102 protein-coding genes, 1 tRNA gene and 3 CRISPR repeat arrays are annotated in these 115,343 nt (G+C 53.9%); of the genes, 37 read left to right on the top strand and 66 right to left on the bottom strand.

Annotated elements, in window-relative coordinates; genetic code table 11:
• Window positions 1-10: 10 nt before the first annotated feature.
• The 5 genes from ACXAF0_RS08160 (at window position 11) to ACXAF0_RS08180 (ending at window position 11,220) form a co-directional block, all read left to right on the top strand.
• Window positions 11-1,048, top strand: coding sequence for a helix-turn-helix domain-containing protein (locus ACXAF0_RS08160; protein ID WP_475345388.1), 1,038 nt, complete (start codon window positions 11-13; stop codon window positions 1,046-1,048).
• 133 nt (window positions 1,049-1,181) lie between these two features.
• Window positions 1,182-1,495: direct repeats of the CRISPR family, unit length 37 nt; unit sequence GGTTCAGTCCGCTGTGAAATAAGCGGTCATGCTGAAC.
• 303 nt (window positions 1,496-1,798) lie between these two features.
• Window positions 1,799-5,938, top strand: a complete 4,140-nt coding sequence (cas13a, locus tag ACXAF0_RS08165) for a type VI-A CRISPR-associated RNA-guided ribonuclease Cas13a (RefSeq protein WP_475345389.1) — start codon at window positions 1,799-1,801, stop codon at window positions 5,936-5,938.
• Window positions 5,939-6,075: 137 nt separating this feature from the next.
• Window positions 6,076-6,519: direct repeats of the CRISPR family, unit length 37 nt; unit sequence GTTCAGCACGACCGCTCATTTCACAGCGGACTGAACC.
• A gap of 61 nt (window positions 6,520-6,580) precedes the next feature.
• Window positions 6,581-8,566 (top strand): CRISPR-associated endonuclease Cas1, encoded by a 1,986-nt coding sequence (cas1, locus tag ACXAF0_RS08170; RefSeq protein ID WP_475345390.1) that lies wholly within the window; start codon window positions 6,581-6,583, stop codon window positions 8,564-8,566.
• 18 nt (window positions 8,567-8,584) lie between these two features.
• Complete coding sequence (cas2, locus tag ACXAF0_RS08175) at window positions 8,585-8,875, top strand: CRISPR-associated endonuclease Cas2 (RefSeq protein WP_475345391.1); 291 nt, start codon at window positions 8,585-8,587, stop codon at window positions 8,873-8,875.
• Window positions 8,876-9,040: 165 nt separating this feature from the next.
• A CRISPR array of direct repeats spans window positions 9,041-9,422; the repeat unit is 38 nt; unit sequence TGTTCAGCATGACCGCTCATTTCACAGCGGACTGAACC.
• Window positions 9,423-9,504: 82 nt separating this feature from the next.
• Window positions 9,505-11,220, top strand: a complete 1,716-nt coding sequence (locus tag ACXAF0_RS08180) for a hypothetical protein (protein ID WP_475345392.1) — start codon at window positions 9,505-9,507, stop codon at window positions 11,218-11,220.
• A gap of 27 nt (window positions 11,221-11,247) precedes the next feature.
• Here the strand turns inward: ACXAF0_RS08180 and ACXAF0_RS08185 are convergent, their stop codons facing one another.
• The gene (locus ACXAF0_RS08185; protein WP_475345393.1) at window positions 11,248-11,733 is read right to left on the bottom strand and encodes a phage regulatory CII family protein; all 486 of its coding nucleotides are present in this window, start codon (window positions 11,731-11,733) and stop codon (window positions 11,248-11,250) included.
• Window positions 11,734-11,914: 181 nt separating this feature from the next.
• Between ACXAF0_RS08185 and ACXAF0_RS08190 the strand changes: the two genes are divergently transcribed.
• Window positions 11,915-12,832, top strand: coding sequence for a hypothetical protein (locus ACXAF0_RS08190; protein ID WP_475345394.1), 918 nt, complete (start codon window positions 11,915-11,917; stop codon window positions 12,830-12,832).
• Between the two features lie 76 nt (window positions 12,833-12,908).
• On the opposite strand, the gene ACXAF0_RS08195 is transcribed toward ACXAF0_RS08190, so the two are convergent.
• Window positions 12,909-13,637 carry a Card1-like endonuclease domain-containing protein gene (locus tag ACXAF0_RS08195; RefSeq protein WP_475345395.1) on the bottom strand — a complete coding sequence of 243 codons (729 nt, stop codon included), beginning with the start codon at window positions 13,635-13,637 and terminating at the stop codon, window positions 12,909-12,911.
• 87 nt (window positions 13,638-13,724) lie between these two features.
• On the opposite strand from ACXAF0_RS08195, the gene ACXAF0_RS08200 reads away from it, so the two are divergent.
• Window positions 13,725-14,375, top strand: coding sequence for a hypothetical protein (locus ACXAF0_RS08200; protein WP_475345396.1), 651 nt, complete (start codon window positions 13,725-13,727; stop codon window positions 14,373-14,375).
• Between the two features lie 31 nt (window positions 14,376-14,406).
• Here ACXAF0_RS08200 and ACXAF0_RS08205 read toward each other — a convergent pair whose 3' ends face one another.
• Together ACXAF0_RS08205 and ACXAF0_RS08210 are read right to left on the bottom strand one after the other, a co-directional pair.
• Window positions 14,407-15,765 (bottom strand): type IV secretory system conjugative DNA transfer family protein, encoded by a 1,359-nt coding sequence (locus ACXAF0_RS08205; RefSeq protein WP_475345397.1) that lies wholly within the window; start codon window positions 15,763-15,765, stop codon window positions 14,407-14,409.
• A gap of 220 nt (window positions 15,766-15,985) precedes the next feature.
• Window positions 15,986-17,587 carry a recombinase family protein gene (locus ACXAF0_RS08210; protein ID WP_475345398.1) on the bottom strand — a complete coding sequence of 534 codons (1,602 nt, stop codon included), beginning with the start codon at window positions 17,585-17,587 and terminating at the stop codon, window positions 15,986-15,988.
• A 573-nt stretch (window positions 17,588-18,160) separates the two neighbouring features.
• Here ACXAF0_RS08210 and hsdR point away from each other — a divergent pair.
• Genes hsdR through ACXAF0_RS08240 form a run of 6 tightly spaced genes read left to right on the top strand, consistent with a single transcriptional unit; the run spans window position 18,161 to window position 28,220 of the window.
• Window positions 18,161-21,505 (top strand): type I restriction-modification system endonuclease, encoded by a 3,345-nt coding sequence (gene hsdR / locus ACXAF0_RS08215; RefSeq protein WP_475345399.1) that lies wholly within the window; start codon window positions 18,161-18,163, stop codon window positions 21,503-21,505.
• Window positions 21,502-22,977, top strand: a complete 1,476-nt coding sequence (locus ACXAF0_RS08220) for a class I SAM-dependent DNA methyltransferase (protein WP_475345400.1) — start codon at window positions 21,502-21,504, stop codon at window positions 22,975-22,977. Before hsdR ends, ACXAF0_RS08220 begins: the two co-directional genes overlap by 4 nt.
• Window positions 22,974-23,900, top strand: coding sequence for a GIY-YIG nuclease family protein (locus ACXAF0_RS08225; RefSeq protein WP_475345401.1), 927 nt, complete (start codon window positions 22,974-22,976; stop codon window positions 23,898-23,900). Before ACXAF0_RS08220 ends, ACXAF0_RS08225 begins: the two co-directional genes overlap by 4 nt.
• Complete coding sequence (locus ACXAF0_RS08230; protein ID WP_475345402.1) at window positions 23,897-25,540, top strand: restriction endonuclease subunit S; 1,644 nt, start codon at window positions 23,897-23,899, stop codon at window positions 25,538-25,540. Before ACXAF0_RS08225 ends, ACXAF0_RS08230 begins: the two co-directional genes overlap by 4 nt.
• Window positions 25,537-27,138, top strand: a complete 1,602-nt coding sequence (locus ACXAF0_RS08235; protein WP_475345403.1) for a restriction system-associated AAA family ATPase — start codon at window positions 25,537-25,539, stop codon at window positions 27,136-27,138. Before ACXAF0_RS08230 ends, ACXAF0_RS08235 begins: the two co-directional genes overlap by 4 nt.
• A complete protein-coding gene (locus ACXAF0_RS08240; RefSeq protein WP_475345404.1) occupies window positions 27,138-28,220 on the top strand; it encodes a hypothetical protein in 1,083 nt (360 codons plus the stop codon). Before ACXAF0_RS08235 ends, ACXAF0_RS08240 begins: the two co-directional genes overlap by 1 nt.
• 39 nt (window positions 28,221-28,259) lie before the next feature.
• Here the strand turns inward: ACXAF0_RS08240 and traI are convergent, their stop codons facing one another.
• The 15 genes from traI to ACXAF0_RS08315 form a co-directional block, all read right to left on the bottom strand.
• On the bottom strand, window positions 28,260-29,429 hold the full coding sequence (traI, locus tag ACXAF0_RS08245; RefSeq protein WP_475345405.1) for a TraI/MobA(P) family conjugative relaxase: 1,170 nt from the start codon (window positions 29,427-29,429) through the stop codon (window positions 28,260-28,262).
• Window positions 29,426-29,800: a plasmid mobilization protein gene (locus tag ACXAF0_RS08250; protein ID WP_475345406.1), complete on the bottom strand. Its 375-nt coding sequence runs from the start codon at window positions 29,798-29,800 to the stop codon at window positions 29,426-29,428. Before ACXAF0_RS08250 ends, traI begins: the two co-directional genes overlap by 4 nt.
• An 11-nt stretch (window positions 29,801-29,811) precedes the next feature.
• A complete protein-coding gene (locus tag ACXAF0_RS08255) occupies window positions 29,812-30,798 on the bottom strand; it encodes a hypothetical protein (RefSeq protein ID WP_475345407.1) in 987 nt (328 codons plus the stop codon).
• Window positions 30,785-31,075, bottom strand: coding sequence for a hypothetical protein (locus tag ACXAF0_RS08260; protein WP_475345408.1), 291 nt, complete (start codon window positions 31,073-31,075; stop codon window positions 30,785-30,787). The genes ACXAF0_RS08255 and ACXAF0_RS08260 overlap by 14 nt, the downstream gene beginning before the upstream one ends.
• A 75-nt stretch (window positions 31,076-31,150) precedes the next feature.
• Window positions 31,151-33,307 (bottom strand): zincin-like metallopeptidase domain-containing protein, encoded by a 2,157-nt coding sequence (locus tag ACXAF0_RS08265; RefSeq protein WP_475345409.1) that lies wholly within the window; start codon window positions 33,305-33,307, stop codon window positions 31,151-31,153.
• Window positions 33,300-33,545, bottom strand: coding sequence for a hypothetical protein (locus ACXAF0_RS08270; protein WP_475345410.1), 246 nt, complete (start codon window positions 33,543-33,545; stop codon window positions 33,300-33,302). The genes ACXAF0_RS08265 and ACXAF0_RS08270 overlap by 8 nt, the downstream gene beginning before the upstream one ends.
• A complete protein-coding gene (locus tag ACXAF0_RS08275; RefSeq protein WP_475345411.1) occupies window positions 33,542-35,350 on the bottom strand; it encodes a type IV secretory system conjugative DNA transfer family protein in 1,809 nt (602 codons plus the stop codon). Before ACXAF0_RS08275 ends, ACXAF0_RS08270 begins: the two co-directional genes overlap by 4 nt.
• Window positions 35,350-36,303 (bottom strand): ATPase, T2SS/T4P/T4SS family, encoded by a 954-nt coding sequence (locus ACXAF0_RS08280; protein ID WP_475345412.1) that lies wholly within the window; start codon window positions 36,301-36,303, stop codon window positions 35,350-35,352. Before ACXAF0_RS08280 ends, ACXAF0_RS08275 begins: the two co-directional genes overlap by 1 nt.
• Window positions 36,300-38,507 carry a hypothetical protein gene (locus tag ACXAF0_RS08285; RefSeq protein ID WP_475345413.1) on the bottom strand — a complete coding sequence of 736 codons (2,208 nt, stop codon included), beginning with the start codon at window positions 38,505-38,507 and terminating at the stop codon, window positions 36,300-36,302. The genes ACXAF0_RS08280 and ACXAF0_RS08285 overlap by 4 nt, the downstream gene beginning before the upstream one ends.
• A gap of 4 nt (window positions 38,508-38,511) precedes the next feature.
• Window positions 38,512-39,603 (bottom strand): TraB/TrbI/VirB10 family type IV secretion system protein, encoded by a 1,092-nt coding sequence (locus ACXAF0_RS08290; protein WP_475345414.1) that lies wholly within the window; start codon window positions 39,601-39,603, stop codon window positions 38,512-38,514.
• Window positions 39,600-40,670, bottom strand: coding sequence for a TrbG/VirB9 family P-type conjugative transfer protein (locus ACXAF0_RS08295; RefSeq protein ID WP_475345415.1), 1,071 nt, complete (start codon window positions 40,668-40,670; stop codon window positions 39,600-39,602). The genes ACXAF0_RS08290 and ACXAF0_RS08295 overlap by 4 nt, the downstream gene beginning before the upstream one ends.
• Complete coding sequence (locus ACXAF0_RS08300) at window positions 40,667-41,395, bottom strand: VirB8 family type IV secretion system protein (RefSeq protein ID WP_475345416.1); 729 nt, start codon at window positions 41,393-41,395, stop codon at window positions 40,667-40,669. Before ACXAF0_RS08300 ends, ACXAF0_RS08295 begins: the two co-directional genes overlap by 4 nt.
• Window positions 41,383-41,568 (bottom strand): hypothetical protein, encoded by a 186-nt coding sequence (locus ACXAF0_RS08305; RefSeq protein WP_475345417.1) that lies wholly within the window; start codon window positions 41,566-41,568, stop codon window positions 41,383-41,385. The genes ACXAF0_RS08300 and ACXAF0_RS08305 overlap by 13 nt, the downstream gene beginning before the upstream one ends.
• Entirely contained in the window at window positions 41,559-41,852 is a 294-nt protein-coding gene (locus ACXAF0_RS08310) for a hypothetical protein (protein ID WP_475345418.1), read from the bottom strand. Before ACXAF0_RS08310 ends, ACXAF0_RS08305 begins: the two co-directional genes overlap by 10 nt.
• Entirely contained in the window at window positions 41,849-42,970 is a 1,122-nt protein-coding gene (locus ACXAF0_RS08315) for a hypothetical protein (protein ID WP_475345419.1), read from the bottom strand. Before ACXAF0_RS08315 ends, ACXAF0_RS08310 begins: the two co-directional genes overlap by 4 nt.
• Between ACXAF0_RS08315 and ACXAF0_RS08320 the strand changes: the two genes are divergently transcribed.
• On the top strand, window positions 42,954-43,427 hold the full coding sequence (locus ACXAF0_RS08320) for a hypothetical protein (protein ID WP_475345420.1): 474 nt from the start codon (window positions 42,954-42,956) through the stop codon (window positions 43,425-43,427). The genes ACXAF0_RS08315 and ACXAF0_RS08320 overlap by 17 nt on opposite strands.
• A gap of 5 nt (window positions 43,428-43,432) precedes the next feature.
• Here ACXAF0_RS08320 and ACXAF0_RS08325 read toward each other — a convergent pair whose 3' ends face one another.
• The 13 genes from ACXAF0_RS08325 to katG all read right to left on the bottom strand — a co-directional run bounded on the left by ACXAF0_RS08325 (window position 43,433) and on the right by katG (window position 55,991).
• Window positions 43,433-44,284: a hypothetical protein gene (locus ACXAF0_RS08325; RefSeq protein WP_475345421.1), complete on the bottom strand. Its 852-nt coding sequence runs from the start codon at window positions 44,282-44,284 to the stop codon at window positions 43,433-43,435.
• Entirely contained in the window at window positions 44,281-44,463 is a 183-nt protein-coding gene (locus tag ACXAF0_RS08330; protein ID WP_213474339.1) for a hypothetical protein, read from the bottom strand. The genes ACXAF0_RS08325 and ACXAF0_RS08330 overlap by 4 nt, the downstream gene beginning before the upstream one ends.
• Complete coding sequence (locus ACXAF0_RS08335; RefSeq protein ID WP_475345422.1) at window positions 44,445-46,835, bottom strand: VirB4 family type IV secretion system protein; 2,391 nt, start codon at window positions 46,833-46,835, stop codon at window positions 44,445-44,447. The genes ACXAF0_RS08330 and ACXAF0_RS08335 overlap by 19 nt, the downstream gene beginning before the upstream one ends.
• Window positions 46,832-47,131: a hypothetical protein gene (locus ACXAF0_RS08340; protein ID WP_475345423.1), complete on the bottom strand. Its 300-nt coding sequence runs from the start codon at window positions 47,129-47,131 to the stop codon at window positions 46,832-46,834. Before ACXAF0_RS08340 ends, ACXAF0_RS08335 begins: the two co-directional genes overlap by 4 nt.
• Window positions 47,128-47,442, bottom strand: coding sequence for a TrbC/VirB2 family protein (locus ACXAF0_RS08345; RefSeq protein ID WP_475345424.1), 315 nt, complete (start codon window positions 47,440-47,442; stop codon window positions 47,128-47,130). The genes ACXAF0_RS08340 and ACXAF0_RS08345 overlap by 4 nt, the downstream gene beginning before the upstream one ends.
• A gap of 18 nt (window positions 47,443-47,460) precedes the next feature.
• On the bottom strand, window positions 47,461-47,901 hold the full coding sequence (locus tag ACXAF0_RS08350; RefSeq protein ID WP_062952323.1) for a hypothetical protein: 441 nt from the start codon (window positions 47,899-47,901) through the stop codon (window positions 47,461-47,463).
• Window positions 47,901-48,644, bottom strand: coding sequence for a P-loop NTPase family protein (locus tag ACXAF0_RS08355; RefSeq protein WP_475345425.1), 744 nt, complete (start codon window positions 48,642-48,644; stop codon window positions 47,901-47,903). The genes ACXAF0_RS08350 and ACXAF0_RS08355 overlap by 1 nt, the downstream gene beginning before the upstream one ends.
• Window positions 48,631-48,867: a helix-turn-helix transcriptional regulator gene (locus ACXAF0_RS08360; RefSeq protein ID WP_475345426.1), complete on the bottom strand. Its 237-nt coding sequence runs from the start codon at window positions 48,865-48,867 to the stop codon at window positions 48,631-48,633. The genes ACXAF0_RS08355 and ACXAF0_RS08360 overlap by 14 nt, the downstream gene beginning before the upstream one ends.
• Window positions 48,864-49,229, bottom strand: coding sequence for a hypothetical protein (locus ACXAF0_RS08365; protein WP_475345427.1), 366 nt, complete (start codon window positions 49,227-49,229; stop codon window positions 48,864-48,866). The genes ACXAF0_RS08360 and ACXAF0_RS08365 overlap by 4 nt, the downstream gene beginning before the upstream one ends.
• 354 nt (window positions 49,230-49,583) lie before the next feature.
• Window positions 49,584-50,429, bottom strand: coding sequence for a COG3904 family protein (locus ACXAF0_RS08370; protein WP_475345428.1), 846 nt, complete (start codon window positions 50,427-50,429; stop codon window positions 49,584-49,586).
• A 155-nt stretch (window positions 50,430-50,584) separates the two neighbouring features.
• A complete protein-coding gene (locus ACXAF0_RS08375) occupies window positions 50,585-51,634 on the bottom strand; it encodes a hypothetical protein (protein WP_475345429.1) in 1,050 nt (349 codons plus the stop codon).
• Window positions 51,631-53,622, bottom strand: coding sequence for an AAA family ATPase (locus tag ACXAF0_RS08380; RefSeq protein WP_297020642.1), 1,992 nt, complete (start codon window positions 53,620-53,622; stop codon window positions 51,631-51,633). Before ACXAF0_RS08380 ends, ACXAF0_RS08375 begins: the two co-directional genes overlap by 4 nt.
• A 185-nt stretch (window positions 53,623-53,807) precedes the next feature.
• Complete coding sequence (gene katG / locus ACXAF0_RS08385; protein WP_475345430.1) at window positions 53,808-55,991, bottom strand: catalase/peroxidase HPI; 2,184 nt, start codon at window positions 55,989-55,991, stop codon at window positions 53,808-53,810.
• A gap of 510 nt (window positions 55,992-56,501) precedes the next feature.
• Between katG and ACXAF0_RS08390 the strand changes: the two genes are divergently transcribed.
• The 6 genes from ACXAF0_RS08390 (at window position 56,502) to ACXAF0_RS08415 (ending at window position 61,048) form a co-directional block, all read left to right on the top strand.
• Window positions 56,502-57,512, top strand: coding sequence for a cation diffusion facilitator family transporter (locus tag ACXAF0_RS08390; protein WP_475345431.1), 1,011 nt, complete (start codon window positions 56,502-56,504; stop codon window positions 57,510-57,512).
• A 93-nt stretch (window positions 57,513-57,605) separates the two neighbouring features.
• Window positions 57,606-58,568 (top strand): 2-dehydro-3-deoxygalactonokinase, encoded by a 963-nt coding sequence (locus tag ACXAF0_RS08395; RefSeq protein ID WP_475345432.1) that lies wholly within the window; start codon window positions 57,606-57,608, stop codon window positions 58,566-58,568.
• Window positions 58,569-58,571: 3 nt separating this feature from the next.
• Window positions 58,572-59,225, top strand: coding sequence for a 2-dehydro-3-deoxy-6-phosphogalactonate aldolase (locus tag ACXAF0_RS08400; protein ID WP_475345433.1), 654 nt, complete (start codon window positions 58,572-58,574; stop codon window positions 59,223-59,225).
• A gap of 145 nt (window positions 59,226-59,370) precedes the next feature.
• Window positions 59,371-60,150, top strand: a complete 780-nt coding sequence (locus tag ACXAF0_RS08405; RefSeq protein WP_210519258.1) for an SDR family oxidoreductase — start codon at window positions 59,371-59,373, stop codon at window positions 60,148-60,150.
• Window positions 60,151-60,302: 152 nt separating this feature from the next.
• Window positions 60,303-60,575, top strand: a complete 273-nt coding sequence (locus ACXAF0_RS08410; protein WP_297020655.1) for a GIY-YIG nuclease family protein — start codon at window positions 60,303-60,305, stop codon at window positions 60,573-60,575.
• Between the two features lie 98 nt (window positions 60,576-60,673).
• A complete protein-coding gene (locus ACXAF0_RS08415) occupies window positions 60,674-61,048 on the top strand; it encodes a hypothetical protein (RefSeq protein ID WP_475345434.1) in 375 nt (124 codons plus the stop codon).
• 208 nt (window positions 61,049-61,256) lie between these two features.
• On the opposite strand, the gene ACXAF0_RS08420 is transcribed toward ACXAF0_RS08415, so the two are convergent.
• The 4 genes from ACXAF0_RS08420 to ACXAF0_RS08435 form a co-directional block, all read right to left on the bottom strand.
• Window positions 61,257-62,360 (bottom strand): ABC transporter substrate-binding protein, encoded by a 1,104-nt coding sequence (locus ACXAF0_RS08420; RefSeq protein WP_475345435.1) that lies wholly within the window; start codon window positions 62,358-62,360, stop codon window positions 61,257-61,259.
• Window positions 62,361-62,513: 153 nt separating this feature from the next.
• Window positions 62,514-63,152, bottom strand: coding sequence for a CDP-alcohol phosphatidyltransferase family protein (locus ACXAF0_RS08425; protein ID WP_475345436.1), 639 nt, complete (start codon window positions 63,150-63,152; stop codon window positions 62,514-62,516).
• Between the two features lie 93 nt (window positions 63,153-63,245).
• On the bottom strand, window positions 63,246-64,181 hold the full coding sequence (locus tag ACXAF0_RS08430) for a glucosaminidase domain-containing protein (protein WP_475345437.1): 936 nt from the start codon (window positions 64,179-64,181) through the stop codon (window positions 63,246-63,248).
• 64 nt (window positions 64,182-64,245) lie between these two features.
• Entirely contained in the window at window positions 64,246-64,956 is a 711-nt protein-coding gene (locus ACXAF0_RS08435) for a GNAT family N-acetyltransferase (protein ID WP_475345438.1), read from the bottom strand.
• 128 nt (window positions 64,957-65,084) lie between these two features.
• On the opposite strand from ACXAF0_RS08435, the gene ACXAF0_RS08440 reads away from it, so the two are divergent.
• Both ACXAF0_RS08440 and ACXAF0_RS08445 read left to right on the top strand, forming a co-directional pair.
• A complete protein-coding gene (locus ACXAF0_RS08440; RefSeq protein WP_475345439.1) occupies window positions 65,085-66,641 on the top strand; it encodes a hypothetical protein in 1,557 nt (518 codons plus the stop codon).
• 56 nt (window positions 66,642-66,697) lie between these two features.
• A protein-coding gene (locus tag ACXAF0_RS08445; RefSeq protein ID WP_475345113.1) for an IS5 family transposase occupies window positions 66,698-67,457 on the top strand; the annotation gives its coding sequence in 2 pieces (ribosomal slippage) (window positions 66,698-67,035 and window positions 67,034-67,457; 762 coding nt in all).
• Window positions 67,458-67,512: 55 nt separating this feature from the next.
• Here ACXAF0_RS08445 and ACXAF0_RS08450 read toward each other — a convergent pair.
• The 5 genes from ACXAF0_RS08450 to cysD form a co-directional block, all read right to left on the bottom strand.
• Window positions 67,513-70,875: an error-prone DNA polymerase gene (locus ACXAF0_RS08450; RefSeq protein ID WP_475345440.1), complete on the bottom strand. Its 3,363-nt coding sequence runs from the start codon at window positions 70,873-70,875 to the stop codon at window positions 67,513-67,515.
• Between the two features lie 4 nt (window positions 70,876-70,879).
• Entirely contained in the window at window positions 70,880-72,505 is a 1,626-nt protein-coding gene (locus ACXAF0_RS08455) for a Y-family DNA polymerase (RefSeq protein WP_475345441.1), read from the bottom strand.
• Window positions 72,417-73,214 (bottom strand): ImuA family protein, encoded by a 798-nt coding sequence (locus ACXAF0_RS08460; RefSeq protein ID WP_475345442.1) that lies wholly within the window; start codon window positions 73,212-73,214, stop codon window positions 72,417-72,419. Before ACXAF0_RS08460 ends, ACXAF0_RS08455 begins: the two co-directional genes overlap by 89 nt.
• 162 nt (window positions 73,215-73,376) lie before the next feature.
• A complete protein-coding gene (gene cysN, locus ACXAF0_RS08465) occupies window positions 73,377-75,296 on the bottom strand; it encodes a sulfate adenylyltransferase subunit CysN (RefSeq protein WP_475345443.1) in 1,920 nt (639 codons plus the stop codon).
• Window positions 75,297-75,560: 264 nt separating this feature from the next.
• Window positions 75,561-76,454, bottom strand: a complete 894-nt coding sequence (gene cysD / locus ACXAF0_RS08470; RefSeq protein WP_475346234.1) for a sulfate adenylyltransferase subunit CysD — start codon at window positions 76,452-76,454, stop codon at window positions 75,561-75,563.
• Between the two features lie 436 nt (window positions 76,455-76,890).
• On the opposite strand from cysD, the gene ACXAF0_RS08475 reads away from it, so the two are divergent.
• On the top strand, window positions 76,891-78,156 hold the full coding sequence (locus tag ACXAF0_RS08475) for an aminotransferase-like domain-containing protein (protein ID WP_475345444.1): 1,266 nt from the start codon (window positions 76,891-76,893) through the stop codon (window positions 78,154-78,156).
• Window positions 78,157-78,230: 74 nt separating this feature from the next.
• Here ACXAF0_RS08475 and ACXAF0_RS08480 read toward each other — a convergent pair whose 3' ends face one another.
• The 4 genes from ACXAF0_RS08480 to ACXAF0_RS08495 form a co-directional block, all read right to left on the bottom strand.
• On the bottom strand, window positions 78,231-78,353 hold the full coding sequence (locus tag ACXAF0_RS08480) for a DUF2474 family protein (RefSeq protein ID WP_114129884.1): 123 nt from the start codon (window positions 78,351-78,353) through the stop codon (window positions 78,231-78,233).
• On the bottom strand, window positions 78,353-79,345 hold the full coding sequence (cydB, locus tag ACXAF0_RS08485; protein WP_475345445.1) for a cytochrome d ubiquinol oxidase subunit II: 993 nt from the start codon (window positions 79,343-79,345) through the stop codon (window positions 78,353-78,355). The genes ACXAF0_RS08480 and cydB overlap by 1 nt, the downstream gene beginning before the upstream one ends.
• Before the next feature lie 2 nt (window positions 79,346-79,347).
• Window positions 79,348-80,736, bottom strand: coding sequence for a cytochrome ubiquinol oxidase subunit I (locus tag ACXAF0_RS08490; RefSeq protein ID WP_475345446.1), 1,389 nt, complete (start codon window positions 80,734-80,736; stop codon window positions 79,348-79,350).
• Window positions 80,737-80,942: 206 nt separating this feature from the next.
• A complete protein-coding gene (locus tag ACXAF0_RS08495) occupies window positions 80,943-81,839 on the bottom strand; it encodes a LysR family transcriptional regulator (RefSeq protein WP_475345447.1) in 897 nt (298 codons plus the stop codon).
• Between the two features lie 109 nt (window positions 81,840-81,948).
• Between ACXAF0_RS08495 and ACXAF0_RS08500 the strand changes: the two genes are divergently transcribed.
• Complete coding sequence (locus ACXAF0_RS08500; protein ID WP_475345448.1) at window positions 81,949-82,953, top strand: YeiH family protein; 1,005 nt, start codon at window positions 81,949-81,951, stop codon at window positions 82,951-82,953.
• A gap of 184 nt (window positions 82,954-83,137) precedes the next feature.
• Here the strand turns inward: ACXAF0_RS08500 and ACXAF0_RS08505 are convergent, their stop codons facing one another.
• Complete coding sequence (locus ACXAF0_RS08505; RefSeq protein ID WP_475345449.1) at window positions 83,138-83,539, bottom strand: DUF779 domain-containing protein; 402 nt, start codon at window positions 83,537-83,539, stop codon at window positions 83,138-83,140.
• Window positions 83,540-83,611: 72 nt separating this feature from the next.
• Window positions 83,612-85,132 carry an acetaldehyde dehydrogenase ExaC gene (gene exaC, locus ACXAF0_RS08510; RefSeq protein WP_475345450.1) on the bottom strand — a complete coding sequence of 507 codons (1,521 nt, stop codon included), beginning with the start codon at window positions 85,130-85,132 and terminating at the stop codon, window positions 83,612-83,614.
• Window positions 85,133-85,496: 364 nt separating this feature from the next.
• Here exaC and ACXAF0_RS08515 point away from each other — a divergent pair, with 364 nt between their 5' ends.
• From ACXAF0_RS08515 to glpD, 3 genes are all read left to right on the top strand, one after another.
• Window positions 85,497-87,401 carry a sigma-54-dependent Fis family transcriptional regulator gene (locus ACXAF0_RS08515; RefSeq protein ID WP_475345451.1) on the top strand — a complete coding sequence of 635 codons (1,905 nt, stop codon included), beginning with the start codon at window positions 85,497-85,499 and terminating at the stop codon, window positions 87,399-87,401.
• Window positions 87,402-87,494: 93 nt separating this feature from the next.
• Window positions 87,495-89,429, top strand: a complete 1,935-nt coding sequence (gene asnB, locus ACXAF0_RS08520) for an asparagine synthase (glutamine-hydrolyzing) (protein ID WP_475345452.1) — start codon at window positions 87,495-87,497, stop codon at window positions 89,427-89,429.
• 259 nt (window positions 89,430-89,688) lie between these two features.
• On the top strand, window positions 89,689-91,233 hold the full coding sequence (glpD, locus tag ACXAF0_RS08525; protein ID WP_475345453.1) for a glycerol-3-phosphate dehydrogenase: 1,545 nt from the start codon (window positions 89,689-89,691) through the stop codon (window positions 91,231-91,233).
• 133 nt (window positions 91,234-91,366) lie between these two features.
• On the opposite strand, the gene ACXAF0_RS08530 is transcribed toward glpD, so the two are convergent.
• Window positions 91,367-91,819, bottom strand: coding sequence for a GNAT family acetyltransferase (locus ACXAF0_RS08530; RefSeq protein ID WP_475345454.1), 453 nt, complete (start codon window positions 91,817-91,819; stop codon window positions 91,367-91,369).
• 213 nt (window positions 91,820-92,032) lie between these two features.
• Window positions 92,033-92,719, bottom strand: a complete 687-nt coding sequence (locus tag ACXAF0_RS08535; protein WP_475345455.1) for a hypothetical protein — start codon at window positions 92,717-92,719, stop codon at window positions 92,033-92,035.
• A gap of 209 nt (window positions 92,720-92,928) precedes the next feature.
• On the opposite strand from ACXAF0_RS08535, the gene ACXAF0_RS08540 reads away from it, so the two are divergent.
• The 3 genes from ACXAF0_RS08540 (at window position 92,929) to ACXAF0_RS08550 (ending at window position 97,024) form a co-directional block, all read left to right on the top strand.
• The gene (locus ACXAF0_RS08540) at window positions 92,929-93,654 is read left to right on the top strand and encodes a response regulator (protein ID WP_475345456.1); all 726 of its coding nucleotides are present in this window, start codon (window positions 92,929-92,931) and stop codon (window positions 93,652-93,654) included.
• Window positions 93,651-95,228: an ATP-binding protein gene (locus ACXAF0_RS08545; protein WP_475345457.1), complete on the top strand. Its 1,578-nt coding sequence runs from the start codon at window positions 93,651-93,653 to the stop codon at window positions 95,226-95,228. The genes ACXAF0_RS08540 and ACXAF0_RS08545 overlap by 4 nt, the downstream gene beginning before the upstream one ends.
• A gap of 491 nt (window positions 95,229-95,719) precedes the next feature.
• Window positions 95,720-97,024: an adenylate/guanylate cyclase domain-containing protein gene (locus tag ACXAF0_RS08550; protein WP_475345458.1), complete on the top strand. Its 1,305-nt coding sequence runs from the start codon at window positions 95,720-95,722 to the stop codon at window positions 97,022-97,024.
• Between the two features lie 15 nt (window positions 97,025-97,039).
• Here ACXAF0_RS08550 and ACXAF0_RS08555 read toward each other — a convergent pair whose 3' ends face one another.
• The 13 genes from ACXAF0_RS08555 to ACXAF0_RS08615 form a co-directional block, all read right to left on the bottom strand.
• Window positions 97,040-97,603, bottom strand: a complete 564-nt coding sequence (locus ACXAF0_RS08555) for a hypothetical protein (RefSeq protein WP_475345459.1) — start codon at window positions 97,601-97,603, stop codon at window positions 97,040-97,042.
• Window positions 97,604-97,688: 85 nt separating this feature from the next.
• Window positions 97,689-97,949 (bottom strand): RebB family R body protein, encoded by a 261-nt coding sequence (locus ACXAF0_RS08560; RefSeq protein WP_475345460.1) that lies wholly within the window; start codon window positions 97,947-97,949, stop codon window positions 97,689-97,691.
• A gap of 57 nt (window positions 97,950-98,006) precedes the next feature.
• Window positions 98,007-98,330, bottom strand: a complete 324-nt coding sequence (locus ACXAF0_RS08565) for a RebB family R body protein (protein WP_475345461.1) — start codon at window positions 98,328-98,330, stop codon at window positions 98,007-98,009.
• Window positions 98,331-98,413: 83 nt separating this feature from the next.
• Window positions 98,414-98,638 carry a RebB family R body protein gene (locus ACXAF0_RS08570; RefSeq protein WP_475345462.1) on the bottom strand — a complete coding sequence of 75 codons (225 nt, stop codon included), beginning with the start codon at window positions 98,636-98,638 and terminating at the stop codon, window positions 98,414-98,416.
• Between the two features lie 178 nt (window positions 98,639-98,816).
• A complete protein-coding gene (locus ACXAF0_RS08575) occupies window positions 98,817-99,125 on the bottom strand; it encodes a RebB family R body protein (protein WP_475345463.1) in 309 nt (102 codons plus the stop codon).
• Window positions 99,126-99,136: 11 nt separating this feature from the next.
• Window positions 99,137-99,436 carry a RebB family R body protein gene (locus ACXAF0_RS08580; RefSeq protein ID WP_475345464.1) on the bottom strand — a complete coding sequence of 100 codons (300 nt, stop codon included), beginning with the start codon at window positions 99,434-99,436 and terminating at the stop codon, window positions 99,137-99,139.
• Between the two features lie 126 nt (window positions 99,437-99,562).
• A complete protein-coding gene (locus tag ACXAF0_RS08585; RefSeq protein ID WP_044827380.1) occupies window positions 99,563-99,898 on the bottom strand; it encodes a RebB family R body protein in 336 nt (111 codons plus the stop codon).
• A gap of 203 nt (window positions 99,899-100,101) precedes the next feature.
• Window positions 100,102-100,425 carry a RebB family R body protein gene (locus tag ACXAF0_RS08590; RefSeq protein WP_475345465.1) on the bottom strand — a complete coding sequence of 108 codons (324 nt, stop codon included), beginning with the start codon at window positions 100,423-100,425 and terminating at the stop codon, window positions 100,102-100,104.
• Window positions 100,426-100,661: 236 nt separating this feature from the next.
• Window positions 100,662-100,985: a RebB family R body protein gene (locus ACXAF0_RS08595; RefSeq protein WP_475345466.1), complete on the bottom strand. Its 324-nt coding sequence runs from the start codon at window positions 100,983-100,985 to the stop codon at window positions 100,662-100,664.
• A gap of 166 nt (window positions 100,986-101,151) precedes the next feature.
• Window positions 101,152-102,399 (bottom strand): RNA polymerase sigma factor, encoded by a 1,248-nt coding sequence (locus ACXAF0_RS08600; RefSeq protein ID WP_475345467.1) that lies wholly within the window; start codon window positions 102,397-102,399, stop codon window positions 101,152-101,154.
• Window positions 102,400-102,640: 241 nt separating this feature from the next.
• A complete protein-coding gene (locus ACXAF0_RS08605; protein ID WP_475345468.1) occupies window positions 102,641-103,168 on the bottom strand; it encodes a hypothetical protein in 528 nt (175 codons plus the stop codon).
• Window positions 103,168-104,682, bottom strand: a complete 1,515-nt coding sequence (locus ACXAF0_RS08610; RefSeq protein ID WP_475345469.1) for a hypothetical protein — start codon at window positions 104,680-104,682, stop codon at window positions 103,168-103,170. The genes ACXAF0_RS08605 and ACXAF0_RS08610 overlap by 1 nt, the downstream gene beginning before the upstream one ends.
• Before the next feature lie 217 nt (window positions 104,683-104,899).
• Window positions 104,900-104,975: transfer RNA gene (locus tag ACXAF0_RS08615), tRNA-Thr, on the bottom strand.
• Between the two features lie 195 nt (window positions 104,976-105,170).
• Between ACXAF0_RS08615 and ACXAF0_RS08620 the strand changes: the two genes are divergently transcribed.
• Complete coding sequence (locus ACXAF0_RS08620) at window positions 105,171-105,947, top strand: class II glutamine amidotransferase (RefSeq protein ID WP_475345470.1); 777 nt, start codon at window positions 105,171-105,173, stop codon at window positions 105,945-105,947.
• Here ACXAF0_RS08620 and ACXAF0_RS08625 read toward each other — a convergent pair.
• Together ACXAF0_RS08625 and ACXAF0_RS08630 are read right to left on the bottom strand one after the other, a co-directional pair.
• Window positions 105,937-107,160: a hypothetical protein gene (locus ACXAF0_RS08625; RefSeq protein ID WP_475345471.1), complete on the bottom strand. Its 1,224-nt coding sequence runs from the start codon at window positions 107,158-107,160 to the stop codon at window positions 105,937-105,939. The two genes, ACXAF0_RS08620 and ACXAF0_RS08625, sit on opposite strands and share 11 nt — an antisense overlap.
• 122 nt (window positions 107,161-107,282) lie before the next feature.
• A complete protein-coding gene (locus ACXAF0_RS08630; protein ID WP_475345472.1) occupies window positions 107,283-108,065 on the bottom strand; it encodes a DeoR/GlpR family DNA-binding transcription regulator in 783 nt (260 codons plus the stop codon).
• Window positions 108,066-108,264: 199 nt separating this feature from the next.
• Here ACXAF0_RS08630 and ACXAF0_RS08635 point away from each other — a divergent pair, with 199 nt between their 5' ends.
• From ACXAF0_RS08635 to ACXAF0_RS08660, 6 genes are read left to right on the top strand one after another with little or no spacing between them, the layout of a single operon-like run.
• On the top strand, window positions 108,265-109,242 hold the full coding sequence (locus ACXAF0_RS08635) for an ABC transporter substrate-binding protein (RefSeq protein WP_475345473.1): 978 nt from the start codon (window positions 108,265-108,267) through the stop codon (window positions 109,240-109,242).
• Window positions 109,242-110,978, top strand: a complete 1,737-nt coding sequence (locus ACXAF0_RS08640; RefSeq protein WP_475345474.1) for an ABC transporter permease — start codon at window positions 109,242-109,244, stop codon at window positions 110,976-110,978. The genes ACXAF0_RS08635 and ACXAF0_RS08640 overlap by 1 nt, the downstream gene beginning before the upstream one ends.
• Window positions 110,966-112,048: an ABC transporter ATP-binding protein gene (locus tag ACXAF0_RS08645; RefSeq protein WP_475345475.1), complete on the top strand. Its 1,083-nt coding sequence runs from the start codon at window positions 110,966-110,968 to the stop codon at window positions 112,046-112,048. The genes ACXAF0_RS08640 and ACXAF0_RS08645 overlap by 13 nt, the downstream gene beginning before the upstream one ends.
• Window positions 112,048-113,136, top strand: coding sequence for an MBL fold metallo-hydrolase (locus ACXAF0_RS08650; RefSeq protein ID WP_475345476.1), 1,089 nt, complete (start codon window positions 112,048-112,050; stop codon window positions 113,134-113,136). Before ACXAF0_RS08645 ends, ACXAF0_RS08650 begins: the two co-directional genes overlap by 1 nt.
• 34 nt (window positions 113,137-113,170) lie before the next feature.
• Window positions 113,171-113,761, top strand: coding sequence for a histidine phosphatase family protein (locus tag ACXAF0_RS08655; RefSeq protein ID WP_475345477.1), 591 nt, complete (start codon window positions 113,171-113,173; stop codon window positions 113,759-113,761).
• Complete coding sequence (locus ACXAF0_RS08660; RefSeq protein ID WP_475345478.1) at window positions 113,758-114,243, top strand: phosphatase domain-containing protein; 486 nt, start codon at window positions 113,758-113,760, stop codon at window positions 114,241-114,243. Before ACXAF0_RS08655 ends, ACXAF0_RS08660 begins: the two co-directional genes overlap by 4 nt.
• 46 nt (window positions 114,244-114,289) lie before the next feature.
• Here the strand turns inward: ACXAF0_RS08660 and ACXAF0_RS08665 are convergent, their stop codons facing one another.
• Both ACXAF0_RS08665 and ACXAF0_RS08670 read right to left on the bottom strand, forming a co-directional pair.
• Complete coding sequence (locus tag ACXAF0_RS08665) at window positions 114,290-114,865, bottom strand: hypothetical protein (protein ID WP_475345479.1); 576 nt, start codon at window positions 114,863-114,865, stop codon at window positions 114,290-114,292.
• Window positions 114,855-115,160 carry a hypothetical protein gene (locus ACXAF0_RS08670; protein WP_475345480.1) on the bottom strand — a complete coding sequence of 102 codons (306 nt, stop codon included), beginning with the start codon at window positions 115,158-115,160 and terminating at the stop codon, window positions 114,855-114,857. The genes ACXAF0_RS08665 and ACXAF0_RS08670 overlap by 11 nt, the downstream gene beginning before the upstream one ends.
• Window positions 115,161-115,343: the final 183 nt, after the last annotated feature.

Genomic DNA, 115,343 nt, shown 5'->3' on the forward strand with positions numbered 1-115,343 from the left:
AACAAATGCGGTGCTTGAACTCTGGCCGATACCACGTATGACTTTTTCATATTCCCTAGCGCAAACCGGAGCGGTTGCAGAACAATCTGTACTGGTCGGAACGTCTGCCGTTGCGCGTTGGCATTGGGTGCAGACACAGATCCTTCATCATCCTGATTTGTCGACTTCCGAAATCTGTGTTGCCATCGTTCTGGCGTCTCACGTTAATGATCGCACGCAGGCATGCTTCCCCAAGATTGAAACGATTGCCAGTGAGGCAAAACTGTCTGATCGTAAGGTGCGTCAAGCACTCAAGCGTTTGGCCGAGCTTGGATTGGTGGCCAAACTGAACCGGGCGGTTGGCAGACTTCGTAATCGCAATGCTTATCAGTTGATCGGTCTTGGCTCTAAACCGGCATCTGGTTCCATCATACCGGCATCAGATTCCGGTGTTAAACCGGCACGTGATGCCGGTTCCAATAAGAAGAACACGGATAAAGAAGAAAACACGGATGAAAAGGAACAGGCAAATTCCGTTTCTGGAACCGGCGCTACCGTCCTTCCTGCCGTCGATGATCAATGTTTGATTTTAGCCAGGGAGTGGCAGCGGCTTTGTGCCGAACCATGGACACTGGCGAATGCGTGTTTGCGGGTGAATGAAGCAATTGATCGTGTTGGCATTGATGCGGTCAGGCATGAGCTTGAAGGTTTACGACAGAAGGGAAAAAGACCTTCTCGTCTGATGCTTCTTGATGCTCTGGACGATCTGGAGGCCAGCGAATCATCGGCGCAAGAGCCTTCTCAATTGCCGCAGGTTTTTAACGAAGACGCACCAGATGCATGGCGGGAGATATGCCGGGTGATTTCTGCGGGGGAACTCCCGGGCTGCCATCGACCAGCGGCATGGCTGACGAAAATCAAGGCATCGATAACCGGTCAGACGTTGAACTTGGGCGCGCAAACTCGATGCGTGCAAGACATGGTGCAGAATCATTTAATGGCAGACATCAGAAGGCATGCAGCCCAACGAGGACTTATCGCAGTTGATGTATCCTATGTCGGTAGATAGTTGCAGTCCAAGCCTTCGGACGTCTTGCTGTCAGAACGGATCGCAATTTTATCGCCCCATGAATCCTCGTTTTGGATACTGATCCGCACACGTGTTTTTAAGCAACTCAATGCTTTTACGGTGTCTTGAGTCGGGTTCAGTCCGCTGTGAAATGAGCGGTCATGCTGAACACATATTCTTTATTCAGACAGACAAGAGAGGGGTTCAGTCCGCTGTGAAATAAGCGGTCATGCTGAACCTTGAATTTATTCAATTTTGACGAATCACAGGTTCAGTCCGCTGTGAAATAAGCGGTCATGCTGAACAAACCACTGCTCACCCGATGGAGGCACGCATGGGTTCAGTCCGCTGTGAAATAAGCGGTCATGCTGAACATACTTAATATCTTCACCTTACCGTTACAGACCTTGGGTTCAGTCCGCTGTGAAATAAGCGGTCATGCTGAACTTAGCTCTTGTAACCTATTGATTTCATTTTGTCCAAACACTGCATTTCTGAACCAGACTACAAAATTCACTTTCCGACGTCCGTTTTGATGGCATGCTGGTGTGGATGGATTGATATTATACAACGATATCAATTGCATATTGTAAATCTGAACCTGATTTCAGCTTTTTCATTTATTCGCCCGTTTTGGGTGGTAGCGCGGTAGAGGTGCCATCAAACAATTTTCGGTTTTTTGAATATAAAACTGTTGAACCATAGGATGTATGGAAATTAATATTTTCAACGCCATAGCAGGAGGGGTTAATGAAGATATTGCGTTCCAAAGGATTGAGTTATACCGAGGCGGGAAAAGTCGGTCAGGATAGCGGCACGCTTGCACGTGGATTGGCGTTAAAGGGTGAAAATGCCCTGACGCCCAACGCATTCAGAGAAGAACTGCGGGTCGAACCGGAGAAACTGGCTGATTTTGTCGGTGAAGATTATGCGCTGGTGCTGCGCCAGACGGTTTCGGTTCTGGACAAGATTATTCGCAAACCCGGATCGCTGCGCAAATGTGCGCTGCAAACTTATGTTGATCGCACGTTTCTTGCAGCAGAACTTTGGCGGCGCTTGTCAGATCGGTGCAAGGATGGCATTGCGTCCCTGCCTGACGGGCAAGAGGCGTTCAAGCAGTTTGCGGCAAGTTGGGACTGGAAAGTCCACCCCTATGCGCGCAAGCAATGCGACACGAATTCGCCGCAAACCGATATGAATGCCAAGTTTATCGTCGATTTCGGGGATCCCCGTGTTACGCGTGAAGATGCCAACGGGCGTTGGCATAACGTGTTTTGGGATGAGAAAGGCGGCAAACCCGATTACGCCGCGACTGCGGATGCGATTTTTGATCATCTGTTTGTTCAGGAATTGACCATCAAGGGTAAAGTCCGTGAGAAACTGAACACCGAAACCGGAAAGGTTGAGCCCACTGGGTGCGGGTTGATCGCAAGGCGTGGTGCCAGCATTGCCAAGAGTGCGAACGATCCACGGACCCTGCGATCTGCAAATAAAGTCCTGCCGCGAGAACTGGATATTCTCGTGCCCTATTTCGAAAGCGATATCGCGGCCAAAATATTTGATGCGATCACACGTGAAACCAATCAGAGAGCGTCCTTCGATGCCCGGCGTGTGGGCAGCATGTTGTTTGATCATTTCAAGCCGTTGCTTGATGCCTATGCGGAGGATGATGAAACCCGCCGGGAACTTTGGAAGCTGCACAACAAGGTCCGGCAATTTTATCAAAAGACCCTGCGCAGTGAACGGTTCCGGCGTGCTTTTCGGGATGCGCATAACGATAACGCAGTGGCAGACGAACCAGTTGCAAGCGAAATCTTGGAAAAGGTATTGCCCGAAAACAGCAACCGGCTCTGTAATGTGCTTGTGGCAAAAGACCGCAATGCCGATATCAGCAAGCTGATCCGTCTGGGCAAAATGGTGGTGCATGCCAGCAATCTGCCCACCGATACGTCCGATCCGCAAAAAGTGTTTGAAGAGCGTATGAATTATTTCGCGACCAGCGATGGTCAAAGCGAGATCAAGCGCAACGAAGCATTTACCCGCGTATGGCGGAACTCTGTTGCAATGTCACTTCGTACACTCAAGGCCTGGGTGGATCCGCAAAACACCGTCTCGGTGACAAGCAAAGGCGGGTTCGAGAACGAAGATATAGCCAGTGCCAATGTCGGGGCTGTTTTATGCGGGGAGCGGTTCAATATAGAACAGTTCAATGCCCACCTGCCATTGGTGTTTGGCGATAAAGAGGTTGCCAACAACGATGGCAAAAGCCGGGCCGCGATTTTCGCTGATATTCCTGATGCGGATAAAGTTGAAATGCAGTGGGCCTTTTTGCGTCTTGCAGCCGAATTGCGCAACCGCTGCAACCATTTCAACACCAAGGATCGACTGGTCAGCGTGCTGTCAGGCGGGGTTCTGAAACCGATGAACAGCGACCGTCCGATAGCCATGGTCAACCGGCGCGGAGCAGATGTCAGCGACCGCGTTCTTGGGAAGCTTGGTGAACTGCTTGCATTTGATCGCAAGTTGCAGGCCAACGTGCTGCTTGATGACCTGAACCGTCTGGAAGTACGCCGGTATGTTTCCGAGGAAAACCTTGAAGCATTACTCGGAAACATTCGTCCGGTTCCAGGTCATGACCTGATCGCGCCAAAGTTTATGTCGGTTATCCGCCGTGCGCACGAAACCGGCAAGCCTCTAAAAGACCGCGACGGCAATGTGACCCAGCCGGAAAAACATCTGGCCGGTTTTGCCAAGCTTGATCTTGATAACATTGCCATGACAAATCGCGGCCCCAACCATTTTAAGATTGGTGTCTTGCGGATGCTTTATGGTGCCGGGTTCCAGGCATGGCTTAATGATCGTGAGGACGCGGACAAGGCATTTGTCGGGAAAACGGTGCAGCGTGTGCTCAAAGCACAGCATGACCGTGTTACACGGGCGAAGGAAAAGGCATTCTATTTCACAGCGGAAAGCATTCTTGATGAAATGCAGCTTGAGAAAGCCGCAAGCCTGAACGAACTTTTCGCGACGCTTCTTTCGCGAAGCAGCGTGCAAGAGCGTGAAAACCAGAGTTATCGTGCCAACGCGGGTGTCCAGAAGGATCGTTCAGATATTCTCAACCGGTTTAAACTGGATCTGTTTGGTGATCTTTTCGGAACCTATCTGGTTGAACAGAACCTTGATTGGATCTGGCGCGTCAAGGATCTGTTGCCAGAAGATGAAAACCCCCAGCCTTTGATGACTGGCGATCTGGGCGAAGCCGAAGGCAAGAGTGATGGCCCTTGGAAGGCGCAGTTCTATGGCTGGCTTTATCTGGTGCCAAGCGACGAGATCTCCTTGCTGCGCTACCAGTTCCGCAAAACGCTTGTGCTAGAGGGTAAAAGTGCGGGCGAAACACCGGCCGGGCTTGTCGCCCTGCTTGATGATATTGATGAATTGATGGGCCTTTATACTGCGGTTCAATCAGCCGGTTTCAGTGGCAAGGAACATGTGGCCAGGCTTGGTGCGGATACGTCATTTTACGAGGATGCCGATCAGTTCGCCCAAATCTATTCCGAGGAGAACGAAACCCATCATATGTCGTTCCCCGGAACGCGTCGTGGATTGCGCCAAATTCTGCGATTTGGCGATCTGGGTGTCCTGAAAAAGGTTTTTGACCGCCACAAGATCACCCGCGAAGAGGTTGATACGTTTGCGTCGCTTTTGCGTGATGACACCAAGAAGCTGTTTGAAAAACGCAATAACCTGCGCGATCAGATTTTCGCCGCCGTCGATGCCCGAAAGACCGACACCCCACAATTTAAGGAATTGTGCGGCACATATCGCGATCTTGCCAGCCAAACAGCGCTTTATCAGTTCCAGGCAGCGGGCGCACGTTTGACCGAGCATGCACGTTTGCACCACTTGCTTTTGAAAGTCGTCGGACGATTGACGGACTTTACCCTAACCTGGGAGCGGGACCAGCATTGTTTGATGCTTGGCATGCTCTATCGCGTATTTACGGATCGGAACGATCTGTTCGAGATCGATGTGCGCGATCAGCGGGTCGGAATTGTTCTCGACGATGAAAGTCGGCAGATCTTCGAGAACCGCGTTCTTGATGACCTTGAACGCTTCGATGTGAAACTTGGCAAGCGCGCGCTTGAGCAACTCAAATCCGATCTTGAAGCCGGATTTGTTCCGCTTTGGGGGAATGGCTTTGCTTTACGCAACCACTACCAGCTTCAATCCCTGCTGCCGGAAGGCTATCGTGCGCAATTCAACCGGTATTTCGGTAAGTTGGAGGCTGAAAATCCCCGTGATGTTGCAGCCGATAAACGGCGCAAAAAAGCAGGACACATGCAGCGCAATACTGGCAGGCCGCAACGCAACCGTGAGTCCTATCAGTCACTTAAATCTCAGGTTCGAAATGACTTTGCCCATTTCAATATTCTAAGTAGCAAAAAAGCGCGGCTTAACCTGAATTATGCTGTGAATGCGGTAAGGTCGCTTTTATCCTACGACCGGAAGCTTAAAAACGCCGTTGCAAGGGCGATCAAAGACATTATCGCCGATGAAGGTTTGATTTTGGATTGGCAATTGCATGAGGATCGTTTGCGCAACGCCCGCATCTACCCCAAATGCGAAACGCACCTGGCAACAGTTCGGGCGAGTGAGGACACGGACGTAACCTTCCTGATCCCGCAGGCATCGGTCCGCTATACATCAATGGTCAAAGCGTTGTTTGAATTTGATGCTGGTGGTTATCGGGCACAGGTTGGCCCCGCGGCAGACAAAAAGCGCAAGGGCAGGTTGACTTATCCCGAGGCCGTCTGGCGCCAATACGGGGATGCCATTCCCGATTGCCTGCGCAAGGTTACATACCCCGAATTAGGTTCAGATGTTAAGTAACTAACTGATTATCATGATGAAAATGGCAGCTCCGGCTGCCATTTTTGCGTTGCCGAGGGGTTGAAATGCCAAAAATCCAATCAGGTTCAGAAGAACAGTCTTTGGACAAAACGAAATCAGTGGGTTACAAGAGGTAAGTTCAGCACGACCGCTCATTTCACAGCGGACTGAACCACGCATTTTGCGCCCTCCTTTAGTCAATAAGTGTTCAGCACGACCGCTCATTTCACAGCGGACTGAACCAAGGTCATTGAGATGAGACGAATATCTTGTTCAGCACGACCGCTCATTTCACAGCGGACTGAACCCATCGTTGCCTCCTGATATTTCTACAAACTTACGTTCAGCACGACCGCTCATTTCACAGCGGACTGAACCCATGTGCGTAGTCCTAACTTAACAGTTGAGTTCAGCACGACCGCTCATTTCACAGCGGACTGAACCACGGAATCTATGATGTGTCTTTTAAAACTGTTGTTCAGCACGACCGCTCATTTCACAGCGGACTGAACCCTTTGTTTTCGGTAAGTAAAGATGTTTGTCTGTTCAGCATGAGCGCTTATTTAACAGCGCACTGAACCTCCAAATTCCAGTAGCTCTGTTTTCAATACGCAGTCAGAAGTTTGATCGGGGGATAAGCCTATGGCGCAAACTCAACCGGAAATCTGGGGGCGCGTGACATCGGCGGAAGCCTTGCAGGCCGCTTGGCACAAAGTGCTGGCGAATGGCGGGAGTGCGGGTGGCGACGGCGTCAGTTCGCAGGAATTTGGCAATGATCTGTTTGCCAATCTGACACAGTTGCGCGTGGAATTGCTTGGGCGATCATATCGGTCGCGCCCGTTCAAGCGTGTGGCCATTCCAAAACGCAAGCCCGGCTATCGGATCTTGACCATCCCGTCAATCCGCGACCGTGTTGTCCATACCGCAATCGCGACGATGTTGCTGCCGATCCTTGAGCCGCTTTTTGAAGACGGGTCGTTTGCCTATCGCCCCGGACGCGGGGTCGTGCATGCGGTCGAATGCATCGAACGTTGGCGCAAGCAGGGCTATAACACAGTGATTGAGGCCGATATCGTCAGCTATTTTGACAATGTCGATCAGGAAATCTTGCTTGAAAAGTTGGGTGACATTATTTCGCCTTTGGATGGTTCGGCGGCCGTTTGTGCGTTGGTTTCGCAAATCCTTGAAGATCAGGCCCGTGCCCTTGGCACGCCAGGCACCGGGTTGGTACAAGGATCCCCCTTATCCCCGATCCTTGCCAACCTTTACCTTGACGCACTCGACGAGGAGATCGATCAACTCGGTGTCAAGATCGTGCGCTTTGCCGATGATTTCGTGATCTTGTGCAAATCGCGCAGGCGCGCCCAAAAGGCATTGGAACATTGTGTGCGTGTTCTTGATGAACATCGCTTGAAATTACACGAAGACGGGACCCGGATTGTCAATTTCGACAAGGGGTTCGATTTCATCGGCTATCTGTTCGTGCGTTCGTTGTCGGTCAAGGAGCAGCGTGAAGAACCGGCATTCGATACCGGGAAACCCGTTAAATCAGAAGTGACCGATGACGGCATCATCGTGCTTGAAGACAAAGGTTCGCGGTACGATCCCGGAAAACGTGTCTTGTACGTCATTGACCCGGAGCATCGACTTGGTGTGCGGAACCAAAGCTTTGCGGTTACAAGGGCGGATGGATCAGAACTGGTTGCCATCCCGCATCGTCGCGTCGGGCGTATTGAAATCGGGACAGATGTGCGGTTTGATCGGGCACCGATCGATTTGGCGCTGAGATCAGGGATCGAACTGGCCTTGATTGATGCGATGGGACAAGGTGCTGGTTACGTTTCAGCCGGACCGGGACGGCACGCCGGATTGCAAATGGCGCAAGCGCGTTCGGTGCTTGATGACGGTTTTCGCACCGCAATCGCCGCAAAACTGGTTGATCGGCGCATTCGCAATCAAAGAACGCAGCTATCGCGCCTGAACCGAAAGCACCAGCATCCCGACGTAACGGAAGCGTTGGACAAAATGCAACTGGCATTGCGCAAAATCCCCAGTCATACCTCGATCGAGCAGTTTCGTGGTGTCGAAGGCAGTGCAACAGCCCTTTACTGGCCTGCATTGATGATGTTGCTGGCAGATAGGGACATTTTGCCAGCCGGGCGGTTTACCCGTTCTCGTCCGGCGCGTGATCCGGTCAACGCGGTTTTGAACTATCTGACCGGTATTCTGGAGCGCGATATTCGTGCCGCAATTCAGTCGGCAAACTTGCATCCCGGTTTTGGATTTCTTCACGCCAGCAAGGATCGTCATGACGGGTTGGTTTATGATTTGATGGAACCGTTCCGTGCACCACTGGCAGAAGGATCGGTTGTGTATTTGTTCAACGCGCGTCGCCTGACCCCGCAAATGTTCGAGAAAGTTGGCAATGGGAATATGAATATCTCGGGCGATGGTCGCAATGCGATCATCAAGCATTATGAAACCTCTGTCGCGCGCCGGGTGAAATGCCCCGACGGGAAGGGCCGGTTGTCATGGCGCGCCATGATGAAATGGCAGGCGCAAAATCTTGGCCATGCCGTTCGGGCAGATGATCCGGAACTTTTCACGCCCTATCTGATGGAAGCCTGAACAGGGGAACTACCTGCCATGTCACGATCAAACCGTTTACGCATTCTGTGTTACGACATTTCGTGCAAGAAGCGCCGACGAAAAATCGCCAGACTTCTGGAAGACAAGGCATCACGCGTTCAGTATTCCGTGTTTGAAACAAGATTGTCAGATGGTGCTCTTGCTAGGCTTGTCGACAGTCTGGAGCCTTTTCTGGAAGGCCCGGACAGTTTGCGCGTTTATACCATCGGCCAGACTGGCGAGCGCCATTGTGACGTGCGAGGAGCAGGTATTCCGATCGAAACAGAAACCGGGTATTGGTTGATGTAAATGTCAAATCAGGTTCAGATTTTCTGTAGTGCATTGATTTTAAAATTTAATTATGCGCTTCCGGCAAGGGAAATGCCCGGTGCCGGTGCTAAAATCATGCATTTTGCCATCAGGTTCAGAAAAACAGTCTTTGGACAAAACGAAATCAATGGGTTACAAGAGCTCAGTTCAGCATGACCGCTCATTTCACAGCGGACTGAACCGATGCATAGATGGTTCTTCTTTTTTTCAAAAGTGTAACTTGTTCAGCATGACCGCTCATTTCACAGCGGACTGAACCGATAGTCTAGATGGTTCTCTATCTTTTCTGTTCAGCATGACCGCTCATTTCACAGCGGACTGAACCAAGATTATTGATAACTTGTACACAATCTTGTTCAGCATGACCGCTCATTTCACAGCGGACTGAACCCTCAATCAACAAGGTTTAGGTAGTATACAAGTGTTCAGCATGACCGCTCATTTCACAGCGGACTGAACCTGCGGATGCGCCAAGATGAATAAGTATCTGTTCAGCATGACCGCTCATTTCACAGCGGAGTACGACTTCATTGCCTTGAAGCTTCGACTTGTTGTCGGAGGGGGAAGGCGATAATCTAATTCTTTGATTTCAGGGCTTTGGGGAAACCATGTTTGAACTGCAGGACCATCGGGTCTATTGCCTGCACAGCCTTTTGCTTGAGGCAGGTGAGACACCGGGGGCAAATTTTGCGGGCTTGACCAAGCAACCTGTCATTGGCGGAACGAGCGCCAATCCAGGGTACGGCATGGATGAGCCCACCCAGGTGTGGTTACCGGAAAAATGCCGACCTGCAGCGAAATCGCACTTTGCGGACGTAAACCTGCTGCGCGAGTCGTCCAAGCCTTGCGGGGGCGACTTGTATGCACCGGTTCGCGGTGTGATTTCTGGTGAAACGCCAAACCTTTGCCGGGTTTATACGCTTTCCGAACAGTTTGAGAACTTTCTGGCGCGTGGGGTTCTGTATGAAAAGGACGTCCCCGCCGAGGAACGTTTCAGGTATCAGTTGGCAATGGTTTTGTCCGGTGCTGCGCGTAAAAGATTTGAGAAAGCGTTGGCCGAGGACGACATGCCAACGGAGTTTCTTATCCCTGCTCGCAAGCCGGATGGCGCAATGGGAAAAGACGCATTTGTTGTCCCAATCGAAATTGCAGAGTTCGATCTTTATCAGTTTGCGACTGGTCGGGTAGTTTGCCAGCTATCACTGAAGGCGCGCATGCCAGCTGGGCGTGATTTGCCATCGCCATTATTGGCAGAATTGGTGAGCCATGCGGGTCGTTTTGCCAAACTCGGCTGGATTGAGCATCCCCCATCCATTCTGCAAGCGAAGAGATCGAGGGGAGTTTCGGGCATGGAGGGCGATCAAATGGTCGATATATCCGCGCCGGTTTTGCTTGATGGAATGGATGAATTTACGCTTGGCGGGTTTGTAAACCGGATCGTGCGAGGTCCACGAGGCCGTGCGGCCCGGAGTATGCGGACCTATACGCACGCATTTGCGATGATTTCTCAAAAAAGTACCGGACAGGCGCGCGGTTTACTCGAAGAGTTCAGCAAAAAGCTTGCGCGACAATATACAGATGACTATGCGCTCAGTGCTGACGCGGATGGGCTTCACGAGGTCGCGGACTTTGACAATGTTGTACACATTTTGTCTCGGGAAGGCGGCGCTTCGATTGTTGATCCCTTCAAGAATGGAGAAAAAATACCATTCTTGAGCGACTTTCGTCAGGCAACCTTGGAAAAAAACTATCTGCCGATATCGGTCCTGAATGTGCATCAGCATGCCAGATCGCTCGATCTTCTGACACTCGCGGTGAAAAAGGGCGATGAAGCGCGTGAGCTGGATGTTGTCACCGGCACGGTGTCAGCCCACGACGCGATAGAGGACGAAAAATCAGTCCTACAAGCCTGGGACAAAATGCAGGATGACGTGACGTTGCTTAACAGTCGTTTCCGGTTTCATCAGATCAGCCCGGTCAGCATGCATAACCGGTTCTCCATGGCGCAGCGATTGGCATTGGGGCTTGATGAACTTGAAAAGCACTTGAGCGCGGATCTCGCGGACATGTCGATGCGCATTCAGGCATTGGTATCTATGCGAAGCCAAGCGCGTCAGCATCGGTTTGATCGCTGGTTCTGGTGGGTGCCGATTGTGGGGAGCGGTGTGATCACCGGGATTTTAGTCCTGGAGATTGTGACTGCTGTGTTTGATATGCGCGAAAGTGGCTTTGACATCTGGGAACTGGGTGCGCTTGCAGTGGCCGCAGCCATTACCATTGGTGCAACGTGGTTTGCGTTTCACAAAAGAAAGATTGTGGTCTGAACGGGTCGGTCAGCTCTGCGCGTTTTGTCAGGGTCTTGTCGGTTTGCTAAGATGCTCACGCAGACTGGCAAGAGCGACTTCGGCCTTGTGAACATCTTCAAGTATCCTTGCCTTGTCCCGATGATCAATTTTCCGGTCCGTCAGCGCTTTGTCTACTTCCTGCAGAATTTCTGTTGCGACATAGATGTTGCTTTTTGCCCCTTGCTGGATTTGATCATGTGTCGCGTAAGACGGGGAAGTATCGGTTTCAGCGTTTACGTCTGCTGAAATACGTCTTACGGCCAAAAATCCGGTATCTGCCAAGAGATAGTCCACCAGTTCCCGGCGTTGGGTGATGGAAATCAGCCTGCGAATTTCATCGGCACTAAAGACGACCCGGCCGCGGGCAAGCCGGGAGTAAAAAGTCTGATAGCTGGTTTTAAAGCTATCGGCGGCGTTTTGAATACCGTCGCGCGTTTCCCCAAGCACGCGCCCCACCAGTTGAGAGAACTCCTCCCCGCGATCACCTATCATCGATTGATTGCCCCATTTGGAATTTGTCGTCGGGTTTATCTTTCAGCGCAAAAATAAGAAATTCAATTGTTTTTCGGTGTGTTACTGCAAATTCAGCTTTCAAAAAACGTTTATCAGTTTGAATGACGGTTGTTGTGCCGGATCACAGAATCAGGCTTTCCAATCTGTCAGGGGAGCTATGATGGAAAACAAATCCCTTTTGCGGCGTCTGGTGTCGGGTGCCGGTCAGCACATCGCCCAAAAACGTGAACAACTTGCTCGACAGGCTCAAGAACGTGAAGCGAAACGCAAGGAGGCTGCGCATCAGCAGGTTCTGGCAAGTTATCGGGAACAGATCAGCAAGATCCACACCGAACTGGCAGCGGCGTCTGAGGCCGAGAAAGCAAACCTGCCCGCCTTCCCCGCACCGGCCGAGACCGATATCGACGTTTTGAAGGCCTTTGTTGACAGTCCCGAAATTGAGCATGCCATCCGTACCCGGCGGTTTAATCGCAGGACGACTGCCTTGATCGGCCATTTCGCCGATCCGATGGCAATCATCACGGTCAGTGGCAAGGAAATTCTGGCGGTTGCCGGGATTTCGGCCGGGCAGGCTATGAAGGGTTTCAAGGAAAAAAGCCATATGGTGGCGGGTGTTGCGGCAACCATGGCAACGCGCGGGGCGGCATCGGGGATGATTGCCGGTGCAACGATTGCCAATGCGGCGGCCACGGGATATCGCAACGGCGCGGTCAAAGGGGCCATTCCGTTGTGCCAGTTCCGATTGACGCTTGGGGATTTGTCACCGCAAATGCGCACGATGTTGCGGGTTGCGTCCCTGTCATTTCATTTCGGGCTGATTGATGAAAAGACCTTGTCACGTATCGAGTTTTGCATTCTTTGCAGCCATCCGCATACCGAGGTAGTCGGCCCGAACGGAGCGGACAAATCGGCGGGGATTGCGCGGCATCTTATGCAGGCCCAGGCCTTGAGTTGGCCCAAGGCGCGTGAAACGCTGGTGGTTGCCATCAGGCAGGCGGGCAGTGCCAACAAGATGCTTTGGGCAGGGTCGGACGTGCTTGAGCAGGAGCTATCGGGCTTGTTCCTGACAGTGCAATAGTTTCTGCTTGCCGGGCTCTGAATGCACCCTGTCATGCGCCAGGCGTGGCTGACAGGGTGTTTAAGGTAATCGTCATTCAGGCCAGTGTGCGGCGAAAGCACGGGACGATATCGTTCCATGCCAGGTCTTCAAGCGAGAAGATGTCAACATCCAGCACGCGGGCTTTACCAGTTAAGGGTGGAAAGCGGCTTTTGTCTGTTTGATATTCGTCATAAAGGTCGGTGGTGCAAAACAGGGCAACACGATCATTCGGGCCACCGAAATGATCGACGATATTGTCGGCTTCATGCAGATAAGTGATGAGCCGGTCACGCACGGGCTTGGCCTTGTCTATATCGGATTTGATTGCCTTGCACGAAACAAACAACAGGCGGTCATCCTTGCGGGCAATCAGATCGATTTCATTAAAACCTTCGTCCGCGCCAACCCGCCAGCGTACTTTGCGGCCGGTTTCAACCTCGTCAAATCCGGCGGCCAACGCAGCGAAATAGGCATATTCCTCAAGCCAGCGGCCGGAAAAGAAACCGCGCGCATCAAGGTCGACGGCTTCGTAAATGCTCTCGCCTGTTTTTTGAACAAGATTGCGATCACACATGAATGACAGCATTTGCCGTTGCTTTTCAGTCCTGGGATCAAAGCTATGGCGGTTGCCGGCAAGATGAAGGCGCAGCGGTTCGAAGTCGCGATAATTCTCGGCAATGAAGCGTGCGACCTTGTGGCGTGATTGCAGGTCTTCGTGACTTCGGACATCGCCATCCGGGAAAGTTTCGCGTTCGGCCAACAAACGTTTGATTGATGTGGACATGAAAAGGGCTTTGATTTTCTGAGGAAAAGTGGAGAAGTAATAGTGGTTGGTTTTTGCAACTTAAACAAGGAATTGGTTGTAGTTCGGATGCTGAAGTTGCTCGTGGGTTTGCCGGTTATCGTCAGTTTTGTTGTTTTTGGTGCATTTGATGCACAGGCACGGAACAGCATGAAGTTTGACGGATTTCAGGCCAATGTCGGTGACATCCTGTCGGGTATCGCAACCTACTGCCAGCGTAATCCGGGCCAGATGTCATTCGCAGCATCTGGGAACAACTATCGCGACGAGTTGTTTCGCGAGGCTTGCGGTGGCGGATTGACGGGTCAAATGCTCCCGTTCGGGGATTGGGGTGTGATGTATCAAAAGGCCGACTATCCCGATGGGCGCAAATCGATTTTTTCAGTGGGTAAACAGTTTACTTTTGGCGGGCAGGAATATCTGATCGTGATTGGCGAGGAGATGCTTGTTCGTTTCCCCGGGCAGGAAAAAGAAGAAATCACATGGCGTCCGGCAGCTCTTTTGAATGTACGTGACGGCGAACCCGCGCGATGGGTTGAGGTTATCGACTATGTTGCTCCGAACCGCGCTGGCTGGAATGTCCGTGCTGGATCTTTTTCTGATTTCTCGGTTGGGCAGCGTCACCCGGATGAACATGTTCATGCAATCTGGCAACGGTTTGTTGCCGCCGATTTTGGCAAGCTGGTGCGCAAAATGAAAGACATGGATTGGCCAGACTGAAATGCCCAATTGCGTTTCATTTCGGGGTGTTTTAGCTGCTTTGTCGTGAGCCGGATTGCCGCAGGTTCGGCTCGGGCACTTCTTCGGAGTTGGGCGTGGGGGCTGGGCTTGTCAGCCGGTCTGAGCAGTCATGATAAAAGGGGTTCGGATCATAGAGATCTGCAAAGGACGGATCGTAGCGGTAATCGATTTGTTTGGCTTTGAGAGACTGCCCACCCCGAAACAACAGCAACTGCGCACCGGGTGGAATATGGAGCGAGCAACCTTCGTCCCAAGGATCACAGAGTGATGCCAGTTCATTCAAGGCTAACGTCTGATTGTGTCCAAGAATTTGAATGACGCCACTATTGTTCAGGATGGATTTCCAGTCCGTCGGATAAATGGACTTAAGCTGTGACAGGTCCTGCCAGAAAGTCCAAAGCCGCAATCCGTATCCCCGCATCAGGGTGATTGCCGTGCGGATTTCATCAAGCGTTCCCAGTTGGGCTGCTTCATCGACAAATAGTGTGGTTGGTTGTTCGGGCGGACGTGTGCGCCTGGCAATAAGCTGAATCAGACTGGCCAGCCAAATACGCAAAAGTGCGGTATGGGATCGCAATTTTTCAGGTGGAAAGACGATATAGATCGTTACGGGTTTTCCCGTGACAAAGTCATCAATCGAAAAGCTTGTACGCGCTGTGGCGCGGGCGATCAGTTTGCTGGCAAATATCGCGCAATGTGAAAGGGCAACTGTCTGGATTGATCCACGGGTCTTTTCCGGTGATGCGACAGTCATGCCGATCTTGGTCTGGATAAACGGACTATGATTTGCAAGTTCTTCCTGTGTGAAGGTGCGCAAGCCGCCATAATTATCGCCAAGCAGGTTGTGAAGCTCTCTCAATGTCTGCAACGATTTGGGGCCATCAAAACGCAAATATGCAAGGATGCCGGAAATCAAATCACAGGCGGCGCGGTCCCAAAACGGATCAGTTTTTGATCGCCCAGTGACCAGCATGTCGGCCATTGCGACGGTGTCGTCCTCAAGTTGGTCATTTTCCTTGCGCAAGACATCAAGCGGATTGAATTGATCGGTCACGGCATCAGGTGTGAAATTTGAAATGACGTCAAACGGATCAAGCAAAACGATCCGGTGCCCCATGCGGGCGCGAGCACGTGCGGTGACAAGGTAGTTCTCGCCCTTGGGGTCGATTACCACTGCTGGTCCCGTGTTGCGTAACAGGTTGGGGATAATTGCCCCGGTTCCCTTGCCAGCACCGGTAGAGGCGATTGTGGTAATGTGATCTTCGGGGGCGGCATGGATGTTTTGTGTCCAAGAGAGCTTGCCATCTACTGTGCCCGGTTTACCGATGAAGTCTCCGAGAAGTGGTGGGCAAAATTTTGTGCTCAACATATGACACGCTCCAACGTTTCAAACAGGACCGTCGAAGGTGAATTGGTGGAGCGTATCGGGCAATCAAAACACTCAGTTGATTTTGAATTCGAATTTTACGGAAGGGAGCTCTTACAACTGGATGACCGAGCCGATGTACAAAATTGTTTCTGGAAATGATAGGACAACTGCGTTCGGTTGGAGAACTGTTCTCCGATAATACATGCCGCAGCTGCGACCTTTAGCTATTGTTTATAATCATCTGAAAATCGAACTTCACTTTGCAAGTATAGCTATCAGGTTCGTCCCGGGATTTTATGATAGCTAAACACTGAATTTTCTGACGCATGGACGCAACGGCTTCGGGATCACGAGACCAGGTTCGTAATTTTGCGATGCAGTTTTGATGTTGGTGGACAATGTTTTGGAGTTTCTTTGGAAAAGCGCAATCGGCAAGCTCGCGCTTGTGATGTGCGATATCTAGCTTCGTGCGTTGGATCTGTTCTGCTTTGTCGTCGAAAAATGCGCGTATTTCAGTTGAACGTGCATCTGGGCCCAGAGCATCGATAACCTTGTTGATGCTGGCGCGAAGATCTTCGAGATGCTGAGTTAGGCGTTCAATCTCGCGTGCGTGATGAGCGCGAACTTTTTGGATTTCATCGCTCTCGAAATGCTCGATGATCTTTGCCTCGTCGAGTTCAGCGACAGCGTCTAACACTAGCTTGATGATCTCGTCATAGTGAAGGTTCCTGTTCGCGCAGCCTTTGACTGGGCAAGAATAATGCTTTGCATAGGTCGCTGTGATTTTCTGATTGTGCTCCCCGCAATAGAGTTTGCCGCCAAACACCGCATTGGCACGCTTCTTCGTGACAGTCTGTTTGCGACGCCATTCCTTTGAGCGGCGAATGGATGTCTCGCGCTTCTCCTGTTCTGTCATCACAGTGGGTATCATTTTGCGCTGAAGGTGTTTGCTGGATCGTTCATCAAGAGCCTTCTGGACTTTTGCAAAAGTCTCATCGTCAATGATGGTCAGTTCGGGGATTGGGACTGTGATCCATTCCTTTTCCGGACGCATGATTGACAGGCGTTTTCCGTTTTCCGGATGTTTGCGGTACTGCATTTTGTTGAAGGTTACGACGCCGTTATAGAGCGTCTGGCGAAGCATTCCCGTTTGTCTGACGAACGAGCCAACAAGGCTTGAGGGTGCCCATTTCCCGCCTTTGGGGGAATCAATGCCGCGCCGGTTTAGATCGTCGCAGATATGTTTCAGCTTCCTGCCTTCGGCGTAATATTCAAATATCTCGCGAATGATTGCAGCTTGCTCGTCGTTGATCTTGCGCTTTCCTCGAATGGGTTCGCCAAACTCGTCAAGAGCATGAACCAGATCGTAGCCGTAGAGCTGGCCGCCAGGAACCCCGCCGCGAAGAACAGCTGCGATCACGCCACGATGGGTCTTGTCAGACAGATCCTTGAGATAGAGCGCATTCATAGTGCTTTTCAGGCCAATATGCAGCTCGTTGATTACCCCATCTGTGACGGTCTCAATAGGAAGGCCCAAGAACATCATTTTTTTGAAGAAATTGGCAGTGTCGGCCTGGTCTCTGCTGATGCGGCTAAGGTCCTCTGCAACGACACCCTCAAATCGTCCGTTTAGCGCTGCGACCAGAAGGGCGCCAATCCCAGGTCTGTTAGCAATGTGAGAACCTGAAATGCCCTCATCAAAAAACACGTCGGCAACCTGATAGCCTTTGACGCTGCAATATTCTCGGCAGCGTCGGATCTGATCCTGGGTACTGGTTTCCTGTTTGTCCGTTGAGTGGCGGGCGTAGATTGCTACATGCACTGATTGTATCCTCGAAGATTGGATCAGATTGATTACCTTTCGGGATTGCTGATGCGCAAGGGTAAAACAGCGATTTCTCTTAAGGGTAGGTATTTAAGAAAATGCTGTAAATACAATGCACTGCATGTGATTGCATGAGAGTGCATAAGATTGCACGAAAATGCAAAAGATTGCATGATGGTGCACGAGATGGCACAACTTTCACCTGTCGTTGTGGGGGCAGGATAGGTTTGGTGGGCCCACCAAACAGCCCAAATGGGCTTCCTGCTTATTCGCATGGCGGTGCCATGCTCAACAAAAGACCGAAGCTTATACAGTTAGGCCGTATCTGTAAGAATTTGAAAATGTGGAAGGGGCTGAGCGTAATACGACGATCTAGCCTATAAAGCCTAGCAGATTTTGATGCTCAATCATCGAGTGGAAGTGCAATTGGTTCGGAGCCCGTCGGGTGCGTTATGCTTTTAAATCGGATAAGGTTTTGTGTTCGCACAAAGTGCGGGAATAGTATCGTAGCCAAGAAGCAAGCAAGTGAATGTTCCCAGCAGTTCTGTAGTTGAATTCTGAACGGAAACGATGCGTAGCAACTTTGATTTTCTCGAAAAATTAGATAGCGATCTGTCCAATCTTGGGCGGCTTGCCGAAAGCTATTTCCAAGATGATCCTAGTACGAGCTTGATTAAACTTCGCCAGTTTGGCGAGCGGCTTACCAAACGGCATGCGGCTCAAATAGGCATCGAGATCCAGGAGAGCGATACACAGGCTGATCTGCTTCGTAAATTTAAGTACGAGCGTTCTGCACCAGATCGCGTCCTTGATGTGCTGCATCACATTAGAAAACTCGGAAATTCTGCTGTGCATGACGGACGCGGTGATCATCGTGAAGCCTTAGCATGCCTCAAGATGGCGGTGCAGCTCGGCGTTTGGCATGTGCGAGCTTCGACTGGCCAACGGAAATTTTCATCAGGTCCTTTTTTGCCGCCGAAAAATCCAGGCACCTCTGAGCCCGACCTGCAGGCCGAACTTGAGAGGCTTAGAGCAGAACGTAACGACGCGCTTACCTCGGCTCAAAAGGCAGAGGAAGAGAAACAAATAGCGCTACTCGCCGCTGAGACAGCAGAGGAACGCCATAAACGGGAAATCGAGGAACGGCAAACATGGGAAGCACTCGCACAGGATGCGGATCGACAACTCCAAAAGATCTCCGAACAGGCTAGCCATCAGTCATCGGCGGAACGCATCGCGTTCGCTCAAGCCGTCGACGAAGCGGCTGGGGCTGTTGTCTTGGACGAGCAATCCACACGTGCCTTGATCGATCAACAACTCCGGGACCGCGGATGGGAAGCCGACACCAGCAAAATTAAGTTTAGTACGGGAGTTCGTCCAACGAAGGGGCGTAACTTGGCAATCGCCGAGTGGCCTACCCAGTCGGGCCCAGCAGACTACGCACTTTTTGTTGGTGAGCAGTGCTTAGGCATTGTGGAGGCCAAAAGGTATCAAAAGAATATTTCTGCCGCTATTGATCAAGCTGAGCGCTATTCGAAAGGATTTGAATGGGAAGAGAACAAGACGGCGTGGGACAATGAGTATTTTGTACCGTTTGTTTTTTCCACAAATGGTCGGCCATATTTAAAGCAAGTAGAAACAGAAAGTGGCATTTGGTTCCGTGATGTTCGGTTGGCCAATAATCTCCGTCGTGCACTCATGGGTTGGTTCACGCCGGATGAATTAGTTTCCCAGTTAGAGGTAGAGAAAGAGCAGGCTCAGGCTGCGCTTGAGACCAGAAGCTTTGACTTTGGTTTTCAGCTTCGGCCCTATCAAAAAGAAGCGATCCAAGCCGTCGAAAAAACACTTGCTACCGAAAAGCGGGAAATGCTTGTTGCGATGGCAACCGGCACCGGCAAGACAAAACTCGCCATAGCTATGCTGTACCGGCTGCTCTCTACTAAACGGTTCCGCCGAATTTGCTTCGTGGTTGATCGCTCTGCACTAGGAACACAGACCAGCGACGAATTCATGAGCACTTCGATTGAGGGGCCAAAGACATTTGGCCAGCTTTTCGGGTTAAAGAACCTGTCTGACGTTAAGCCGGACCCCGAAACTCGCGTTCACATTTGCACAATTCAGGGGCTTGTGAAGCGAGTTCTGTATAACACTGACCCTGCAGACGTTCCACCAATTGGGCAGTACGACCTGATGGTCGTCGACGAGTGTCACAGAGGATACTTGTTGGACCGTGAGATGTCCGATGCAGAGTTAAGCTTCCGGGGGCAAGAGGACTATATCTCCAAGTACCGTAGGGTCTTGGAATACTTCGACGCTGTTAAGGTCGGCCTGACGGCGACGCCCGCACTCCACACCGCGCAGATATTTGGGGACCCAATATACACCTACTCATATCGAGAGGCGGTTGTTGACGGTTGGTTGATCGACCATGAACCCCCAATCCGCTTCCAGACGGCGCTCAGCAAGGCTGGTATTGTATTTAAAGCCGGGGACGACGTAGAGGTGATGGACAGCAAGACCGGTGAGATCGAGAACGTGATTGCGCCGGATGAGCTGGAGTTTCAGGTCGAGACATTCAACCGAAAGGTCATCACTCAACCTTTCAACCAGGTGGTGGCCGAAGAATTGGCCAAGCACATTGACCCTAGCCTGGAGGGTAAGACGCTGGTATTCGCTGTCACGGATGCTCATGCCGATACTGTCGTTCACGAATTGAAAAAGGCATTTGCGGAGCAGTATGGCTCTATCGAAGATGCTGCTATCCGCAAGATCACTGGTAGCGTCGATAAGGTTGGCAAGCTGATTAGGTCGTTTCGTAACGATGCCTTTCCTCAGATCGCCGTCACGGTGGACCTGCTGACAACCGGTATCGACGTGCCGAAAATCACCAATCTGGTTTTCATCCGCCGCGTCAACAGCCGAATTCTCTATGAGCAGATGCTTGGGCGTGCCACACGTCGCTGTGACGAAATCGGCAAGGATGTGTTCCGCATTTTCGATGCGGTTGACCTCTATGCTTCGTTGCAAGACCTCACACAAATGAAACCTGTTGCCAGCAACCCAAAGCTGACGTTTGAGCAGCTGTTTGACGAATTGGCGACAGTGACCGAACGGGATCAGCGCGAGCTTGTGCGTGACCAGATTCTAGCCAAATTGCACCGCAAGTTGCGTAAGCTGCCGAGCAAGGTGGCGGAGGCGATCCAGGAGCTCACGGGCGAAACCCCGGAAGATCTTCGCGATCGCCTCAAGAACAATACGTCCGATCAGGCTGCGGCCTATGCCAAAAAATTTGCGGGGGTGGGAAAGATACTTGATTGGAATCCCGACGGATCTGGCCCAAACTTGATTCCGATTTCCCACCACGAAGACAGCATGCACGCCGTTACCACCGGCTATGGCGACTTTGATAAGCCCGAGGATTTTCTCGACACCTTCACGTCATTCATAAAGAACAACCAGAACCGCATCGCGGCGCTTTCGGTTGTCGTGCAGCGCCCCCGTGAACTAACGCGGGCCGAATTGCGAAGTTTGCGGTTGGAGCTCGACAAGATGAGCTTCTCTGAGACGAACCTGCGTCGGGCCTGGAATGACGCCTCCAACGAAGACATTGCCGCGTCCATTATTGGCTTCGTCCGACAGGCCGCGTTGGGGGATCCTCTGATCCCTTTTGAAACCCGCGTTCAAACGGCAACCAAAGCGATATTGGCCAAGGCTAAGTGGACAGACCCTCAAAAAACTTGGCTCCGCCGCATCGCCGAACAAATTAGCAAGGAAATCGTGGTAGACCGTGACAGCATCGATCAAGGTACGTTTGCCGCTCAGGGCGGCTTCCACCGCCTGAATCGGGTGTTTAATGGTAAGCTCGAGAACATTCTCAGCGATTTCAACGAAGAACTCTGGAAAGCAAGTGCATGAATCCGAATACCACCGAAATCGTCGCTAAACTTTGGCGAGAATGCAAAACGCTGCAATCCGCTGGCGTGTCTTACTCAAACTATGTCAACGAGCTGACATATTTGCTTTTCCTGAAGATGCTTGAGGAGACCGGACAGGAGAATCGCCTGCCGAACGGACATTCATGGCGCAAGCTGGTCAGCACTGAGGGAGGCGATCAGTTGCGGTACTATAAAGAAATGCTGCTGGAGCTCGGTAACCCTGAAAAAACTAAAGATCCGGTGACGTTGGCGATTTTCACCGATGCGATGACACACCTGCGCTTACCTAAAGACCTCAAGACGCTGACCACAAACATCGACAAGCTTGATTGGTTCTCGGCGCGCGAGGACGGGCTGGGTGATCTTTATGAGGGGCTGCTGGAGAAAACAACTTCGGCTACCAAGTCCAAGGCTGGGCAATATTTTACACCTCGTGCACTGATCGATAGCATCATCCGTCTAGTTAAACCCCAACCGGGGGAGGTTATCCAGGATCCTGCAGCAGGTACCGGGGGATTTTTGATCGCCGCGGACCGTTACATCAAGGATGCCACCGACGATTTGTTCAAGCTGCCGGAGGCGAAGGCCCATTTCCAGCGTCACCAGGCTTTTGTTGGAAACGAATGGGTGCCGGATACTCACCGCTTGTGTGTCATGAATATGTTACTTCACGGGATCGAGAGTCTCGTTGGGTGCGAGGACAGCTGCGCTCCTCAGGGTGAAAACATGGGTAAAGCCGATGTGATCCTCACCAACCCGCCTTTCAATAAAATGTCGGGTAATGTAAACCGCCCCGATTTTACACTGACGGCAGGGGAACGCGTTGGTCCTATGCCTTTTCTTGAGCATGCGATCCGTCACCTAAAGAAAGGCGGGCGTTGCGCTATTGTTATGCCTGACAACATTCTTTTTGGTGATGGCGTCGGTACTGAATTGCGCCGATTCCTGATGGTGAATTGCAACTTGCACACCATTCTGAGGCTGCCAACGGGCATCTTTTATGCACAGGGCGTAAAGACCAATGTGCTCTTCTTCACGCGGGTGACAGATAAAATTTTCCCTGCAGATCATAAACAGCAGGCTACCAAGGCGGTCTGGTTCTATGACTTGCGCGCGAATATGCAATCCTTTGGCAAGACCAACGCCCTGACAGAACAACACTTCGCAGAATTCGAGAGCCTCTACGGCCCTGATACCCTTGGCGGTTCCGAAAGGAAGGAAGAGGGCGAGAATAGTCGTTGGCGGCATCTCACCCGCGAGCAAATCACAGAACGTGGCGACAACCTCGACTGGTCTTGGCTGCGTGATGAAAGCGGTGACCCTGAGGATGATATGACCGAGCCCAACGAAATTGCAGCCGCGATTATGGGCCACCTCCGGGCAGCGCTGGATGAAATCGAAGCGCTTAGCGAGGAACTAGATGAGACTACTGAAATCGAGGCCGCTGAATGAGCATAGGCTATACATTCGGGCGGACGATTCAACTCTTTCTGGTAGATGGGAAGCCTACCGGCCTGCGGAAGGCGACCATCCACGGCTGGACAGGCTTGCTGTTTGTTAGTGGGGCCTCAGCATTCGGAGACCTGACTGCAAGGGACGAGGTTGATCGGACGGGCGTTTATATTCTCTCCGGCCCCGACCCCGATAAGGCAGGTTCAACGAGGGTCTATATCGGCTCTGGCAATTCAGTTGCCGAACGGATCAAGCAAAGCGCCCTGAAGCGTGACTTCTGGGAAACGGCGATTACTGTCACCACCAGCGATGATGATCTGTCAAAGGGCCACGCCGAATTTCTTGAGGCGCGGCTGATCGAACAGACGTCGCAGGCGGGCCGCGTGACGCTGGACAATGGTACAAAACCCGACACCGGCCGCCGAAGATTGCCTGAGGCGGACGTGGCGAACATGGAGCAGTTCCTCGCGAATCTACAAATCATTCTGCCGGTGATCGGGCTCGATATGCTCAAGCCACAGCCACGCGCAGTGATGCAAACCGCCAAGCCGGTGGAAGAACGCACTACTGGCGATGTACAATTTGAAATCCGCCATAAGAGCGGGGTACAGGCCACGGCGGTAGAAGAAGACGGCGAATTCATTGTGCTGGAGGGCTCAGAGGCGCTGACCGGAACGGGGTATGTACAGCAGAGCTATGGTGGGCTGAAAGAAAAGCTGGTCGCCGAAGCTGTGTTGATCCCGAACGGCGCGGACAAGCTACTTTTTGCTAAGCCCTGGTCTTTCAAAAGTCCCTCAGCCGCAGCCGCGGTTGTTCTTGACCGCAACAGCAATGGACGGACTGAATGGAAGGTCAAAGGATCGAGGCAGACTTACCACGACTGGCAGCAGGTTCAGGCCGCTAAGCAGGAGGCTGTGGAATGAGCAAACTTCCTGAAGGCTGGGCTGAGGCAAAGATTCGAGATACTGTTGTAGACTACGAGACCGTCGACCCGCGAAAGTCGCCTGATCAGTCGTTCTTCTACGTCGATATTGGCGCGATAGATAACTCAGTTAAAAAAATTACTGCGCCGAAGGAATTTTCGGGGCGGGAAGCGCCATCCAGAGCGCGTCGAGTTATTAGGGCTAACGATGTCTTGTTCTCCACGGTCCGCACTTACCTGAAAAACGTCGCGCAAGTTCCTGAGCACCTTGATGGTCAGTTGACGTCGACAGGTATTTGTGTGTTGAGGGCAAACGAGATCACTGATCCTGGTTATCTTTTCCGTTGGGTTGGCTCTTCAGATTTTATTAATAAAATCTCCGAGGCGCAGGACGGTACGATGTATCCAGCCGTTCGTGATGAAGATGTTCTTAGCGGACCGATCCCACTTCCCCCGCTCCCCGAGCAACGACGGATTGTGCGGAAGCTCAACAGCTTCAGTGCCCAAACCGTTAATTCCCGCACTCATCTTACTGCCATCCAGCCGCTTATAGAGCGCTACAAGGTTTGTGTGTTAAGAATGGCGTTTAATGGTGAGCTGACCGCTAGCTACAGAGAAAATAAAGCCCAACTGCCAGCCGTGGACTTTGAGCTGTCCCCAACCCAGCTTAAAAAGTTGAAGCTCACCCAGCATCAGCTGCCTTCGGACAGGGCTCCATACCAAGTACCTGAAACGTGGCGGTGGATCGCTTTGCCCGCACTGGGTGAGTTAGCACGTGGAAAATCTAAGCATCGTCCGAGAAACGACAAAGCTTTATTTGGTGGTCCATACCCTTTCATTCAGACGGGGGATGTAAGCAATAGTAATGGGCGGATTGAGCGGTATTCCTCAACTTACAGCGAATTTGGGTTGTCGCAGAGCCGCCTTTGGCCTGCAGGTACGCTTTGCATTACAATTGCTGCCAACATTGCTGAAACGGGGATCCTCGGTTTTGACGGATGTTTCCCCGATAGTGTGGTTGGATTTATAGCTGACGAAGAGAAAACCTCGGCGTCTTTTGTCGAATACTTTATTCGCACAGTAAGAGAAGATCTCGAGGCGTTCGCACCGGGGGTGGCTCAGAAGAACATCAACTTAGCCACTCTGACGGGTATCTTTGTTCCTGTGCCGCCTATAGATGAACAACGCGAAATCGTCTACCAAATCGAAACTGCCTTTGCCAAGATAGACCGTCTTGCCGCCGAGGCCGAAAACGCGCTTAAACTAATAGATCGATTGGACGAACGTATTCTCGTCAATGCCTTCGCCGGCGAACTTGTTTTCCAAGATCCAAATGATGAGCCTGCCGAGGCATTGCTTGATCGCATCCGTGAAGCACGTGCCAAAGCCACCAAGAAAGAACGCCATCGACGCACGAAGGTAAATGTTATGAAGAAGAATCCCCGAGACCTCTTACTTGCCGATAGCGAAGAGTGGCCCGAAAATGGTTTGCCATTCGAAGAGGTGGCGAGAAGAGTTGTTCTCCCCTACGACGATCTGCGTGATGCGCTGTTTGGCCTTTTGGGTGAAGTCAAACCAAAGCTAGAGCAAGTCTTCGACAAGGACGAATCTTGTATGCATCTGAGGAGAGTTCCCCAATGAGGCTGCGATCTCTCAATATTGAAAAATCTGCAGCAGGCGGCGGCCTATTCGACGGTACGGAGATTTGGTTCGGCCGGGAAATAGACGGCAAAACGAACGAACCGCTTGCACCCTTATGCCTCATCGGACCGAACGGGGCAGGTAAGTCTCAATTCCTGCAGTTAATTGCCGAGATCTTTCAGGCCGCTTGGCATGCGCATGCGCCAAGTCAAGAACGGAGGAGTGCAAACGCACAGGTTCTTTTTGACCTGACGTATGTGATTCGTCCGAACGGGAAGGACAAGCTAGAGACAGTCCGACTTGTGAGGACGCTCAAAGGGAAGAAAACTGGGCCAATTGAACTTCATCTTGGGGAAGATGAGGTGATCGAGCCCAGCTCTGAAGAGTTCGGGCAATATCTACCGTCGATGATCATTGGCTATACTTCTGGTGACAATGAGACGCTGAGCTTGCCTTTTCTCGCCAGTCGAAGCGGATATGCCGACGACGTGGCGCGGGCGGCTCTGAGCGATAATGGCGAAGAATCCATCCCTGACAACCGATTGATGTTGATAGACTACGGAACCAATCTCGAAGTTCTATTTTCCAACCTGATACTTGGTTCCAAACATGTGCGAGACGAACTGCTCCGCCATGCGCAATTAAGCGATCTGGCTTCCTGCCGTTGTATCCTGCGTCTGGCGCATTCTGCGGTTCCAAGGGCGCCTAAGGCCCGCGTGGTGAAGTCGAAACGCAAAGGCATTCAACTTACCGAGGAGTTGGAGACCATCATCGATCGACTGCAACGTACGGCAACGTGTTGGCACTTTGACGAAAAGACTGAGACCTACACGTTTGATTTCTTCATCACGGAAGCGACCCGAGAGGCGTTCGCCTTTTTTTGGGAGGGGGCATTCTCTCTTTATAGATCATTGCACAAACTTGCCCTTCTGAATGATCTTGCGATCCCACGTGCAGCGCGCCATCGGTTGGACAAGGCAGTTAAGGAAAGACGTTTTGCATCGAGACTACCGGAGCCTCAGCAAGAGGACATGGTTTTCGGGTTCGATGAAGTTCGTTTTTGGCCGAAGGGGGAGAGTGCGGAGGCAGTAGATTATGTTTCGCTCTCAGATGGAGAGCATCAGCAGGCCTTGATCCTTGGTGTTTATGCCATGGTTGCGGACGCAAATGCCATCTTTCTGCTTGATGAGCCGGAATCGCACTTCAATCCAAAGTGGCGTGTTGAGTTTGTCCGGCGCTTAATGGATATGACGGGCAATCGAGGGAACCAAGAAGTCTTGTTGACGACACACGCGCCGTTTGTTCCGTCAGACATGCCACGCGACCAGGTCATGATTTTTTCGAGGAATGATGAAACTGGCAAAGTAGACGTGTCAGCACCACAGATTGAGACATTCGGAACCGCTTTCGACCGTATTCTTGAAACGTGCTTTGATATTCGCCCACCACATTCACACCTCGCCGAGGATGAGATTGAGCGATTGCTGAAATCGAAAAACTTGGCAGAAGTCGAAGCAGGCTTCAAAGAGCTAGGTCCATCAACAGGGAAAGCCCTTCTTGCCGATCATCTGCGTAAACTAAAAAATCAGGCGGTCTAATGCTATTTCCATACCCGCAAGAAGCTTTAGCGTCGAATTGGTTGAGCGCAGAAGTAATCACAATATTACGTGCGGGTATGGAGGCAATAAATAATGGTGATCTGCCCGAAGAATGGCCTAATTGCTTGCATGAAGAGCGACGATTGGTTCTTGAGACGCGCACTGGCCTAAAAGCCAAGCTTGAAGACTTCTTTACAGCTTACGAAAAACTCTCTGAAGACGAAAAAGCGACAGTATACGATGCACTTATGCGACAATCCGATCTACCAGGTGTCTATTCAGATCATAATCCTTGCCCGACTTCAGAAGACTTTCCTGAAGAAATTAAAGGGGTTACCAGACATCTATTTGACTACTTGTTTGATCTATTGACGGAGATAAAGGACGGTGAGAAGTGCCTAAGAGATATACAGTTTGATGTAATATACGACAGTGTAGACCATATATGCCCGTTTTGCGGTCTCAATTATTTTAGGGCTCCGGGAGCACCGCGGCATGCTCTTGACCACCTGATGAATAAACCACGATATCCATTTTCTGCTGCTGATCTACGCAACCTTCCCCCTACGTGCGACGAATGTAACGAAGATTATAAAGGTAGCGAAGATATTCTACACAGAGCAGATGGAACTAGGCGGCGATGCTCCGACCCATATTTAGGTCCCGTATTTGAAGTGCGTTTGAACGGAAGTCAGTTCTTTTCGGGTAATGAAGTGCGGGGGTGGACTTTGCCGCGTTGGGAAATTGAACTCGTCGGTGACGAAGTGGAGTGTGCGGAAACTTGGGATGCCGTATATCACATCAAAACCAGATATTCTCGAGACGTATTAGATGCCGACTTTCTCTCATGGGTGAAGCATTTTTCACGTTGGTACAAAAGAAGATTCGGTCAGAACACAACCTCAACTCAAGTTGCAGACAGGTTGCCGGAGTATATTGACTCCGTGATCCAAGATGGTTTTGCCGATCGCGCTTTCCTGAAGGCCGCAGCGTTTCGATTCGTACATATCTCCTGTAATGATCCAGTGATCGGAAACGATATCCGAGAGTGGTTGTGGAGCTTCGTTGAGTACTCAGCATAACGGTAAACGATAAGCTGCGTTATGTTGCCGCTAAATTGGCTACTGGCCAATGTTTGGGTTTGTTTTCCTGAGCTGAGTATTGTTTGGTTCATTTGAGCTTAGATCAATATCAGAATGCGATTTTCGTGTTTCGATAGTAGTTTTTTGGGCGAATGCAGGTTTGTTTGAAAGGATCCCTAGCATTTCTCGATGTGCGACCAGTAAGACCATGGCCAGTGGATCTTGGTGGGCCTCCATTAACAGAAACATTTTCCAGTTTCTCGAGGTTCGCATCGCCAGGCTGGGCAGCCGGTAGATGAGCTTCTGGGTGCTGAGATAACGACGCCAAAGGGCAGGGGTATATGGGTGCCGCAAGAGCGGGCGGGACTTGTAACGACGTTTAGACTTGTTCTGCGTTTTTTCTTGTCGTGCCTCAAACAGGCCAAACTGTTCTTCAAGCTTCTTCTTACTGCAAGATCGATCCAACTGGCTCGCTTTCATCGCCTGACCATCTGGGCTCATCAAAACCATTCCATTGCCACGCAGCTTGAGATTGATGTCATATCCGGCTAGCAATTCGTGCGCTTCCCGCCAGTTCTTGGCTTTTCCTAAACCTTCCAGTATCTCTTCACGATGCTTGAGCACATGCCGCTGGAATGATTCCTGCCAGGTATGGGCCTCATAGTTCCGTGCCGCAGGTGACAACTTGTTTGGATCTCGCTCTTTGCCATCGGTCATGCCGGGATCAATGGTGAGGCCGTACTTCTTCTCCATCTCGCGCGAGATCTTGGCGAGGATCTTAAAATCCCGATGCGGAGTGATGACCTTGAGCGTTTCCGGATGCACTTTGTTAAAGGCGATATGCATGTGGAAATTATCGGTATTGATGTGTGTTCCTGCCAACCGCTGATGACCGGAATAACCAAGTGCCTTGGCATATTCGGCCTCGATGGCCATCAGATCCTCTTTGGTCAGTTTGTCCTGTTCGCCAGAGCGGAAAGAAACGACAAGGTGATAGGTTTTATCGGCAATATCGGGCTTTTGACGACGAACCGCCTCGATCTCTAAAAGTGCTAGATCGAGATCCTCTATATTTGTGCCGGCATCGCAATTGCGGATCCAGAACTGATGCAGCTTTTCGCCTTTTTCCTCGGCAGCTGCGATATATTGGCCAAGACGGGTATAGTTGTCCGGGACACCAGATTTCTTGCCGATCCGGGTTGCAATCATGATTTGTCCTGCAGGTTCTTGCCAGGTTGAAGCTGCATCCGGATCTCACCAATGGCGGCTTTGAGCTCGGTCTGCGTCGCCTCGATATCGCGGTTTAGGCTATCGAACTTCTTCAAGAGATCAGCCGAGAGAGGCTCATCATGGGCCAGCTTGAACAGGTTGCCCAAGCGGGCCTGATCGGCATTGACCTTCAGAAGATCGCGAATACCTTGCCACGCGGCAAAATCACTGGCACTGGGCAGTCTGGCATTCATCAACAACCGTTTGAGCAGTTCCGAGCGTGACAGGCGCAGCTGGTGGGCAAGCTGATCGATCCGCGCTTTCTCTTCGTCGTTGAGATAGGTTTTGATAACGTGACGATCGGTGGCCATTTCTTGTTTCGCTATTGCTCAGAAGATCTTGTGGGAGAATCGCCCGGCAACATCTCGGCCCGGATACTCTCGGGAAGGGTGGCATCAAAACCGCCAACCAGATTGACGATACTGCGTGTAAAATCCGCGCCGAACTTGCGCTCATAGATCTCTTTGGCCATTGCGATGAGATGTGGCTCCCGCTTGTCGGGATTGCTGTAATTGATCAGGTTTGCAAAATACCTTGGATCAAAGGTGATGGTCTTGGCGAAGACCACATTGCGATCCCCATCGCAGACTTCAAACTCAATCATCTCAATCAGGCTGTCGTCTTCGGTCTTAAAGCGGTAATCGACAAAGCACCAGGTCACTTGGTAAAATTGATCACCTTCTGCGATCCGCCCTTTTTCATCGAAACGGGCATGAGGAATGCCCTCGGTGATCGACTGGCGCAGTTCGCCTTGTCCGTTACCGATTTTCTGACCGAAGATAGAGAGTCCTTTGGAGCGGTAGGCAAACATCCAGGGGATGTTGCGCAGGGTCGCATCGTGGAAGCGGTAGCCTTCTGCTTCAATCCAGTTTTCCAGCATGGTGACAGCAATTTTTGGTGAAATCCAAATGCCGGTCTCTTTACGGATGACGTAAATCACACGGTCAAACTGAGTGAGAACGATAGCAAGTATCTGAAGGCTTATTCCGCTCTCTCCACGTTTCTCGCCGCTGCCTTTACTCTTGTTCTTTCTGATGTAGGGGCACCAGTCAAAAATGTCTTCTTCGAACTCAAAGCCTGGGATCCTCCTCTCCGAGTGGCGTCCGTAGGGACGGTCGGTGTGAGGAAGTTCTTCATAAAGACCAATGATCTGGATCGGATTGTCACAGGCCGGGCATACGGCATACTCACGTTGTTTGTTACCAGAGACCTGATACCAAGGCTCAAGTTTTCTGGTGTCGCGTTCAAAGGCCGTCCGCTCGATGTCTTTCTCCTCAATCGTACCTGCTTGCAATTTATAGACGTGCATTATCAGATCTCCCGGCGACTGTCTCACGGATGGAAGAGCCTATGTTATAATGGTTTATGACGTTATTCCACCATGTGGCTCCCAATCTGGGGACGGACGCCTTCTGCTCGGCAAGGTAGAGGCATTTCAGCAGGGTGGGAAGATCAAGCGAGAAGGTATGCTCGCCTGCCTGCAGGGCGAAGACAACTGCCGGGCCACAAGCGTTGCAATCAAGGTCCTGAGCCCCTTTAAAAGTGGCGCGCTTTTCAAAAATGTTCTTCACATGCTTTTCGGTCATGAGGTGTTCTCCGGGTAAAACAGCAAATAGGAAAGAGGTGCCGGTGGTGTACATTGCGCCACCGGCATTCGGGGATCAGACGGCCAAGTTGGCGGTCTGCTGCTCGCGTCCCCGTGTTCTGGTTTTGGCCCTCGGTTTGATCATGCCGAGCTGTTCGGTGACAAAGCGTTTCAACGCCTCAATCCCGCGTTCCCGATGGATGTCGTTAAAGTCGGTCAGGCCCTTAGCCTTTTCCTCATCACTCAGATCCGGACGCAGAATCTTCGCCCCGGTCAGCTCAGATGCCCGTTCAGCTCCCTTGATCCCGGCATTTATCTGTTTGGCGTGATCGTCATCGGCGGCAATTACCAGGGCGCGATCCGGATGCTTTTTGTGAAGGGCCTCAGCCACGGGGGCGAGATTGCCAGAATCAAGCGCAACCACGACGGTCAGCCCGCTGGCCATATGCAGGCTTTGACCGGTGGAATAGCCCTCAGAAATGATCATCGGGCCTTTGGGATCGCCTTCGATCACATGCATCAGGCCGCGCTTCTTGCCGTCCTTGAGATACATCTTGGTACCATCACGATGGATGGTTTGGATGTTCTCGATAAAGCCTTTGTCATTGGCCATCGGCATCAGAAGATTGCCCGATTGATCGATGCGCAGAACCCCGGCGTACACCTGTTTGTTTTGCAAATATGGGTGATTGCTCGGCGCTGGTTCAGCGTTCTGGAATATTCCGTAGGCGCGTTTGGCCACTGCGCGATATTGCGCACGCAGTTCCTGTTCCTGGGCCGCCTTGCGGGCAGCAGCTTCGGTTCTGGCCTGTTCCAGTTCTTTCGGATCGACCTTGGTGACGGTCGCCACCCATTTGACCGGATCCTGTCCGGATTTGTAATTGGTGATGTTGCCTGCCGGAAGACCTTCGAGAAATCCGCGATAGGAGCCGCTTTTCTGGCCCTTGCGGTCTCCTTCGACGGCAACCCGATGCCATTTGCCATCCATAGTCGGCGGTCCATCAAGGATCAGACCGTTTTCCTTCAGCGCCTGGGCAAATTCCTGTTCCGGACTGATTTTAGGCTCAGTCGCCTTGGCTTTGGTTTCCTGCCAGCGTTTGAAGGGCGCAAGCTCCATATCGTCGCGGGCGTACCATGCCTTGGCTCGACGATCCCATTTTGCCCCGAGTGCCTTGGCTTCATCCTTCTCACTGAACGGCACATTGAGATAGATGCGCTTGCGTTCGGTGTTGGTGTCCTGGTTGGGAGCCTGTGACATTTCATCACTCATGGCATTTTCCTTCTGTCGTTCAACAGCCGGGTTGTGGGCGATGGTTTTGGCTTGTTCTTTGGCTTTCACCGGGATCAGGCTTTGACGCAGATCTGGCTCCATGATCCAGGTGCGGATGTTCTCTGCATCCCGCGCAGCGGTGAACAGCGCATTGCGGTCTTCCTTGATCGCTTTCATCCAAGAGCCAACATAGGCCGCATGGCGTTCCGGATAATGGCCAAGGCCAAGCTCAGTGGTTAGCATGTAGCTTGCGATCTCGGCCCGCAGTTCTTCCTTGGCGTAAACTTCCGACCCAAACGGCCCGAATTCGCGGGCCATGCGTGTGCTGTGGCCGGTGGCATGGCCAAGCTCATGCAGAGCGGTTGCGTAATATTCATACTGGCCTTTGAAAGCCGCCTGATGGGGCATGTGGATCTGATCAGTTGAGGACCGATAAAACGCCCGGTCATTCTGATCATGGAAGATCGGCACATTGCCCTGCTTGAGGATTTGTTCGGCCCGTTCAACCGGGCTGAAGGTCGGCTCTGGCGCGATGTAGGGGGCAAGACCATCGATCTGTTCGGCATTGAAGACGACCGCATGAAACACCCGTGGCCGGTCCAGCCGCACGTCGCGGGTTTTCGCAACACCCTTTTCGTCGAGGACCGGCTTGCCGTTGTCATCGAGCACTTTCTCGCGCTCGGACCATTTCCAGTATTCGATCACGGTGCCTTTTTCACCCTTGCGGACTTGCGCGTCCTGGGCCGCCGCCTGACGATAGGTCATCCAGCGCGGATCTGAGCGGCTGCGCATTTCAAGCCAAAGGGCATTAATGCCGCGATAATCCTTGCCGGAAACCGGATTGAATGGCGCTATGCGGACCTTTCCCGGTTCCCATGGCTTTTGCCAGGGCGCAGTGCCCGCTTCGATATGGCCTAGCAGCTCTTCGACCACCTGATCGCGATAACTTTTCTTATCAGCCATGGTTCGCACCCTCCGCATCAGCAGTCGGATTGATGCCGTCAAAATGACTGTCAAGCGCGTCATCAGCGGAAAGCGCGTCTTCGGAGAATGCGCCCATGGCCTCGGCAATGTCCGGATCGACGGGGACCGGGCCAATCTGGCTTTCGGCATTGATCATGGAAGAGGCCAGCGCGAGATAGTCCTGGTCACGGAGGGCTGTAGAGGAGGCAGTGGTGCTAGGTGTGTTTGGTGACTTCATGGTTTGGTTCCTTTGAGAGAGGCGGGAGGCATGGAAGAGAGGGCCATTTGGGGCGGCGTCATTTGCGAACGGCGGGAAAGCTCGCGATCAAGGAAGTAGAGTTTTTGGCGGCCAAGAATGGGCGGAAGACCGGCGACAAAGATCAGGGCATCGCCGGGGACCGGTTTGCGGCCCTCGGTATCAATGATCTGCAGGCGCATGCATTCATCAGGGGTCAAAAGTGGGCGTGAGGTTTCAGCGAGATTGTCCGACACCGATCCGAGATCGCCCATGCGCCCGGAGTGTGAGCGGCGCTTTTGCACGATGGTTGCCTTGCCGGTCATATCCGAGAGCAGCTTGGCGGTTTCGAGCTTGTTTGGCGTGAAGGCGACCCGGATCTTGCAGTTGGCCATGATCGACTCATCACGCCCGTAATGCTTGAAGAGCTGTTCGGTGTTCTGAACAATGATCATGGCTTTGAGGCCGTAGCCCGCCATGAAGGCCAGTGATTCCTCGAAGATTTCCAGCTTGCCAATGGAGGTGAACTCATCAAGCATCAGAAGCAGGCGGTGTTTGTATCCGGCGACTGTCTGGCCAGATCCAAACTCCATGCGTTCGGTCAGACGACGCATAAAGAGATTGAGGATGATGCGCAGCAGAGGACGCAAGCGATCCTTGTCGGCAGGTGAAACGACAAGGAAGAGTGCCATTGGCGCATCACCATTCATCAAATCATGAAGGCGGAAGTTGCTGGTTGCGGTATTCCGCGCAATGATCGGATCGGCAAAGACCGTCAACTGCGTTTTGGCGGTCGAATGAACCCCGGAGCGTTCCTGCGGGGCCTTGATCATCATGCTGTTGGCCCCGCGCCGGACTTCCTTATTTACGTGGGCTTTGCCATGATCAAAGGCGGCCATTTCAGCAAGGATATGCTCGAAATTGTCATCGACCTGTTCTGACTGGCCGTCTTCGCTTGGTTGTCCGGTGATGCCGGAGAGAAAGATGTTCACATCATCAAAGCAGGCGATCCGGTTTTCATCTAGCCTTACCCGATAGATGACGTGAAGCAGCACGACCGAGAGCCAGCCCCAGCCTTCTTCGCGCCAGTAATTCCCCGACATGCCTTTGCCATCCGGATCAATGATCATCGCGGCAATGTTCTGACAGTCGGCAATATCCTGTTCGCTATCGATCCGAACTTCGGCCAACGGATTAAACCGTGCCGAGCCAGAAGGTGCGGCAGGCTCAAACCGCAATACCCTGTGACCAATGCTTGCAAGCCAGCCGCCGGTCTTGGCAAAGTTCTCGCCCTTGATATCAAGACAAAGAATGCTTTCGCGCCAACTGAGCAAGGTCGACAGGATCAGGCTGACACCCTTGCCGGTACGGGTTGGTGCCCAGACCAGGACATGCTCCGGCCCGTCATGGCGCAATTCTCGCACCCGGCCAAACCATGAGGGCCAGCCACCGATCACAACCCCGTCCTTGCGAAACAGCCGGGCTTTCTCGAGATCCTTCAGCTTTGCCCAGTGGGCTGAGCCATGTAACTCATCGCCCTTGCGGTTGCCTTTGAGCGTGCTGTTATTTGCGCGAGCGGCCAGCGCCAGCACGCCGAACATGCAAAGCAGCCCAGTAATGCCGATCCAAAGAGCGGGATAGAGCATTTCATCAGGAAGACCAGCCGGATGGGTGGCGGCATCGAGCGACCATTGCCACCAACGCAGATCCAGTGCGTCAAAGCCAACAGCCAGATGCCATTGCCAGAGAATGGCAGAGATCATCCCAAGCAGGATGAGGGGAAGAGAGAGGCGGTAAAGAGCTGTCATCACACCACCTCCTTGCCGTCTTTAAGCACGTAGCGGTCATTGCGCGGCTCCCAGATATCGGTGATCCGCCGCCAGCCGTCGGCATTGCGTTTGATCTGAACAACAACATCAACCAGTTCGGCCAGAAACTCCGGCACACGCGGCATGGTCTCACCGGCCCAGGCAATGTTCTGATCGAACTTGCGGTGAATGGCTTGCCAGGGGCTTTCGGCATGGATGGTGCACATAAAGCCTGTGACCCCGGAATTAAGGGCTGCCAGTGCAGCAAAGGCGTTCTGGGTACTGATCTCACCAAACAGGATATGATCCGGTGTGATCCGCATCAGATGATCATAGATCTCGCGCCAGCCGACCATGCCGCTACCCGTTCCGGCCTCTCGGGCAGCAATCAAACCATTGCCATCCCAGAACTGCTCGATATGCAGTTCCGGAGTGTCCTCGATGGCCAGCACGCGCCGTGCTGGATCAATGGTGGCGAGCAACATATTGAGCAAGGTCGTCTTGCCTGTGTTGGTCGCGCCACTGATGATCATGTTGGCGTCATTCGCTACCTTATCGATCAGATAGTCGCGGATGGCTGGTGTCACGCCAGCCTGTTCCCAAGAGGGCGTGAAGGGATGCTTGCAGCGGATCGCGAGGCTCAGATGCGACCTGACCGATGCACCAGCGAGGATCTCGCAGCGGTGATTGCCCGGCAGGATGCAGGAGAGCTTTGGGTTGTCATCGGGATTGAACTTCAGGCCTCGCTGGTTGGCGAGGCTGATCGCAATACGTTCGATGGCAGCCAGTGTAAGAGCAGGATCTTCGATCTCGCGCTTGCCTTCCCCGCGCCGTTCGGTGACGACGCGGTGCGGGCGGTTCATGCGAATTTCGACGGTAGAGAGATCGCCATAATAGGTGGCGAGAGGCCCAAGGATCTTTTCAAACAGGGGATTGGGGGAAAGGGCGTTCATTGCAGCCACCCCCAATTCCCAAGGCAGGCGGATTTCACGCCATTCGTATGAGATGGGTAAGACCAGCCCGAAGAGGGAAATCCGACGCGGACATAGCCTTGGAAACTTCCATCTGCATCTGATCCCTGATTGTAGTATTTGGCTCTGACCGGGGAATAGGCATTGTACGTTGTGCAGGTGTTAGAGGCCGTGCCGATAACTTCACCATCTTCACGAATGGTCTTGCGTGTTCCGACTGAGCTTGTACTGGAGCAGTGATAAGCAGCGTCATAAACGTGCGCATAGTTTTCAAACACACCACATGGACCGCTGGATTTGTTCGAAGAAACCGGGTTTTCAAACCGTCCATGCGTTACAGCAGCCCACGTAAATTCATTGTAGCATTTGTTCCCGAGACTGAGCGGGTCGGCTTCACCAATGACGACTTTGTGCACCGAGCCGTCCGGGCGGTCATAGGATTGCACCAAGTCCCGAGCGTCAAAGCGCGTGCAGCCTTCATAAAAATGCTCGCCGTTTGTTGCAGGCGCTTCGCCTGAATAGACATAGGCAGTTTGCGGTTCGCCCGGCAGAACTTCACTGGTCTTGATGTTGAAGCGCCCCCTTGGAGTGCCTTCGATATAGACCGTAGTCAGGCGGTAGGCGAACAACTGGTCATCATGGTTTTGCCAGCCGGTGGTTTCGACCTGATGTGGATAGGCAACCTCGCTATCCTGGCATTCGGTGACATATTGCGGAACGCCATCAAGCTGGTAGTAGAACCGCTCGCGGCCATAGCTGGTACCTGCTGCTAGATCGTGGTTCCAGAGTGAGGGATTGTCACAGCCATCGATGGTGGACTGAATGGCGATATTGGCGCTGTCGGGTTTGCATTCGGTGATGAATTGCTCAACGCCATTGACCACGATCTGCTTTCGGCTTTGGCGCGTCACTGTGCCTGCTGCCTGATTAATGATCGGTGCACAGACTTCCTGACCGGCAGCGTTCTTGTAAACCGTTTCGTGCGGGTACTCCGTGCCATTGTCCGAGCAGGCATCTGCCTGCCAGGTTGTGCCGTTCAGCTCATAGATATGGCGACCGGTCTGATAGGAGCGACCAGCGGCAAAATCATGCCGGATTGAGCAGCCATCGGTGACAGAGAGCAGCGGAACAGCCGCCAACTCTTCAGACGGTTCGCAGCTTCTGACCTGGACTTCATTGTTACTCGCATTGACATAGACAAGTGATGCCTGCGGGACGGCCATCATTTCGTTGTAATCAAGATAGACCGAGCAGGCCGAGGTCTTCTCTGTGATGTCAAAGACCTTGTCTTCATCCTTCAGGCAGTCAGTAACTTCCTGCCGATTACCGCCGCCATCGGTGTAATAAAGCAGGTACTGCGCGACTGCCTGACGGGTTTCCATATCGACGGTATCGCCGCAAACTGAATAGCTGCGATCCAGCGGATAGCGATCTGCACCATCCTCACAGGCTCCAGCACTCACATTGCCGTCTTCGGTGGTTTCGACCCGACTTTGCTGGACAGCAACGAGCTGTGCCAGGTCAACGCGAATGTTGCAGCCTTCTGTTGTGACACGCACGGTCGGTGTGCTGGTATCTTCCTCAACATCAAGAGCCGCTGGTGTAGAATAGCCTGCCGCATCGGCATTCTTTGATGCATTCGATCCGACATTGTTTGAGGCACCGGTATCAGCCTCAGTGCTTTCGGTTTCCTTTTCTTCCTTGTCGTCCTCATCCTCGACATCATTCAAGCGCTGCAGAGCGGCAAGCAGAGTTTCCTGATTGCCCTCGATGGTGACAGGAGACGCCGGATCGAGCTCGGGGCTGTCCATATTAAATTGGGCGACAAAATCGTTTGAATCGAGCGGTTCGGATCTGCCGTCTTTTTCAACGCCGGTCAGCACCAATTGGGCGATCAAATTGTCTTCAAAGGTGACATAGCGGGCATAAGCCTTGGCAGTGACACCTTCGGTCAGTTTGGGTGGCGCACCAGGGACGTCGACCAAGCCAAGGTCGATGGCCATCGGCTCATTCTCAGACACGGCGGTGCGGGTTTTGGCACGGGTGACGATATTGACCTTGCGCACCATTTCCTCGATACCGGGCTCGGCTTGCGAGGTGGTGGTAGTTGGCTCGGCCAATTGCGCCAGTGCGGGTGAGACAAGACAGGACGACAGGAGCAAACACCAAAGGGTTCGTTTGTTCATGCTTTTACTCCACATTTGCGATGTACCAGTCCGTTGCCGGACGGATCTGAAGGCGGGTGCCTTGCGGGATGGTGATGATGGGTTGCAGCGAGAGCGTCTCTTCAAGGACGCTGGCGCTGATTTCTCCAAAGCGGGTCGAGAGTTCCTCGGCAGCTTTTTCAGCAGCCGCGGTTGCAACTTCGCCGTCGCTTTCTTCTGATTTTGTGGTGGCGGCGGCATAGCGAACAGCCGTCGAAATCCCGGTCAGCATGAAGGCGCTGCCATAGCGTTCCCAGAAGCGGCGATCCACTTCACCAGCAGCCCCTTGGCGGCCTTGAATGTCACTGATCGGGGATGCGAGCTGGCGGATCTCGGCCCGGTGTCCGGCAATCAGGATGCGTTCGCAGGCAATGGAGAGGCGCGAGCTGCCCATATCCTTGGGCGGGTCATAATTGCAGATCAGTCGGGACCCTTTGGGGATCAGAACATTGCGCCCGTGATAGCCATAGACATCACGGGCTGACTGGACGATCACAGTGCCGGTTGCATCGCCGCCAACCTGACTGTTGATCCCGGTTTCAAGGATCACGGTGATATAGCGATCTGCCGTAATGATCCGACTGTTATCGACAGGAAGTGTGGATGTCCGGCGCGGCCCTTCATAATCCGCCTTGTCGTTTTCGCCGACCGGCAGGTCGAGAGGATCCATGGGCGCTGGTGCGCTGATGTCGGGCAGGGCAGTATGACCAGAAGCACCGGCCATCTCATCAGACTGCCACGCCGGGGTGCCCCAGTCTGACGACAAGGAAACGCGATGTTGCCAGGCAGCCTCCAAGGCCATGCGATAAGGATCCGGCGCGGGAGGTTCAGGAACAGGTTCAGGTTCTTGAACGGGCTCTGGTGCCGGTGCAGGCTTTGGTTCCGGCTTTGCCTCCTTGATGATGATTGGTGGCATCGATGGGGCAGGAGCTGCTGGTACTGGTGGCGGCGGGGCCGGAAGAGCCCAGACCGATGGATCATCAGCTGGCAGGGTTGGCGGTTCATTGACGACCGGTTCGGCACATACACCCCCAAAGGTCAGGCCGAGCACCAGTGCGACATCACAAAATGCACTCATGCGCCTTCCCCGGTATATTCAACACAAAGGAAGCTCTTGCCGCTTTTGAGCGTGATCAGCGGTCGGGTGCTTTCGATGATGTAGGTCTCACCCTGCACACGGGTATTGACCAGCTCATCTATGCCATCAACCACCACATAGGCAGTTGGCAGTTCGATATCCTTCCAGCGCTTGCCAAAGCGGATATAGGTGAAGTGGTCATCCCGAAAGACTGTCTCCGGGCGGAGGGTCTCATCGCCCCAGAGATCATATTCACCCCAGCCATGCAGGGCGTTCGGATCGAACGGGGATTGCGCAACAAAGTCGCCTTCAGGTGTGCCCGGATTGGTGTCGCTCAGTTCGGCAATCGCGGTATCGATAGCTGCAGACTTGTTGCCAAGCCCTGGAACAGACATCGCCGGAAGGCTGGCTTTACCTATGTCGTCAAAGCCAGCAACTGCCGGATCGCTTTCGATCTGAACGGATCCTTCAATCCGCACAATCAGATCGGGCACATTGACCGAGTTGAAGCTCTCCGCCCTCAGATAAAACGGATAAACAGCACCTGATTTACCATAGACGACAAGTGAGGTGTCATAACCGTATCCGCTGGGGCGCACAGCCAAACGCCGTTCACCGCGTGGTTTGACAGAAAACCCGCCATCATCGCCAAGATCGACCGCTTCAATCTTCTCACCGCGTGGTAGTTCAAGCACGGTGACCATGAACTCGCGGGTGCGGATCTTGTAGGTACAATCATCACACAGATCGGTCGCATAAACGGCTTCACTCGGGTCTGCATCATCCCACACATCCTGAACCTGTCCGCTGGTACGCGGACGACTCATTGCGTTGAAGTAGCCTTCATTCTGATCGCGGGCCTGATCGACCACGCTGTCAGGGACGGGCATGGAAGGGGCAGATTGTTGTGGCGAACCAGGCACGCCAGAAAACGGCTGCTGTGATTGACCCGGCATCGGCGGGCGTGCGGCTGTTTGCGCATTGGCGCGTTGATAGCCAAGCACGAGGACGGCCAAAATCAGGCTGCCCAGAACAAGATGGAAAACAAGATTACTCAGGCGTTTCATGACGCACCTCTTTCTCTCAGCACCATGTCGAGCACGGTGACGCCAAAGGGATTTGTGTATTTGTCGGCTTCGGAGACGTTCTGTTGGCGGGTTGCCAGCGTCAGATAGGCGCGCAAGGCTTTGCGCGAGATCTCTTTGCCGCGACGGTGATCAATCTGGATGAAATCGACCGCGTATTTATGGTCTGATGACAGGGTTGCGATGGGATCGATGGAAACGATCCGCACTTCACGCTCGATGCCTTTTTCAAGGGCCTCGGTGATCAGGCCACTATCGATCCGCTCGCGTTTGAAGCGTTCCCAGAAGCTGGCATCAGACAGTCTGGATGCTTCGCGCTGGCGCTCTTGCTGTGTGACTGGATCAATCTCGTTGGTGATCAGAACGAAACGCTTTGCCTGGGCTTCAAGAAAGACTTCGAAACCTTCGACCTTCTTGCTAACCGGTTCGACAACATAAGTGCGGTCATCCGGGCCATATGTCCGGACCAGAGCAATCGCGGTTTCCTTGAGGGGTACGAGATGCGCAACGGTTTGCACCAGAACCACGACGCCAGCGCCAAGCACAATGTTGGTCCCGGCAGACAGGCGAAGCATCCAGGCGAGCCTGCGATGGCTGGCCTGAAAGCTGAAAGGATCTGCAGCAACGGTGGCTTTATGCGTTGAGGGCACTTTGACCAACGACTTGCGCCCGTTATCGCGTTTGCCGATGCGCCCTAGCCAAGCCATGAGAAACCCTCGCCATTGAACTCAACCGGATCGCAGACACAGGGGCTGAGTTTCATTTCATCGGTTCCGGTCCCGTCCTTGGGGATCTCGCGGTCTTTTGAAACGGAGACACAGCCTGACAGAAGAACGACAAGGCACAGCATTGGGACGAAATGTTTGGGGATCAGGCGCATGGCTGCGATCCTTTCTGATTGGTGGCGGTCGGGGAGGATGAAGCGCCCAAGCCAAGAACAAGTCTGGCAAGGGCAAGGACGATGGATAGGGCGATCCAGATATGAACGGCACTGCGCATCAGACCGGCCAACTGCTCTGCATCGACTTCGCGAAGGGCCATGACGAAGACGATCACACTTTCTGGCGAAAACATGCCGGTCAGAACCAGCAGCCAGAGTGCGACGAGGGGAAAAGCGGCGATGGTCAGAACGAGATCACGCAGGAATTTCTTGAGACGGTTCATGGCTTTCCTCCCCGATCAAAGGTCGGTGTCTTGAGGCGTTCCACGACGGCATTCTTGGCGGCAACGAGACTGTCTTTGGCAGCTCCTGCCGCTCCAACCGGATTGCGGGCGGCGCCCGCACCAAGGAGAACAGCATCAAGTGCCGCAGAAGCACCGCCCGGCGCGTATTTCTTGGCGGCATTGACAAGGGAAAGACCGGTTGCGGTCATGCCTGCGGTAATGACGGCAGCGGCCTGATTGGTCAGCTGGGATCCGGCAATCGAGTTGGCCATGCCGGTTGCCTCAGCCATAAAGGCTGTGCCCATCCAGCCAAGAACAATCGCAACCCACAGGCCCGGATTGTCGATTGATGTTATCTCACGAACATTCTCGGTGTTCTGGATGTCAAGCGAAGCGGCACCATATAGACACAGTGCCAGAGCCAGTGTTGAGCCGAACAGCACCATGAAGGCGGCGAAGACGGTTCGAACTCCCGTGATCGCCATGCCGCGTCCCCAACCAAAGCCGACGGCAAGCATCAGGATTGGAGAGAGGGCCGAGAACATCATCACGCGGAAGATGCTGACCACTACCTGGCTGAAATAAACAATGATCAGGATGATGTAGGGTAGGGCGAGCAGTACGCCGTAAACCCCGGCCATCAGATTGCCGAGCGAAATTGAAGCCCAGATCTCAAAGGCGATGCGAAGTACGCTCATCAAGCCTTGTTCGGCGACATAGACCAGCTGCGCCATACCACCCAGCGAAGAGGCTTCGCTAGGAATTTTGGCGCTTGCGATGCCACCTTCCATCCCGGCAGATAGCACCACCCCGGCAGCACTACCCATCGTTGATAAAGCCATCTGATAGATGGAATTTACGAGAGTGGGCCCTTGCCCGCCGAGCAGCAGACCGGCTATAGTAATGAAGGCGAATTCATGAGCGAATCCAATTAGATCGCCCTTTCCCATGATCATCTTGCCGCCATGAATGACGATCCATAGGCCAACGACGGAGAGATAGATGAACCACATGGGTTCGAGCAGCACAGTGCTCAGGTTCTGGGTGAAACTGTTTGCCAGATCGACGTATTCCGTCACCACATCACACGTCAGGCAGGTGATGTCGTCATCATTCATCGCCGTATTCCTTTTGGTTTTTGGGGGAGCCGCTAACGCGCAGATTTATTCCCAGAAGTCCGACTACTTGGATTGGGATTACGCGGTGTCTCTTTGGACGAACTACACGCGTGCAGACGCTGTTTCCGAGTGGGACCGCGTAATGCCGGTGTATGAAGCGAACAAAGAACTTGTCGTTGGATCGCGAGAGGAAGTTCTGCAGAGATTGGCGAAGCATCCTGAAGGCGACCTCATACAGCGCGGGTATGATCTCCATCGGGTTTATGAGGTTTGGAAGAACGTCTACCGAGCTGTAACCAACAAGGACAAAGCATTTGCCTGGAACGAATGGAGAAAGGCCGGATCTTGTTGGACGATGGAGCAGCGAAACGTTTTCACGCATTCGTGCCGCGATCTTCCCGATTGGCGTACCAAGAATGATGTGAAACGCGACAACACGTTTTTGGCAGGAAAGTAAGCCGATCATTCTGCCGCCTCCGCATCTTCACGCTGCTGGGGCGGCAGGTATTGCAGCAACATGGTTGACTGGATTTTGACCAGTTGCGCCATGAGCTGCTGCTGTTGAACCTGCTGGCGATTAGACATCGCCATCCATTTGGCAATTGCCATCAGAAGACGCTTCATATCCGCCGCACCGTTGGTTCTAGCCTCAAGCTCTTCAATGGCTTGTTGAATTTCTTCTGCGCTTTGAACAGTCAGATCGCTCTGCGCCAAGCCGGTTGTGACGGCATCCTTGGCCAGCTCTTCGCGTCTGGCTTCGACCATGGCACGGGCTTGTTGTTGTGCCTTCCATTTGGCCTTGTTGACGGGGTGATCCGGATTGGACCAGACACCACTGCCGGAACCTGAGCCATTGTTGCTGCCAGCGAACTCGCTGCCTTCCGGGAAAGTCCAGGTTGAGGGATCGTTCGGATCAAACCAAAGCGACTGGCGATAGATGCTTCGACCCTCGCAGATGCTAAAGAAGTCGAGATCATCGAGATTCATGCCTGGCATCAGACCAGACAGGTCCGGCGTCAGACATTGAACGTCGCGCATGATCCGGTTGGTGAGCTTCTGCATGTTCAGCACGGGCAGGGTGATCTGCCCCATGGCCCCGATGGCATCAATCGTGCCCTGGGCCTGAGCGCTCAATTTGGTCAGCCATTCAGTATGTTGCTTGAGCTGATCAATCTGCTTTTGCATTTTGCTGAGCTGCTCGCCGAGTTTGGCAATGGCAGACACATCGATCACCGGATAGGTGGCGTAGGCAATTGCCGGGGTCGCCAGAACAATCCCGAACGCAAGAGCGACAGAACGAAGACGCCTGTTCATGATCGACCTCCTGCCAGAAGAAGGACAAGCATGAAGATCAGGACAACACTGGTAGCGAGCGGCCAATGCATCATCGCAATCAGGCCAACAGCACCAACGAGGCTGGTTACAGCCATCATTAAAAGGGATTGTTTGATCATGTCCGGGTGATCGCAGTTGCTTACAGATGGCTTGGCCATGCGTCCCCCCATTTGCGTTGAGTGGTGGCTAGGTCGTTATTGGCATCCGGCCCGGAACGGTAGAACCGTGCAGCATCGCCAAGTGGTGTCAGATCGACATCAAGAATGGCGCTTTCCTCAAAGCCGCTTGCCTCATCGCGCTTGATGATCAGAACCCGCCGATCATTCTTCTTGCGTGACCGCGTGCGGCCCTGGACAAACAGCTTTTGCTCTTCATTGAGATTGAACGGCTTGAGGCTTTCTTCCGTCACCTTGGAGTTCGGGAAGAAGATCATGGTGGCGGTGTTCTCGATGATCGCCTCAGCGGCCCCGGTTTTGCCCAGACCTGCCGGATCCTGGAACGCCATGCCAACCGCACCGCCAAGCTTGCGATATTCGCGATACATCTCGGCACCGAGATCGCGAAAGCCGGGGTTGGAAAGCAGCTTGGCCGCTTCATCAATGAAGATGACAAAACCACCATTACGCCCGGCAACAGATTTACTGATAGCCTCCGAGATATGACCAACCACTGGCCCACCGAGTGCCGGATCGGCCAGCGCCTCATTCATGTTGATGCCAACCATGTGTGACTGGTTCAGAAAACCGCCAAGGCTGTCATGCGGGGCGTTGAAGATGTGGCTGCGAAGACCTGTATTGCCCTTGTCGTCCGTCACCCATTGCGCGAAGGCGCGACGAAGCGCAGAGCGACGGGCAAAGGCAAAGGGATAGATGGCATTAAGCGTGCGGTGTGGTGGTTCAATCTGGAATGCGAGATCGACGGCATGATTAAGCGCATCGATGTCACCGTCTTCGAGATCTATTCCGGCAAGTGACTTGAGGATCGCATAGACACGTTCACGGTTCTTTGGCGTGTCATCGCCAACATCCAGTGGGTTGAGCGACAATCCATCATAGGCTTGATAAAGACCGCCCATGGCTTCGACCATGAAGCGCGTGCCTTCCTTGGAATCAAAGATGTAGGACCGCACATTCTCAAACTTCGCAAGACCACCCATCAGATGCATGATCAGGGTGGATTTACCGACCCCGGAGGGTGCAAAGACCAGAAAGTTGCCAAGTGAGAACGGCTTGTTGACCACCTGAAACTGGAACGCATAGGACTGGCCGGTCGGTGTTTTAAACAAGCGCACTGGTGCCGGGCCAAACTGGCTGGCCAACATACCGGTTGCGGAATGCGGCAAAGCCCAAAGGGCTGCGATATTCTGATCGCGCAGATCCAGCGGGGCCATGAACTGACTGCCAGGCAATCTGATCTTGCGTTTGGAAACGACAGGCAGGCGATTAAACCAGCAGACAGGTGCACCTTTGGTTTGCACCGCATAGCCGATCCGCTTGTTACCAAGGATTTCTGTGATCTCGCGAATAAGGACGTTGAGTTTTTCCTCGGTTTCGGCGCGTGGAATGATCTGGAACTGCGTGGCGAAAAGGGCTGTTTTGCCTTCGGCCAAAAGGTCGAGCAGGGTCGAGACTTCTGCTGCTGCTGCCGGATTGCCAAACCAGGAGTTAGATTCACCCGCCATGCGGCGCTTGTTGACCAGCATTGCCTGATCACTGCCCCAGGGATCACAGATCTGGCAAATCTCGATATCGCCCTGCAGAGCGAGGATCTCGCCGATCAGATGGCCTGATACCGTTTCTGGCCAGAGTGTAACGGTAATGACCTTTTGGAATTGTCGGGCCAGAACATGGGTTGTGATGGTGCCGGTCACCTTGTCGCAATGAAGGTCAGATGCCGGAAGGTTTGCAGACAGATTATGACTGGTCGCCGGAAGGTCACGGCGATAATCGCCACTGACCAATCCATTGAGAAACCCGGAAAGCAAACAAGGCTGGTCGTCGTCAGAGCGTGCAAGAAGCTCTGGACGATATTCCGAAAGGATGGCCGGGATTTTCTCTTCGGCATCCAGCAAAGGCTGCATGGTCTGCGCCGTTGCCATCAGATACCAGTCGATGAAGTAACTTGATTTATATTGCCGGGCTTCTGCAGTGCCGATCTCATCAAGCACGCTATTGGGCCACTTCGCATGAGCGGCAATCTCACGCTGGCGTTTGATTGCGAACAACCGAACAGTGACTGACCGTTTGCCAAGCTCTTGCAGCAGAGACTGGCGACCGAGCAACAAGGTTTGTTGTTCGGTCTCGATACGGGCGTCATAGCTGGTCCCTTGCAGGTGCCAGATACGCGACAGCGAACCGTCTTTGCCGCGTACAGTGACGCCATCGACCGGATCAATCCCGTCGAGTTCCAACTCGTCCTGCAGCCAGTCTTGCGCAATATCGCCAAGCAAGAAGCGACGACCTGCCGGAACGACCAGTCCGCCTGCCATGCCGGTCACAAGACCAGTGGTGATTACATCGGTCCAGATCATTTGCGTCCTCCCGTGGTCAGGAGCCGCTCGGCTTTGCGGTTGCGCCAAAACATCGGGGTCACCAGCAGATCGCGGTCATAGTTCGGATTGATCCGCTGATGTTTGACGAGATAGATCCAGGCAGCGACAAAGCCCACGATCCCGCCCGGAATAACTAGGGCAGGAAAATCGAACACGACGGGCAGGACAAAACCCAGAACGCCAGCAAGACCGGCAACAAGCAGAAGTGAGATCGGCAGACCGATCAGCGTCATCTGGCGCTGGACCTGAATGAGAACAGCACTGGCGGCTTTCATTTGAGAACCCCCAGAAGACCCGAAGCTATGGCCGGTCCTGCAGTGACCAGAATGCCACCAATCACCATCATGATGCCGCGTTGTGGATCGAGCCTGCCGGTGAAAGCGCCCCAACCGCCATAGACGACCAGGCCAAGACCAAGCGCGATGGCGAAGATCTTGCCAAAGCCTTCGGCCAGAAGTTCAAGGAAAGAAACAACCGGATCCCACCAGTTGCCACCTGTGGTGTCTTGAGCAAAAGCGGGTTCGGTCATTGCCAATGTGGCAAGACCAGCAATGACTGCGATTTTGATAAGGCTGCGTTTGTCCATGGAGTGTTTTCCTTGTCGTCAAATCGTCAAAACGGTGAGGACGCCCAGCGTGAAGACGACGGCGACCAGATTGAGAGCGGTGAGGATGGAGATCAGCTTGACCATCTTGCGAAAGCGGTCCTGGGCCGTATCGGCAAGGCGGGCGGCTTCCTGCATGGCAGACAGACGTTCCCGCACGGCATCGGTCAGAGCTTCATTCTTGAAGTCCTCGATGGCGGCAGTGACATCGTTGGTGAAGGTTTCTGCCTGTGCCTGGATAATCCCGGACAGGGTCCGGTTATGCTGATCGATCAGGCGACGATGCTCGTCGAGCACGACCTTGTGGATGGTGTAGATCATCAGCACCGGATCACCGTCCTCGACGGTGACCTGATGAACTTTCCACAAATGGGTGCGCAGCTCTTCGATGCTGTCCATGGTCAGGGGCGGCGGAGGAGCCTCATCAAGAACGCTGGCCATTACAGCACCGCCTGTTCCATGGCCGACCCAACGCTGCGCCAGGTCATCATCAGGCGTTGGCGCGACATCAGGGGAAAGTCTGCATGGCTGCCTGCCTCATCAAAGGTCAGGCGGGCACGCATCATTTGCTCGATGTCGTGGCCAAAGGTTTCTTTGCGAACCTCGGGTAGGCGCACCAGGGCGTGAATGCGGTTCTTATTTTTCTTGTAAAGTCCGGAATGCTCGAAGCTCTCGACTTCGCCGGATGTGTTCTTGCGTTCGATCCGCCCGAAATACTCATTCAGCCACACGACAACCGGAATATCGGGAACGCTCTGCAGAACCTGATGCAGGCCCTGCATGGTGTCATTCAGTGCCTGCCCACCGGTAAGCACGGTATGGAGGCGAACCTCATGACCGGCCTCTGCCAGCATCTGCAGTGCCTGAGCTTCGACCATATAGCCAAGCAGCGGCAAGAAGGTGCTGGCACCGTTGTCGATCACGACAACGCCGTCTTCCGGGCCAGTCATGATCTGTTCGATCAGGGCATCGAAATAGCGCGGATTGATCTCGTCGGGACGTTCGCCGAGGCGAATGGTTTCGACGGGGAAAGCCTTGTATCCGGCAAAGGTTTGGTTGACCGGATCGGTGTCATAGCAATGAAGCGGGGTTTCGCGTTTGAGGTAATGCTGCGCAAGAAGGCTTGCGACAAACGACTTGCCGACCCCTCCCTTGCCCTGAAGGGTAAGATTAATCAACGCCATCGGCGATAACTCCATCTGAAATGATAATTTTGAAGCCCAGCACAGTGGCGAGGCGGAACACGTGGGCTGCAGACAGATCCGTCCTGCCAGCCTCAAAATCTCGATAGGTGCGTTCGCACACGCCGATACATTCACCGGCACCAGCTTGGGTGAGGTGTTTGCTCTCGCGGGCTTGCCGCAGGCGGGTGTGAAGGGTGAGGTAGTCTGATTGCCAGGAGTTCACGGAGTTTCCTCCGTGTCGTCCGACGATCCTTCCCACAAGCGATCAAGCTCTTCTTGCTCTTCGGCCTTCAGGCTTGGGAGCAAGTTGCTTGTGGCTGGCTTCGACTTCTCAGTCAGGTAGTTCTGGATTGGTTTGCTGGTGCTAGCAGTGGACTGCGCAGAGGTGTTGCGTGTGGACTTCGAGGCTTCAGTGCGCAGTCGTTTAACGCGGTCATAGAATGACCGGCGAGACATTGTGATACGTCCCGATGCACTCAGTTCTTCGTAGATTGTTCTGACCAGAATGCCTTGCTCAAGTTTGCCGAGAATTTCATCTCGCAAAGCAAGGATTTCGATCTTCGCCTGACCCCATTCGGCTGGCATTGTAGGACCCCCATCATGCCGTTAACGACTTGACAAGGATCGGAAATGTATGGTCTCAATTCTCTACCGAGTGCACCAAAATCTGATGTTTCTCGGGGAAAAGAATTGGGCAAACAGGTATGCCCCCGCAACCAAAATGTCAAAGGCTCGCCAGCAGGCGGGCCTTTTGCATTTTTGATTGTCTGGGTAGGTCTTGAGCTTGTGCCCATGAAGGGGATGGCTGCGACCAAAGGGAGCGCTCATAACTTGAAGGCTGAAGACGTATAGAAAACGTGCCAGTGGCACGTTTTTAGGCTGAAGGTCGAGCACGGCGGAGCCGCGCGCAGACTGCGGAGGTTCAAAGGAGCCACAAGCTCACTCCCCATCAATCATCCCATCAACAACACCAGCCTCCATCAGCTCCTCCACGTCCGGGAACCAGATCCCGGTATGCGGGGCGAGAAAGACTTGTTCAAGGAAGCTCTCGGCAATGCCCTGGCTGCGATAAAAGGTGATTTCCTTTTCCTGCTGGCCCTTGATGTCATAAAGCGGGACGGGATAGTTCAGATCGATCTTGTATTGATGGAAGCCCAGCCGGCCATCAGGGCCGAGGTAGCGTTTGGCGCCACCGATAAAGGCGGTCGTGCAGGCGGAGCTGCAATCGGCAAACACATAGGTGTCCAAGCCCCGGTCGCGGATCAGGAAGCCGACACCGCGCCCCTCATAGACATGCCCGCCATCACTGTGAAGGACGATGCCGGTCACTCCCGGATTTTCATCAAGCAGGGTCGCCAACCGCTGCGCCATGCCAAGGGCAAAGATGCCGGTGATGTGAATGCGGTTGTTATCGGGACTAAGCGTCAGCGCATATTGGCTGGCGCGGGCATCTTCAAGCTCGGTGAGGTTGACCGGTATAAACCGCTCCGGGGCGAGGGCACGGAAAGAGGCCGCGATGCTGAGGGCTGTGAAGACCAGAGAAAGCCCGATCACCCCATAACTCACAACGGTCCAGATGTTGGCCAGAATGCTTGATTGATGCTGGGTGGCGCGCAGTACCCCAATCATCTGCCAGACAAAAACAACGCCATGAAAAACAAGAATAAACGCAACCGTCGCGATCAGGGCCGGGATGCGATCAGGGATATAGGGCGGCAGAGTATAGCGATCGGCAAACAGAATCAGGGCTCGGATCAGGATCAGGTTGACGCACAGCGCGAACAATAGCGCGTGTTTTCCCTGCCAATGGTCCCGGAGATATACCAATTGGTTTTTCCCTAAACGGTTGATGTCCTAGCTTAAGGGTGAAAATTTGTTGGTTGCTCTATAAACCAGCACATACCTGAGTGTGATAAGCTGTGTAAGCGCGGCACGTAACATCACCGTATCAGTAATTCAGCTTTGGGTCCTACATTTGCGAGCTCGATTTTACCGTTAGGTAAGCTCCAGTACATTAATCGCAAGGCTTCGTGCCCTTTGGTCAAATGGTATCTCCAAGCCTTTGCCCCATCTGACTGACGAGTAAGTTGCGCCGCCGTGGAAGCGCTTGCTTTTCTGAAAGCATTACAGTTCTCAAGAGCGATGCCTGCCACCAACCGAGCCGTAGAATTTAATGTTGTGTGAGAAAATCGGGCGCTTCTAGCGGCTTGGTTATCTAATAAAGAGTTTAAAAAATAGTCTCCTATTTTAAACGAAGAAACTTTAAGGTCTGGGTTCTGTTCTCCAGTTGCCTTCAGGATTTCATAAGCTTTAACATAAATTGCTAGTTCTAAGTCTTCAGGGGTTTCTGAGGTTTGCCAAACCTCCCAAGCGTTTATATAGTCTTCAATTCGGCATTCTAAATTTACATTTTTGATTGTGCCAGCAAATGAGAAAGGTGTGTTAATATCTGTCTCTAGGCATTCAATTGGTTCGATATCGTGTATTTGCCCATGAGCATTCACTTGGTAATTACTTGATGGCAAGCATGACAGAACCTCATGTTTTGTTCTCAACAACGAACATGCATGTAACGCTGATACCGTAACACAACGTTCTTCTGCCTCTTGTGCCGCGGGTGCTAAGTCTTGGAGAGGGCTTCCATCAATATTAATATTGCTGCATAATAGATCAGTGATTCCGATAGCATCGTAATCAATAGATCTTTCAATTATGGAAGTTAATCTTGATGAAAGATCATTCGCATTGACAATGTCGTTCTCATCGATGGACGCAAGAAGGTTCTCTAGTCGGTGAGAAAACGGAAAATTATCTGTTGAAGACAGGTAGTCGATGGTTTCTGGATTGATTAAGGTGCGTAAGTGATTTCCAAAATTAGAAAATCTCGACAATTGTAAATATAAAGACAGAAATTTCCTTTTAATGATAGGGTTGTCGCTTTCAAATGCTTCCGTAAAAAATGAGGGTCCAATAGAAATATTTATCGTCATTTTTTGCGGTTCTTAAGTTTTTTGATTGTTGCGGCTTTTATTATTTGTTCGGTTTCTTTGTCTGATTGGTCAAAGAAATCTTTTGGCCATTCAGAGACATTTCCAAAGGCATTTAGAGATATTGGTTTGTAAGACGATACACCGTTGTTGCGTTCGACAAAGTAGATTTTGCTAATGTCGGTTAGTGTCTCATCGGAGAATTCTGCCGTACGTCTTCTTAGCCGCTTAATTAGATACTCGCTATGTGACTCAATGATGCACTGTTTTCCTTGCAGGGAGATCGCAATGAAAAAGTCAGATAGCCTAGCTTGCACCAATGGATGAAGGTGCAGCTCAGGTTGTTCAAAAATTAGAATGGAGCCATCTTCCGATAAGAGTGACATTATAATAATTGGAAGGACTTGGCTTACTCCAACGCCAACATTTGTTAGGTCGTGGGTCTTATTGACCCCTTTTGTCTTGACCTGCATTTCATGCCCGAATTTTCCCTTGTCCGATGTGGAGACATCTTCTGCAACTCCTAGATAAGAAAGCCATCGTTGGGCTGCGTCGTGTAAGGTATCCGAATCTGTAAATTCGGGGATTTTGCCGTTTTCAATTGCTTCGGGGCGGATGTATTCAACCAATCTATCTCGATTCAGCTCTAGAACAGCAGCTGTGTGTTCTCCACGGTATCCAATATCAAGTGGGTTTACGAGAGCTTCAAGGGGATACAGGGGTTTGGGGTCATCTCTTAAGGGGCCAAGATACTTAATTGATCTGGCAAAGAAGCGGTTTGAGTAGGCGGCCGCTTCTCTCAAAACACTAGGCCGTTTGCTAATGTGCTCTAGCCTGTTGATGTTGTCCTCAGTTAGCATGTTTAATAGTGCTGGCGCTAAGTCTTGAAGTGCGCTTCGGAGCTTTCTATATGGGACGTTATTGTTGTTTAGTACGCTGCCAAATTGTGGCGCTGGCTGGAACCTTGCAAATCCTCTCGGAGCGTCCGGTAGGAATTGATCAAGTATGAGTTTTACCACCTCTCTGCTGGTAAATTTTCGTTGATCATCTATTTGCACGCGAAGCGGTGCATTTGGGCTGTTGAATAAATCGTCGAATGAAATTTGTTGAGACAAGTAATTTAATATGTCGGCAACAATTTTTCCGGGTATTTGTGCTTGTTGTGCTCTTGATCTTGACCTATGTGACGTTGATAGTGTGCAGATATCATCCACAATAATATTAGCTTCGGTGATTGATGCGTTAAACTCTACGGTGAATTTACTTGGCATGAAGTGAACTGTATCGGCGCTTACAATTTTGGGAGATGCAAGGCCTTCAATAATATCTTGCTCCAGCTCGTTGCTTAGGTTTCCAACTGAATATTGGTGTCGTGAAGTAGCCGGGATGTCTGCAAAATTTATGTTGTCTTCGTCTGATCCATAGCTTTTCCCGCTGGCAGAGTGGATGGTTACACTCGTGTTTGCAGCCTGATGTTCTTTGAATACTTCCTCAAAGAAACCATCCTCGACTTCAATGATATCTGCGTATTGCTCTGCTTGAGGTTGGAGAGATACGCTGGAAAAGTTTAGCTTTGGTTGCAGTTGGGATAGCTCGGATAGCGGATCGTCCACAGAGAAGCCGGCTTCAAATGTAAGTTTGTCAAATGATTCTAGTTCTATTCCTGTGTTTCGCAAATTGTATGCGAGACTGTAGCTGGACTTAGTTTTAGGTTTTGGAGAGAGATCTAAACAATAACCAAATGTTATTTGGTTGTTGTTTAGGGTAGTGTGTAAAACGTCGTCAAACCGGCCCAGTTTCAGGATCGGTCCATTAAGTGTGAGTGGCCTATTCGTCGGTGCATACTGAACCGTTTGTTTTAATAGTAAAATACTCTGGAGAATGGTGCTCTTCCCACTACTATTTGCTCCCACAAATACCGTAAGAGGGGAGAGATCAATGTTTATCCTATCTCCGATTGACTTGAAGCCCTCGACCGACCAGCGTTTCAACAACTTACTTATATCCTATTCTGAAGCTACATCTTAAAGTTTAGTGGGTGTAGACTTCTAAAACAATTGAATTTTACTGAGATAAGGCGTCAACTGCCAAAAAAACACCCCCGGCCTAACGACCGGGGGTGTTCTCACATCAGAGCCCAAAAGCTCCAATCCAAATCACATCAGGCGATCAGCCTTCACGCCAGATCAAAACGATCGGCGTTCATGACTTTGGTCCAAGCCGCAACGAAGTCCTTGACGAACTTCTCGTGGTTGTCGTCCTGGGCGTAGACTTCGGCGTAGGCGCGTAGGATCGAGTTGGAGCCAAACACCAGATCCACGCGGGTGGCAGTGAATTTGGTGTCGCCGGATTTGCGATCAACGATGTTGTACAGGTTATCGCCAGCCGGTTTCCAGCTATAGGCCATGTCGGTCAGGTTGACGAAGAAGTCGTTCGAGAGAACGCCAACCCGGTCGGTGAAGACACCGTGTTTGGTGCCGCCATGGTTGGTGCCGAGCGCGCGCATACCACCGATGAGCACGGTCATTTCATGGGCGGTCAGGCCCATGAGCTGTGCACGGTCGAGCAGCATTTCTTCCGGTGAGACGACATAGTCCTTTTTCGACCAGTTGCGGAAGCCGTCCGCCAGCGGCTCAAGCACGTCGAAGCTGTCGGCATCGGTCATTTCATCGGTTGCGTCACCCCGGCCCGGTGCGAACGGGACGGTGATGTTAAAGCCGGCATCATGCGCGGCCTTTTCAACCGCAGCCGAACCGGCAAGCACGATGAGGTCAGCGATCGAGACTTTCTTGGCAAGGCCTGCCTGGAAGTCCTCAAGGGTTTTGAGAACCTTGGCAAGGCGTGCGGGTTCGTTGCCTTCCCAATTCTTCTGCGGCGCCAGACGGATGCGCGCCCCATTGGCACCACCCCGGCGGTCCGACCCACGATAGGTGCGGGCACTATCCCAGGCGGTGTTGATCAGATCGGTCGCGGATAGGCCAAGACCCAGCAGCTTGGATTTGAGATCGGCGATCTCGGCATCGTTGAGGGTGTAATCAACAGCCGGGATCGGGTCCTGCCAGATCAGGTCTTCTTCCGGAACATCCGGGCCGAGATAGCAGGCCTTCGGGCCCATATCACGGTGGGTCAGCTTGAACCATGCGCGGGCAAAGCAATCGGAGAAGTATTCAAAGTCGTTATTGAATTTCTCGATGATGGCGCGATAGGTCGGGTCCATCTTCATCGCCATGTCGGCATCGGTCATGATCGGCATGCGACGGATCGACGGATCTTCGACGTCAACCGGCATGTGTTCTTCCGCAATACCGATCGGTTCCCACTGGTTGGCGCCAGCCGGGCTTTTCTTGAGTTCCCACTCATAACCCAGCAGCAGTTCGCAATAGCCGTTATCCCACTTGGTCGGGTGGGTGGTCCAGGCACCTTCGATGCCCGACGTCACGGTATCGCGGCCAATGCCACGCTTGGTGTGGTTCATCCAGCCAAAGCCCTGCTCATGGACGTCGGCGGCTTCGGGTTCGGCTTCAAGCAGTGCGGCGTCGCCATTGCCGTGGGTTTTACCAACGGTGTGGCCACCGACGGTGAGGGCCGCGGTTTCTTCGTCATTCATTGCCATACGGGCAAAGGTTTCACGCACCTGACCGGCGGTTTTGAGCGGGTCTGGCTGACCATTCACGCCTTCGGGGTTTACATAAATCAGGCCCATCTGAACAGCCGCCAGCGGGTTTTCCATGGTTTCGGGATTTGACACATCGTCATAACGATTGTCGCTTGGTGCGAGCCATTCGCGTTCCGCACCCCAATAGGTGTCCTTTTCCGGGTGCCAGATATCTTCGCGGCCACCGGCAAAGCCAAAGACCTTAAGACCCATCGACTCATAAGCCATGGTGCCGGCGAGAATGATCAGGTCGGCCCAGGAAAGCTTGTTGCCGTATTTCTTTTTGATTGGCCAGAGAAGACGACGCGCCTTATCAAGGTTGACGTTATCAGGCCAGGAGTTCAGCGGGGCAAAACGCAGGTTGCCCTTACCACCACCGCCACGGCCATCGGCCAAGCGGTACGACCCGGCAGAGTGCCACGCCATACGGATCATCAGACCACCATAATGGCCCCAGTCGGCCGGCCACCATTCCTGGCTGTCGGTCATGAGGTTTTTGATGTCGGTCTTGACGGCTTCAAGGTCGAGCTTTTTGAATTCTTCAGCATAGTTGAAGTCTTCACCATAGGGATTCACCTTGGTGTCGTGCTGATGAAGAATGTCGAGATTAAGGGTTTTCGGCCACCAATCGGTGGCGGTTTTGCCGGTCTCGGTCATGCCACCATGCATTACCGGACATTTCCCTGCGGTATGTTTTCCGTCCATTTTTTCTCTCTCCGTCGTGGCTGAGATGTTTTAAACAGCTCCTGGACCCGTATCGCGTTGATCGCGCGGTAGATGGGGCGCTTTGCTTGGTTGCGCCCGTATCGTTATTTCTCCCTGAGGTGATTTAACCAAAACCACCGCGATGAAACCAGAATTTATGCGTTAAGGTTTCATGTTGTAGGTAATGCTCAACTCAAAGATCGCAATGCGATGCAGATCATTCAATCCGATGCGACGGGTTTCCCTCATCGCTACGAGAAGGCTAACAACAGCCAATATGATAGGGGAAATAGTTATTTCATGTGTTTTTGATAGTTTTTATCGATAATTGCTTGAGATGGGCTGAAAGCCTTGGTTTGTGGCGGTTGTTGGTTGGGGCCGTGACATTTGTTCTCAGTCGGTTAGACTGTGTTCCAGTTCACAATCTTCGTTCCGGATTTTCCTGATCCTGGATGTTGCCTGCCCACCACACTGCCTTGATGCAGCCCCACAGAAAGCGGAAATCCCGACATGTCTCATTCTTCAAAAGGTGCCATTTACATGGCAGCAGCGGCCAATCTGTTGATTGCTGTAGCGAAGTTTGGCGGGGCGGCGATTACCGGCTCTGCCGCGATGATGTCGGAAGGCATTCATTCGCTGGTCGATACCGGCAATCAGGGGCTTTTGCTTTTGGGGTTGCGGCTTTCGACCCGCGAGCCGGATGAACGGCATCCGCTGGGCTATGGCAAGGAAACCTATTTCTGGTCGTTTCTGGTGGCGGTGATGATTTTCGGGCTCGGCGCCGGTGTTTCGATCTGGGAAGGGGTGGACAAGATCATCCATCCGCATGCGCTTGATGTGCATGTGGTGGCAGTGCTTGGCGGGTTTGATGTTAGGACCTATCACGTGGTGTTTTCGATCCTGGCGGTTGCCATTGTGCTGGAAGGCATAGCGTTTCGCACGGCTTACCTGACGTTTCGCGCACAGCACCCCGATATGCCGCTGGTCAAGGCAGTACGCAGCAGCAAGGACCCGACGGTGTTTGTCATTTTGTTTGAGGATTCAGCCGCGTTACTCGGCCTTGTCGTGGCCTGTGTGGGGATTGCGGCGGCCTATTTGTTTGAGATGCCGGTACTTGATGGGCTGGCATCGGTGATGATCGGGCTTATTCTGGCGGTCACGGCCTTCATGCTTGCGGTCGAGTGCAAGGGGCTTCTGATTGGTGAAAGTGCCAATCGCCAAAGCCGGAAAATGATTGCCGACATGGTCGCGGCCATTCCGGGCATCCTTAAGGTGAATGAGATCATTACCCTGCATCACGGGCCGCAAAGCCTGATGGTGTGTGTCAGTGTCGATTTCGCGGACAAGGTGACCTCCCCACAGGTCGAAGCGGCTGTCAGCCGATTGGAAAGCGAAATTCGCGCGGCGATCCCCGAAGTTTCCAAGGTGTTTATCGAAGCACAAAGCTGGACCGGGCATCAGGATCTTCTGAAGCAAGCCCGCGCGGCCGAGGACGCACACGGCGCAGAACATCCAGCTTAAGGTCGCATTGTTGCAAACGGCATCCGCGCGCATTGACCGCGGGTCTGCGCAATAGTATGAGGAATAAAACCAACACCAAAATTCGAGGGCAGGGTGAGCGCGCTAAATCAGGATTACGGAACGTCTCTGTCATGGATTGCTGTTGATTGGGGGACCTCCAACCTGCGGGTCTGGGCGATGGATGATAACGCTAACATCCTTGGTTCTGCTGAAAGCCCGCTTGGCATGAATGCGATTGCCGGTGACCCGAAGCTTTCCTTTGAAGCGGTGCTGATTGATCTGATTGACGCTTGGCTTGCCAAGGACATGGTCGGATTGCCCGTCGTGATTTGCGGTATGGCCGGGGCCAAGCAGGGCTGGCTGGAAGCACCTTATTGCGACGTGCCGGCACGGCCTGCGGACCTGGCAAAAGGTGCGATGAAACCGGATGTGAGGGATCCTCGCATTTCGGTGTTTATTCTGCCCGGACTGTGCCAGCGCGGGGATGCTGATGTCATGCGCGGCGAGGAAACCCAGTTGGTTGGCTTCATGGCCGCCCATCCGGAGTTTGCCGGCTGGGTCTGTTTGCCGGGTACGCATTCGAAGTGGGCGCGCATTTCGGGCGCGGAGATTACCGCCTTTCGCACCTATATGAGTGGTGAGGTGTTTGCCCTGCTGTCGCAACACTCCATCCTGCGCCATTCGGTGGGTGATGACTGGGACGATGCGGCCTTTGCCGATGCGGTGCGCGCAGCACTTACACAACCGACCGCGTTTTTGCATCGCCTGTTTGGTGTGCGGGCCGCGGCACTTGTGGCACCAGCGGGAGCGTCTGTGGCGCCGGGCGCGTCGGTGCTTTCGGGAACTGTTATCGGGACGGAAATTGCCGATGTGTTGGGACTTTTGCAGCCGGGCGAGAACATCGCGCTGATCGGGGCGGGCAAGCTGGCATCGCTTTATCAGGCAGCCTTGGCCGTGCATGACCACAAGGCCGCCCTGCAGGATGGGGCGGCGATTACACTTTCAGGTTTGGCGCGGGCACACGCGACCCTTGTTTCGACATCGAAGGAAAACTGAGCCATGACATCCTATGTTGCAGAACAGATTACCGATCCGGTGACCGGCAAGGCGCACCGCCGCCTGATCGCGATCCTGCGCGGCGTGCAACCGCATGAGGCCGCCAATATGGCGCGTGCGCTGGTCGATGCCGGCATCACGATGATCGAGGTGCCGCTGAATTCGCCCGAGCCGCTTAAAAGCATTGCGGCGATGAAAGACGCAGTTGGCGACGCCGCCCTCATCGGGGCGGGCACGGTTCTGACCGCCAAGGACGTTGCCGACGTCAAGGCCGCCAAGGGCGAGTTCGTGGTCTCGCCCAATTGCGATATCGACGTGATTGCCAAGACCAAGGAACTTGGCATGGGTTCCTGGCCAGGTGTTTTGACGCCAACCGAATGCTTTGCCGCGATCAAGGCCGGGGCCGACGGGCTGAAGATTTTCCCAGCCAGCATCATCGGGGCCGAGGGCATCAAGGCCATGCGGGCTGTTTTGCCCCAAAGCACGCCAGTTTATGCCGTTGGCGGTGTCGGCCCGGAGGATTTCGCCACCTACGCCAAGGCAGGCTGCGATGGCTTTGGGCTGGGCTCAGGCATCTATAAGCCCGGCATGACGGCGGGTGACGTCTCAAAAGCCGCGATTGCCTATGTCAGCGCCCATGATGCGGTGTTTGGCTGAAGGGCTATTCACCATCTGCAGTGCCTGCAGGTTCCGGAATATTCGGTTTTGAAATAATTCCAAATTGTGGAAGTGCGTTTGACCCTTTGGGGCGTGCGGGCTAAATTCCTGCCATTGTCTGAATTCCTGAACATGGGAGGATCCATTGGATCTTGGAATTAAGGGCCGCAAGGCCATCGTTTGTGCGTCATCCAAGGGGCTTGGCCGTGGCTGTGCGATCAAGCTGGCCGAGGCCGGTGTTGACCTTGTGCTCAATGCGCGCTCCGAAGGGCCGCTGAATGAAACGGCGGAATATATCCGCGACACCTATGGTGTGAACGTCACTACGGTTGCGTGCGACATCACCACCGAAGAGGGCCGTAACAAGGTTCTGGCCGCTGTCGATGCGCCTGACATTCTGGTCAATAATGCCGGTGGTCCGCCCCCGGGTGTCTGGTCCGATTGGGGCCAGAAGGAATGGGAAGCAGCTGTGCAGTCAAACATGCTGACCCCGATCCTGTTGGCAACGGCAGTATTGCCGGGCATGATTTCGCGTCAGTGGGGCCGGATCGTGAATATCACGTCGGGTTCTGTAAAATCGCCGATCCCGCATCTTGGCCTTTCCAACGGCGCGCGTGCCGGTCTGACCGGTTTTGTCGCCGGTACCTCGCGTCAGGTCGCCAAGGATGGTGTGATCATGAACAACCTTCTGCCGGGCCAGCATGATACAGACCGTATCAATGCGCTGATGACCAACAAGTCCAAGGCCGAGGGCATTACCCTTGAAGAAGCGCGCACCAAAACCCAGGCCGGTCTTCCGACCGGACGTTTTGGCGATCCGCTTGATTTCGGGGCGACCTGTGCCTTCATGTGCAGCGAGCATGCGAAATTCATGGTGGGACAAAACGTTCTTCTAGACGGCGGAGCCTTCAACTCCACCCTTTAATTCGCCCCATGCTGGTCTGCAAACGGCTGGCTTCTGCGCTTCCGGTGCTCACGTACCTTTAAGTAGGCTGCGCGCCGGTTCTCAAAGTCAGCCGTTTTCGCCACAGCATGAAACGAATTCGGTCGCGCAATTATAAACCGGGTAACTCGCAGATGGCGTCATTCACCTTTGTTTATGTGCTGCGCGAGCTGGATTTTGTGCCGGGGCAGGGCAAGGTCAAACTGCCCCGGACCTATGTTGGCTGGTCGACCGATGTCGAGGCGAGGCTTGCCACGCATAACAGCGGCAAGGGTGCCAAGACGACGCGCGGGCGGCAGTGGGAACTGGTGTATGTCGAACGGTTCCGCACATTCGGGCAGGCGATGAGCCGGGAATGGCATCTCAAGCGCGATCGCAAGTTGCGCAAGATGCTGGCAGGCGGCTAAGCCCAGTGGGGTGGGCCTTAAATCAGCACTTGCATCATCGCGCCAAGTAACAGATATGTGCTTTCCAATAGCTCATTCAAATTAGGGATCCATCCGTCATGGCATTCGTTCGCAAAAATCCGCTGAAACTCAACAAGCTGCAGCTGCGCACCCTTGTGTTGGCACAGGTGATTGCCAAGGATCCCAATTCCGGCAAGATTGATGAAGCCACTGGCGTGGCAACGCTTTTGCGTGTACCGCACGCCCATGGCAATCATGTTCATGTCGGCAAATTCACCGTGGCGGCCCGTGATGCCAGCGGTTTTGAAAACCCGGCAGTCTGGGTCGCACTGACCCGCAAAGGTCTGGTCAAGGAAGGCTATCCGGCCGCCATTGTTCTGACCAAGGAAGGCATGGAATATGACACCGGCCTTGGCGATCACTTCAAGAGTGACGAGGAAGCCGGGTGTACTGTTCCGGGGTGTTGTTCCTGAACAGAGCGATGCGGCGCATCGGTCACACGGTTTAACGCCGCAAAACATCGCCAAAACGGACCCTTCGGGCCGGGACATTCTTCTGCCCCGCTGCGTCAAGGATCTTGCCCTTAGCACCGCTACGCACGGCGATCCTGTCCTTGCAGGACAGAAGAATGCCTCCGGCAAAACGTTTCAATCTAAACGGAAACTGCTCTAGGTCCTGACCCTAGTTGACCCGGATGAATTTGCCGTCGCGGATTTCAACGAAATAGATGTTGCGATTGCCATCGCCAAAGGCATCAAACGCCAGTTCCTGATGTAATCCCGGCTGCGGCGGAAGATTGGTCAGGGCGTCGGCCAGGGATTGTTCCGGGTGCTTGCTGCGTAAAGCTGCAAATAAAACCGTCGCCGCATCATAGGTCAGGACCGCAGTATAACCGGGGTGATCATCAAACATTGCAGAGTAGTCTTTGATGAACTTCTGAAAGCGCGGATTGGTGTCATAGCGGTCATAAGCCTGCACCAGTTTCATGCCTTCGACTGCGTCTCCGCCAATCTCGATCAAGGTTTCCGACCCGGCCCATTCGGCGGCAGATAACAGGATATCGGCGTCAAGTTTGCGGATTTCCTGCGCCATATAGGCGCCGTCCGCACTGTTGGTGATCAAAACGATGGCTTCGGGATCATTGGTCAAAAGTTCAACTGCGGCTTCGGCGTGGGTGACATTGTTGACATTGATCCAGACCTTGGAGATCACCCGACCGTCTAGCGCATCAAATTCCAGAAGGAATTCGCGATACCAACTGTCGGTAAAGGCCTGATTCTGACCATCAAGGGCAAGCGACACACGGCTGTATCCTGCGTCGATATGATGTCTGGCATAAGCGCGTGCATTTTCGCGGGTTGTGGCATTCAGGCGAAACAGGTTGTCGCGAAAACCGGCAAAGTCGGCGGCTGAGATGGTCGGGGATACGGTGACAACACCAAGCTCATTGATCACCGGCAGCATCGCCATGCCGATTGAGCTGATGATCGGGCCAACCACGGCGTCAACGCCAAGGCGCTTAAATTCGCGGACGTGGTCCTGTGCAACTTTTGGGGTTTTCAGATCATCGCGGGCAATGATTTCGATCATGCGGCCATTGATGCCGCCGTCGCCATTTACCTGCTGGGCCGCAAGTTTTAACGCATTAAGCGCATCGGTCCCCGCATCCGAGCCGGGGCCAGACAGGCCGGCAATGAAACCGATTTTGATGGGGCCGGATTGATCGCAGGCCACCAGCAAGAAGCAGCCGACAAACACAGAGCACAGAAACCTGATGGACCGCATTTTATTCCTTGCAGCTTTTCTTATGGGCCTGGAACCGTGGCCTGTGGACGTTTAACAATTGATCCTGTCCAGGCAGACAGGATTTGGTGACGATTTCGATATGGCAGTTCCCGGAACGCGTTTCAAGCAGTTGATATCGTGATAATTGCCGCACTAGCCGAAGTCGCGCCGTGCCTGCAGAACCCGGCCAGCAGTGGTGAGCAGGCACAAGGCACCGAAAATGGCTGCAATAGTGTCGAACATGGCCGGGAAAATGCATATGAGACATAAGACCAGTATGGTCTCGCTGCCTTCGGTAATACCTGTCAGATAGAAAAAGCTTTTCTTGCCTTGGGCGTCATTGTCGCTGCGGCCCTGTTTGGCGGCGATAATGGCATAGGCCAGAAAACTTGATCCGGTGCCGACAAAACAGAAAATCAGAAACGCCGCCATAAGCGCATGTTCCGGTCGCCCGATGGCAAAGGCCAGAATGATGCCCGAATAAAACAGAAAGTCGGAGACGATATCATAATAACCACCCAGATCGCTTTCCTGACTTTTCGCCCCCGGATGGCGTGATCTGGGGGCAGCATGCCGGGCAACCGCCCCATCAAGCCCATCCATGAAACGCGATGCGAGGATCAGCGCAAGGGCTGCGTAATCAAGTTTGAGCACAAGACAGGCTGCCGCCAGAAGGCCAAGGAAAAAGCCAAACCCCGTAATCACGTTCGGCGTAATGCCCGTGCCCGAAAGGGTTCGCGCAATCGCATTTAACGGCACATCAATCAGCGGGCGCAGGCGGGCATCAAACATCAGGTGATTTCCATTTAACGTGTTGAAGCGCCGACTATAAGCGCAAGTTCGACGGAATGAAAATCACCAGTTCATTGGGGCGTATCAAGGACGTTACTCGCCTGCCGGAATCAGGTGATAGTAGGGGCCATCTTCAAGATAGGCATCATCGACATGGGAAAGAATGTTCTGGCGGATAACGGCCTGAACTTCCTTGATGTAAACTTGGCCGCGTTCGGAATAGCGTGTCAGGGTTTCTGCAGGCACGGTGCCCGAAAGCGGTTCCTGATCCGCGATCAATTTTGCCCGCAGATCGCGAAATTCCTTATAGGCCGAACCGGTATTGAGGTTCTTCATATAGGCCCGAACCGATCCGAACGGTGTTTCAAATGCCGCAATCTTGTAATCGCCAAGGTGACTGCGCTGTTCCTTGGGCGTGATGCCCTTGCCGCCATAGGTCCATTGGCCGAATAATGCATTGCCCTGGGCTGCAAAGCGCGATGTGCCCCAACCGCTTTCAATTGCCATCTGGGCCATGGCAAGGGATGGGGGAACCGGTGCGATACGTTTTTCAAGCTCTGCGGTCGTGGCGGGATCGTCTGGTGCCCCGTCAACGCGATATTGTTCGGCCAGTTCGGCAATGATGGCGGTGTCTTTGTCACGGATGGCTTGGCGAAGGGCGCGCTGCTGCAGGGCGATTTCCTCGTTGGCCAGCAAGGTCAGGGGGCCCAGCGTGCGAAAGAAGGTACGTTTCTTTGCCGTGATCGTCAGTTGATCGGCAAGCTCATCACGCCAAAGCGTCGGGATGGTTTGCAGGAATAGACGGGGAACAGCGCGTTCGCCCGCATTCCATTGTTCTGCCGTGTAATTCAGATCCTCAAACAACTGTTCAAGCTGTTCGTAGCCATTCAGCTCAACGCGGATAACATCATGTGCATCTGGTGTTGGCAGGATGATGTCTGCCCGGGCGGGCGATATGCCACCATGGCTGGTGCCGATGATGGCAACCGTCAAACCGGTAAACATCGCTTTCAACACGCGCCTTGGCATGGTGTGCCTCGCTGATCTGTTTTGAACTTGATAACAAGATCAGGATCTTACCATGCTTTGGGTGTCAGGGCCGCAAATCTTCCAATCGTTTGCGCTGTTGCCCGGCATCATCAAAGTTCTCCGGGGCCATCCAGGCCTCGAACGCGGCGCGGATGGCGGGCCATTCCTCAGCCGTGATGGAAAACCACGCGGTGTCGCGGTTACGCCCCTTATAGACAAGATGATTGCGAAACGTGCCTTCATAGATAAAGCCATAGCGCGTGGCAGCCGCCCGCGACGGGGCGTTCTGATCGTCGCATTTCCATTCGTAACGGCGATAGCCCAGCTCATCAAAGGCGCGCTTCATCATCAGATACATCGCCTCTGTCCCGCCAATGGTTTTGGAAAGGGCCGGGGCATAGTTGATGTTGCCGACTTCGACCACGCCATTTTTTGGATCAATCCGCATGAAGGCCGCCACGCCAACGGCTGTGTTGGTCGCCTTGTCGATGATGGCATGGAGCATCGGGTCATCGCTGGCAGTCATGCTTTCAAGCCAGGCCTTGTAAGCATCGAAATCCGCAAACGGCCCGGTCGGAAGATAGGTGAAGCGTGAACCATCAGGCGCCTTGCTGTTGGCGTCAAACAGGTGTTGGGCGTCGCGGGCGACATCCAGCGGGCGTACGATGACGTGGCTGCCGACCATGTCGCTGCGCGGTGGCATCGCGCATCCGGTCCAGTTTTCAATCGGATGGCCGACGGATTTGCCAAATTGGTCTTTGTGGGGCGCGGTCATCTTGGATTCCATACAGTGCTGAACTGTAGTATTTGTCTATCAGCGAATTCGCGTTTTCCAGTGCCAATAATATGAAAATGAAGGGGCCATTTGTGTGTTCCACATTTTGGCTTCAAGTGGGAGGAAGAATGGGAAGGGCAAATTATAATCTAAAGAAAAGAAAACTACGCAAGCTCTTGTCGAAAGTTGGGTACGAAGAGTTCCTTCGGATGATTTGGGCTGCTAATGCTCTGCAATCTGGAAAAGCTGACCTTGCTAAGAAATATCTTCATTTTCCTCCGGAAGCGGCGGACGATTCTATCGCGTCACAGTATAAAATTCATCCGTGGGAGCTTGAAACGTTGGTTGGGGAGTTTTTTACCTGTCGCCCCTTCGTTCCTCGTGATGGTTGGAATAGGACAGTCGACTGCTCTCGTTATAACTCATTGGCTAATTTTATTAACTTACTTCGAGGTGTAGAAGATGCCGAAGCTTCATTTTCTTTGGTTTCTAAAGACATATTGCTGGAAGTACATCGTATAGGGCATCGTCAATTTAAGTGGCAATCAGGATATTTTAATACGCCGCAGGTTGCGAGATACTACTTTATTTATGGTAATGAAACCTGCTCACAATATTTTTTCGAGAAGTATGGTGTTAAGCTGGACGACTTCATGCTCGTTGGGTTTGCTCTTTTTTCTGGGTTTTTAGGTTACCCGTCTGTTGAGAAAAAAATTTCTTTAAAAGATATCGGATTGTCGAGTGTTGATGTCGATAGGTCTTTGGAATTATTAAGTGTTAGTAAGCAGGAAACGCAAAATCTTGTTTTTAACGTTAGGGCGCAATCTAGACTAATTAGCGGCCGTCTAAATATGGCCTATCAACCTAGTCCGTTGAGAGCCTGTCCTATCCTCGTATCCGGTGACTATCTAATCTGTCCTCTACCAGCGTTGATTATCTACAGGATAACAGCGGGGATTTACTATGATCTAATGAGGGGGGGAGCAAAAATCATAAATGCTGCAAATGAAAGGTTTGAGGAATACGTTTTAAGATATTTGGCAAAAATTTACGGCGATTATTCTATCGTTCGAAGTTATTCTTATGTGTTTAATGGAAATAGTATCGATAGTCCTGATGTTCTAATTAGTATCGATGGAAAGGTCAGGGTTGTTATTGAGTGTAAGGCAACAAAATTAAGCTTCCCTGCACAGTTTTCTGAGCGCCCAACAGAAGATGCTAAGCACGCTTATGATCAAATATCAAAAGGTGTTTTTCAGTTGTGGAGATACTTCTCTCATCTGAAAGAGGGGGCCGCGAAGAGGCAGGTTCATGATGATGGTGTCATAGGAGTTGTTTTGACACTAGATCCTTGGTTGGTCGCATCTTCGGAATTGCAGGATAAGGTTCTTGCTAAGGCGAAAACTCTCGCAGATGAAAAAGGTGGGGTGCCAGTTAAGTGCAGGCCGCCGATTGTTTTTTGTGACATTGTGGATGTTGAGGACGTTTCCGCTTCATTCTCCGAGAGTCAGTTTTTAGAGATTTTATCAAAAAGTGTTACCCAAGAATTTAGAGGGTGGTCACTGAAAAATATTGGAAACAAAATTTTTGGAGAGCAAGGAAATAGAAAAAAATATCCTTTAAATTTAGAGGAACTATCTCCTTGGTGGCAAAAAATAAAAGACCTTAGGCTCAGGACCTATTAATATTCGCTCCACCTTTTTGGTAGAAAGTGGTTTCTCTGATTGGTGAGGAGCACTTTATGAGTGATCTATTCTGGCTTTCCCGTTCTCAGTTGCAGCGTATTGAGCCCTGTTTCCCACAGGCTCACGGGGTTCCTCGTGTTGATGATCAGCGCGTTGTTTCCGGGATCATCCATGTCATTCGCAACGGTCTTCGCTGGCGTGATGCCCCAAGGGAATACGGGCCGCACAAGACGCTCTATAACCGCTTTGTACGCTGGAGCCGATTGGGTGTCTTTGATCGTATATTCTCTGCGATTGCAGCCGAGAACGGCGAGCCTGAACAGTTGATGATCGACGCCACACACCTGAAGGCACATCGCACGGCGGCCAGCCTGCTTAAAAAGGGGATGTCCCCGCCGTATCGGGCGAACGAAAGGTGGCCTGAATTCCAAGCTGCATGCCGTCGTCAATGAGTACGGCAAGCCACTTGTCCTGCTGCTAACCGAAGGTCAGATGAGCGATCATCTTGGCGCAAAGCTTATGTATGAAAGCCTGCCAACCTCGGCATCTCACCTGATTGGTGATAAGGGCTATGACAGCGACGAGTTCCGGGCGGCGCTCAACGCCAAGGGTATCAAGCCCTGCATACCGCCCCGCAAAAACAGAAACACACACATATCATACTGCCGAAAGCTCTATAAAACCCGGCACAAAGTCGAGAACATGTTCGGAAAGCTCAAAGACTGGCGCAGGGTGGCGACCCGATATGACCGATGCGCACACACCTTCTTTTCAGCGATCTGTATCGCTGCTACCGTCATATTTTACCTCAATTAATGAGTCCTGAGCCTAGTGATAAGAAGCGTGGTTAAACCAATATTATTTTATTTCATCAGTGGAAATCATGACTGTCGATCTTAAGGCGCTTGTGATTGGCGGTGGCGGACTCTGATTTTGGTTCCAGCTGATCGAGATCCCCGGCGGGGCGGGACGACTTGGATGATGGGGCGTCCGCCGTCGGCAGGGCGGTGCGCGGGCTGGCCCAGTGCAGGTTGCGCGGATGGTTGTTGGCATCCCGGGCGATTTTGGTGTTCTCGCTCATCGATTGCAGCATATGGGTCAGATCAACCAGTTTGTCGGCAATGATATGCGTTACCCCGTCTTCGCGTTGCAATTTGCCCGTCACCCCCAGAACGGTCGCGGTCATCACCTCGCGGCGGTGCTGTTCCATCACCTTGCTCCAGACCACAAGGTTGGTGATGCCGGTTTCATCCTCAAGGGTTATGAACACAACCCCCGATGCCGTGCCGGGACGCTGTCGAACAATCGCAAGCCCTGCATGGCTCAGCCGTTGGCCATCAGGCACATTGGCAATGTCACTTGCCGTGCACACCCCGGCAGTGCTGAGCGCATCGCGCAGCATCGCCATCGGATGGCCTTTAAGTGATAAGCGCAGGCTGGCGTAATCTTCGATAATCTCCTCGCCCGGACCCATGATCGGCAGATCCACCGGGGCCTCGGCGCCGAACTCGGCCGAGACACCCATGTTGTGGTTAAAGTTCTGGGCGGCTTCAAACAGGGGCAGGCTTGCTGGGGCCTTGCGTCCCTTGCCAAAGCGTCGCACAGCCCACAGCGCTTCGCGCCGGGACAGACCAAGCGATCCGAACGCATCGGCCTCGGCCAGTTTTTCAAGGGCTGCGGGACTAAGCCCGGTCTGGCGAGCCATCAGATAGACATCCTGAAACCCGCCTTGGGGCCGGTTGGAAATCAGGGCCAAGGCATCAAGCTCGCCAAATCCCTTGATCTGACGGAACCCAAGCCGGACCGAATGATACCCCGCGGTGCGGCCCGCTTCGCGTTCCAGATTGTTGTCCCAGAAACTGTGATTGATATCGATTTCAAGCACGCGCACCCCGTGATTACGCGCATCATTGACCAACTGTGCCGGGGCATAGAAACCCATCGGTTGGGAATTCAACAGCGCACATAAAAACACATCCGGATGATGGCATTTAAGCCAGGATGACGCATAGGCCAGAATGGCAAAACTCGCCGCGTGGCTTTCGGGGAAGCCATAATCGGCAAAGCCTTCGATCTGTTTGAAACAACGTTCGGCGAACTCCTCGTCATAGCCATTTTTCAGCATTCCATTGATGAATTTGGTGCGGTGTTCGCCAATGGTGCCGGTGCGCTTGAACGTTGCCATGGCGCGACGCAGGTTGTCGGCCTCCCCGCCGGAATAACCGGCCGCGACAATGGCAATCTGCATCGCCTGTTCCTGAAACAGGGGCACACCGCAGGTGCGTTTAAGCACGGCTTCAAGTTCTTTGGAGGGGTATTCGACCTTTTCACGTCCCATGCGCCGTTGCAAAAACGGATGGACCATGCCGCCCTGAATGGGCCCCGGGCGGACGATGGCGACCTGAATGGTCAGATCATAAATGGTTTGCGGTTTCAGGCGGGGCAGCATGCTCATTTGCGCGCGCGATTCCACCTGAAAGGTGCCGACACTGTCGGCTTTGGACAGCATGCGATAGGTAGCAACGTCTTCCTTGGGAAGGGTCGCCAGATCGTAATCAATGTTCTTGTGCGTGCGCAGCTCATACAGTGCCTTGCGGATGCAGGTCAGCATGCCAAGTGCCAGAATATCGACCTTGAGGATGCCCAATGCATCAATGTCATCCTTGTCCCATTCAATGGTGGTGCGGTCCGCCATGGCGGCATTGGCAATCGGCGACAGTTCACAAAGCGGCCCGCTGGTAATGACAAAACCGCCCACATGTTGCGACAGATGGCGGGGAAAGCCGGTCAGTTCCCCGGCAAGGTCCAGAACGGCTTTCAGGCGCGGTTCATCGGGGTGAATGCCCGACTGGCGCATCATATTGTCATGGGCGGGTTTGCTGCTGGACCCCCAGATGGTTTTGGTCAGTTTGACAATGGTATCTTCCGACAGGCCAAACACCTTGCCGACATCGCGCATGGCACTGCGCGAGCGATATGAAATCACGGTTGCCGTCAGTCCGGCCCGGTCGCGGCCATAACGTTCATAGATGAACTGAATAACCTCTTCGCGGCGTTCATGTTCAAAATCGACATCGATATCGGGTGGTTCATTGCGCGCATTGCTGATGAAGCGCGAAAACAGCAATTCCACCTCGTTCGGATCGACCGAGGTGACATGCAAACAAAAACACACCGATGAATTGGCCGCTGACCCGCGCCCCTGACAGAGAATGCCCTTGGAGCGGGCAAAGGCGACAATGTCATGCACGGTCAGGAAATAGGGGGCGTAGCCCAGCTCCTCGATCAGCTTGAGCTCCGTCTCGATCAGGTTTTTGACCTTGTCGGGGATGCCGTTGGGGTAGCGTTTCTGTGCTCCTTCCCAGGTCAGGCGGATCAGGCGTTCCTGGGTGCCTTCGCCGGTGCCGTCATTTTCATCGGGGTATTCATATCGCAGCTCATCCAGACTGAAGCGGCATTGATCGGCAATCTCGACGGTGCGGGCCAGCCAGTGCGGGTGATCCGGAAACAAACGGGCCATTTCACGCGGCGATTTGATGTGGCGTTCGCCATTGGGAAACAGACGGTACCCGGCATCCTCAATCGTGCAGTGATGACGAATGCAGGTCAGGACATCCCGCAACGGTTTGCGGGATCGAAGATGCATATGCACGTCATTGGTGACCACGGCGGGAATGCCAAGCTCGGCCTCAACCGCCTCGGTAAACTCAAGACGTTCTGTGTCAAACCCATCCATGAACCGCCCGATGGCCAGCCACAGCCGCCCGTCGAAATGTGATTTCAAACTGATCAGCTCAGCGCGAAAGGCATCATCGGGGACCTGGGGCGGGACGGCAATAAACAGCAATCCTTCGCCATGGGTGACGATATCGGCGAGATAAATCTCGCACGATCCCTTGGGCGCGCGGCGCTTGCCAAGGGTGAGCAATCGGCACAGCCGGGCATAGGCGGTGCGATCGGTCGGATAACACAGCAAGGACGGCCCATCCATCGGATCAAGCCGACAGCCAACAATGTAGTTCAACCGATCAGCATAATTGCGATGCGCCGTATGGCCGCGCACCACCCCGGCCAGCGTGTTGTGATCGGTCATCGCAATCGCATGCAGGCCCTTGGTGGCGGCTGTCAGGACAAGTTCCTCAGCGTGCGACGCACCACGCAGGAAGGAAAAATTGCTGCTGACATGCAGTTCGGCATAGGCCGGGGTGTCTGTGCTGTTGGCTTGCTTTGTCATGGCGTTATCCGGCAAACAAACCATGCACCGACCAGATATCCTGCCCGGCATGGCCGCTGCGAAACAGCCAGATCAACCGGCCCTTTTGATCGCAGATGCGGAAATAATCGCGTGTCATGTGTGACAGGGCGTAATTGTCGCGCTCCAGATGGGTCCACCATTCCGGACAGATGCGCTCCGGCCCATCTGCCCGCAGAACATCAATCAGCATCTTGCGCCAGCGCAGTTTTGTGGGGGCACCAGTCGCACTGCGTTCCATAACATCGACCGGCTCGGGCGGATTAATCAGCCGCACCGGACGTTTGGGCAGGGGGGCATCCGGGATGCGTGCGGGTTTGGTTGGCCCGGTTGGCGATTGCCGGATGGCGGCCCGTTCGGGCAGGTGGCTGGCATGATGGGCCGGGCGATATAAAATGTCCTTGGGGCCCAGATGATGGGTAATGCGATCGAGCAACTCGCCCAAGGCAATGGCATCGCTGCTGTCATTCTGCTGGCGATCCAGACGGACCTGGCGAAAGGCGACATGTTCGACCCAGGGCGCATAGACAATCACCTGTTCGATGCCAAAGCCGGTATCAACCCCGGGCATCTTTTCCGCCAGCAATCGCAGGATATGGCTTTCGGACTGGCAGGGCGTGCCGGTTGTCGTCGTGATGGTGTGAGGATGGCCATCGACCCGAATGGATCGAACAATCAGGCGTCGCAGACCAAGGTTTTCATCGCGCAGCTTTGCACAGAGATCGGCGACCATGCTTTCAATCGCATGCGCCAGATTGGCGGCATCGCCCAATGGTTCGCCAAAATTTTGTTTGATCAGCCAAGGCGTATCAGGCAGTTCAAAATTCAGATGTTCGGGCAGGCGGCCATAAAACTGGTCCAGACGATGCAACACATCCGGGCCAAGGCGCGTGGTGATATTGGCGCGCGGCAGAGGGGTGATATCGCCCAGCTGTTTCAGGCCAAGGCGCGCTAAAACCGCGATGATGTCATCAGACAATCGCAGGCATGATACCGGAAACCCGGCGGCAACCCCGTGATCACGTGGCAGCGATAAAATACGTTCATGTGCTCCCCCTGGATGGCAACGTGCCGTGGCCCATGCCGCACCGGCGGTATCGGCAATGGCCGCACGGGCGGTGGTGCCCCGGGCTTTCATGTCGCGCAGGATTTGTTCGATCATGGCACCTTCGCCGCCAAACAAATGACTGCTGCCGGTGATTTCAAGCCATAGGCCCGCATCGCCATTCAGCCCATGCGTGTGCAGTTCCCGGTCTGGCGCGATCCATGGGCTATAGCGGTCCATAAACCGCACCAGACGGGCAAATTTGCCCTCACACAGCTCCGGATCCTCGGGGCTGTCTGTAAGCTCGGGCAGGATGCTGCGCGCATCCGACAGGCGCATGCCACCGTGCAATCCGGCCTTTTGCGCCACTTCATTCAGGCCACAGACCAGCACGCCCTTATGATCGCTACGTGTGATCACATGCGGGATGGCTGGTGCCTTTGCGGGCTTTGCTTGGCTGTCAGCATCGCGGGGCTGATCAGGCGTGGGCGTGCCTGTCTTTGGGAGTGTCTTCTGACAGTCGGTTTTCCAGTGGGTCAGCCACAGATAAAGAAAACGTTGTTGCATCGGTTTTTACTTTCCAGCTTCCCGGTCGGACCCCGCGTCCCCCGATCAGGCTGAGATGATGGTCGTTTCCTGTTGGTCGTTCTGTTGAATGTGTTGCGTGTGAGGCGTTGAAAGGTGTTATTTGCCAGCGCGTCCAGGCGCTTGAGGTCGGAATGCGTCCGTTTCTGGCAAGCGGACGCAAAACAATGATGCGTGTGCCACCACTTTCACACGCCAGTTGCATGCGCCTTGCCGTGGTCAGGTCATAGTCGGTGGTTTCAATGATCACCGCCCGGACTTGGCCTGATTTTGCCACTTCCTCGCAGGTCCAAAGGGCGGTGGCCTGTTGATCCACCGTCATCATCAACGGTTCGGGCGTAAGGGCCGTCATGGGCAGGGAAGGCGCATAAAACCCGCCCTGATCCAGCGCGCGACGTTGCCGGATCCAGAAAATGCCTTTGTCAGGCGTTGCGTGACCCGACAATGTCGCCAGATACCACGCCAGAAGCGATGCCGCACCATCATCATGCCCGCACAGCACTTCATGCAGCCCCACCGGGGCAAGGCCGCCGATGCTGATATGATCGCGCAGGAACGTCCCGCCAAAGGCATGCGCAATCACCCCGTCGGCCCGATCTGGCCCACCGGACAGACAGGAAACCTGTCCCTTCCATTGCTGCTCGGCGCGCGCCAATGCGGCACGGGCCTGATGAATACGTCTGTCTGACATGTTTAATTGTTCCTGCTTTGTTCTTTTTTATGTGGTCAAAGCGGAACAGGAGTCAAGACGTATCAAAAGGGTTTCTTACAGCTCTGGAGAGAGGTCATTGAAGCAAAAGAAAACCCGGCAAGATCACCTGCCGGGTTTTCTGAATGTTTCTCTGATGCCTGATCAAATTTCCGGGAACCAGGCCCCCAGAACGCCGAACTCTTCGAGTTTGGCGACAATGATCTCGGCGGCTTCTTCTGCGCTTTGATCTGCGGTGCTGACCACGATCTCGGCATTTTCAGGCCGCTCATAGGGGCTGTCGATCCCGGTGAAGTTCGCGATCTCGCCCGCACGGGCCTTTTTATAAAGCCCTTTCACATCGCGCTGTTCACAAACCTCAAGCGGGGTGTCGATGAAGACTTCGATGAATTCGCCTTCCTCAAGCAGCCCGCGTGCGAGCTGACGTTCGCTTTTAAACGGCGAGATGAAGGAGACCAGCGTGATTACGCCCGCATCAACAAACAGCTTGGCGGTTTCGCCCACACGGCGGATGTTTTCGACGCGGTCTGCATCGGTAAAGCCAAGATCCTTGTTCAGGCCATGACGCACATTGTCGCCATCAAGGGTGTAGGTGTGCTTGCCAAGAGCATGAAGCTTTTTCTCAACCAGGTTGGCGACGGTCGATTTGCCCGCACCCGACAGGCCCGTGAACCACAGAACAGCCGATTTCTGGCCTTTCTGATAGGCACGTGCACCCTTGTTGATGTCCATTTCCTGCCATTTGATGTTGGTCGCACGACGCAGGGAATGGTTGACCATGCCCGCCCCAACAGTGGCGTTGCTATAGCGGTCAATGATGATGAAGCGGCCCGAATGACGGTTTTCGTCATAGGGATCAAAGGCCAGAGCCTTGTCAGCCGAAATATTGGCAATGCCGACTTCATTAAGCTCAAGCGTCTTGCCCGGTTCATGTTCCAGCGTGTTGACATTGACCTTGTATTTCAGCGCGCTGATCTGCGCATTGGCGACCTGTGCACCCATCTTGATCAGATAGGGACGGCCGGGCAGAAGATGATCTTCATGCATCCAGATGATGCGCGCTTCGAACTGATCTGCGAAATCAGGCTTGGCTTCGGCCTCGGCGATGACATCGCCACGCGAAATGTCGATTTCATCTTCAAGGGTCAGCGTGATTGCCTGACCGGCAATGGCAACATCTAGGTTGCCGTCAAAGGTCACGATCTCCTTGACCTTGCTGGTCTGGCCCGATGCGGTGACAACAATCTCATCGCCCGGTTTGACACGGCCAGATGAAATCGTGCCCGAAAATCCCCGGAAATCGAGGTTCGGACGGTTAACCCACTGCACCGGCAGACGGAACGGTTTTTCAATCGCGTCCTGTTCGACCTGAACATTTTCCAGATGAGCCAGAAGGGTCGGGCCGGAATACCAGGGGGTATTGGCGCTGGGCTCAATCATGTTATCGCCGCGCAAGGCGGAAAGCGGAATTGCGGTGATTGAGCTGTATTTCAGCTGCTTGGCGAATTCCTGATACTCGGCAACGATGGCGTCAAATTTCGACTGGTCATAGTCGATCAAATCCATCTTGTTGACCGCCAGCACCACATGCTTGATGCCCAGCAATGAGGTAATGAAGCTGTGGCGGCGGGTCTGGGTCAGGATGCCCTTGCGTGCATCAATCAGGATAACGGCAACATCGGCGGTCGAGGCGCCGGTTGCCATATTGCGCGTATATTGTTCGTGGCCAGGCGTATCGGCGACGATGAATTTGCGCTTGTCGGTCGAGAAGAAGCGATAGGCAACATCAATGGTGATGCCCTGTTCGCGTTCGGCCTGCAGGCCATCAAGCAGGAGGGCAAAATCAATCTCGCCGCCTTGGGTGCCGACTTTGCGGCTGTCAGACTCAAGGGCGGCCAGTTGATCTTCAAAGATCAGTTTGGAATCCCAAAGCAGACGGCCGATCAGGGTCGATTTGCCATCATCCACGCTGCCGCAGGTAATGAAACGCAGCAGGCTTTTTTCTTCCTGCGCCTTCAGGTAGCCGAGAATATCATCAGCAATCAGGTCGGATTGGTGCGCCATAAGAGCATGCTTCCCTTAATTAGACCCATTTTGCCAGCTCAGTCTTTTAGCTGGCAAAGAGAAGTCCGTAGGGCGTAATGGTATTACGGACAAGGATTTCGATGTGGCCAGATAAAAGACTGTGCTGGCCCGAAGGGTTTTCTTTTGGCGGCGGTTTGCGGCGTTACACCGTTTGCCCGATGCGCTGCATCGCGCTACACGGTGTGCCTTGCAACCCATCGCGCCAAAAGAAAACAAAATGCGTCTAATTAAGGGAAGCATGCTCTAAAAATATCCTTCCTGCTTCTTCTTCTCCATCGACCCGGCCTGGTCGTGGTCAATCATGCGGCCCTGACGTTCGCTTGAACGGGTCAGAAGCATTTCCTGAATAATGTCGGGCAGGGTGGCGGCCTCGGACTCAACAGCCCCCGTCAGCGGATAGCAGCCAAGCGTTCTGAACCGCACCGATTTCATTTCCGGCTTTTCACCCGGATTGAGCGGCATGCGATCGTCATCGACCATGATCAGCGTGCCGTCACGTTCGACCACCGGGCGTTTGGCGGAATAATAGAGCGGCACAATCGGGATCTGCTCAAGATAGATATATTGCCAGATATCAAGCTCGGTCCAGTTCGAGATCGGGAAAGCACGGATGCTTTCGCCCTTGTTGATCCGGGCGTTGTAGATATCCCATAATTCCGGGCGCTGGTTTTTCGGATCCCAGCGATGGGTTTCGGTGCGGAAGGAAAAGACACGTTCCTTGGCTCGCGCTTTTTCTTCGTCCCGACGGGCACCGCCAAAGGCTGCATCGAACTTGTATTTGTTCAGCGCCTGTTTAAGCGATTGCGTTTTCATCACATCGGTATGCAGGCTGGACCCATGGGTGAACGGGCCAATGCCCTGTTCCACACCTTCCTGATTGATATGCACAATCAGATCAAAGCCATATTCGGCCGCAACCCGGTCGCGAAATTCGATCATTTCGCGGAATTTCCAGGTGGTATCAACATGCATCAATGGAAAGGGCGGCGGGGCCGGATAAAACGCCTTGCGCGCCAGATGCAGCAAAACCGATGAATCCTTGCCGATGGAATAAAGCATCACCGGCCGTTCAAACGATGCCGCCACCTCGCGGATGATATGGATACTCTCAGCCTCAAGCTGGCGGAGATGGGTCAGATTAGGCTGCATTCTCTTTCCTGCCGATCACTCAAAACTCTATTAATTAACACATTATTTTGTGTTTATAAAAGTATTTCACTTGGCTTTGATGGGTAATATGGAACGCCCCGCAAAGCAAGTGTGATTTCAATTTTTACACAAAAAAATGGAGTCCAATATCAATTAACATTATTTATGTGTTTAATGTGTGGGTTACAGCAACGCAAGGATATTCGTGGTTAAGCGGGAGGTTCTTTTTTTCTGTAGCACTGCTATGCGCGTAGGGCTGGCATTGCTACTCACGGATTTATTTCGCATTCCGGAATTGTGCCGAAATGGCGAATTGAAGGTAATTTTATTTCAAATTGAGCATCCTTCTTGAAAAGAACTTGATTTCAGGGGGCGGGAAGCCCCATTTAAAGGACATGAATGCTGACCTAATTGGAAGTTTGAAATGTCTGTAAGCTGGAATGATCTGATTGCGCGCGATGCGCGGGTGCTGGTTGCCTCTGAAATTCGGGATCTGTTGAAAGTGGCCGAGCGCCCGGAAGTGATTTCCTTTGCCGGCGGTGTACCGGACCCCGATCTGTTTCCGGTCGAGACTTTTAGCGACATTTATGGCGCGATGATGCAGGACGGGACGCAAGCGCGCCGCAGTTTGCAATATTCCGTCAGTGAAGGTCTGCCGGCCTTGCGCCAGTGGATTATCGATGATCTGGCAGACCAAGGTGCAACCCGCACCATTGAGAATGTCCTGATCACCAACGGCGCACAGCAGGGGCTTGATATCCTGGCCCGCCTGTTGCTTGAGGAAGGGCGCGATCTGATTGTCGAAAAGCCAAGCTACCTTGGCGCGATGCAGGCCTTTTCAACCCGTTTGCCGAATTATGTCGGCGTTGATGCCGAGGACGAAGGCCCGGTGTTAAGCCAACTGGAAGATGCCTTTGCCAAGGGGGCGCGCGTGGCTTATGTCGCCCCGGATTTCCAGAACCCGACCGGTCGGTCCTGGTCGGTGGCGCGCCGCAAGGCCGTGCTGGAACTGGCGCGTCGTTATGGTGCGGTGCTGCTTGAAGATGCGGCCTATAGCAAGCTTTCCTATAATGGCGCCGACAGCCTTCCATCCTTGCTGAGCCTTGATGAGCAGGGCCGCGACCCGGCGTCGGGCAATGTCATTCAGCTGGGCACGTTTTCCAAAACACTCGCCCCGGCGCTTCGCATCGGTTGGGTCTGTGCGCCGCGTCCGGTGATCGACAAGCTGGTTTTGATGATGCAGGCCGGAAACCTGCATGTTTCCACGGTCAATCAGGAAGCGGCACTTCGCGCTGCCAAGCAACTTTTCCCGGATCATCTTGAAAAGCTGCGGACGTCGTACCGGACCAAGCGCGATGTCATGTTGCAAACCCTGGCGGAGACCATGCCGGGTGACGTGTCCTGGACGAAACCCGAAGGTGGCATGTTTGTCTGGCTGACTTTGCCGGATCACATCGATGCCCGTCAGCTGCTTGAAGAAGCGCTGGAGGATGTGCATGTCGCGTTCGTGCCCGGTCAGGCCTTCTTTACAGACGGCAGTGGCCGGAATACCGCACGGCTTAGCTTCTCGACCGAGAAGCTGGACCGGATCCGGGACGGCATTACGCGTCTGGCCGACCTGATCAAGCGCAAGGACAATCAGCAAGCAAAAAAGAACCCGGCAGCGGGTGGGGATTGCTGCCGGGCATAGGGCCTGCTGCTTCTGGGGGTTGGCGCAGCAGGTCGCGGGAGTTTGCGTGTGTCAGATGCTGGATGGCGTCATTGTCATGCCTGTCCCATTAAGGCGCGCAGCAGCAAGGATGCTGCGCCAAGCACGACAACCCCGCCGACATAAAGGCCGACAAACCATAGCCATTTGCGGGCCTTTGTTGACTTGATATTGGCCATCAGTGATACCCCTCATCCCCGGTTTTGCCGCGGAACACCCAATAGGCATAGGCGGTATAGGCCAGAATGATCGGCAGCAGAACCACTGCCCCCACCAGCATGAAGGCAAGGCTGTTTTCCGGTGCGGCTGCATCGCGGAAGGTGATCATGGGTGGCACGATATTGGGATAAAGCGTGATCCCGAAGCCGAGATAGCACAGGAAGAAAATGCCAAGCGTAATCCCAAACACGGTCTTTTCACGCTTCTTGACCGCATGCCACAGCCAAACCAGCAATCCAACCGTGACAATCGGGATCGGCGCGAGATAAAGCATGTTTGGCAGTTCAAACCAGCGCTGGGCATAGGCCGGGTTGACGTAGGTTGTCATTAGCGACACCACGCCAAGATTGGCCCCCATCCAGATCACCGCCGGTTTGGCAAGACGACGCAGGTTGCCCTGAAAATCGCCTTCCATCTTCATGATCAGCCAACCGGTGCCAAGCAGGCCATAGCCCACCACAACCGCGGTGGCACAGAAGATCGAAAACGGGCTCAGCCAATCAAACGCACCGCCAACAAAGCGGCCGTTTTCAACGGCAATGCCTTCGATAAAGCCGCCCAGCATTGCACCCTGCATGGCCGCAGCAATGATCGATCCGGCCGAAAAGGCAAAGTCCCAGTGTTTCTGATGGTTCTTGCTTTTAAACCGGAACTCGAATGCTACGCCACGGAACACAAGGGCCAGCAACATGGTAAAGACCGGAATATAAAACGCCGTCATCAGCAACGAATAAGCGAGCGGGAAGGCAGCATAAAGACCACCCCCGCCAAGGATCAGCCAGGTTTCATTGCCATCCCACACCGGTGCCACGGTATTCATCATTCGCCCGCGTTTTGCCGGGTCCTTGATGAACGGGAACAGGATGCCAATGCCAAGGTCAAAGCCATCAAGCGTGACATAGGCAAAGACGGCAACTGCGATCAAAAGAACCCAGATCAGTTGATAATCCATGATCATTCTCCTGCCATCGGGGGATGTGCCGCAGTTGACTGACGGCCACCCGCACGCAAGATTTCAGTTTCTTTGGGGACGTGGGCAGAGCGCGGGTCTTTGACCATGGCGCGCAGGATATAGGCCGTGCCGACCCCGAACACGATGGCATAAACCACAACAAAGGCGATCAGCGATCCGGCAATGGCGGTCGGGGCGACCGGTGATCCGGCCTCCGATGTCCGCATCAGGCCATAAACCACCCATGGCTGTCGCCCGACTTCGGTTGTAAACCAGCCTGCCAGAATGGCAACAAGGCCACTTGGTCCCATCAAAAGGGCAAAACGATGCAGATAGCTGCAATTATATAACTTGCCACGGAACCGTGCGACCAAGCTGGCAATGCCCAGAAGTGCCATCAAAACACCCAACCCAACCATGATACGGAATGTCCAGAATACAATCGGGGCATTCGGGCGATCTTCGGGGGCAAAGTCCTTAAGTCCCGTAATCTTGCCATCCCATTCATGGGTCAGGATCAAGGAACCCAGCTTGGGAATTTCGACCGCATATTTGGTTTCCTCTTCTTCCATGTCGGGCATGCCAAACAGGATCAGGGGCGCACCTTCGCGGGTTTCAAAATGCCCTTCCATCGCGGCCACTTTGGCGGGTTGATGTTCAAGGGTATTAAGCCCATGCAAATCGCCGGCAAAAATCTGGATCGGACCAAGGATGGCCGCCATCCACATCGCCATCGAAAACATGATTTTGGCAGCACGATTTTCACGATCACGCATCAGATGCCATGCGCCAACCGCACCAACTACAAGCGCGGTGGTCAGGTAAGCCGCCAGCACCATATGCACCAGACGATAGGGGAAGCTCGGATTGAAGATTGCATCGATCCAGCTTGAAACAACCGCCCGGCCATTTTCAATTACATAGCCGTCCGGCGTTTGCATCCAGCTGTTGGCCGACAAAATCCAGAAGGCCGAAAACAGCGTGCCGATCGCAACCATGGTGGTGGCGGTAAAGTGCAGCTTCGGTCCGACACGGTTCAAGCCAAACAGCATGATACCCAGGAAGCCGGCCTCAAGGAAGAAGGCGCTTAAGACCTCATAGGCCAGAAGCGGGCCGATCACGCCGCCGGTAAATTCGGAAAACGGTCCCCAGTTCGTGCCGAACTGATAGGACATGACAATCCCGGATACCACGCCCATGCCAAAGGCAAGCGCGAAGATTTTCATCCAGAATTTGTAAAGTGAAAGATAGGTCTCGTCCTTTGTGCGCAGCCACAGGGCTTCCAGCACAAACAGGAAACTCGCCAGTCCGATGGTGAAGGACGGGAAGATAATGTGGAACGAGACGGTAAAGGCAAACTGTATGCGCGCCAATAATTCTGCATCAAGCATTCGCAGGGTCCTCTAAGGTGGCGAAGCCTCGGGACAACTCTGCATCTTCCGCGATCGGAAGTGCCCTTTGACGGATGCATGTGTCGGTTTTGGGTGGCGCATGCACAGGTTGCCCTGTCAGAACGACTATTAGAACCGGCACAAAAATGCTGCATTGCGAATGCGCAATTTACATTTGGAATATTTTTAAATTCGATTGTAACGATCTATTCCTGTGAGCCGGAAAGACACAGTTTCTCAAGGGCTAGCGAACTTTGCGTCTGTTGGCGTTCCTTATGGCGGAGCACCATGAATTTGCGTGGTGGGATCGGGAAGTTGGCGCGGGCGAGGCGGCCTTGGGCGATGAGCGAGCTGACGGCGAATTGCGATACGGCGGTGGCGGCGATGCCGTTTTCAACTGCGGTAATCACCGCCTCGTTGCTTGGCAGGATGAGTGCGGTGCGCAGGCGGGCCGGATCGACGCCTTGATCGCGAAGCGTGGTTTCAAATTCCGACCTTGTGCCCGAACCGGCTTCACGCAAGACCCAGTTGGTCTGGGTGACAAGCGCCTGTGGGGTTAGGGCCCGGCCATTGGCCCAGGGGTGTTTGGGCGAAACGACAATCACCAGGGCGTCTTCGGCAACTTCGCGTTTGGTCAGGGCCGGTTCATCAATATCACCTTCGATAAAGCCAATATCGGCCGCTCCGCCGCGCACGGCATCAGACACGGTCTTGGTGTTGCCAATCGTCAGGCGGATTTCAATGCCGGGATACTGGTCGTGGAATTTCATCAGGAACGGCGGCAGCCAGTAACTGGCAATCGTCTGACTGGCATAGACATTCAACTCGCCGCGCCGCATGCCGCCAAGTTCGGCCAGCGTCAGTTCGGCGGCACGTGCGCGCGCCAGTGTTGATTTGGCTTCTTCCAGAAACAGCCGCCCGGTCTGTGACAGTTCAATCCGCCGTCCAACCCGGTTAAACAGCGCCACACCATAAAACCCTTCAAGGTTTTTGATCGCGGAACTGACCGCAGACGGGGTCAGGCCAATCGCCTCCGCCGCACGGGTCAGATGTTCGCGTTCGGCAACCGCGACAAAGATCTGAAGCTGCTCAAGTGTCATCATGGTTATGTTCAATCATGCAATTTAATCGAATGAAATATGAATTTTTATTCGATAGAAGTAAATGGTTAGGCGTGAGATTTTCTGCCTGTGATCAAAACACAGGAAAATCATGTTTTTCTATACCTGCCTCAAACCGATCCTGCCTGGATTTGCCGTGACCCTTCTGGTCGCGCTTGCTGCCAGTCTTGCCGAGCACGCCGAGCGTGCCTTGTTGGACCGTGGCTGGGTGGAAAGTCTGGTTTTTGCCATTCTGATCGGGGTGGTGGTGCGATCCGTGTTTGGTTTGGCGCCGCGCTATTTTGCTGGTGTGCGGTTTTGTGCAAAAAACGTGCTTGAAATTGCCATTGTGCTTTTGGGCGCGTCGATCAGTGCGCAGGCCATCGGATCGGCCGGGGGCGGGTTGGTCGCGGCCATCGTTGCTGTGGTCTGTATCAGCCTGTTTGTCAGCTTCCATATTGGTCGCGCCTTTGGCCTGTCACGCCATCTTTCGATGCTGGTGGCGTGCGGCAACTCGATTTGCGGCAATTCGGCGATTGCGGCAACTGCCCCGGTGATTGAGGCGCAATCTGACGATGTGGCGGCTTCGATTTCCTTTACTGCGGTTCTTGGTGTGTTGTTTGTCTTTGTCCTGCCGATGCTTCATGCTGGATTGGGACTATCGGCAACCCAATATGGTGTTTTTTCCGGTCTTACGGTCTATGCCGTGCCGCAAGTCTTGGCGGCAACCGCACCGGTAGGCACCCTTGCGGTGCAGGTTGGCACATTGGTCAAGCTGATCCGGGTTCTGATGCTGGGGCCGGTGATCTTTTCCCTCGCGCTGATTGGCGGGCGGGCGCGGGAGACCAAGCTTCCGATTGCGCAGGTCGTGCCATGGTTCATCATCGGTTTTGTCGTGATGATGGCGGCCCGTTCGTTCGGGATGCTGCCGGAATTTGCACTGGGCAGCATGAAAACCGCCTCGTCGTTCTTAACGATCCTTGCTATGGCGGCACTGGGCTTAAGTGTTGATATCCGCAATGTCCTGCATGTTGGCGGTCGTGTGGTGATTGCCGCCCTGTTGTCACTGACCTTCCTGTGTGCACTTTCGGGTGTTGTGCTTGTCATTCTGGCGTGAAGATAAAAAAAGCCCGCTGCCAGAATGGGGGTGACAGCGGGCCAGGAGGAAGAAGCTTCGCATTTGGGAATGAGACAGCCTCTTCTGGCGTTTCGTTGGGGGGTAAACACCGTGGGAAGCGGTGCAGGTAAACGAAACGCCGCAGAAAGGGAAAATTCCTGTCGTCCTTTGGGGGGGGTATGTCTCAGGCGTCGATGGAATTTGTCGCCTCGAACGATTTCAAGGCCTTCCACTCATCGTCGCTAAAAATGCGCGACCGGGTCAGGAAGCGTTTGCCTTCCGGCCCTTCGAGCGAAAACATGCCGCCACGCCCATTGACCACATCAATGATCAACTGGGTGTGACGCCAATATTCGAACTGCGCGCGCCCGATATAGAACAGGCTGCCTTCAATCTCGCCCAGCAGCACATCCTGATCACCGGTTTTGAATTCCCCATCGGGAAAACACATCGGTGCACTGCCATCACAACAGCCCCCGGACTGATGAAACATCACCGGTCCGTGGATATCCTTGAGCTTCCTGATCAGTTCGATTGCGGCATCTGTCGCAACCACCCTGTCAGGAACGGTTTCTGATCCGTTCAATGTCACCTCCTTCTTTGCAAAAGGCGACCGGACGCAAGGCTGTGCCTGCGTCCGGTTGTGAAGTGGGTCGGATCAGAAGAAGCCCATCGGTTTCGGATCGTAGGAAACCAGAAGGTTCTTGGTCTGCTGATAGTGGTTGAGCATCATCTGATGGTTTTCGCGACCGATGCCCGACTGCTTGTACCCGCCAAAGGCGGCATGCGCCGGATAGAGGTGGTAGCAGTTGGTCCACACACGACCGGCCTTGATTTCACGGCCGAAGCGGTATGAACGGTTGGCGTCACGGGTCCAGACACCGGCACCCAGGCCGTAAAGCGTGTCATTGGCGATATGAAGGGCTTCGGCTTCGTCCTTGAACGTGGTTGCCGAAACAACCGGGCCAAAGATTTCTTCCTGGAAGATCCGCATGCGGTTATTCCCCTTGAAGATAGTCGGCTGGATATAGAAACCATCCGAAAGGTCACCGCCCAGATCGGCCTTGTCACCACCACAGAGGACTTCGGCACCTTCCTGTTTGCCGATATCCAGATAGGACATGATTTTTTCCATCTGCTCGATCGATACCTGTGCACCCATCATGGTGTCGGTATCAAGCGGGTTGCCCTGTTTGATGCTGGTAACACGCGACAGAACATTATCCATGAACTTGTCATAGATGCTTTCCTGAATGATCGCCCGCGACGGGCAGGTGCAGACTTCGCCCTGGTTAAGGGCAAACATCGCCAAGCCTTCGGCGGCTTTTTGGCGGAAGTCATCATCTGCAGCCATGATGTCTTCAAAAAAGAGGTTCGGCGATTTGCCACCCAGCTCCAAGGTCACCGGAATGATGTTTTCCGATGCATATTGCATGATCAGGCGGCCCGTGGTGGTTTCACCGGTAAAGGCGACCTTGGCCACACGGTTGCTTTGGGCAAGCGGCTTGCCTGCTTCAACGCCAAAGCCCTGAACAACGTTCAAAACACCGGCCGGGATCAGATCTGAAATCAGTTCCAGCAGAACGCAGATCGATGCCGGGGTTTGTTCGGCCGGTTTCAGGACAACGCAGTTGCCCGCAGCCAGTGCCGGTGCCAGTTTCCAGGCTGCCATCAGGATAGGGAAATTCCATGGAATAATCTGACCGACCACGCCAAGTGGTTCGTGGAAATGATAGGCGACCGTATCGTGATCAATCTCGCCGATCGATCCTTCTTGCGCCCGAATGGCACCGGCGAAATAACGGTAATGGTCGATTGCAAGTGGAATGTCAGCGGCAAGTGATTCACGCACGGCCTTGCCATTGTCCCAAGTTTCGGCAACGGCCAGCATTTCAAGATTGGCTTCCATGCGATCAGCAATCTTGTTGAGCATATTGGCCCGTTCTGTGACGGATGTTTTGCTCCAGGCCGGGAAAGCGGCATGTGCAGCATCAAGTGCCTTTTCAATATCTTCGCTGGAAGACCGGGGAATTTCGCAGAATGGTTTACCCGTTACTGGTGAGACATTTTCAAAATACTGTCCCTTGGTAGGGGCGACCCATTCGCCACCGATGAAGTTTTCATAGCGGCCTTTGAAGCTGACTGGACTGCCGGTGTCATTTGGATTTTTGTAGATCATTTGGGTTCCTCCGAGATAACGGGCGATTGACCGCCCGCATTTTTGTTTGTGACGCTGCCTTACCCGCAAAGGTCATGCCATTTGCGAATTTTTACGCCAGTTTCACAAAAAGAACCCGTTTTCCAGATAGTTGAACCTTTCCAATTCAAAGCACCGTTTTGCGCCATTCGCACCATTGGAACAGGGCGCGTGACACAAATTGTTCCAAAAATGGAACAGTCATGGTTTTGCCCGATTTTGCGCGCGAAACTGTTTGGTGTGAGGGCATTTAAATGTGCTACGATTAACGCTGTGATCGGCTGTGGCAAAAGCCACGCACCGGAAAAATCCGGGCCAAAACACCGACACAAGGGAGATAGCGTCTATGTCAGGAAACCTTCCCGGCGGACGGATAGAAGCAGCGCTGCAGCTAAGCGGCGGGGCGCAAAATCGTGCGGTGCTTGAAAGCTGGCAAAGGTGTGAAGAACGCTTTGGCCTGGCTCATGACACCCTGCGCCGTCCCGAAGTCATATCCGAAAGCCAGACCCGGCAATTGCGGGATCGCAACGGACGGCTTTATCACCATGCCCATGATCTGGTGCGCACCCTTTATCGCAAGATCGATGCATCGGGCTATGCGGTCTTTCTGACCGATAATAGTGGTGTCATCCTTGATAGTGTCGCCGCCCAATCACTATTGCCGTCATTTCGTACCAACGGCCTTTTGCCCGGCGCTGTCTGGAGCGAGGAGCGTGAAGGCACCAACGGGATCGGCACCTGTATCGTTGAAGGCCGCGCGATCACCATCCACAAGGATGAACATTTCCTCGCCCAGCATTCGGTTCTGACCTGTACGGCCGCCCCGGTATTTGATCCGGATGGCAAGGTGTGCTCGGTCCTGGATGTGTCGGCGGTGCGCGAAGATATCAAGCGCCCCGATTGCCTGCGCGTGCGCGGCATGGTGGCCGATTATGCCGATGCGCTTGAACGTATCCTGTTTTTTGATGAGCGTGCCGGGGATGTGATCGTCCATCTGCATCCCGATGCCCGCCATGTCGGATCAACCCGTGATGCGATGATTTCGATTGCGCCCGATGGTTCGATCAGCGGGGCGACCTCGACCGCGCGGCGCATTCTGACTACTGCCAACAATTCCAGCGACATTTCCGACATGTTCGAGATGGATGTCGAAAATCTTGTCGCCAAGCTGGCAAATCGGGACGGGCAGGGGGTATCGGCAACGCCGCTTAATATCGCGGGCGGCGGGGTTCTGTTTGGCAGTGTCACCATTCCTGAACGCATGCGCCGTCGTTATGTCGGGCGATCAACACCAACTGCACGCAAGGCGCCGTCACTGCCCGCGCGTAAGGTTGCCGATATCCCGGACAAGGATGCGGCCTTGCGGCGTATTTTTGAAATTGGCACGCGCCTGCATGCCAAGGATATCAATGTCCTGATGTCGGGTGAAACCGGCAGCGGCAAGGAATATCTCGCACGTCACATTCACGAAGCGACCCTTGGCAAATCCAAGGCTTTTGTTGCGATCAACTGTGCCGCCCTGCCGGAAGGTTTGATTGAAAACGAACTGTTTGGTCATGCCGGTGGTGCCTTTACCGGGGCGGCACGCGATGGCTTTGGTGGCCGCATTCGCGAGGCCAATGGCGGCACGCTGTTTCTTGATGAAATTGGCGATATGCCGCTGGCTGCCCAAGGCCGATTGCTGCGTGTGCTTGAAAGCCGCACGGTTGAGCCGCTTGGCAGTACCAAGTCCGTATCGGTTGATTTCCGTCTGATTTGTGCGAGCAATGTGGATCTGAACCGCGCGGTGGCCGAGGGCAAATTCCGCGAAGATTTGCTTTATCGGATCAAGGGCGCGCGCCTTTCTATGCCGCCTTTGCGCGAACGATCTGATCTTGGCGACCTGATCGGGCGGCTTCTGGCGGCTTTGTCAGAGGACTATGTTCAATGCGAAGATGATGTACTTGCGCTTTTGACCGGGCATGGCTGGCCTGGCAATGTGCGTGAGCTGATCAATGTTTTGCAATATGCCGCGGTCTTTGCCGAAGACGGCGTGATTGATCGCCATCATCTGCCCGACGATTTCCATGCAACGCAGGCCGATCAAGAAGCCCCGTCACCGCGCCAGACCATGGCACGCGCCGAGGCCGACGCCCTGCGTCAGCTTCTGGAAGATCAGCAATGGCATATCAGCAACACCGCCAAGGCGCTTGGCATCGGGCGCAACACGCTTTATCGCAGAATGGCGCGGCTCGGGATCGAGCGGCGTTAAAAATCAGCAAATTCCGCTGATTTTGCGAATGTTTTCATTGTAGGGCACACCGTTATTGTTTTAAGTAACGGCAGGGCTTTACAGGATATTTTCATGTGTGGAATTGCCGGTCTATGGCTGTCTGAACAAGCTAATGCTTCGGGCTTGGGCGATCGTGTATCGCGCATGAATGATGCGCTGTATCATCGCGGACCGGATGGTGGTGACGTCTGGACTGACGATGAAAACGGCCTGGGCCTTGGGCAGCGCCGTCTTGCCATCATTGATCTTTCCGATGCCGGCAAGCAGCCGATGCATTCCGCCAATGGCCGCTATGTCATGGTCTATAACGGCGAAGTCTATAACGCCCCGGAACTGCGCGAAAAGTTGGCGGGTGCCAATATTTCATGGCGCGGTCATTCCGATACCGAAGTCATCCTTGAATGCATTGCCCATTGGGGCTTGCGCGATACCATCAAACGCCTGATTGGCATGTTTGCCATCGCCCTTTGGGATCGACAGCAAAAGAAGCTTTTCCTTGTTCGTGACCGGCTGGGCGTCAAGCCGCTTTACTGGTCACGCTATGATGGCCATATCGGCTTCGCGTCCGAGGTCAAAGGATTGCTTGCGGGTGATGCCATCTCGCGCGAGGTTAATCAGACCGGCCTTGATTCCTATTTGCGCTTTGGCTACGTGCCGTCCGGGCTTTCGATCTATGCCCATGCCAAAATGCTCAAGCCCGGTCATATCCTTGAAATTTCATCGCATGATCAGGCGACAGAAACCGCTTATTGGTCGGTCGAGGATGCGGTGCTCAACGGGCAGACACATGCCTGGAGCGGCGATGATCAAAGCGCGATTGACGCACTTGAAGACTTGCTGCGCGATGCGGTCAAGCGCCGCATGGTCGCCGATGTGCCGCTCGGCGCGTTCCTGTCTGGCGGGATTGATTCCTCGACCGTTGTCGCCTTGATGCAGTCGGTTTCAGATCGACCGGTGAAAACATTCTCGGTGGGCTTTGAGGATGAGGCCTTTAACGAGGCAGCCTTTGCGGGCGAAGTCGCCAGGCACCTCAAGACCGATCACACCGAACTTTACGTGACGCCCAAGGATGCGCTTGATCTGGTGCCGAAGCTTTCGGAAACCTATGACGAGCCGTTCTTTGATAGCTCCGCCATTCCGACCTATCTGATCTCCGCACTCACGCGCAAGCATGTCACGGTTGCCCTGTCGGGGGATGGCGGGGATGAGACATTTGGCGGCTATAACCGCTATTTGTGGGCCAAGCAGCTTAGTCGTGCTGCGGGCAGCATTCCGTTTGGCGGTGGTCTTGCTTCACATGCGCTTACTATGATCTCACCCGAGAGCTGGGACAAGCTTGTCGGACTCATACCGGGCAAGAAATCGACCAGTGCGATTGGCGACAAGATCCACAAGGCGGCACCGCTTCTGGCGATCGGTGATGATATTGATCGGTATCACGCGCTTATTTCGCTGTTTGACCCGGGCAAGCTGCGCGGCAATCGCGGGGCGACAAAGAAATTCCGCGTGCCGGGCGAAATGTTTTCGCGCAACCGTCACCTTGATTACGTCTCCTCGATGCAGGCGATGGATACGATGATGTATATGGTCGATGATGTTCTGACCAAGGTCGACCGTGCATCCATGGCCAATTCGCTTGAAGTCCGCGTGCCGTTCATTGATCACCGCGTGATCGAATTTGGCTGGCGTTTGCCTGCAAGGCTCAAGATGAATGGATCGGTGGGTAAATATGCCCTGCGCCAGATCCTGTATAAATATGTGCCGCGCGAAATGATCGATCGGCCCAAGACCGGCTTTGGCGTGCCGCTGGCGCAATGGCTGCGCGGGCCGCTTAATGAATGGATGGGTGACCATCTGGCCAATGAGGCGCTTTATAGCGATTTCGGACTAGATCGCGGCCAGATCGAGAAGCTTCGCAAAGAGCATATGTCGGGCAAGCGCAACTGGGGCCATCAGCTCTGGACCATTTCGATGCTTTCGGATTGGCAGAAGCGCTGGCTGGCCTGATCGCCGTCGATATAGCCCGGACTTCCATCGCATTTGATCTTTGATACCCCGTCTGATGTTCAGGCGGGGTTTTATTTTCGTTCGCGAATGAACGATTATGGTTTGCGGATTTCCGGAGTTCGGCAGCAATGCGGGCTGGCCGTGCGTGCGTTTCCCGCATGGCTGTGTCGAATAAATGTCACAATTCGAAACTTGAAAATTTTCGAAAATGAACTATTTATGCCATCAAAGAGTTTCCCTTCTGCGATGAGAGGCCCCCATGGCTGGCACTTCAAACTATGATCTGATCATTATCGGCGGCGGCATTAACGGTGCCGGGATCGCGCGCGATGCAGCGGGCCGGGGCCTGAAGGTTCTGCTGTGTGAAAAGGATGACCTGGCCAGTGCGACGTCGTCGGCGAGCACCAAGCTCATTCATGGTGGTTTGCGCTATCTCGAACATTACGAGTTTCGCCTGGTGCGCGAAGCACTGACCGAACGTGAAGTGCTGCTTGATAACGCACCGCATATCATCTGGCCGCTGCGCTTTGTGCTGCCGCATCGCAAGGATCTGCGTCCGGCCTGGATGATCCGCCTGGGTCTGTTCCTGTATGACCATCTCGGTGGCCGTAAAAAGCTTCCGGGTTCCGAGGGCATTTCGTTTGCCAAACATGTCACCGGCGCGCCGCTTCGTGATGACATGACCAAGGGCTTTGTCTATTCCGATTGCTGGGTGGATGATGCACGTCTTGTTGTTTTGAACGCCATGGATGCCAAGGCCAAAGGGGCCGAGATTTTGACGCGCACGGAATGTGTTGGTGCAAAACGCTCGGGCGATGTCTGGAACGTGTCGTTGCGCGATCAGGAGACCGGTGAAAACCGTGTAGTTTCCGGCCGGATGTTGATCAATGCCGCTGGCCCATGGTGTGCTGATCTGATCAATCCGGAAAACGGTGTGGTCAAATCCGATACCAAGGCCAATATCCGTCTGGTCAAGGGCAGCCACATCGTCGTGCCCAAGCTGTTTGACCATGATTTCTGCTATATCTTCCAGAACGGCGATGGTCGCATTGCCTTTGCCATTCCTTATCAGGATGACTTCACCCTGATCGGGACCACCGATGTCGATTTCAAAGGCGATCCGGCCAAGGTCAAGATCGATCAGGATGAAATCGACTATCTGTGCAATCTTGCCAGCGGCTATTTCAAAAAGCCGGTCGCATCTGATGATGTTGTCTGGACCTATTCCGGTGTGCGCCCGCTTTATGCCGGTGAAGGCGGCGAAGCAAACGCATCGAAGGTATCGCGTGATTACACCCTGAAACTGGAAGTAACCGGGCACAAGGCCCCGGCATTGCATGTGTTTGGCGGTAAAATCACCACCTACCGCAAGCTTGCCGAGCATGCGCTTCAGATCATCTCAAAGGAACTGGGGGCCAAGGACACGCCGTGGACGGCAAATGCCGTGCTGCCGGGCGGGGACTTCCCCAATGCGTCCTATGAGGCGGCCTTTGCCGATTATGCCGCGCGCTATGACTGGATGGATGCGGTGATGCTCAAGCGCCTGCTACGCGCCTATGGTACGCGGATCGAACAGATCATTGGCGCTGCCAAGGGCGTTGGTGATCTTGGTAAATGTTATGGCCATGACCTGTATGAAGCCGAAGTGCGCTATTTGATCGATAACGAATGGGTGCAGGGCATCAATGACCTGATCTGGCGTCGTTCCAAGCTTGGCCTGCGTCTGTCTGGCGATCAGGTTGCTGATCTTGGCGAACGTCTGGCACAGGAAAAACACGATCGCAAATCGGTCGCGGCTGAATAAGCCATTATTACGCCCGCGAACTGTCAGGTTTGATCGCCAGATAGTTCGCGGCGGACAGCATCAAGTAGAACCCGCCCCAGACCAACAGAACGTGGCATCGACCATTGCCGATGCCGTCCGAGGGTTCGGCCCGTTACCGATCTGCCGGTGGCGTGTTGATGTCTTTTTGCATTACCGTGACGTCGCAGGCGCGATAGCCCAGATGGCGGTAGAAATCCTGTGTCGCGTGGTTATCGGCACGCACCATCAACTGCATGCGCCAAACACCCTGATCACGCAGCCAGTTCTCCCCGACTTCCATCAGGCGGCGACCAAGGCCTGATTTCTGAAGGCTTGGCGCAACAGCCATGTAATAGACCCATCCGCGATGCCCGTCGTGGCCTGCCATGATCGAACCAATGATGTTATCGCTGTTATCTTCCCAGACGAAAAGGGTGGCCTCATCACTTTCAAGCGCAAAGCGTACATCCCACTCTGGCGGATTATATGGGCGGTAAAGCCCGGTTTCCTGCCAAAGCGTTGTAAGAGCAGGGATGTCATCAAGGGTGGCGGTTCTGGCGGCGGATTTCGGGGCGGGTGTTGTCATGCTGCTTCTTTCACGGGGCAATATTCAGAAGCGCGTAACAATGGTTCGAATGCGTGACGTCGTCAAACCCAATTATGTGACAAAGTGATGATGTGAAACGCCAAAACGCAAAACGCCCCCAAGGGAGCCTTGGGGGCGCGGTGCGGGTCCGGGGTATCGGTTGGGATGGGGGAAGCCCCGGGCCGGGGTGGGGGTGTTAAATGTGCAAAATGATCAGCTGATCGGGCGACCGGTGACGCTGCTCAGTTCCATTTCACGGACAATGTCGCCGGCCTGATTTATAACCGTGGCGGTATAGGTGCCGCGCGGGGTTTCGCTCAGCTCGCCGAGTTTCAGTTCACCATTGCCAAACCGGATCACCATGGCATTTGCCAGAAGGTTCATTTGTTCGGCAGTGTATTTGTTATCAAAGCGTTCTGCCTTGTCAGGACGCGGCATCAGTTTACGCATGTCGCGACGGTCTTCACGTTCCATGCGGCCTGTTTTTGCGTCAAATTTGATGACTTCGACAACGCCACCTTCGGCATTGACCAGCAGGACGTCGATCTTGCCCGGTTCTTCGGCCATCAGTGCATCACCGGTTTTGAAATCCGGGGTTCCGGTTTTCAAAAGCATCGCATCAACCAGAATGCGGGCTTCTGCAGGAGAGAGGGGAACCGAGCGTTCGCGGGCTTCGTGTCCGAATTTTCCACCTTTGTTATGTTCACCATGTTCACCATGTTCACCACGTTTGCCGCGCTTATGTTCAAACTTTCCTTCGCAATTGTCGCCGCCTGACATTGCCCATTCAGGGTTGCCGCCACGGTCACCTGGCGATGCATAGGAAACTGCAAACGGGGTGGCGATGATGGTGGTTGCGATCAGGGCCGCAGCAAGTTTCAGGGTGTTTTTGCGTTTCATGGTAACCTCATCAGGTTTGTGGGGGATCAATGCGTTGAGGACGGTTATCGCCTATGATTGTCGCGAAATGATCCCGGCAAACCGCCAAATTGGTCGCAAGATTTGCCAAAACGGCTCTTTGCGACAATCTGATACAAATTGCCGTTTCTGCCCGCGTGACCAACGCGTTAAGTTAGGCTGACCAAAGAGTTTTGATTTCAGGACCGCATATGAGCGACCAGCCCCACATTGTTGTTGTTGATGACCACCGTGATATCCGTGACTTGCTCGGCCGCTATCTGCGCCAGCATGAATATCGTGTGACGCTGGCATCTGACGGGCGCGAATTGCGCAAACTGATGAATGATGACATCGCACCCGACCTGATCGTCCTCGACCTGATGATGCCCGGTGAAGACGGGCTGAGCCTGTGTCGCTGGCTGCGCGAAAACTATGACGTGCCCGTTGTGATGTTAACCGCGCTTGGCGAGGAAACCGATCGCATCATTGGTCTTGAAATGGGGGCAGATGACTATCTGGCCAAACCGTTTAATCCGCGCGAGCTGTTGGCGCGGATCAAGGCCGTCATGCGCCGCGCGCAAAGTCTTCCGGTCGGGCGCAAGGGGCCTCTTCCGGGCGGGCAGGTGCATTTTGATCGCTGGGTTCTGGATCGCACGCGCCATGAATTGCGTGATACCAATGATGTGGTCGTGCCGCTTAGTGCCGGGGAATATGGCCTGCTTTGTGCCTTTGTCGAACATCCCAACATGGTGCTTAACCGGGATCAGCTGCTTGATCTGACCAAGGGGCGTGAAGCCATCCCGTTTGATCGCAGTATCGATAATCAGGTCAGCCGCCTGCGCAAGAAAATCGAAATTGATGCCAAGAACCCGGCCCTGATCAAGACCGTGTGGGGTGGGGGCTATATGTTTACCTGCGAGGTGGCTGAAAAATGACCAAGCGCCGCCTCCTTAAACGCCTGTGGCCACAAAGCCTGACTGCGCAGCTGGTGTGTCTGCTGCTGGGCGCGATCATCCTGACCCATATCGTGCTTGGCGTGATGCTTGCCGAGGAACGCCGCGATGCGGTGGCGTCTGAACGCCGCGGTTATGCCCTGTCGCGCGTGGCGGCGATTTCGCGCATTCTAACGACAACGCCGCGCGAGAATTGGGGCGATGTGTTGCGGGTGGCGCAATCACCACAAAACCGCCTGCGCCTTGTCCCGGAAACCGATCTTCAGGCCGAGGATGGCTTTGTCTCCGATACCCTGACCCATCGTTTGAACGAAGCATTGTCACTTGAAACCGGCGTCCCGGCGCGGGTTGAAATCCTGTCGGAGGATGATTGCTGGGACGAGCGAAAATCACTGCGCCGCGACAAGGAAGAGTTTCTGGAACGTGACCAACAGCAACGTCTGGGCCACGATGATGATCACAACGAAGATCATGATAATGACGACAACATCGATGGCCATCACGAACGCGATGATGATCGCCGCGCACCTTGGTCATTGCGTTACCTTGACCGGTTTGATTGCCATACCTCGCCGGTGATGCGTCTTGTTGTCCCGGTCAATGTCGTTGGTCCGGATGGGCAGCCGATCGGCACTGAGCCCGATGTCTGGCTTGAAGCCATGATTGGCGGGGTGATGCCGCCGCCCTGGTTTGTCTTTGATAATTTGCTGCGCGTTCTGGCGTCTGCTTTGGTTATTGCGGTGATTGCCTATTTCCTCGCACGTCGGATTTCGCGGTCCTGGGATGTGTTGACCCGTGCGGCTGATCGTGTCGGACGGGGCGACTATCCTGAACCGGTGGCTGAAACCGGGCCGATTGAAATCAGACGGGCCACCAAGGCATTCAACCGGATGACCGCGCGCCTCAAACGCTTTGTCGAGGACCGCACACGGATGTTGGCCGCCATTTCGCACGATCTGCGCACACCGATCACATCGCTGCGCCTAAGGGCAGAGTTTGTTGAGGATGCAGAAAACCGCGCGCGCATCATCGAAACGCTTGATGAAATGGAACAGATGGTCGAAGCCGCCATGACCTTTGCCCGCGAAGAAACCGCCAATGAGGAAACCCGCAAGATCGATCTGACCGCCCTTGTTGAAACCGCGGTCGAGGATATGGCAGAAACCGGGCGTCCGATTACATTCACTGGCGAGGTCGATACGCGCGTTTATCCGTGTCGGCCGCTGTCAATCAAGCGGGCCTTTGGCAATCTTGTATCCAATGCGCTGAACTTCGGCGAGACGGTCGAGGTTGCAGTGCGCGATGCCGATGATGGCGGTCTTTGGATCGAAATTGCCGATGACGGGCCGGGCATCCCAGTTGAGCAACGCGAACAGGTGTTTGAGCCGTACTTTCGGATTGAAGAATCACGCAATCGTGACACGGGTGGTATCGGCCTGGGCATGGCGATTGCGCGGACAGCCATCCGGGCTCATGGCGGTGAAATATATCTCGATGAATCGCAGAAAGGCGGTCTTTTGGCGCGCATTTACCTGCCACCGGCAAAGCCGCAGTAAGGGGGCTTTTGCCCGGTTTGGCCGGGGGTGAAAACTCTCCTGACAAACAGCGTCAGTTTTTTGACAGTTAGCACTTGCAATTTATATGACCAATGGTCATTTGTTGCGTGGAATTTCAAGAAATCAAAATCAACAATTGCTAAATTGCCTTGCTGTTCTATTTAGGGTCAGGACCTATTAATTTGATTTGAATGGCAGACGTTATATTTACGAAATCCAAGGAAAAGCCCGCCGGTCGGGTCGGCATCCCGGACAAGGGATTTGACGCTGGAGTTTGCAAATATAACGTCTGTCCTCCGGATTAAACGGATTTGCACGGGCTACTTTGTCGTAAAACTTTGAAAGATAAATATCTTCCTGCAGTTTTACTCCGCGTATCCGCACAAATCTGATTAACCATTCAAACCAAATTAATAGGTCCTGACCCTAGGGTCTGGATTTGGACCCGCGGCGATGCAACAATCAAGCATAGGAACGAATGGAGCGTACCCATGAGCAACAACCAGTCTTCTTCAGGGGTGGTTACCCCGCTACCCGGGACCAATAACGCCCAGGCCGCGCGCAGCTTTGTGCGTTCTGTGAATGACTGGCTGATGGAATGCGCACTTGATGATACCGACATCAGCGAGCTTCTGTCTGGCTTGGCCAGCCGTCTGGTCGCATCGGGTATTCCGGTTGACCGTGTCATGGTCGCCTTCAAGACCTTGCATCCGCTTTATGAAGGTGTTTCCTATATCTGGACCAAGGAAAATGGCCAGGTTGAGCGGGCAACGCATATGGGCGGCGATGAGAAAAATCGCGAATGGTCCGAAAGCCCGATGAAATGGATGCTCGATAGCGATGTCAGCTTCATGCGCCGCCATCTGATCGGGCCGAGTGCTGTGGTTGATTTCCCGATCCTTGAAAGTTTCCGCCAGAAACGCGGCACCGATTACTACGCACTGATGACGCCGTTCGTGACCGATAGCGACAGTACGCTTAACAGCAACCGCATCTTCATGACCTATCTGACGCGCCGTCCCAGCGGTTTCTCGGACGAGGATCTGGCGATCCTTTCCGGTATTCAGCGCCGCTTTGCCGTGTCGTGCAAAATGCGCATCAACCATGAAGAAACCCGCACCATCCTGGAAACCTATCTGGGTACCGATGCCGGCCAGCGTGTGCGCAATGGTCAGATCAAACTGGGCGACAGCACCAAGACCCGTGCGGTTATCTGGTTCTCGGACATGCGCAACTCGACCTCGGTTGCGACCCATGTCGGCGATGATGCGTTTCTCGGCGAAATGAACGATTTCTTTGGCGCAACCGCCGGTGCGGTGCTCAAGCATGGCGGGCAGGTGCTGCGCTATATCGGCGATGCGACCCTTGCGATCTTCCCGATTGATGAAGATGACACCAATCTTGAAACTGCCTGTCATGCGGCGCTGTATGCCGCGGCTGAGGCACAGCTGAACATCGATGCGCTCAATGCCAAGCGCGAAGCCGCCGGAAAACTGCCGTTTGATTACGGCCTTGGCATGCATGTCGGGGATGTGATTTACGGCAATGTCGGCGTGTCCGAACGTGTCGACTTTACCGTGGTCGGGCAGGCAGCCAACGAAGCCGCCCGGATTGAACAGCTGACCAAACAGCTTGGCAAACGCGTCCTGGTCAGTTCGACCGTCGCACAGTTCATTTCCTGCCCGACGGCGGAAATGGGCTCCTATGAACTTCAGGGTACCGGGCTCAGTGTCAAACTGTTCGCCCCTGATTTTTCTGAGGCCTGCCACCGTATCGAACTGATGCGCGCGGGCTAAAGCCGCATGTCTCTCCTAGGCCAGATTGTCAAAGTCTTTCACAACGCTACTGGCTGATTCGCCAACACTTGAAAAGGTTTTCTGGGCGTCTGTGACGGCTTCGGTCGCGGCCTTGATGATCTGGGAATATGGATCGACTTCCTTTTTGGCCAACATCTGCTGCATGGCGACACCGGTGGTGGCTGATGCCATCGACATGATGTTGCGCAGATAGTCCGTTGAATCCTGGACCGCGTAGGCGGCCGCCTGGGCGACCTTTTGATAGGCAACACCGTTGGCGCCGGGAATGGCCCCGTTCAGGACCGCATGGTTGGTCGTGCCGACAGCCTGAACGATTTGCGGGTTCAATGCCGTGCTGAGCGGTGGCGTGCCAGACGGGTTGTCATGCGCCATGGGGTCGGCGGGGCTTGCATCCTTGTCAGCATCATCTGATTTGCTGCCATCGGCATTGTTTTGGTTTTCCGACGCGTCCTTTTGGGATCCGTCTCCAGCACCGACGGCATTGGCGCCACCCTGTGCCGCGTCGTCTTTGTCGCCGGATTTCGGATCTTCGTTTGGTTTAGTATCTTCGTCTGCCATCGGAAACCTCATTTACGGCTGGTCGAAAGACCGAATTGGATCATGTGGCGGTTTGGACGGAATAGAGGGGCCATTAGCCAGTTGGCTAGCCGCTGTCTTTGCCGCCACCCATGCCGCCACCGGAGCTATCCAGAATCATTTTGCAGGCACTGGACGTGACGGCATTGCCGATCTGCTGCAGGCCACCCTGGGTCTGCATGGCGTTTTGCATCGACAGACTGATGGAATGAGCCATCGTCTGATACACAAGCCCCATGGCCTGTGCCGGCGCCTCGCCCAGAACCTTGACGTTGTTCTGGGTCACCGCGTCGGTGATTTGTGAATTTACAGGGGTGTTGTCTGCCATTTCACGCCCTCATGTTTGCGACCACTGCCGGTTCAAAGAACCGATCCGGTCATGTGCCTAGCGGCGGGTTGCTGCCAAAATAATAAGAAGTGTCAAAAGCGTATCGCTGGTGTCTGAACGTCCAAGTTTTGCGGTGGCCTGTGCGCCCGCCATGGTGTTGACGGAATAAAGCTGCATCACGCCCTGATTGGTGGCGGCCTGTGAACACATCGATGCCTGCTGCTGGGCCTGCACGGCATTCTGGAACAGGATCGATGTCGAGTGGGCCGCACTTTGATAGATCGCGCCCATCGCATTTGCCGGTGCGGAGCCAAGAACGCTGACCGCACTCTGGGTGACAGAGTCAGTAATCTGACCGTTCACCGGGGTTGGAATTGCCATGTTATCCTCCGAAAAAGCGATCTTTCTGACCGCACATCTCTAGACGTCGCACGGACGCGATTGTGATCAAATATGCCGGGCCATCATCCGGCCTGGGCGGTAATCATCGCAACAAGCTTGGAGGTCGAGGTATTGACCACCTGTTGCATGTTTCCTTGGGTCAGGGTGGCGTTTTCCATGGCAAGGCCGGTGGCATGTGAATGCGACTGCATGGCGATGGAAACGGCCTGTGCCGGGCTTTCGCCGAGCACCTTGACGTTGGTCTGGGTGACGGCATCGGTGACTTGCGGATTGACGATATCACTCATGCTATGACCTCACTGCTTTCACCGGTTTGTGTGGTGTCACCGGTCTCGCCTTGGCGGGCGGTGCCGCGAAACCGTTCATCAATCTCACCCCACGCGGTTTCATACCTGTGGGCTTCAGTTTCTTGCTGATCGGTTTCTTCGCCGACGGGCTCCTGACCCAGTGCGCCCGACGCGCGCTTCAGGTTGGGTTGTTGTTGGCGTCCGACTGCTTCTGCTGGCGCGGAGCCGGGGCAGGGCTGGTAAAAAAATTGGGTTTGGATTCCTGAACTGACAGGGTTGCCTTTGCGCATTCCATGGTGGTTGCAAGGCTGGCGACAGCCTGTTGCTGCTGTTCATTGACCATGTTGGCAAACAGGATCCCCTGCGCCTGGGCCTGAGACAGATAGGACTGCATGGCGCCCATCGCCGGACCATTGGCAATGACCGATGTGTTGGTCTGTGTCACGCTGTCGGTGATCTGTTCGTCGACTTCGTTCGGGTTGCTCATTGCGCTCATCCTTATGGGTTACGACGTTGCATCATTTGCAGAATGCTCTGGGTCATGGTCGTCATCCCGATCATGGCGTTCTGCTTCTGGGCCGAGACCATGTTCGCCATCAGGATGTTCTGTGACTGCGTCTGTCCCAGCATCGATTGCAGGGCGGCATAGCCCGGGCCTGCACCCATGGTGGCGACATTGGTCTGGGCAACGCTGTCGGTGATCTGGTCGGAAACCTCGCACTGGTGCATATCGTCACTGTGATCAGCATGGTTGTGCTGGGATTTCTTGCCGTCTTGCGCAGGTGGTGCCGATGGCATGTCCGTCTCCTTGGCTGGCGGAAGTGGTGCGTATCGTGATGACGTGCAGCTGTGGCGTTTGTGAAAGAAAAAGCCCGGCAAGCGCATGCATGCCGGGCGGTATTGGCGGCGAAACCATCTTGGATGTTAAGACACGGCCGTACCGGTCGTTGCCTTGAGAGCCGACAACAGCGAAAGCATATTGTCGGGAACATCGCTTGCGGCAAGCTTCGAGGTCGCAACAGCCCCTGCCATGGTGTTGACAGAGTAGACCTGAATGACGCCCTGGTTGGTCGCCGCCTGCGAGGAAATGCCCACCTGATGCTGGGCGCTGACGGCGTTCTCGTAGAGAATGCCATGCGAGTGCGCCAGCGACTGGTAAAGCGAGCCCATGGCCATTGCCGGCGCATCACCCATGACCTCTACATTGGCTTGGGTGACAGCGTCGGTAATCATACCATTGACCGGAGTGTTATCAGCCATTGTGTATCTCCTGATTGCCTAAAGAAGTGCCGATCCCAAAAGCAATGCTTGCAACCGGCCCTTTCCGCATGTCTTGCGGTCAAATATTTGACGGGGGGCGTTAGGTGTTGTGACGATGGGCTGGCAAAAACTTGCGCCAACTCAAACGGCCTTGCCAGACCGCAAACAGGCGGTTGCGGATCAACACAACCGCCTGCCAAATGTTAGCCTGCGGTCGCACGCAGTGTCGTCAGAAGCGAAAGCATATTGTCAGGCTCATCGCTTTTGGCGATTTTGGCGGTCCCAACGGCACCGGCCATCGTGTCGATGGAATAGATCTGGATAACGCCCTGATTGGTGGCAGCCTGCGAGGTGACGCCGACTTGCTGCTGGGCGCTGATGGCGTTTTCATAGAGAATGCCGGTGGAATGTGCCAGCGACTGGAAGATCGAGCCCATCGCCATTGCCGGGGCATCACCCAGAACTTTCACATTGGCCTGGGTGACGGCATCGGTGATTTGTCCATTGAGCGGAGTGTTATCAGCCACTTTTTATCTCCTGATTGCTTGGGGAAATGCAGAAGGAAAACGATGACCGTGGTCTGATCGTCTCCTTTTGCATGTAGTGCGTCCAAAGCTTCGACGGGGAAGTCGGGCGTCTGTGATGACGCCGGGCTTAAAACTTGGCGTCATCAGACATCACAGCCAAACAGAAATCGGGCGGTCGCAGATGGATGCGACCGCCCGATCTGAAACTGGCATGCGCGCCAGAGATTTTTGGGAAATCAGCCCCTGGTCGCCTGAAGGGCGGTAAGAAGCGACAGCATGTTGTCGGGGACGTCGCTTTTGGCAATCTTGGAGGTCGCAACAGAGTCTGCCATCGTGTCGACCGAATAGATCTGGATGACGCCCTGATTGGTTGCGGCCTGCGAAGTGATGCCGATCTGCTGCTGTGCGCTGACAGCGTTTTCATAAAGAATGCCGGTGGAATGTGCGAGGGACTGGAAGATTGAGCCCATTGCCATTGCCGGGGCGTCGCCCAGAACCTTCACGTTAGCCTGGGTGACAGCATCAGTGATCTGACCGTTTACCGGGGTCGGAATCGCCATTGTAAACTCTCCTTCGTTACGCTTTGCGGTATGCTGCTTGCTGTTGTGTTTCTATCGTGTTTCTGTCGGGGTTTCGCCGTCCCGTTTTCAGTCTATCGACGCTGGGTGTTGGGTGTTGTGACGCGTCTTTTTGCTGCGGTGATTATTTTTTTATCGCGCATAAGGCCTATTGAATGCCCGATGCCCTGAGATGTTCACGCGCAAGCTGAACCCGCTTGCGCACCGCGCAATTGCTAAGCCCAAGGGCGTTTGCGATCTCGTCATAGGTGCGGTCCTGAACGCAGCGCATCAAAAGCGGTTTGCGCAGTTTTTCCTGCATCGCCAAAAGCGCTGTTTCAAGCTGATCGAGTTTTTCACCGGCCAGATAAGACTCCTCGGGACTGGGCGTCACCGGGGCGGTCATGGGGGAGGCGGGGGTGTCCGCCGCACCATGGGTTTCTTCGCGGTATTCCGCCTTGCGCCGGTTCTGACGGTGCAAATCGATGCAGGCATTATGGACAATGCGCGACAGCCAGGCGCGATGGTTGCGGATTTCATCCATGGAATCTTCGAATTTGGTCGATGCCTTGACCATCGCTTCGGACAATGCGTCTTGCGCGTCGTCCATATTGCCCGACATCAGTTTCAGGCATTGTTTTAAAAGCGTGTCCTGCTGATCAATCCACAGCGGCCAGAAGTTTGGTGCGGCCGGACCGCTATCGGCGTGTTCTTGCAGTTGGCTTTGTGGTGTGGAGTGCGGGGATGTTTCGCGCCCGTCATCTGGTGACGCCGGTGTGGTCGGTGTGACGGGTGTTTGCGGCACCGGTTCGCGCAATGTCGGGTTGGTTGTCCCCGGGACAAGCCCGCGCAAGATATCAAGTGGATCGGTGGGTGATGGTGCGCTAGGTGTTCCCAGCGCGCTGGCAATGATGTCTTCGGGGCTGGGGCCGGTTCGTGATGGCTCAAGGCCGGGAAAGCCTGCCAGCGGGTTGAAATCGGCCGGATATCCGGGCGGCGGGCTGTAATGCGCGCGCGTCATGCCAACTGTTTCTGGGGCAACTGTATTTGTGGCAGGCGGTGTCGGATCTATCGAATGAACGGGGTGCTTGGCCGTGACCGTAACAGGCGGTTCTGTCTCTGACGTTGGTGTTGCGGGTTGGCTGATCGCGCTTGCATCCAGTGTGGTGTTGGGTCGCGATCTTGGCCGGTTGATATCGCTTTGCTGCGCATCAGTGTCTTCTGCTTTCGCAAGCTTCGTCAGATAGTCTTCTGCGATCCTTGCCCTTTGTTCCGGTTTCAAACGTGACCAGATTGATGTCACCTTGTCATCGTCGCCTAACGCCAGCGTGAGGCTTTGCTCAAGTGTCTTGGCAAAGCTGATCTCGGCTTCTGTCAGGGTTGTCTCATCCTGCTGACTATTCTTTTCATTCTGCACTATGGACCCCTCCGGTTGATTGAATGCAACCATAGGCTGATTAAGTTTTGCGGTAATCATTATGACGTGGCCGCAAATAAAGTGTGAATAAAAGTTTTAATGCATCCTATAGTTGTGTTTGCGTACGCAACGGCGCAGCCGTCACGAAACGGGCTGAGAGTCAGATTGGGACTCGATGTCGCGCATTGTTGCGCTTGTTGCTTTTATTGGAGTGCTGCGTGTAACTGGTGCTGGACCGCTGCTAGGTCTTTTTGGGGCTGGCCGCGGGTTGTTGGTCCTTTGCTTCGGACGTTTTGGGCTGCTGTGCCTGATTGGGATCAGAGGTTTTTGCCGGAAAGGCCTCTGCAAGGGCGCTTTCCACCTTGTCGGACAAGGCCTGCATACGCAGATCAATCTCAAGCGCGATGATGTTACGGATCTCGTTTGCGATCTCGAACATGACCTGTTGCCCATTCTGCGCATTTGGATCGGATGCCATTTGTGGTGCCCCGGCCTGAGGTGTTTGCTGAGATGCTTGTGGCCTTGCACCGGGTGCCGTCTGTGCTGCCGTCTGACCGCCGATGGGGGGCTGCGGGGCCTGAGTACCGGATTTCACGTTCTCGGTATGGGTCGCGATGGTCTGTTTTTGATCAAGAACCTGGGCACGCGCCCGTTCGGCCGCCTGTGACATCGCCTGCTGGGTGGCCAGGTATTCCTGATTAAACGCCTTTCTGACCGCATCCTTGCGATCGCTTGCTGTGGCAATATCGTTTTGCGCCTGTCTGCTCATCAGTTGCCTCCCTTGGTGCTGCTGCCAGTGCCCCCTGCATTGCCGCTTTTGCCCTTGCTTGCGCGACTGGTCGATTTGGCGGCGGTTTGCTTGGCTGGGGAAGGGGGATCCTTCGCATCATCCGACGTGGGTTTTTGCACGCTGGCTTTGACCGGTGTGGACGGGGCTTGCTTCGCATCCTCCATAAAGGTCGGCGGGATGAAGCCATATTTTTTAAGCTGCGCTACGTCGGGATCGTCGGGCAGGCCGGTCAGGCTGGTTTCAAGCCGCCCGCGGCTATCGGCGATCATGCTGGCCGCGCGGCAGGCGGAATGATCGCTTTGCGCGTTGCAGGTCAGGATCGCGGTCGGGGTGCTGGTTCGGGCCTGGGTCATCAATTGGGCGGTGACGTCAAAGCTGGTCTCGGCCTCATAGCGCACAAGAACAACAAGACCAGCGCCCTTGTCACCTTCGCTGGGCGGGGTGATTTGGGCCCAAAACGGAATGTTACAATGCGGGCCAACCACAACGGTTCCGGCAACAATCGGGCTGGGCAGGCTGCCAACATATTCCAGATGGATTGGTACAGGTGCATGATTAGAAAAAATCAGCCGGATCAGTGCCAGGTCGGGTGTTGCCTCGCTGCTGCTGGTGCCGACATTTTGTTCAAGATGAAGCGCATGCGGCTCCCCGCCATAAATCGGAACTTCCGACAGCTGAGGTACCGCATTATCGGCATCTGCCGTATCAAACAAAAGTACCCGCATCTGCGACGGGACCGTATCTGGAACAGTCACCGAAAGGCTGGATTGCACATCGGGTGATGCACCGACATGTAGCGACCATTTACGCAAGGATGTTGGCACATCGGGTGCCAGCATTTTTGCCGCAATGGCCGTTTGCGCGTTGGTCTTGGTCGGCGACAGGGGATAACCCTGTTCCATACTGATCGACCAGTCGGGCGTATCGGTTTTACCGTCCGGCTTGCCGGTTAGCGACGGCATGGCGGTGCGAAACATGTCATCACCGATGACCGGGCCGCTCATATCAGTTGTGCTGCCATCGCCATGGGTGGTGCTCACACCCCACTGGGCATCTGTTGTGCTTGCCGCAGCCGTATTGTAAGGGCCTTCTGGTGTGCTGTGTGACGTCGGCATATGGCTGCGACCCAGTCCACCAAACCCTTCGGAATATCCCCCCGTCGCCAGATTGGGCGTCGGGGCAGGTGTGTTGCTATCGCCATCAAGCAGATAGCGTTGAATGATCTGAAACGCCGTTTCCATCGGTTGGGGCTGCGCGCTTTGATCCCCGCTTTGCGTCGGGGGAAAGCCCGGCATACCAAAATCACGGCACAAGGCGGACATCATGTCCATGGCGGCTTGCTCCGCGCTGCCGGCGTCGTGGCTTTCGCTTGGTTCCTGCAGATTGTTTTCCGCCTCTGCCGGGCCGTCCTCGGACGGGGTTGATCCGCTCGCGGATTTTGCACTGGTTTTGCTTGAAGCCTTGGCTGGTTTGGGCGCGTCACTATCGGTCATGCCTGCACTCCCCAATGGTGCCTTGCAGCGCATAAAAGGGCCGCCATCAAGCCGCCCGTGATCTGCAAGAAGTTATAACGGTTCCTTGCAAACAGACGCGTCTCGCCCGGGAATGTGAAATGTTTTGCCATCAAATGGCGGGTGCAAAGGCCTCGGAACGACCACAGAAACACAAAACCCCGCCAGGGCTGACCCGGCGGGGTTTTGTAAATCAAAATGGTGCTGGCGATAGGATTTGAACCTACGACCTACGCATTACGAATGCGTTGCTCTACCAGCTGAGCTACGCCAGCACGATTCATTTTGTGGCGCGGAAAATACGGACAAACACCCGCCTTGGCAAGAGGTTTGTTGTTCTTTTTGCCAACAAATGCCGGACTTTCAACCGCGCCCTGAAATCAGGGCGGCGGCACACAATATCACATTGACCATGCTGTAATTATCCGGCTTAGATGTGCGCGCTTGAATTCAATGTACGAGGGCAAAACATGTGTCGTTGGCTGAGCTATATCGGCGATCCGGTTTATTTGGAAAAGCTGGTCTTTGAACCGCGCCATTCGCTGGTCGAGCAAAGCCTGCATGCCGAACAGGCCAAAACACCAACCAATGGCGACGGATTTGGCCTTGGCTGGTATGACGAACGCCCGACACCGGGGCTTTATCGTGAAATCCTGCCGGCGTGGAATGACCCGAACCTGCGGTCATTGGCCCATCATATCCGCTCGGGCCTTTTCTTTGCCCATGTCCGCGCCTCGACCGGAACCCACACCAGCCGGTCCAACTGCCATCCGTTTGCCAACGGACAGTACCTGTTCATGCATAACGGCCAGATTGGTGATTACCCGCTGGTGCGCCGATCCTTGGAAATGATGATCGAGGATGAGTTTTACGAGGGCCGACAGGGCTCCACCGATAGCGAACTGATCTTTTGCCTGATGCTGACGCTTGGTCTGCGCGATGACCCGCACCGCGCCATTCGCCGCACGATCGAGGTCGTTGAAAACGAAATGAAGGTGCGCGGTGCGACGTCTCCGTTCCGCTTCACCGCCTGCCTGTCAAACGGCAAAAGCGTCTGTGCCATCCGCCACGCCAGCGACGACAAGCCGCCATCGCTGTACTGGCGCAAACGCGATGATCACGTGATCGTCGTCTCCGAACCACTTGACGCCGAAAGCGACAGCTGGATCGCGGTCGCGCCGAACCATACCCTTCATGTTGAAGGTGATCTGGTCGTGAACGAGGATGCTACATTGGCTAAGAGGTGAACGAGAATAAGTGACTGAGCTTTACCGAGTTGGTGTGGAGTTTACTATTCTCTTCCCAGATAAGAGATATATCGAGCCATTCTAAAAGGCTGCATATATCAGCTGATGGTTTCTCCGATAGGCAGATTGCGAGATCGGTTGTTGAAGCTTTTCCTTTTGCAAATGTATAAGAAAAGAGTTGTCCTATTGCCATTCTGACAGATTGTATTGAAGTTATACTTTTAACCTCAATCATGAGGTCTCGTTCACAAGCATATTTAGGAATGAGGATGTCATATCGGCAAGCTCGTGCGCTGCCTTCAAGAAGCTCAATCCCTTGAAGCTCTTTAATAAATAGATTTGTGATTTTATTATGTTTGCGCGTTTGCGTGATGGTCAGCTCTTGTTGTAAAGCCTCCACATCTTCGGCATCTTTCTGCTGTAGCTGATTGTCATTATGTGCTTTATCTGCGAGACGTTCATTTTTTATTTCGACTGATGTCTTTCGGAGTTTAAGTTCTTTTAGTTCTTGAAAACTCCACTCATCTAGTTGTGCGGCGTCTTTGAGGTTGCAGTCATCGATGATAGTCAACATCGAGCGACATTGCTGATCAAGTTCTCCTCTCTTTAGGTCAAATTCGGAGAACACTCTGCCTATGTTGTCGTTGCCGTTGATAATTGGAAAGCGCAGTTGTGAATCAATTGCAAAGAACAGGGGCGATAGAATGCATTCTGGACGCATCGGGTGTTGCGCTAACTTTCCTGCGCCGGGAATTTTGGGAATATCGCTGATCAACTTTGCTAAGCGCACCCTTTCCGCGTCTGATGACATCAGACACGCAATTTTGAAAAGTTTTCCTATATCTTGATGGTTCTGATTGAACCAAGTCAGGCTGCTGTATCTATACCCACCACGAAGGTTTGTGAAACCAGTATGAGCTACAATATCCCCTGCGCGCAGTGGTAAGTCCGTTGCGCGCAGGATTGTCGACTCTGCCGCTTCAATTTCTGTTGGTAACTTTAATTCAGGAAAAATTGCTCGGAGTGCGGGAATTTTGACTGTTTTCACGTAGGAGTTGGAGACGCTGTCGTGATTTTTGGTAATCCAGCACAATGCCGCAAGGCCATGCATTTGTTCAGGACTTAGCTCTTTTTGGGATTGAAGAAGGTGACGACAGATCGTTCCTACAAGAGCATTGGTGTGCCGTTTTCTGTTCGTCCAAAGTTCATCCATTGGGGAGGCTCCTCCCGCTTAAGAGTAAAAACTAAAAAACACGCTTTGATTGTATTGGCGGAGGTTGAAGATCGCAATAGTGGGTTTCCTGGCCCGTAACGTGGTATGAAGCTGTCTATGTCTCACGTAACAACAACAATCTGACTGCGTGCCTTGAACAGTGTACGCTGCAGGGCGTTGCCCGGCGCGCTGTTAAGCAGCACCGTCTGGAAGTCGCTTGCGTGGCCATCACGGCAAAGCGCTTTACGGCCGACCTTTTTCTCGTCGATCATCAGGATGGCGTGGTCGCAGCACGATACAAGTGCCCGCCTGGCGCGGACTTCGTCCATGTTGAAGTCGAGCAAATCTCCGTCGTCACTCATGCCCCCCACACTGACAATCCCGAAATCGGCGCGCATGCTGCCGAAGAAGTCCGCGCTGTCCGCACCGATGATATCAAGATCGCGGGTGCGCACGGTGCCGCCGGCAAGGCGGAGCGTGACATTGGGTGCATTTTGCAGCGCCATCACCACATGCAGGTTGTTTGTGAGAACCGTTAAGTTGCGATGCGATGCCAGATGCTGGGCGGCGAGTTCGGCGGTGGTGCCGGTGCCAATCGCAATCGTGCAGCCCTCCGGGATCAGATCGGCCACCTTGGCGGCAATTGCCATTTTGCCCGTTCGGTTCCAGTCTTCACGTTTTTCATAAGCCGAGTTATCGGGATCGGGTGCTGGGCCAGCCAGACCGTGACGGCGAAACACGCGGCCCTGTTCATGCAGATCGCGGAGATCGGTGCGGATCGTCTGTACCGAGACGTTAAATCGGCGCGCCAGTTCCTCGACCGCCATGAAGCCGGTTGATTTGACAAGGGCGACGATGCGGTCGCGTCGGCGGTCAAGGGGCACTGGATCAGGGGTGTTGGACACGGGTTTTCTTTCGTTCGAAAGTTGTGATTTCGCTTATAGCATATTTATAAACAGCCTCAAACGCCGCTGCATAGCCCGGTTTTCCTGTTGAAACATTTAATTCTTCGTGTTGTCACACAACTGAAATCGAAATCCATATAGCGTCCGGGTCGACAGATTTTCGAACGAAACCTTCTTTTCGATCTAAGGGATGCCGATCATGCGTAACGTTCTTCTTGCTGCGGTTGCCTCTGCCGCGATGATGCTGCCGGTTGTGGGCCAGGCTGCTGAGAAACTGGTTCTTTATACCAGCCAGCCGAACAAGGATGCCCAGACCACTGTTGATGCCTTCATGGCTGCCAATCCGGATGTTGAAGTTGAGTGGGTCCGTGACGGCACCACCAAACTGATGGCCAAACTGCGTGCCGAAATTGCCGCTGGCGACCCGCGCCCGGATGTTCTTCTGATTGCTGATACCGTCACGCTTGAAGGTCTCAAGCAGGAAGGTCAGCTTCAGGCTTATAAATCCGATCAGGCAAGCGCCTATGAAGACGGTCTTTATGACGGTGAAGGCTATTACTATTCAACCAAGCTGATCACCAGCGGCATTGTTTACAACACCGGTGTCAAGGCGCCTAAATCGTGGAAAGACCTTGTTGATCCGGCGGTGAAAAACCAGATCGCAATGCCAAGCCCGCTTTATTCCGGTGCGGCCCTTATTCACCTGTCCACCCTGACCGAGAACAAGGATCTTGGCTGGGATTACTATCAAGCGCTGGCAGCCAATGATGCCCGTGCCAAGGGTGGCAATGGCGGCACTTTCAAGGCCGTTGCATCGGGCGAGAAACCGTATGGCGTGGTTGTTGATTTCCTGGCCATCCGTGGCAAGGCAAATGGCTCGCCGGTTGATTTCGTCTTCCCGGAAGAAGGTGTGACTTACGTGACTGAGCCGGTCGCGATCATGAAAGAAGCCAAGAACGTTGATGCCGCGCACAAGTTCGTTGATTTCGTTCTGTCCGAAGCCGGACAGGAACTGGTTCTTGATATGGGCTACATCCCGGCACGTAACGGCATGGATCTTCCGGCCGGTTTCCCGGCACGCAGCGACATCAAGCTGATGGACTTCAATCCGGCCATCGCGCTGGAACAGGCCGAAGCCAACAAAGAAAAATTCGCAGACATCTTCGGGGCTGAATAATGCAGGCTACAGGTCGCCTTCGCGGCGTTCTGCCTGGCATAATCGCCAAACCAAATGGCAACCGGTCTTCGGACCGGTTGCTCTATTGGTTGGTGGTGCCGGTATTTATTATTTCGATTTTGCCGATCCTGCGCCTTGGTTTCGAGGGTGTCATGGTCGGTGGTGTGCCTTCGTTTGATTATTTTCGTGACGTGCTGGGCAATTCATCGACCTGGCGGGCCACGGCAAACAGTCTTTATACGGCGGGTCTGGGAACGATTATTTCCCTTTTGATTGGCGGTGCCTTTGCCTTTCTGGTCGCGCTGACCGATATACGGGCCAAGGCCGCACTCGTGTTCTGTTTCATGATCCCGATGATGATCCCGCCACAGATCACGGCACTCAGCTGGGTGCAATTGACCGGACCCAGCAGTGCGCTTTTAAACGCTATTGGCATGGCCCCACCAATGGGATCGCCCCAGCCGCTTTATTCCGCAGAAGGCATTGCCCTTTTGCTGGGTATTCAGCATGCCTCGATCGTGTTTCTGACGTTGCGCGCCAATCTGCGCATGTTGCCGCGTGAACAGATCGAGGCCGCCCGGTTGGCCGGTGCACGCGGTGGGCGTCTGTGGTGGCAGATCATTTTGCCGTTGACCAGCCCGGGCCTGATTGCCGGCACGGCCATGGCATTTGTCACCGCCCTTGGCAATTTCGGTATTCCGGCGATGCTGGGCATCCCGGCCGGTTATCAGACCCTGCCGACATTGATTTATCAAAAGCTTGCCGGATTTGGCCCGTCTGTTCTGGGCGAGGTTTCCGTTCTTGCCATGTTGATCGGGGCAATTGCCATTTGCGGGGTCGCACTCCATCACCGCTTGCTGTCCAAACGCGACTATCGCCTGATGGGGATGGTCGGGCGTCCGCTGGATGTTAAGCTTGGCGCGCGCCGGGGTGCGGTTGAAACAGCGCTTTGGGCTGTGTTGGTGGCCATTCTGGTCATTCCGCTTCTGGCACTCTTTACCACCGCACTGGTTCCGGCCTTTGGCGTCAAGCTGACCTTCGCCAACGCCACGTTCGAGGCGTTCTACGAAGTCATGTTCGTGCAGCCATCGACTATCCGGGCATTCCAGAACAGCTTTGTGTTGTCTGTCGGGGCGGCGGTGACGCTTGTTTTGCTGTGTTTGCCACTGGCCTATGTGATGGTGCGGCGGTCCTCGAACCTGACCAAGCTGATCAATCTTCTGGTCGAGGTGCCCTATGCCTTACCCGGCGTGGTACTGGCGATTGCCTGCATCTTGTTGTTTATCCGTATTCCGCTGATTGATGTCAGCCTGTATGGCACGCTTGCGATCATTTTTGTCGCTTATCTGGCGCGTTTCCTTGTGATTGCGCTGCGCCCGGTGATGAACAGCTTTACCCAGCTTGATCCGGCCCTTGAAGAGGCCGCTCAGGCTTGTGGCGCCGGGCTTTCACGCCGGTTGCGCGATATCTTGCTGCCGCTGGCTGCACCTTCTGCTGCGGCCGGGGCGCTTTTGGTGTTTTTGACCGCCTTTAACGAGCTCACCGTTTCGGCCCTTTTGTGGTCGGCCGGGAACGAGACGTTGGGCGTTTTGATTTTCAATCTTGATGACAGTGGCGACACCGTTCTGGCTTCTGCCGTGGCGGTTCTGGTCGTTCTTGTGGTGATCGCGCTGATGAGCTGTTTTCAGCTTGCCGCGCGCCGTTTGCCCAAAGGAGTTGTACCGTGGCAGACATAAATCTTTCGCGCATTACCAAATGCTTTGGCGATTATCGGGCGGTCAATCAGGTATCACTTGATATTGCCGATGGTGAATTCGTGGCCCTTCTGGGGCCGTCGGGCTGTGGCAAGACAACGCTTTTGCGGTTGCTTGCCGGTTTTGAAGAACCGGATCACGGTCAGATTTCACTGGGTGGTCAGATCATGGCAAGCCCGGAAAACGGGATCATGGTCAGCCCCGAAGACCGCAATCTTGGCATCGTGTTTCAATCCTATGCGCTGTGGCCGCATATGTCGGTTGCGCGCAATGTCGGTTATCCGCTTGAGGTGCGCGGGCTAAACCGGGCCGATCAGGATCGCAAGATTGCCGAGGCGCTCGATATCGTGGCCCTTGGCCCCTATGCCGATCGCAGCCCGTCCGAGCTTTCCGGTGGGCAGCGTCAGCGTGTTGCACTGGCACGCTGCCTTGTCATGGAGCCGCGCGCGGTCTTGCTTGATGAGCCGCTGGCGAACCTTGATGTGCATTTGCGTGAAACCATGCAGCAGGCGTTTCTGGACTTCCACCGCCGTACCGGGGCGACGATGATTTACGTCACCCATGATCAGTCCGAAGCCATGGCCATGGCCGACCGGATTGCCGTGATGGATAAGGGCCATATTCGCCAGATGGCAGCCCCCGAAACACTGTACCGGGAACCCGCCGATCTGATGGTCGCGGGCTTTGTCGGGGCGGGGGCTGTGTTGCCAGTGAACAACATTGCGCTTGGCGATAGCGGGACTTGTTCGGTTCAACTGGGCGACAGCAACATTACCGCCCGCATCTGCTCGAAACTGGCCGATGGCATTGCAGTTGCCAATGCCGGTCTTTGCCTGCGACCCGAAGACGTCTGGGTTAGTGATGAAGCGCCGTTGCGCGGGCAGGTTGATGATTGCGTCTATCTTGGCGGGCGGTTCAAACTGTCCGTGCGGATTGGCGAAGATCACAGCGTACCGGTCTATGCCAACCGCCGGGCGCGGATCGGGGAGCAGGTCGGATTAAAAGTATCGGACGGCTGGGTGTTTGATCGCATGGCAGGTGAGGCCGCCTGATGTCAGCCCGTATGCGTGTTCTTTCGGGACTTGGTGAAAAAGGCCCGGCCTGTTTGCGACTGGAATTCTTTAACCGGCGCTGGCTGCTTGATTGCGGGGTGGGGCCGGAAAGTGATCAGGGGTTTGATCCGGCATGGCTCAATAAAGTTAACGCTGTTTTCATTACCCACGACCATATCGATCATATCGGGGCGGCGGGCGAAATCGTTGATGCCGGTTTGCCGATCTATTGCACCGAAGTCACTGCACGGTCGCTGCCCAAGGCGGCCAATGTCGTACCTTTGCCACCGTGCGGGGAAATTCAGGTCGACGGCGTGACTGTGACCACCGGGCGCACCGGCCATTCCTTTGGCGGGGTGTGGCTGCATTTCGAGCTGGGCGGTGGGGTGCTCTATTCCGGCGACTTTTGCCAGGAATCGGATTATTTCCTTTATGACGCGCCGCCGGATGCTGCGACTGTCTTGCTCGATGCCTCCTATGGTATGGAACAACTGACCCAGCAGGTCCGTATTGATGCGTTGCTGACCACCATGACCAAGCTGGATGGACAGATCCTGTTTCCAGTCCCGCCAAGCGGCCGGGCGGCGGAAATGGCTGTGCTGTTTGAACGTCATGGCCTGACCGACTGGTCGATGGATGACCGGTGTTATGGGCAAGTCAAACAGGTGCTTGATGCCCGTGGATCGGACTACGTCGCCGGTGATGCCATCCGCCAATTGCGCGCGCTAAAGGACAAGGCAAAGCATTTCAATCCCGATGCGCGGTTGCTGTTGTGTCATGCACCATGCGCGACGTTTGGCAAGGCGCGCGAACTGATTGATCAGTGGCAGGATGCGGGTCGCATGGGGTCAAGCGCGCATGTGATCTTTACCGGTTTCATGCCGGTTGAGGCCCGCAAGATGGTCGAAAAGGGCCATGCGCATTTCAGGCGCTGGAACGTGCATCCTTTGGCTAAGCATGTGATTGAGCTTGCCAATCAGTGCCACGCCATGCAGGTCGTGCCGCTTTTCACCAGTCGGCCAGAGGATTTTGGGCTTGTCGACGGGTTTGACGGGCGGCTACAGCTTGCTGATCGGTTCTATTTGTAATGCATGCGTTTTCCAACAAAGGTGTTTCCCGGTCATGATCTATGCCGCTGAAAAGTTCGAATTTCCCAAGCTGCCGTTTGTCTTCATCCGGCACGGGGAAACCGATGCCAACCGGGCGGGTATCATTGCCGGGTCAAACGAACCGCCACTCAATGAAACCGGTCGCGCACAGGCGGTTGCGATTGCGCCACTGATGGCGATGGCAAGATGGCATGCGGTCTATGTCAGTCCGCAGGACCGGGCACGGACGACGGCGAACCTCGTGCTGCCCGATTATGAGGCCAAGGTACTTGATGGGCTGCGCGAACGGCATTGGGGCGACCTAGAAGGCCGTCCGATATCCGAAATCTGTCCGCGCTTTGACACGCCGCCAAATGGCGAAGGCTTTGATGCCATGTGTCAGCGCGTATCCTTTGCCATGCAACAGGCCTTGGCCGAGGTCAGCGATGACCTGACCGTGATTGTCGCCCATTCCGGTGTGGCGCGCTGCATTCTGTATATGACCGGGTTTGAGGCCGATGGCCCGCGTGTGCCCAATGCCACCCCGATCCTGTTTCGCCCGACCAAGGATGGTTGGGGCTATGAAAATTTGACCGAAAACCTGATCAAGGAGATTTCCGCGTGAGCGAACCCAAAGCCCGTGATGCGCGTGATGCTGCCAAGGACGCTGTGGTATTTGATATGGATGGCACACTGGCGCATTTTGATGCCGATGCTTTGGGGCATCTGGTTCATGGTGTGGAAAAACAGTGGGATGCGTTCTTTGACGCCATGGACCACGCCAAACCGATCGAAAATATCGAAAAACTGCTGCGTATCCTGCATGCCTCAGGCCATGCGATCCTGATCTGTTCGGGCCGCCCGGCGGGCTGGCAGCATCGATCAGAATCCTGGCTGCGTGCCCATGATATTCCATTTGATGGCATGTATTTGCGCCCCGAAGATGCCGATCACCGCAGTGATGAAGAGGTCAAGGAAGACCTGCTGGCCAAGATCATCGCAGATGGTTTTAACCCGTGGCTGGTCGTCGATGATCGCAGGCGGGTGGTCGATAAATGGCGCGATATGGGACTGACCTGTTTGCAATGTGCGCCGGGTGAGTTTTAGGCCAAAACTTGGCTATTCAAACGATGTTTTTACTAGGGGCGAAAACCTATTGATCTTGTTGAGCAGGAGATTGTTCGGATTGTGGTTGCTCAATTGCTTTGGTTGCGGTTATTGCGTTCGATATTGCGTTAATTTGCGCAGCATTTTGCGTGCTAATTGCTCTAAATTCATCCCTGATAGATCGTTCTATACTAGTTAACTTTTCGTCTGTTCTTATTCTGGTGGATTCAAACTTTTCTTCCAGGTGCTTACTTGAGGCCTCCATGGATGCCTGAGTGTCTTTAACAGACTGCCAAGTGAAAATCTGGATGGTTACAATTATGGCTGCGATTCCTATGAAGATCGCACCAAACCCCATCATCGCAGTCACTAAAATTGTCTGCGACTGGGCGAGTCCGCGAGAACTGCCCTCAAGTTCAGCTAGTTTTTCGTTATCTGCCATCTGATTCTCAGACTCCAAACCTGGTACACGTGCTTTGGATCTAGTTTGGCCTTTCGCAACATTCTGAAAGCCGGAGGCAACAGAGTGAAGCTTAGTCGCCATAAAATCGGTGTTAGTTTGCGCGCGTTTTGCGCGATTCTTCATGTCCTCTACAACATCAAATTGTCTTTTACTGACCATCGTGCGTTTCCTCGGTTTCGCCTTTTAGGCGTTCCAAGAGTTCGGATATTTTGTCAGAAAACTCGTCGCTTCTTTTCAGAGCTTCGTTAAGTTTCTCCTCTGAGAGTTCTGCTGATTCTGCTTGGTGTTTTCGGATTTCATCGATTTCAGGGTTGTTGCCGTCTGCGTCGATGATTTCTCTGAGGCTTTTATCAATTCGCTCAAACTTTAGAGCGTACATCAAGGAATCGTGGGATCTCGCCAAAATTAGTAAGGCTTCCAATATCTCATAATCTAGATTTTTGTTGACTGCCATTCAGCGTCTCCTAAATCCCCAGCCTACTGGCTAAAATGCAACTCTTAAGTATCACAATAACACACTATTACAGTTTATCGAGAAGTCGTTTCAATGACCCTTGCAAAAGAAGTAAGTTGCTTCAGTGAGTTGATAGGCATTAATTCGATGTTATTGCCCGACATTGGCAGTTGTCTCCTAGTT

This window comes from Thalassospira sp. ABD4_177 (genome assembly GCF_056160125.1).

Bases quoted from the DNA above. Each gene is read 5' to 3' on its own strand.
- cas13a (WP_475345389.1), top strand. From the start codon at position 1,799: ATGAAGATATTGCGTTCCAAAGGATTGAGTTATACCGAGGCGGGAAAA.
- cas1 (WP_475345390.1), top strand. From the start codon at position 6,581: ATGGCGCAAACTCAACCGGAAATCTGGGGGCGCGTGACATCGGCGGAA.
- cas2 (WP_475345391.1), top strand. From the start codon at position 8,585: ATGTCACGATCAAACCGTTTACGCATTCTGTGTTACGACATTTCGTGC.
- ACXAF0_RS08180 (WP_475345392.1), top strand. From the start codon at position 9,505: ATGTTTGAACTGCAGGACCATCGGGTCTATTGCCTGCACAGCCTTTTG.
- ACXAF0_RS08185 (WP_475345393.1), bottom strand. From the start codon at position 11,733: ATGATAGGTGATCGCGGGGAGGAGTTCTCTCAACTGGTGGGGCGCGTG.
- ACXAF0_RS08190 (WP_475345394.1), top strand. From the start codon at position 11,915: ATGGAAAACAAATCCCTTTTGCGGCGTCTGGTGTCGGGTGCCGGTCAG.
- ACXAF0_RS08195 (WP_475345395.1), bottom strand. From the start codon at position 13,637: ATGTCCACATCAATCAAACGTTTGTTGGCCGAACGCGAAACTTTCCCG.
- ACXAF0_RS08200 (WP_475345396.1), top strand. From the start codon at position 13,725: ATGCTGAAGTTGCTCGTGGGTTTGCCGGTTATCGTCAGTTTTGTTGTT.
- ACXAF0_RS08205 (WP_475345397.1), bottom strand. From the start codon at position 15,765: ATGTTGAGCACAAAATTTTGCCCACCACTTCTCGGAGACTTCATCGGT.
- hsdR (WP_475345399.1), top strand. From the start codon at position 18,161: ATGCGTAGCAACTTTGATTTTCTCGAAAAATTAGATAGCGATCTGTCC.
- ACXAF0_RS08220 (WP_475345400.1), top strand. From the start codon at position 21,502: ATGAATCCGAATACCACCGAAATCGTCGCTAAACTTTGGCGAGAATGC.
- ACXAF0_RS08225 (WP_475345401.1), top strand. From the start codon at position 22,974: ATGAGCATAGGCTATACATTCGGGCGGACGATTCAACTCTTTCTGGTA.
- ACXAF0_RS08230 (WP_475345402.1), top strand. From the start codon at position 23,897: ATGAGCAAACTTCCTGAAGGCTGGGCTGAGGCAAAGATTCGAGATACT.
- ACXAF0_RS08235 (WP_475345403.1), top strand. From the start codon at position 25,537: ATGAGGCTGCGATCTCTCAATATTGAAAAATCTGCAGCAGGCGGCGGC.
- ACXAF0_RS08240 (WP_475345404.1), top strand. From the start codon at position 27,138: ATGCTATTTCCATACCCGCAAGAAGCTTTAGCGTCGAATTGGTTGAGC.
- traI (WP_475345405.1), bottom strand. From the start codon at position 29,429: ATGATTGCAACCCGGATCGGCAAGAAATCTGGTGTCCCGGACAACTAT.
- ACXAF0_RS08250 (WP_475345406.1), bottom strand. From the start codon at position 29,800: ATGGCCACCGATCGTCACGTTATCAAAACCTATCTCAACGACGAAGAG.
- ACXAF0_RS08255 (WP_475345407.1), bottom strand. From the start codon at position 30,798: ATGCACGTCTATAAATTGCAAGCAGGTACGATTGAGGAGAAAGACATC.
- ACXAF0_RS08260 (WP_475345408.1), bottom strand. From the start codon at position 31,075: ATGACCGAAAAGCATGTGAAGAACATTTTTGAAAAGCGCGCCACTTTT.
- ACXAF0_RS08265 (WP_475345409.1), bottom strand. From the start codon at position 33,307: ATGGCTGATAAGAAAAGTTATCGCGATCAGGTGGTCGAAGAGCTGCTA.
- ACXAF0_RS08270 (WP_475345410.1), bottom strand. From the start codon at position 33,545: ATGAAGTCACCAAACACACCTAGCACCACTGCCTCCTCTACAGCCCTC.
- ACXAF0_RS08275 (WP_475345411.1), bottom strand. From the start codon at position 35,350: ATGACAGCTCTTTACCGCCTCTCTCTTCCCCTCATCCTGCTTGGGATG.
- ACXAF0_RS08280 (WP_475345412.1), bottom strand. From the start codon at position 36,303: ATGAACGCCCTTTCCCCCAATCCCCTGTTTGAAAAGATCCTTGGGCCT.
- ACXAF0_RS08285 (WP_475345413.1), bottom strand. From the start codon at position 38,507: ATGAACAAACGAACCCTTTGGTGTTTGCTCCTGTCGTCCTGTCTTGTC.
- ACXAF0_RS08290 (WP_475345414.1), bottom strand. From the start codon at position 39,603: ATGAGTGCATTTTGTGATGTCGCACTGGTGCTCGGCCTGACCTTTGGG.
- ACXAF0_RS08295 (WP_475345415.1), bottom strand. From the start codon at position 40,670: ATGAAACGCCTGAGTAATCTTGTTTTCCATCTTGTTCTGGGCAGCCTG.
- ACXAF0_RS08300 (WP_475345416.1), bottom strand. From the start codon at position 41,395: ATGGCTTGGCTAGGGCGCATCGGCAAACGCGATAACGGGCGCAAGTCG.
- ACXAF0_RS08305 (WP_475345417.1), bottom strand. From the start codon at position 41,568: ATGCGCCTGATCCCCAAACATTTCGTCCCAATGCTGTGCCTTGTCGTT.
- ACXAF0_RS08310 (WP_475345418.1), bottom strand. From the start codon at position 41,852: ATGAACCGTCTCAAGAAATTCCTGCGTGATCTCGTTCTGACCATCGCC.
- ACXAF0_RS08320 (WP_475345420.1), top strand. From the start codon at position 42,954: ATGTCGTCATCATTCATCGCCGTATTCCTTTTGGTTTTTGGGGGAGCC.
- ACXAF0_RS08315 (WP_475345419.1), bottom strand. From the start codon at position 42,970: ATGAATGATGACGACATCACCTGCCTGACGTGTGATGTGGTGACGGAA.
- ACXAF0_RS08325 (WP_475345421.1), bottom strand. From the start codon at position 44,284: ATGAACAGGCGTCTTCGTTCTGTCGCTCTTGCGTTCGGGATTGTTCTG.
- ACXAF0_RS08330 (WP_213474339.1), bottom strand. From the start codon at position 44,463: ATGGCCAAGCCATCTGTAAGCAACTGCGATCACCCGGACATGATCAAA.
- ACXAF0_RS08335 (WP_475345422.1), bottom strand. From the start codon at position 46,835: ATGATCTGGACCGATGTAATCACCACTGGTCTTGTGACCGGCATGGCA.
- ACXAF0_RS08340 (WP_475345423.1), bottom strand. From the start codon at position 47,131: ATGAAAGCCGCCAGTGCTGTTCTCATTCAGGTCCAGCGCCAGATGACG.
- ACXAF0_RS08345 (WP_475345424.1), bottom strand. From the start codon at position 47,442: ATGGACAAACGCAGCCTTATCAAAATCGCAGTCATTGCTGGTCTTGCC.
- ACXAF0_RS08350 (WP_062952323.1), bottom strand. From the start codon at position 47,901: ATGGCCAGCGTTCTTGATGAGGCTCCTCCGCCGCCCCTGACCATGGAC.
- ACXAF0_RS08355 (WP_475345425.1), bottom strand. From the start codon at position 48,644: ATGGCGTTGATTAATCTTACCCTTCAGGGCAAGGGAGGGGTCGGCAAG.
- ACXAF0_RS08365 (WP_475345427.1), bottom strand. From the start codon at position 49,229: ATGCCAGCCGAATGGGGTCAGGCGAAGATCGAAATCCTTGCTTTGCGA.
- ACXAF0_RS08375 (WP_475345429.1), bottom strand. From the start codon at position 51,634: ATGACGATAAATATTTCTATTGGACCCTCATTTTTTACGGAAGCATTT.
- katG (WP_475345430.1), bottom strand. From the start codon at position 55,991: ATGGACGGAAAACATACCGCAGGGAAATGTCCGGTAATGCATGGTGGC.
- ACXAF0_RS08390 (WP_475345431.1), top strand. From the start codon at position 56,502: ATGTCTCATTCTTCAAAAGGTGCCATTTACATGGCAGCAGCGGCCAAT.
- ACXAF0_RS08400 (WP_475345433.1), top strand. From the start codon at position 58,572: ATGACATCCTATGTTGCAGAACAGATTACCGATCCGGTGACCGGCAAG.
- ACXAF0_RS08410 (WP_297020655.1), top strand. From the start codon at position 60,303: ATGGCGTCATTCACCTTTGTTTATGTGCTGCGCGAGCTGGATTTTGTG.
- ACXAF0_RS08415 (WP_475345434.1), top strand. From the start codon at position 60,674: ATGGCATTCGTTCGCAAAAATCCGCTGAAACTCAACAAGCTGCAGCTG.
- ACXAF0_RS08420 (WP_475345435.1), bottom strand. From the start codon at position 62,360: ATGCGGTCCATCAGGTTTCTGTGCTCTGTGTTTGTCGGCTGCTTCTTG.
- ACXAF0_RS08425 (WP_475345436.1), bottom strand. From the start codon at position 63,152: ATGTTTGATGCCCGCCTGCGCCCGCTGATTGATGTGCCGTTAAATGCG.
- ACXAF0_RS08430 (WP_475345437.1), bottom strand. From the start codon at position 64,181: ATGCCAAGGCGCGTGTTGAAAGCGATGTTTACCGGTTTGACGGTTGCC.
- ACXAF0_RS08435 (WP_475345438.1), bottom strand. From the start codon at position 64,956: ATGACCGCGCCCCACAAAGACCAATTTGGCAAATCCGTCGGCCATCCG.
- ACXAF0_RS08440 (WP_475345439.1), top strand. From the start codon at position 65,085: ATGGGAAGGGCAAATTATAATCTAAAGAAAAGAAAACTACGCAAGCTC.
- ACXAF0_RS08450 (WP_475345440.1), bottom strand. From the start codon at position 70,875: ATGACAAAGCAAGCCAACAGCACAGACACCCCGGCCTATGCCGAACTG.
- ACXAF0_RS08455 (WP_475345441.1), bottom strand. From the start codon at position 72,505: ATGCAACAACGTTTTCTTTATCTGTGGCTGACCCACTGGAAAACCGAC.
- ACXAF0_RS08460 (WP_475345442.1), bottom strand. From the start codon at position 73,214: ATGTCAGACAGACGTATTCATCAGGCCCGTGCCGCATTGGCGCGCGCC.
- cysN (WP_475345443.1), bottom strand. From the start codon at position 75,296: ATGGCGCACCAATCCGACCTGATTGCTGATGATATTCTCGGCTACCTG.
- ACXAF0_RS08475 (WP_475345444.1), top strand. From the start codon at position 76,891: ATGTCTGTAAGCTGGAATGATCTGATTGCGCGCGATGCGCGGGTGCTG.
- ACXAF0_RS08480 (WP_114129884.1), bottom strand. From the start codon at position 78,353: ATGGCCAATATCAAGTCAACAAAGGCCCGCAAATGGCTATGGTTTGTC.
- cydB (WP_475345445.1), bottom strand. From the start codon at position 79,345: ATGGATTATCAACTGATCTGGGTTCTTTTGATCGCAGTTGCCGTCTTT.
- ACXAF0_RS08490 (WP_475345446.1), bottom strand. From the start codon at position 80,736: ATGCTTGATGCAGAATTATTGGCGCGCATACAGTTTGCCTTTACCGTC.
- ACXAF0_RS08495 (WP_475345447.1), bottom strand. From the start codon at position 81,839: ATGATGACACTTGAGCAGCTTCAGATCTTTGTCGCGGTTGCCGAACGC.
- ACXAF0_RS08500 (WP_475345448.1), top strand. From the start codon at position 81,949: ATGTTTTTCTATACCTGCCTCAAACCGATCCTGCCTGGATTTGCCGTG.
- exaC (WP_475345450.1), bottom strand. From the start codon at position 85,132: ATGATCTACAAAAATCCAAATGACACCGGCAGTCCAGTCAGCTTCAAA.
- ACXAF0_RS08515 (WP_475345451.1), top strand. From the start codon at position 85,497: ATGTCAGGAAACCTTCCCGGCGGACGGATAGAAGCAGCGCTGCAGCTA.
- asnB (WP_475345452.1), top strand. From the start codon at position 87,495: ATGTGTGGAATTGCCGGTCTATGGCTGTCTGAACAAGCTAATGCTTCG.
- glpD (WP_475345453.1), top strand. From the start codon at position 89,689: ATGGCTGGCACTTCAAACTATGATCTGATCATTATCGGCGGCGGCATT.
- ACXAF0_RS08530 (WP_475345454.1), bottom strand. From the start codon at position 91,819: ATGACAACACCCGCCCCGAAATCCGCCGCCAGAACCGCCACCCTTGAT.
- ACXAF0_RS08535 (WP_475345455.1), bottom strand. From the start codon at position 92,719: ATGAAACGCAAAAACACCCTGAAACTTGCTGCGGCCCTGATCGCAACC.
- ACXAF0_RS08540 (WP_475345456.1), top strand. From the start codon at position 92,929: ATGAGCGACCAGCCCCACATTGTTGTTGTTGATGACCACCGTGATATC.
- ACXAF0_RS08545 (WP_475345457.1), top strand. From the start codon at position 93,651: ATGACCAAGCGCCGCCTCCTTAAACGCCTGTGGCCACAAAGCCTGACT.
- ACXAF0_RS08550 (WP_475345458.1), top strand. From the start codon at position 95,720: ATGAGCAACAACCAGTCTTCTTCAGGGGTGGTTACCCCGCTACCCGGG.
- ACXAF0_RS08555 (WP_475345459.1), bottom strand. From the start codon at position 97,603: ATGGCAGACGAAGATACTAAACCAAACGAAGATCCGAAATCCGGCGAC.
- ACXAF0_RS08560 (WP_475345460.1), bottom strand. From the start codon at position 97,949: ATGGCAGACAACACCCCTGTAAATTCACAAATCACCGACGCGGTGACC.
- ACXAF0_RS08565 (WP_475345461.1), bottom strand. From the start codon at position 98,330: ATGGCAATTCCAACCCCGGTGAACGGTCAGATTACTGACTCTGTCACC.
- ACXAF0_RS08570 (WP_475345462.1), bottom strand. From the start codon at position 98,638: ATGAGTGATATCGTCAATCCGCAAGTCACCGATGCCGTCACCCAGACC.
- ACXAF0_RS08575 (WP_475345463.1), bottom strand. From the start codon at position 99,125: ATGAGCAACCCGAACGAAGTCGACGAACAGATCACCGACAGCGTGACA.
- ACXAF0_RS08580 (WP_475345464.1), bottom strand. From the start codon at position 99,436: ATGCCATCGGCACCACCTGCGCAAGACGGCAAGAAATCCCAGCACAAC.
- ACXAF0_RS08585 (WP_044827380.1), bottom strand. From the start codon at position 99,898: ATGGCTGATAACACTCCGGTCAATGGTATGATTACCGACGCTGTCACC.
- ACXAF0_RS08595 (WP_475345466.1), bottom strand. From the start codon at position 100,985: ATGGCGATTCCGACCCCGGTAAACGGTCAGATCACTGATGCTGTCACC.
- ACXAF0_RS08605 (WP_475345468.1), bottom strand. From the start codon at position 103,168: ATGAGCAGACAGGCGCAAAACGATATTGCCACAGCAAGCGATCGCAAG.
- ACXAF0_RS08610 (WP_475345469.1), bottom strand. From the start codon at position 104,682: ATGACCGATAGTGACGCGCCCAAACCAGCCAAGGCTTCAAGCAAAACC.
- ACXAF0_RS08620 (WP_475345470.1), top strand. From the start codon at position 105,171: ATGTGTCGTTGGCTGAGCTATATCGGCGATCCGGTTTATTTGGAAAAG.
- ACXAF0_RS08625 (WP_475345471.1), bottom strand. From the start codon at position 107,160: ATGGATGAACTTTGGACGAACAGAAAACGGCACACCAATGCTCTTGTA.
- ACXAF0_RS08635 (WP_475345473.1), top strand. From the start codon at position 108,265: ATGCGTAACGTTCTTCTTGCTGCGGTTGCCTCTGCCGCGATGATGCTG.
- ACXAF0_RS08640 (WP_475345474.1), top strand. From the start codon at position 109,242: ATGCAGGCTACAGGTCGCCTTCGCGGCGTTCTGCCTGGCATAATCGCC.
- ACXAF0_RS08650 (WP_475345476.1), top strand. From the start codon at position 112,048: ATGTCAGCCCGTATGCGTGTTCTTTCGGGACTTGGTGAAAAAGGCCCG.
- ACXAF0_RS08655 (WP_475345477.1), top strand. From the start codon at position 113,171: ATGATCTATGCCGCTGAAAAGTTCGAATTTCCCAAGCTGCCGTTTGTC.
- ACXAF0_RS08665 (WP_475345479.1), bottom strand. From the start codon at position 114,865: ATGGTCAGTAAAAGACAATTTGATGTTGTAGAGGACATGAAGAATCGC.
- ACXAF0_RS08670 (WP_475345480.1), bottom strand. From the start codon at position 115,160: ATGGCAGTCAACAAAAATCTAGATTATGAGATATTGGAAGCCTTACTA.